General features: G+C 73.8%; 107 protein-coding genes and 3 pseudogenes (2 of these 110 only partly in view). 56 read left to right on the top strand and 54 right to left on the bottom strand.

Features of this window, described 5'->3' with window-relative positions; all coding sequences use genetic code 11:
- Positions 1-509: the 5' portion of a hypothetical protein gene (locus IEZ04_RS16330; protein WP_189217600.1), read on the bottom strand. The gene continues 139 nt to the left of window position 1, outside the view; 509 of the gene's 648 nt are visible here — the first part of the coding sequence; its start codon is at positions 507-509; its stop codon lies beyond the left edge, outside the window.
- 227 nt (positions 510-736) lie between these two features.
- Here IEZ04_RS16330 and IEZ04_RS16325 point away from each other — a divergent pair, with 227 nt between their 5' ends.
- The 3 genes from IEZ04_RS16325 to IEZ04_RS16315 all read left to right on the top strand — a co-directional run bounded on the left by IEZ04_RS16325 (position 737) and on the right by IEZ04_RS16315 (position 5,027).
- Complete coding sequence (locus IEZ04_RS16325; protein WP_189217599.1) at positions 737-1,720, top strand: SCO0930 family lipoprotein; 984 nt, start codon at positions 737-739, stop codon at positions 1,718-1,720.
- Positions 1,721-2,070: 350 nt separating this feature from the next.
- Complete coding sequence (locus IEZ04_RS16320) at positions 2,071-2,883, top strand: SAM-dependent methyltransferase (RefSeq protein WP_189217598.1); 813 nt, start codon at positions 2,071-2,073, stop codon at positions 2,881-2,883.
- Positions 2,880-5,027 carry a putative bifunctional diguanylate cyclase/phosphodiesterase gene (locus IEZ04_RS16315; protein WP_189217597.1) on the top strand — a complete coding sequence of 716 codons (2,148 nt, stop codon included), beginning with the start codon at positions 2,880-2,882 and terminating at the stop codon, positions 5,025-5,027. Before IEZ04_RS16320 ends, IEZ04_RS16315 begins: the two co-directional genes overlap by 4 nt.
- An 89-nt stretch (positions 5,028-5,116) precedes the next feature.
- Here the strand turns inward: IEZ04_RS16315 and IEZ04_RS16310 are convergent, their stop codons facing one another.
- On the bottom strand, positions 5,117-5,998 hold the full coding sequence (locus IEZ04_RS16310; protein WP_189217596.1) for a LysR family transcriptional regulator: 882 nt from the start codon (positions 5,996-5,998) through the stop codon (positions 5,117-5,119).
- Positions 5,999-6,092: 94 nt separating this feature from the next.
- Here IEZ04_RS16310 and IEZ04_RS16305 point away from each other — a divergent pair, with 94 nt between their 5' ends.
- From IEZ04_RS16305 to IEZ04_RS16285, 5 genes are all read left to right on the top strand, one after another.
- Positions 6,093-6,797 carry a succinate dehydrogenase gene (locus tag IEZ04_RS16305; RefSeq protein ID WP_189217595.1) on the top strand — a complete coding sequence of 235 codons (705 nt, stop codon included), beginning with the start codon at positions 6,093-6,095 and terminating at the stop codon, positions 6,795-6,797.
- Positions 6,798-6,799: 2 nt separating this feature from the next.
- Positions 6,800-8,776 carry a fumarate reductase/succinate dehydrogenase flavoprotein subunit gene (locus tag IEZ04_RS16300; protein WP_189217594.1) on the top strand — a complete coding sequence of 659 codons (1,977 nt, stop codon included), beginning with the start codon at positions 6,800-6,802 and terminating at the stop codon, positions 8,774-8,776.
- Positions 8,773-9,522, top strand: a complete 750-nt coding sequence (locus IEZ04_RS16295; RefSeq protein ID WP_189217593.1) for a succinate dehydrogenase/fumarate reductase iron-sulfur subunit — start codon at positions 8,773-8,775, stop codon at positions 9,520-9,522. Before IEZ04_RS16300 ends, IEZ04_RS16295 begins: the two co-directional genes overlap by 4 nt.
- A 259-nt stretch (positions 9,523-9,781) precedes the next feature.
- Positions 9,782-10,606: a GNAT family N-acetyltransferase gene (locus IEZ04_RS16290; protein WP_189217592.1), complete on the top strand. Its 825-nt coding sequence runs from the start codon at positions 9,782-9,784 to the stop codon at positions 10,604-10,606.
- Between the two features lie 113 nt (positions 10,607-10,719).
- Positions 10,720-11,568 carry a lysophospholipid acyltransferase family protein gene (locus IEZ04_RS16285; RefSeq protein WP_373296324.1) on the top strand — a complete coding sequence of 283 codons (849 nt, stop codon included), beginning with the start codon at positions 10,720-10,722 and terminating at the stop codon, positions 11,566-11,568.
- Between the two features lie 107 nt (positions 11,569-11,675).
- Here the strand turns inward: IEZ04_RS16285 and IEZ04_RS16280 are convergent, their stop codons facing one another.
- The gene (locus tag IEZ04_RS16280) at positions 11,676-12,683 is read right to left on the bottom strand and encodes an LLM class flavin-dependent oxidoreductase (protein WP_189217591.1); all 1,008 of its coding nucleotides are present in this window, start codon (positions 12,681-12,683) and stop codon (positions 11,676-11,678) included.
- A gap of 103 nt (positions 12,684-12,786) precedes the next feature.
- On the opposite strand from IEZ04_RS16280, the gene IEZ04_RS16275 reads away from it, so the two are divergent.
- Complete coding sequence (locus IEZ04_RS16275; RefSeq protein WP_189217590.1) at positions 12,787-12,966, top strand: hypothetical protein; 180 nt, start codon at positions 12,787-12,789, stop codon at positions 12,964-12,966.
- 178 nt (positions 12,967-13,144) lie between these two features.
- Here IEZ04_RS16275 and IEZ04_RS16270 read toward each other — a convergent pair whose 3' ends face one another.
- The 4 genes from IEZ04_RS16270 to IEZ04_RS16255 form a co-directional block, all read right to left on the bottom strand.
- Positions 13,145-15,406, bottom strand: coding sequence for a catalase (locus IEZ04_RS16270; RefSeq protein WP_189217589.1), 2,262 nt, complete (start codon positions 15,404-15,406; stop codon positions 13,145-13,147).
- 163 nt (positions 15,407-15,569) lie between these two features.
- Complete coding sequence (locus IEZ04_RS16265; RefSeq protein WP_189217588.1) at positions 15,570-16,022, bottom strand: DUF6098 family protein; 453 nt, start codon at positions 16,020-16,022, stop codon at positions 15,570-15,572.
- A gap of 138 nt (positions 16,023-16,160) precedes the next feature.
- Positions 16,161-18,971, bottom strand: a complete 2,811-nt coding sequence (locus IEZ04_RS16260; protein ID WP_189217587.1) for a beta-L-arabinofuranosidase domain-containing protein — start codon at positions 18,969-18,971, stop codon at positions 16,161-16,163.
- Between the two features lie 121 nt (positions 18,972-19,092).
- Positions 19,093-19,860 carry an SDR family NAD(P)-dependent oxidoreductase gene (locus tag IEZ04_RS16255; protein WP_189217586.1) on the bottom strand — a complete coding sequence of 256 codons (768 nt, stop codon included), beginning with the start codon at positions 19,858-19,860 and terminating at the stop codon, positions 19,093-19,095.
- Positions 19,861-19,954: 94 nt separating this feature from the next.
- Between IEZ04_RS16255 and IEZ04_RS16250 the strand changes: the two genes are divergently transcribed.
- The 5 genes from IEZ04_RS16250 to IEZ04_RS16230 all read left to right on the top strand — a co-directional run bounded on the left by IEZ04_RS16250 (position 19,955) and on the right by IEZ04_RS16230 (position 24,441).
- Positions 19,955-20,701, top strand: coding sequence for a response regulator transcription factor (locus IEZ04_RS16250; RefSeq protein WP_189217585.1), 747 nt, complete (start codon positions 19,955-19,957; stop codon positions 20,699-20,701).
- A gap of 179 nt (positions 20,702-20,880) precedes the next feature.
- Complete coding sequence (locus IEZ04_RS16245; protein ID WP_189217584.1) at positions 20,881-22,155, top strand: cytochrome P450; 1,275 nt, start codon at positions 20,881-20,883, stop codon at positions 22,153-22,155.
- 62 nt (positions 22,156-22,217) lie between these two features.
- Complete coding sequence (locus IEZ04_RS16240; protein ID WP_189217715.1) at positions 22,218-22,415, top strand: ferredoxin; 198 nt, start codon at positions 22,218-22,220, stop codon at positions 22,413-22,415.
- Positions 22,412-23,629: an NAD(P)/FAD-dependent oxidoreductase gene (locus tag IEZ04_RS16235; RefSeq protein ID WP_189217583.1), complete on the top strand. Its 1,218-nt coding sequence runs from the start codon at positions 22,412-22,414 to the stop codon at positions 23,627-23,629. Before IEZ04_RS16240 ends, IEZ04_RS16235 begins: the two co-directional genes overlap by 4 nt.
- A 254-nt stretch (positions 23,630-23,883) precedes the next feature.
- A complete protein-coding gene (locus IEZ04_RS16230) occupies positions 23,884-24,441 on the top strand; it encodes a PrpF domain-containing protein (RefSeq protein WP_308429806.1) in 558 nt (185 codons plus the stop codon).
- An 18-nt stretch (positions 24,442-24,459) separates the two neighbouring features.
- On the opposite strand, the gene IEZ04_RS16225 is transcribed toward IEZ04_RS16230, so the two are convergent.
- The gene (locus IEZ04_RS16225) at positions 24,460-25,419 is read right to left on the bottom strand and encodes a bile acid:sodium symporter family protein (protein ID WP_229821060.1); all 960 of its coding nucleotides are present in this window, start codon (positions 25,417-25,419) and stop codon (positions 24,460-24,462) included.
- Positions 25,420-25,635: 216 nt separating this feature from the next.
- Between IEZ04_RS16225 and IEZ04_RS16220 the strand changes: the two genes are divergently transcribed.
- Positions 25,636-26,166, top strand: coding sequence for a MarR family winged helix-turn-helix transcriptional regulator (locus IEZ04_RS16220; protein WP_189217581.1), 531 nt, complete (start codon positions 25,636-25,638; stop codon positions 26,164-26,166).
- Between the two features lie 9 nt (positions 26,167-26,175).
- Positions 26,176-26,703, top strand: a complete 528-nt coding sequence (locus tag IEZ04_RS16215) for a phosphatase domain-containing protein (protein ID WP_189217580.1) — start codon at positions 26,176-26,178, stop codon at positions 26,701-26,703.
- A 105-nt stretch (positions 26,704-26,808) separates the two neighbouring features.
- On the opposite strand, the pseudogene IEZ04_RS16210 reads toward IEZ04_RS16215, so the two are convergent.
- From IEZ04_RS16210 to IEZ04_RS16185, 6 genes and pseudogenes are all read right to left on the bottom strand, one after another.
- Positions 26,809-27,018: pseudogene (locus IEZ04_RS16210) on the bottom strand (dodecin); the annotation flags it as partial.
- Positions 27,019-27,127: 109 nt separating this feature from the next.
- Entirely contained in the window at positions 27,128-28,090 is a 963-nt protein-coding gene (gene egtD, locus IEZ04_RS16205) for an L-histidine N(alpha)-methyltransferase (RefSeq protein WP_189217578.1), read from the bottom strand.
- A complete protein-coding gene (egtC, locus tag IEZ04_RS16200; RefSeq protein WP_189217577.1) occupies positions 28,087-28,935 on the bottom strand; it encodes an ergothioneine biosynthesis protein EgtC in 849 nt (282 codons plus the stop codon). The genes egtD and egtC overlap by 4 nt, the downstream gene beginning before the upstream one ends.
- A complete protein-coding gene (gene egtB / locus IEZ04_RS16195; protein ID WP_189217576.1) occupies positions 28,935-30,287 on the bottom strand; it encodes an ergothioneine biosynthesis protein EgtB in 1,353 nt (450 codons plus the stop codon). Before egtB ends, egtC begins: the two co-directional genes overlap by 1 nt.
- A complete protein-coding gene (egtA, locus tag IEZ04_RS16190; protein WP_189217575.1) occupies positions 30,284-31,561 on the bottom strand; it encodes an ergothioneine biosynthesis glutamate--cysteine ligase EgtA in 1,278 nt (425 codons plus the stop codon). Before egtA ends, egtB begins: the two co-directional genes overlap by 4 nt.
- Before the next feature lie 358 nt (positions 31,562-31,919).
- Positions 31,920-32,366, bottom strand: a complete 447-nt coding sequence (locus IEZ04_RS16185) for a type II toxin-antitoxin system PemK/MazF family toxin (protein WP_189217574.1) — start codon at positions 32,364-32,366, stop codon at positions 31,920-31,922.
- A gap of 184 nt (positions 32,367-32,550) precedes the next feature.
- On the opposite strand from IEZ04_RS16185, the gene IEZ04_RS16180 reads away from it, so the two are divergent.
- Complete coding sequence (locus tag IEZ04_RS16180) at positions 32,551-33,585, top strand: LacI family DNA-binding transcriptional regulator (protein ID WP_189217573.1); 1,035 nt, start codon at positions 32,551-32,553, stop codon at positions 33,583-33,585.
- A 101-nt stretch (positions 33,586-33,686) separates the two neighbouring features.
- Here IEZ04_RS16180 and trxA read toward each other — a convergent pair whose 3' ends face one another.
- Positions 33,687-34,112 carry a thioredoxin gene (gene trxA / locus IEZ04_RS16175; protein WP_189217572.1) on the bottom strand — a complete coding sequence of 142 codons (426 nt, stop codon included), beginning with the start codon at positions 34,110-34,112 and terminating at the stop codon, positions 33,687-33,689.
- A 149-nt stretch (positions 34,113-34,261) separates the two neighbouring features.
- On the opposite strand from trxA, the gene IEZ04_RS16170 reads away from it, so the two are divergent.
- Positions 34,262-35,692 carry a dihydrolipoyl dehydrogenase family protein gene (locus tag IEZ04_RS16170; protein ID WP_189217571.1) on the top strand — a complete coding sequence of 477 codons (1,431 nt, stop codon included), beginning with the start codon at positions 34,262-34,264 and terminating at the stop codon, positions 35,690-35,692.
- A gap of 55 nt (positions 35,693-35,747) precedes the next feature.
- Here the strand turns inward: IEZ04_RS16170 and IEZ04_RS16165 are convergent, their stop codons facing one another.
- A complete protein-coding gene (locus tag IEZ04_RS16165) occupies positions 35,748-36,359 on the bottom strand; it encodes a peptide deformylase (protein WP_229821084.1) in 612 nt (203 codons plus the stop codon).
- A gap of 305 nt (positions 36,360-36,664) precedes the next feature.
- Between IEZ04_RS16165 and IEZ04_RS16160 the strand changes: the two genes are divergently transcribed.
- Entirely contained in the window at positions 36,665-38,116 is a 1,452-nt protein-coding gene (locus IEZ04_RS16160; RefSeq protein WP_189217569.1) for a PepSY-associated TM helix domain-containing protein, read from the top strand.
- A gap of 21 nt (positions 38,117-38,137) precedes the next feature.
- Here the strand turns inward: IEZ04_RS16160 and IEZ04_RS16155 are convergent, their stop codons facing one another.
- Positions 38,138-38,503, bottom strand: coding sequence for a tetratricopeptide repeat protein (locus IEZ04_RS16155; RefSeq protein ID WP_189217568.1), 366 nt, complete (start codon positions 38,501-38,503; stop codon positions 38,138-38,140).
- 157 nt (positions 38,504-38,660) lie between these two features.
- On the opposite strand from IEZ04_RS16155, the gene IEZ04_RS16150 reads away from it, so the two are divergent.
- From IEZ04_RS16150 to IEZ04_RS16125, 6 genes are all read left to right on the top strand, one after another.
- A complete protein-coding gene (locus tag IEZ04_RS16150; RefSeq protein WP_189217567.1) occupies positions 38,661-39,626 on the top strand; it encodes a pirin family protein in 966 nt (321 codons plus the stop codon).
- Between the two features lie 67 nt (positions 39,627-39,693).
- Positions 39,694-40,116, top strand: coding sequence for a CBS domain-containing protein (locus IEZ04_RS16145; protein ID WP_189217566.1), 423 nt, complete (start codon positions 39,694-39,696; stop codon positions 40,114-40,116).
- 229 nt (positions 40,117-40,345) lie between these two features.
- Entirely contained in the window at positions 40,346-40,861 is a 516-nt protein-coding gene (locus IEZ04_RS16140) for an NfeD C-terminal domain-containing protein (RefSeq protein ID WP_189217565.1), read from the top strand.
- 135 nt (positions 40,862-40,996) lie between these two features.
- The gene (locus tag IEZ04_RS16135; protein WP_189217564.1) at positions 40,997-42,529 is read left to right on the top strand and encodes a flotillin family protein; all 1,533 of its coding nucleotides are present in this window, start codon (positions 40,997-40,999) and stop codon (positions 42,527-42,529) included.
- 164 nt (positions 42,530-42,693) lie between these two features.
- Positions 42,694-43,740 carry a PucR family transcriptional regulator gene (locus tag IEZ04_RS16130; protein ID WP_189217713.1) on the top strand — a complete coding sequence of 349 codons (1,047 nt, stop codon included), beginning with the start codon at positions 42,694-42,696 and terminating at the stop codon, positions 43,738-43,740.
- Between the two features lie 928 nt (positions 43,741-44,668).
- The gene (locus IEZ04_RS16125) at positions 44,669-45,463 is read left to right on the top strand and encodes an RNA polymerase sigma factor SigF (RefSeq protein WP_189217563.1); all 795 of its coding nucleotides are present in this window, start codon (positions 44,669-44,671) and stop codon (positions 45,461-45,463) included.
- Between the two features lie 193 nt (positions 45,464-45,656).
- Here IEZ04_RS16125 and IEZ04_RS16120 read toward each other — a convergent pair whose 3' ends face one another.
- The 9 genes from IEZ04_RS16120 to rhaI form a co-directional block, all read right to left on the bottom strand.
- Complete coding sequence (locus IEZ04_RS16120; protein ID WP_229821083.1) at positions 45,657-46,010, bottom strand: ANTAR domain-containing protein; 354 nt, start codon at positions 46,008-46,010, stop codon at positions 45,657-45,659.
- Between the two features lie 406 nt (positions 46,011-46,416).
- Positions 46,417-47,730, bottom strand: a complete 1,314-nt coding sequence (locus IEZ04_RS16115; RefSeq protein WP_189217561.1) for an FtsX-like permease family protein — start codon at positions 47,728-47,730, stop codon at positions 46,417-46,419.
- Between the two features lie 3 nt (positions 47,731-47,733).
- A complete protein-coding gene (locus IEZ04_RS16110; protein ID WP_189217560.1) occupies positions 47,734-48,585 on the bottom strand; it encodes an ABC transporter ATP-binding protein in 852 nt (283 codons plus the stop codon).
- A 122-nt stretch (positions 48,586-48,707) separates the two neighbouring features.
- The gene (locus IEZ04_RS16105) at positions 48,708-49,352 is read right to left on the bottom strand and encodes a LutC/YkgG family protein (RefSeq protein ID WP_189217559.1); all 645 of its coding nucleotides are present in this window, start codon (positions 49,350-49,352) and stop codon (positions 48,708-48,710) included.
- The gene (locus tag IEZ04_RS16100) at positions 49,349-50,845 is read right to left on the bottom strand and encodes a lactate utilization protein B (protein WP_189217558.1); all 1,497 of its coding nucleotides are present in this window, start codon (positions 50,843-50,845) and stop codon (positions 49,349-49,351) included. The genes IEZ04_RS16105 and IEZ04_RS16100 overlap by 4 nt, the downstream gene beginning before the upstream one ends.
- Complete coding sequence (locus IEZ04_RS16095) at positions 50,842-51,597, bottom strand: (Fe-S)-binding protein (protein ID WP_189217557.1); 756 nt, start codon at positions 51,595-51,597, stop codon at positions 50,842-50,844. The genes IEZ04_RS16100 and IEZ04_RS16095 overlap by 4 nt, the downstream gene beginning before the upstream one ends.
- Before the next feature lie 74 nt (positions 51,598-51,671).
- Complete coding sequence (locus IEZ04_RS16090; protein WP_189217712.1) at positions 51,672-53,123, bottom strand: rhamnulokinase; 1,452 nt, start codon at positions 53,121-53,123, stop codon at positions 51,672-51,674.
- A 22-nt stretch (positions 53,124-53,145) separates the two neighbouring features.
- The gene (locus tag IEZ04_RS16085; RefSeq protein WP_268245669.1) at positions 53,146-55,263 is read right to left on the bottom strand and encodes a bifunctional aldolase/short-chain dehydrogenase; all 2,118 of its coding nucleotides are present in this window, start codon (positions 55,261-55,263) and stop codon (positions 53,146-53,148) included.
- A 39-nt stretch (positions 55,264-55,302) separates the two neighbouring features.
- Positions 55,303-56,463 (bottom strand): L-rhamnose isomerase, encoded by a 1,161-nt coding sequence (rhaI, locus tag IEZ04_RS16080; RefSeq protein WP_189217555.1) that lies wholly within the window; start codon positions 56,461-56,463, stop codon positions 55,303-55,305.
- A 282-nt stretch (positions 56,464-56,745) separates the two neighbouring features.
- Here rhaI and IEZ04_RS16075 point away from each other — a divergent pair, with 282 nt between their 5' ends.
- From IEZ04_RS16075 to IEZ04_RS16015, 13 genes and pseudogenes are all read left to right on the top strand, one after another.
- Entirely contained in the window at positions 56,746-58,263 is a 1,518-nt protein-coding gene (locus tag IEZ04_RS16075; RefSeq protein WP_189217554.1) for a sugar ABC transporter ATP-binding protein, read from the top strand.
- Entirely contained in the window at positions 58,260-59,309 is a 1,050-nt protein-coding gene (locus IEZ04_RS16070) for an ABC transporter permease (RefSeq protein WP_189217553.1), read from the top strand. The genes IEZ04_RS16075 and IEZ04_RS16070 overlap by 4 nt, the downstream gene beginning before the upstream one ends.
- Positions 59,302-60,339 (top strand): ABC transporter permease, encoded by a 1,038-nt coding sequence (locus tag IEZ04_RS16065; RefSeq protein ID WP_189217552.1) that lies wholly within the window; start codon positions 59,302-59,304, stop codon positions 60,337-60,339. The genes IEZ04_RS16070 and IEZ04_RS16065 overlap by 8 nt, the downstream gene beginning before the upstream one ends.
- A 41-nt stretch (positions 60,340-60,380) precedes the next feature.
- A complete protein-coding gene (gene rhaS, locus IEZ04_RS16060) occupies positions 60,381-61,463 on the top strand; it encodes a rhamnose ABC transporter substrate-binding protein (RefSeq protein WP_189217551.1) in 1,083 nt (360 codons plus the stop codon).
- Between the two features lie 16 nt (positions 61,464-61,479).
- Complete coding sequence (locus IEZ04_RS16055) at positions 61,480-61,800, top strand: L-rhamnose mutarotase (RefSeq protein ID WP_189217550.1); 321 nt, start codon at positions 61,480-61,482, stop codon at positions 61,798-61,800.
- 21 nt (positions 61,801-61,821) lie between these two features.
- Entirely contained in the window at positions 61,822-62,025 is a 204-nt protein-coding gene (locus IEZ04_RS16050) for a hypothetical protein (RefSeq protein ID WP_189217549.1), read from the top strand.
- Between the two features lie 68 nt (positions 62,026-62,093).
- Positions 62,094-62,468: pseudogene (locus tag IEZ04_RS16045) on the top strand (Tat pathway signal sequence domain protein); the annotation flags it as partial.
- Positions 62,469-62,540: 72 nt separating this feature from the next.
- Positions 62,541-63,566, top strand: a complete 1,026-nt coding sequence (locus IEZ04_RS16040; RefSeq protein WP_189217548.1) for a LacI family DNA-binding transcriptional regulator — start codon at positions 62,541-62,543, stop codon at positions 63,564-63,566.
- Between the two features lie 103 nt (positions 63,567-63,669).
- The gene (locus IEZ04_RS16035; RefSeq protein ID WP_189217547.1) at positions 63,670-64,971 is read left to right on the top strand and encodes an alpha/beta fold hydrolase; all 1,302 of its coding nucleotides are present in this window, start codon (positions 63,670-63,672) and stop codon (positions 64,969-64,971) included.
- A gap of 76 nt (positions 64,972-65,047) precedes the next feature.
- The gene (locus IEZ04_RS16030; protein WP_189217546.1) at positions 65,048-65,797 is read left to right on the top strand and encodes a PIG-L deacetylase family protein; all 750 of its coding nucleotides are present in this window, start codon (positions 65,048-65,050) and stop codon (positions 65,795-65,797) included.
- Positions 65,798-65,818: 21 nt separating this feature from the next.
- Positions 65,819-66,724: a sigma-70 family RNA polymerase sigma factor gene (locus IEZ04_RS16025; RefSeq protein WP_189217545.1), complete on the top strand. Its 906-nt coding sequence runs from the start codon at positions 65,819-65,821 to the stop codon at positions 66,722-66,724.
- A 9-nt stretch (positions 66,725-66,733) separates the two neighbouring features.
- Positions 66,734-67,564: a pentapeptide repeat-containing protein gene (locus IEZ04_RS16020; RefSeq protein WP_189217544.1), complete on the top strand. Its 831-nt coding sequence runs from the start codon at positions 66,734-66,736 to the stop codon at positions 67,562-67,564.
- Between the two features lie 127 nt (positions 67,565-67,691).
- Positions 67,692-68,468, top strand: coding sequence for a DUF2470 domain-containing protein (locus tag IEZ04_RS16015; RefSeq protein WP_189217543.1), 777 nt, complete (start codon positions 67,692-67,694; stop codon positions 68,466-68,468).
- On the opposite strand, the gene IEZ04_RS16010 is transcribed toward IEZ04_RS16015, so the two are convergent.
- The 3 genes from IEZ04_RS16010 to IEZ04_RS16000 all read right to left on the bottom strand — a co-directional run bounded on the left by IEZ04_RS16010 (position 68,436) and on the right by IEZ04_RS16000 (position 72,371).
- Positions 68,436-69,722: a lactonase family protein gene (locus IEZ04_RS16010; RefSeq protein ID WP_189217542.1), complete on the bottom strand. Its 1,287-nt coding sequence runs from the start codon at positions 69,720-69,722 to the stop codon at positions 68,436-68,438. The genes IEZ04_RS16015 and IEZ04_RS16010 overlap by 33 nt on opposite strands.
- A gap of 154 nt (positions 69,723-69,876) precedes the next feature.
- Positions 69,877-70,953, bottom strand: coding sequence for a hypothetical protein (locus IEZ04_RS16005; protein WP_189217541.1), 1,077 nt, complete (start codon positions 70,951-70,953; stop codon positions 69,877-69,879).
- Positions 70,954-71,051: 98 nt separating this feature from the next.
- Complete coding sequence (locus tag IEZ04_RS16000; protein WP_189217540.1) at positions 71,052-72,371, bottom strand: FUSC family protein; 1,320 nt, start codon at positions 72,369-72,371, stop codon at positions 71,052-71,054.
- 281 nt (positions 72,372-72,652) lie between these two features.
- Here IEZ04_RS16000 and IEZ04_RS15995 point away from each other — a divergent pair, with 281 nt between their 5' ends.
- On the top strand, positions 72,653-74,035 hold the full coding sequence (locus IEZ04_RS15995; RefSeq protein WP_189217539.1) for an erythromycin esterase family protein: 1,383 nt from the start codon (positions 72,653-72,655) through the stop codon (positions 74,033-74,035).
- 61 nt (positions 74,036-74,096) lie between these two features.
- On the opposite strand, the gene IEZ04_RS15990 is transcribed toward IEZ04_RS15995, so the two are convergent.
- The gene (locus IEZ04_RS15990) at positions 74,097-74,591 is read right to left on the bottom strand and encodes an FBP domain-containing protein (protein WP_189217538.1); all 495 of its coding nucleotides are present in this window, start codon (positions 74,589-74,591) and stop codon (positions 74,097-74,099) included.
- A gap of 188 nt (positions 74,592-74,779) precedes the next feature.
- Between IEZ04_RS15990 and IEZ04_RS15985 the strand changes: the two genes are divergently transcribed.
- On the top strand, positions 74,780-76,633 hold the full coding sequence (locus tag IEZ04_RS15985) for a P-loop ATPase, Sll1717 family (protein ID WP_229821059.1): 1,854 nt from the start codon (positions 74,780-74,782) through the stop codon (positions 76,631-76,633).
- Between the two features lie 37 nt (positions 76,634-76,670).
- Here IEZ04_RS15985 and IEZ04_RS15980 read toward each other — a convergent pair whose 3' ends face one another.
- Positions 76,671-76,904: a hypothetical protein gene (locus tag IEZ04_RS15980; protein ID WP_189217537.1), complete on the bottom strand. Its 234-nt coding sequence runs from the start codon at positions 76,902-76,904 to the stop codon at positions 76,671-76,673.
- A 4-nt stretch (positions 76,905-76,908) separates the two neighbouring features.
- Positions 76,909-77,469: a quercetin 2,3-dioxygenase gene (locus IEZ04_RS15975; RefSeq protein ID WP_189217536.1), complete on the bottom strand. Its 561-nt coding sequence runs from the start codon at positions 77,467-77,469 to the stop codon at positions 76,909-76,911.
- Positions 77,470-77,632: 163 nt separating this feature from the next.
- Between IEZ04_RS15975 and IEZ04_RS15970 the strand changes: the two genes are divergently transcribed.
- Positions 77,633-78,139 (top strand): MarR family winged helix-turn-helix transcriptional regulator, encoded by a 507-nt coding sequence (locus IEZ04_RS15970; protein ID WP_189217535.1) that lies wholly within the window; start codon positions 77,633-77,635, stop codon positions 78,137-78,139.
- A 23-nt stretch (positions 78,140-78,162) separates the two neighbouring features.
- Positions 78,163-78,723, top strand: coding sequence for a GNAT family N-acetyltransferase (locus IEZ04_RS15965; protein WP_189217534.1), 561 nt, complete (start codon positions 78,163-78,165; stop codon positions 78,721-78,723).
- A gap of 15 nt (positions 78,724-78,738) precedes the next feature.
- Here IEZ04_RS15965 and IEZ04_RS15960 read toward each other — a convergent pair whose 3' ends face one another.
- On the bottom strand, positions 78,739-78,963 hold the full coding sequence (locus IEZ04_RS15960; protein WP_189217533.1) for a hypothetical protein: 225 nt from the start codon (positions 78,961-78,963) through the stop codon (positions 78,739-78,741).
- Between the two features lie 140 nt (positions 78,964-79,103).
- Here IEZ04_RS15960 and IEZ04_RS15955 point away from each other — a divergent pair, with 140 nt between their 5' ends.
- A complete protein-coding gene (locus IEZ04_RS15955; protein WP_189217532.1) occupies positions 79,104-79,484 on the top strand; it encodes a hypothetical protein in 381 nt (126 codons plus the stop codon).
- A 199-nt stretch (positions 79,485-79,683) separates the two neighbouring features.
- Here the strand turns inward: IEZ04_RS15955 and IEZ04_RS15950 are convergent, their stop codons facing one another.
- From IEZ04_RS15950 to IEZ04_RS15930, 5 genes and pseudogenes are all read right to left on the bottom strand, one after another.
- Positions 79,684-80,712, bottom strand: coding sequence for an SDR family oxidoreductase (locus tag IEZ04_RS15950; protein ID WP_189217531.1), 1,029 nt, complete (start codon positions 80,710-80,712; stop codon positions 79,684-79,686).
- 177 nt (positions 80,713-80,889) lie between these two features.
- Positions 80,890-81,859: pseudogene (locus tag IEZ04_RS15945) on the bottom strand (SDR family NAD(P)-dependent oxidoreductase).
- A gap of 347 nt (positions 81,860-82,206) precedes the next feature.
- Positions 82,207-83,355, bottom strand: a complete 1,149-nt coding sequence (locus IEZ04_RS15940; protein ID WP_189217530.1) for an FUSC family protein — start codon at positions 83,353-83,355, stop codon at positions 82,207-82,209.
- A gap of 112 nt (positions 83,356-83,467) precedes the next feature.
- Positions 83,468-84,133, bottom strand: a complete 666-nt coding sequence (locus tag IEZ04_RS15935; protein WP_189217529.1) for an HAD family hydrolase — start codon at positions 84,131-84,133, stop codon at positions 83,468-83,470.
- Positions 84,134-84,169: 36 nt separating this feature from the next.
- On the bottom strand, positions 84,170-85,189 hold the full coding sequence (locus tag IEZ04_RS15930; protein WP_189217528.1) for a PHP domain-containing protein: 1,020 nt from the start codon (positions 85,187-85,189) through the stop codon (positions 84,170-84,172).
- A gap of 167 nt (positions 85,190-85,356) precedes the next feature.
- Here IEZ04_RS15930 and IEZ04_RS15925 point away from each other — a divergent pair, with 167 nt between their 5' ends.
- The 3 genes from IEZ04_RS15925 to IEZ04_RS15915 are packed head-to-tail and all read left to right on the top strand — an operon-like array spanning position 85,357 to position 87,483.
- A complete protein-coding gene (locus tag IEZ04_RS15925; protein WP_189217527.1) occupies positions 85,357-86,160 on the top strand; it encodes an SDR family oxidoreductase in 804 nt (267 codons plus the stop codon).
- Between the two features lie 10 nt (positions 86,161-86,170).
- The gene (locus tag IEZ04_RS15920; RefSeq protein ID WP_189217526.1) at positions 86,171-87,187 is read left to right on the top strand and encodes a DNA topoisomerase IB; all 1,017 of its coding nucleotides are present in this window, start codon (positions 86,171-86,173) and stop codon (positions 87,185-87,187) included.
- A 59-nt stretch (positions 87,188-87,246) separates the two neighbouring features.
- A complete protein-coding gene (locus IEZ04_RS15915; RefSeq protein ID WP_189217525.1) occupies positions 87,247-87,483 on the top strand; it encodes a hypothetical protein in 237 nt (78 codons plus the stop codon).
- A 65-nt stretch (positions 87,484-87,548) separates the two neighbouring features.
- Here the strand turns inward: IEZ04_RS15915 and IEZ04_RS15910 are convergent, their stop codons facing one another.
- Both IEZ04_RS15910 and IEZ04_RS15905 read right to left on the bottom strand, forming a co-directional pair.
- Entirely contained in the window at positions 87,549-88,082 is a 534-nt protein-coding gene (locus tag IEZ04_RS15910) for a VanZ family protein (RefSeq protein ID WP_373296321.1), read from the bottom strand.
- 224 nt (positions 88,083-88,306) lie between these two features.
- On the bottom strand, positions 88,307-88,966 hold the full coding sequence (locus tag IEZ04_RS15905; RefSeq protein ID WP_189217523.1) for a DUF4230 domain-containing protein: 660 nt from the start codon (positions 88,964-88,966) through the stop codon (positions 88,307-88,309).
- 145 nt (positions 88,967-89,111) lie between these two features.
- Here IEZ04_RS15905 and tuf point away from each other — a divergent pair, with 145 nt between their 5' ends.
- Positions 89,112-90,305, top strand: a complete 1,194-nt coding sequence (gene tuf, locus IEZ04_RS15900) for an elongation factor Tu (protein ID WP_189217522.1) — start codon at positions 89,112-89,114, stop codon at positions 90,303-90,305.
- Between the two features lie 75 nt (positions 90,306-90,380).
- Here the strand turns inward: tuf and IEZ04_RS15895 are convergent, their stop codons facing one another.
- Positions 90,381-90,761, bottom strand: a complete 381-nt coding sequence (locus tag IEZ04_RS15895; RefSeq protein WP_189217521.1) for an anti-sigma factor antagonist — start codon at positions 90,759-90,761, stop codon at positions 90,381-90,383.
- A 405-nt stretch (positions 90,762-91,166) separates the two neighbouring features.
- Between IEZ04_RS15895 and IEZ04_RS15890 the strand changes: the two genes are divergently transcribed.
- Positions 91,167-91,565, top strand: a complete 399-nt coding sequence (locus tag IEZ04_RS15890) for a VOC family protein (RefSeq protein ID WP_189217520.1) — start codon at positions 91,167-91,169, stop codon at positions 91,563-91,565.
- A 34-nt stretch (positions 91,566-91,599) separates the two neighbouring features.
- Here IEZ04_RS15890 and IEZ04_RS15885 read toward each other — a convergent pair whose 3' ends face one another.
- The 3 genes from IEZ04_RS15885 to IEZ04_RS15875 form a co-directional block, all read right to left on the bottom strand.
- Positions 91,600-91,896, bottom strand: coding sequence for a DUF4235 domain-containing protein (locus IEZ04_RS15885; protein ID WP_189217519.1), 297 nt, complete (start codon positions 91,894-91,896; stop codon positions 91,600-91,602).
- A gap of 148 nt (positions 91,897-92,044) precedes the next feature.
- Positions 92,045-93,079, bottom strand: a complete 1,035-nt coding sequence (locus IEZ04_RS15880; RefSeq protein WP_189217518.1) for a glutathione S-transferase family protein — start codon at positions 93,077-93,079, stop codon at positions 92,045-92,047.
- A gap of 293 nt (positions 93,080-93,372) precedes the next feature.
- Positions 93,373-93,834, bottom strand: coding sequence for a nitroreductase family deazaflavin-dependent oxidoreductase (locus tag IEZ04_RS15875; RefSeq protein ID WP_189217517.1), 462 nt, complete (start codon positions 93,832-93,834; stop codon positions 93,373-93,375).
- A gap of 118 nt (positions 93,835-93,952) precedes the next feature.
- Between IEZ04_RS15875 and IEZ04_RS15870 the strand changes: the two genes are divergently transcribed.
- The gene (locus tag IEZ04_RS15870) at positions 93,953-94,528 is read left to right on the top strand and encodes a flavoprotein (protein WP_189217516.1); all 576 of its coding nucleotides are present in this window, start codon (positions 93,953-93,955) and stop codon (positions 94,526-94,528) included.
- Here IEZ04_RS15870 and IEZ04_RS15865 read toward each other — a convergent pair.
- The 3 genes from IEZ04_RS15865 to IEZ04_RS15855 form a co-directional block, all read right to left on the bottom strand.
- Positions 94,483-95,340 carry a hypothetical protein gene (locus tag IEZ04_RS15865; RefSeq protein ID WP_189217515.1) on the bottom strand — a complete coding sequence of 286 codons (858 nt, stop codon included), beginning with the start codon at positions 95,338-95,340 and terminating at the stop codon, positions 94,483-94,485. The genes IEZ04_RS15870 and IEZ04_RS15865 overlap by 46 nt on opposite strands.
- 121 nt (positions 95,341-95,461) lie before the next feature.
- Positions 95,462-96,718, bottom strand: a complete 1,257-nt coding sequence (locus tag IEZ04_RS15860; RefSeq protein ID WP_189217514.1) for an SLC13 family permease — start codon at positions 96,716-96,718, stop codon at positions 95,462-95,464.
- A gap of 150 nt (positions 96,719-96,868) precedes the next feature.
- Positions 96,869-99,313 carry a SpoIIE family protein phosphatase gene (locus IEZ04_RS15855; RefSeq protein WP_189217513.1) on the bottom strand — a complete coding sequence of 815 codons (2,445 nt, stop codon included), beginning with the start codon at positions 99,311-99,313 and terminating at the stop codon, positions 96,869-96,871.
- Between the two features lie 239 nt (positions 99,314-99,552).
- On the opposite strand from IEZ04_RS15855, the gene IEZ04_RS15850 reads away from it, so the two are divergent.
- The 3 genes from IEZ04_RS15850 to IEZ04_RS15840 all read left to right on the top strand — a co-directional run bounded on the left by IEZ04_RS15850 (position 99,553) and on the right by IEZ04_RS15840 (position 102,316).
- Positions 99,553-99,795 (top strand): hypothetical protein, encoded by a 243-nt coding sequence (locus IEZ04_RS15850; RefSeq protein WP_189217512.1) that lies wholly within the window; start codon positions 99,553-99,555, stop codon positions 99,793-99,795.
- A 3-nt stretch (positions 99,796-99,798) separates the two neighbouring features.
- Positions 99,799-100,179, top strand: coding sequence for a toxin Doc (locus tag IEZ04_RS15845; RefSeq protein ID WP_189217511.1), 381 nt, complete (start codon positions 99,799-99,801; stop codon positions 100,177-100,179).
- A gap of 433 nt (positions 100,180-100,612) precedes the next feature.
- Positions 100,613-102,316, top strand: coding sequence for an RICIN domain-containing protein (locus tag IEZ04_RS15840; RefSeq protein ID WP_373296320.1), 1,704 nt, complete (start codon positions 100,613-100,615; stop codon positions 102,314-102,316).
- Between the two features lie 9 nt (positions 102,317-102,325).
- Here the strand turns inward: IEZ04_RS15840 and abmR are convergent, their stop codons facing one another.
- The 3 genes from abmR to IEZ04_RS15825 all read right to left on the bottom strand — a co-directional run bounded on the left by abmR (position 102,326) and on the right by IEZ04_RS15825 (position 104,128).
- The gene (abmR, locus tag IEZ04_RS15835; protein ID WP_189217509.1) at positions 102,326-102,889 is read right to left on the bottom strand and encodes an ATP-binding transcription factor AbmR; all 564 of its coding nucleotides are present in this window, start codon (positions 102,887-102,889) and stop codon (positions 102,326-102,328) included.
- A gap of 502 nt (positions 102,890-103,391) precedes the next feature.
- Positions 103,392-103,625, bottom strand: coding sequence for a hypothetical protein (locus IEZ04_RS15830; protein ID WP_189217508.1), 234 nt, complete (start codon positions 103,623-103,625; stop codon positions 103,392-103,394).
- A gap of 101 nt (positions 103,626-103,726) precedes the next feature.
- Complete coding sequence (locus tag IEZ04_RS15825; protein ID WP_189217507.1) at positions 103,727-104,128, bottom strand: STAS domain-containing protein; 402 nt, start codon at positions 104,126-104,128, stop codon at positions 103,727-103,729.
- A 270-nt stretch (positions 104,129-104,398) separates the two neighbouring features.
- On the opposite strand from IEZ04_RS15825, the gene IEZ04_RS15820 reads away from it, so the two are divergent.
- On the top strand, positions 104,399-104,863 hold the full coding sequence (locus IEZ04_RS15820) for a hypothetical protein (RefSeq protein WP_189217506.1): 465 nt from the start codon (positions 104,399-104,401) through the stop codon (positions 104,861-104,863).
- Positions 104,864-104,950: 87 nt separating this feature from the next.
- Here the strand turns inward: IEZ04_RS15820 and IEZ04_RS15815 are convergent, their stop codons facing one another.
- From IEZ04_RS15815 to IEZ04_RS15800, 4 genes are all read right to left on the bottom strand, one after another.
- Positions 104,951-105,226 (bottom strand): CDGSH iron-sulfur domain-containing protein, encoded by a 276-nt coding sequence (locus IEZ04_RS15815; RefSeq protein WP_189217505.1) that lies wholly within the window; start codon positions 105,224-105,226, stop codon positions 104,951-104,953.
- On the bottom strand, positions 105,207-105,860 hold the full coding sequence (locus IEZ04_RS15810; protein ID WP_189217504.1) for a HemK2/MTQ2 family protein methyltransferase: 654 nt from the start codon (positions 105,858-105,860) through the stop codon (positions 105,207-105,209). The genes IEZ04_RS15815 and IEZ04_RS15810 overlap by 20 nt, the downstream gene beginning before the upstream one ends.
- Positions 105,857-106,963 carry an iron-containing redox enzyme family protein gene (locus tag IEZ04_RS15805; protein WP_189217503.1) on the bottom strand — a complete coding sequence of 369 codons (1,107 nt, stop codon included), beginning with the start codon at positions 106,961-106,963 and terminating at the stop codon, positions 105,857-105,859. The genes IEZ04_RS15810 and IEZ04_RS15805 overlap by 4 nt, the downstream gene beginning before the upstream one ends.
- A 179-nt stretch (positions 106,964-107,142) precedes the next feature.
- Positions 107,143-108,192 carry a Ppx/GppA family phosphatase gene (locus IEZ04_RS15800; protein WP_189217502.1) on the bottom strand — a complete coding sequence of 350 codons (1,050 nt, stop codon included), beginning with the start codon at positions 108,190-108,192 and terminating at the stop codon, positions 107,143-107,145.
- Positions 108,193-108,459: 267 nt separating this feature from the next.
- Between IEZ04_RS15800 and IEZ04_RS15795 the strand changes: the two genes are divergently transcribed.
- From IEZ04_RS15795 to IEZ04_RS15785, 3 genes are all read left to right on the top strand, one after another.
- Positions 108,460-108,966: a GNAT family N-acetyltransferase gene (locus IEZ04_RS15795; protein WP_189217710.1), complete on the top strand. Its 507-nt coding sequence runs from the start codon at positions 108,460-108,462 to the stop codon at positions 108,964-108,966.
- A gap of 170 nt (positions 108,967-109,136) precedes the next feature.
- On the top strand, positions 109,137-110,639 hold the full coding sequence (locus IEZ04_RS15790) for an ABC transporter substrate-binding protein (protein ID WP_189217501.1): 1,503 nt from the start codon (positions 109,137-109,139) through the stop codon (positions 110,637-110,639).
- A 257-nt stretch (positions 110,640-110,896) separates the two neighbouring features.
- Positions 110,897-111,978: the 5' portion of an ABC transporter permease subunit gene (locus IEZ04_RS15785; RefSeq protein ID WP_373296319.1), read on the top strand. The gene runs 427 nt beyond the window's last position; the window shows 1,082 of its 1,509 coding nt (coding positions 1-1,082); the start codon lies at positions 110,897-110,899; its stop codon lies off the right edge, out of view.

The raw sequence follows: 111,978 nt of genomic DNA, 5'->3' as shown, positions 1-111,978 counted from the left end.
GGCGTGCGGCGCGCGCTCGGCGAGGGCTCCGGGGCGGGTACGGGCGGCGGGGGGACGGTGCGCGGGGCCGGTGCCGGAGGGGGCGGTACGGGCCTCGGCGGGGGCGTGGGCCGGAGCGTGGGCGCCGGTCTCGGTGGTTCGGGTGCCGGGGCGGGCGGGGGAACGGGTTCCGGCGGGGCCGGTGGGGGAGCCGGCCGCGTCACGGGCGGGGGCTCGGGGGCCGGTGGGGGAGTGTGCGTGTGCGGGGGCGGTGGTGACGTGGCCGGTCCGGGCGGACACAGGGGCGGTGGCAGGAGCGGATGGACGGGCGCCGGTGCGAGGGGGACGCAGGTGATGCCGCCCGCGAGCGCCACGGCGATCGTCCCGTGTCCGCCGGAGCCGGTGGAGGCGGAGGCGCAGGAGTCCGCGGCGGCCGTCCCGTCGGGCGTGCCGGCGAGCAGCCAGGCCAGGGTGAGCAGCGCGAACAGCCGTACGGCTGGAGCGGATCGGGTCCGCTGGGGTCCGTGCACGACGGAGATACTCGGCCCCCGCGGGCCCCGCGCACCCGGGAGCGCCGGGTGATTGCCCCGAACGGAGGACACGTGCGGTGGGGAAGGTTGATCACCCGGTGGGCCGGCCGCCCCGGGAAGATTTCCGTGACGGCGTTGAACACACCCGGCCCGCCCGCCCGTACCTAGGGCCATGCGAGCGGCGCAGCGGAGCGCCGCAACACCCAAGGGATGACGGGGAGTCGACGATGAACACCTCCTGGCGGAGCGGCGCACTGGCGGCGGCTGCGTGCGTGCTCGCGCTGACGACGGCGTGCGGTCAGGACACGAGCCCGTCGTCGAGCAGTCGGAACGTGGGTGCCGCCGCCCCCGCCGGCGTGGGCAGCGGCACCGACGGCTACGGGTCCGCCCCGGCCGGCGCCGGGACCGGGCAGGACACCGCCGCCGGGGGCGCGCCGGCGGGCGCCCTCACGGTGAGCAGCAGCGCCGAGTACGGCGAGGTCCTCACCGACGGCGCCGGATTCACCCTCTACCGCTTCGACGAGGACACGGCCGAGCCGCCGAAGACGACCTGCGAAGGAGACTGCGCCACCACCTGGCCGCCCGTGCCCGCGTCGGGCGCGACGGCCGCCGAGGGCGTCGACACCTCGCTGCTCGGCGAGGTCACCCGCCCCGACGGCACCAAGCAGCTGACCGTCGGCGGCTGGCCCATGTACCGGTACGCCAAGGACACCAAGGCCGGGGACGTCAAGGGCCAGGGGGTGGGCAACACCTGGTACGCGTCGGCCCCCGACGGCAAGAAGGCCACCGGGGCCGGCGGCGGGGACGGGAGCGGCGGAGGCACGGGCGGAGACCTGCCCGGTCTGTCGACCCGGGTCGACCCCGAGCTGGGCGAGATCGTCGTCGACGCCGAGGGCATGACGGTCTACCGCTTCGAGAAGGACACGCCGTGGCCGATGAAGTCGGCCTGCATTGGCGCCTGCCTGGAGAAGTGGCCGGTCGTCGCCCCCGTCGACGCCGCCGACACCAAGGGCATCGACAACAAGAACGACGGCCGGCGCGGCTACGTCGTCCTGGACCGTCCGGACGGGCTGAAGCAGCAGAGCATCGACTGCTGGCCGCTCTACACCTTCGCGGGTGACAAGAAGCCCGGCGACATCAACGGCCAGGGCGTCGGCGGCACCTGGTACGCCATCTCGCCCGAGGGCAAGGCGGTCGGCAAGCCGCAGTAGGCGCCCGCCTCCCCGCGGTCGTCACCCGCGGCCGCGACCGCACCCCACCGGCCCCGAAGGAGGTGATCGAGACTTCGAGCGCCGGATGCGTACGCGAGCCAGGGCACGATCCCCGGGTCCGCCTCCTCCGCCCCCCCCATACGGAGGAGGCGGACCTCGGGGTTCCCGGGGCCGGGGGAGGGGCCGGAGGGGCCGGGCGGGGACCGGGGCGACAAAACGGCCCTTGCAGGAGGCAGCGCTACGGAACGGACGGTCAATTTCCGTTTTCACTCGCCCTGTTGGCGACCGATCAGTAGCCTCTGCTCGAACAACCGAACGCGTGCGTAACACCTGATGCCTTGGAGAGACAGATGGAGCGCCCCGCCTGGGCCCCGCGGAGCATCGACATCTCGGTGCCGTCCGTGGCCCGGATGTACGACTACTACCTGGGCGGTTCGCACAACTTCGAGGTCGACCGGCAGGCGGCCCGCAGGGCGATGGGGTCCATACCGGGCCTGCCCAAGATCATGCAGGCCAACCGGGCGTTCATGCGGCGCGCCGTCCGGTACGCGGTCGGCCAGGGTGTCACGCAGTTCCTGGACATCGGCTCGGGCATCCCCACCTTCGGCAGTGTCCACGAGGTGGCCCGGGCGGCCGGCCCCGACGCCCGGGTGATGTACGTCGACCACGACCCGGTGGCCGTGGCGCACAGCCAGGCCGTGCTGGCGGACGACGAGCTGGCGGACGTGCTCGCGGCCGACCTCCGCAGGCCCGAGGAGATCCTGACGAGCCACCAGGTGACGCGTCTGATCGACCTGAACCGTCCGGTTGCCTTGCTCCTCGTTGCCATACTTCACTTCGTGGAGGACGCGGACGACCCGTACGGGGCGGTGGCACGGCTGCGCGACGCGCTCGCGCCGGGCAGCCTGCTCGTGCTGACGCACGCCTCGTACGAGCACATACCGCTGCCGCCCGAGCGGGCCGGGGGTGCCGTCGGTGTGTACGAGGACATCCGCAATCCGCTGATCATGCGTTCGCGCGAGGACATCGCGCGGTTCTTCGAGGGGTACGACATGGTGGAACCCGGGCTGGTGCCGCTGGTGGAGTGGCGGCCGGACACGGCGCCGGAGGACGAGGACCCGTACGGCTCCTCCGGTTACGCCGGCGTGGGGCGTACGGCGTGATCGCGGAGCCGGACGGGCCGGAGGACAGACTGCGCCGGTTCGCGACGATCTGGAGCCGGGCGGTGTTCCCGGTGACCGCCACGTCGCTCACCCGGCCCGAGTTCGAACAGCGTCTCGTGCCGCTCGCCCGGCGGCTGAGCGAGGCGCTGCGGGCCCGGACCTTCGAACCCGAGGAGGGCCGGGCGGTCGGCGCCGCGCTGGTCGCCGAGCACTGCACCGACCCGGAGGCCCTCAGCCGCTCGCTCGACTGCGTCGACGCGTACCTGGTGCTGTACTGCGGCGGCGAGGGCGGCTACGCGGAGGACCAGCGGGTCCGCGCCGCGCGCCTGCAGCACGCCATGGCCGCCGGGTACGCGGCCGCGCTGCGGGACCGGACGCTCACCGAGCAGGAGGCGATCTCCGCGGCCGCCCTCGCCGCCCAGGGCGCGGTGGCGCAGGCGCTGCACGCGACCGAGGCCCGGTTCCGCGCGGTGTTCGAGGGCGCCGCCATCGGCATCGGCATAGCCGACCTCGACGGCAACATCCTCCAGGTCAACGGTGCTCTGCTGCGTATGTTCGGCGGCGGCTCCGAGCAGTCGCTGCGCGGGCACAAGGTGCAGAACTGGACCCACACCGAGGACGCGCCCCACGTCTGGCGCCTGTACCAGGAACTGGTCGACGGCAAGCGGGAGCACTACCACGTCGAGAAGGCCTTCAACCGTCCCGACGGAACGGTTCTGTGGACCAACCTCACCGTCTCCCTGCTGCGGGACGCCGACGGCGAGCCCCAGTACCAGCTGGCGCTCATGGAGGACACCACCGAGCGCCGCCTGCTCAACCTCCGGCTGCGCTACGAGGCCACGCACGACGCGCTGACCGGCCTGCCCAACCGCACGCTGTTCTTCGAGCGGCTGGAGAAGGCCCTCGCCGCCGGCGACGGACAGCGCTTCGGGCTCTGCTACCTGGATCTGGACGGTTTCAAGGCGATCAACGACAGTCTCGGCCACGCGGCCGGGGACCGGCTTCTCGTCGAGATCGCCGACCGGCTCCAGGCCTGTGTGACCGCTCCCGGCGAGATGGTCGCCCGGCTCGGCGGCGACGAGTTCGTGGCGCTGATCACCGGACCGGACACCCAGAAGGCGGTCGACGAGCTCGCCGAGCGCGTCCTCGGCGCGCTCGCCACCCCGGTCCGCATCGAGGGCCGGGAACTCCTGGTGCGCGGCAGTATCGGCATCGTCGAGGGACCGGCCGGGGAGCGCGGCGCGGCGGAGGTGCTGCGCAGCGCGGACATCACCATGTACCGGGCCAAGGCGGCGGGCGGCAACCGCTACGAGATCGCCGACGCGGAGGCCGACGCCCGCGCCATCACCCGCCACTCGCTGACCATGGCGCTGCCCATGGCCCTGGACCGGGGCGAGTTCTTCATCGAGTACCAGCCACTGGTCCACCTCGGCGACGGCAGCGTGCGCGGCGCGGAGGCACTGGTGCGCTGGCTGCACCCGCAGCACGGCGTCCTCGGCCCGGACCGTTTCATCCCGCTGGCCGAGGACACCGGGCTGATCGTGCCGCTGGGCCGCTGGGTGCTCGAGCAGTCGGTGCGCCAGGCCCGCGAGTGGCGGGAGAAGGAGCGGGCCGGGGACTACACGGGCCCGCTGCGGGTCAACGTCAACCTCTCGCCCTGCCAGCTCACCCACCCGCGGCTGGTCCAGGACACGGTGGACATCCTGGAACGGGCGGGCGTGGAGCCGGGCGCGCTGTGCCTGGAGGTCACCGAGTCGGCCCTGATCGGCGCCGACGACGAGGTACTGAAACCGCTGCGGCGGCTGGCGGAGATGGGTGTGGACATCGCGCTGGACGACTTCGGCACGGGCTACTCCAATCTGGCCAATCTGCGCAGGCTGCCGGTGAGCATCCTCAAGCTGGACCGGTCCTTCACCCGGGGCATGCAGCACTTCCCGGCCGACCCGGTCGACCAGAAGATCGTCGAGGGCATCGTCTCCCTCGCCCACAGCCTGGACCTCGCCGTCACGGTGGAGGGCGTGGAGACCGGCCACCAGGCCGAACAGCTCCGCGTCATGGGCTGCGACACGGCCCAGGGCTGGTACTACGCCCGCCCGGGCCCCCCGGACCGCCTGCACGAACTGGCACTGGTGGACGCGAGCTGAGGGGGGCCGCGCCCCGAAAGGGGCGCGGGGAACTGCGCGACCAGCCACCACCGGCCCGCACCCCGGAACGCCGCGCGGACGGAACGGCGCTACCGCTCCAACAGCATCCGCTGCAACTCACGAGCGGCCCGGGGCGGAGCCACATCACTGCGATGGGCCAACGCGATGGTCCGGTGCAGCCCGGGCCGCGCCAGCGGCGTCACCCGTAGCCCCTGCCCGGAGCGCGCGGCGACCATCCGAGGCACCACGGCCACCCCCAGCCCCGCCCGCACGAACCCCAGCACCGCGTCCATCTCCCCGCCCTCCACCGCGAAATCCGGCTCGAACCCCGCGGAGCGGCAAGCCGCCACCGTCAGCTCCCGCAGGTCGTACCCGTGCCGGAACATCACCAGGCGCTCACCCTCCAGGTCGGAGATCCGCACCCGGCGCCCGTCGCCCGGTACCGGCGCCTCCGGCGACGACACCACCACCAGGTCCTCGCGCAGCACCTCCACCGTGGTCAGCGCGGGCGACGGCGTGGGCAGCGGGAGGACGACGAGGGCGAGGTCGAGGGAGCCGCGCGCGAGTTCCCGTACGAGGTCGTGCGAGCCGCTCTCCTCGACCATCAGCCGGATGCCGGGGTAGCGGTCGTGGTAGGCGCGGAGCACGTCCGGCAGCAGCCCCGTGCACAGGCTCGGGGTCGCCCCGAGCCGCACCCGGCCGCGCCGCAGCTGCACCAGCTCCGCCACCTCCTGCCGGGCCGTGTCGGCGTCCGCGAGGATGCGGCGGGCCAGCGGCAGCAGTGTCTCGCCCGCGTCGGTGAGCGTGATGTTGCCGCGCGCCCGCCGGAACAGCTCCGCGCCCAGCTCCCGCTCCAGCGCCCTGATCTGCTGGGAGAGCGAGGGCTGCGCCACGTGGACGATCTCCGCGGCGCGGGTGAAGTGCCGGGTCTCGGCCACCGCGACGAAGTACTGGAGCTGCTGGAACTGCATGCCGTCAGCGTAGTGCCACGATAGCCGGTGCCTATCGAATCGAGCCGGAGCATGTCTTGGACCGATGGCCCGTTCGGCCCTAGCGTCTTGTGGCATGGCTCTGGCAACGCGGACGGACCGACGGCCGTCCTTTGCGCGCACCGTGTGGGACAGCTCCGTCGGCAAGAAGACCGTGATGGCCGTCAGCGGTCTGATCATGCTGCTCTACCTGGTCGTCCACATGCTCGGCAATCTGAAGATCTTCTTCGGGGCCGCCGAGTTCGACGGCTACGCGCACTGGCTGCGCACCCTCGGCGAACCCTTCCTGCACCACGAGTGGGCCCTGTGGATCGTCCGCGTGGTGCTGGTGGTGGCCGTCGTCGCCCACGCCGTCGCCGCGTACCAGCTCAGCCGCCGCGACATCAAGGCACGGCCCAGCAAGTACGTGCACAAGAAGGCCCGCACCAGCTACGCCACCCGCACGATGCGCTGGGGCGGGATCATCCTCGCGCTGTTCATCGTCTGGCACGTCCTGGACCTGACCACCGGCACCGTGCACCCGGACTTCCAGGCCGGGCACCCGTACCAGAACGTGATCGACACCTTCTCCACCTGGTACGGCAACGTCATCTACATCGTCGCGGTGCTCGCGGTGGGCCTGCACGTGCGGCACGGCTTCTGGAGCGCCGCACAGACCCTCGGCGCGGGCAGCCGCACCCGCGACCGCGCCCTGAAGATCACCGCCAACGCCCTCGCGCTGGTGCTGACCGTGGGCTTCGTCTCCGTACCCGTGGCCGTGATGACCGGAGTGGTGAGCTGAACATGACCTCCAACGCGACCGACGCGCCGTACACGGACTACGCCGCCTACACGACCGGGGAGCCGGTCGTCGACACCAAGGCCCCCGACGGCCCCGTCCACGAGCGCTGGGACAAGCGCCGCTTCGAGGCCAAGCTGGTCAACCCCGCCAACCGGCGCAAGCACACCGTGATCGTGGTGGGCACCGGCCTCGCCGGCGGCTCCGCGGGCGCCACGCTCGCCGAGCAGGGGTACCGCGTCGTCCAGTTCTGCTACCAGGACTCCCCGCGCCGCGCCCACTCCATCGCCGCGCAGGGCGGCATCAACGCCGCGAAGAACTACCGCAACGACGGCGACTCCGTCCACCGGCTCTTCTACGACACGGTCAAGGGCGGCGACTTCCGCGCCCGCGAGTCCAACGTGCACCGGCTCGCGCAGATCTCGGTCGAGATCATCGACCAGTGCGTGGCGCAGGGCGTGCCGTTCGCCCGCGAGTACGGCGGCCTGCTCGACACCCGCTCCTTCGGCGGCGTACAGGTCTCCCGTACCTTCTACGCCCGCGGCCAGACGGGCCAGCAGCTCCTCCTCGGCGCCTACCAGGCGCTGTCCCGGCAGATCGCGGCCGGCAACATCGAGATGCACCCGCGCACCGAGATGCTCGACCTGATCGTGATCGACGGGCGGGCCCGCGGCATCGTCGCCCGCGACCTGATCACCGGGAAGATCGACACGTACTTCGCGGACGCCGTCGTCCTCGCCTCCGGCGGCTACGGCAACGTGTTCTACCTGTCGACGAACGCCATGAACTCCAACGCGACCGCGATCTGGCGGGCGCACCGGCGCGGCGCCTACTTCGCCAACCCCTGCTTCACCCAGATCCACCCCACCTGCATCCCGCGCACCGGCGACCACCAGTCCAAGCTCACCCTGATGAGCGAGTCGCTGCGCAACGACGGCCGGATCTGGGTGCCGAAGGCCAAGGGCGACGACCGTCCGGCGGCCGAGATCCCCGAGGAGGAGCGCGACTACTACCTGGAGCGCATCTACCCCTCCTTCGGCAACCTGGTGCCCCGCGACATCGCCTCCCGCGCCGCGAAGAACGTCTGCGACGAGGGCAGGGGAGTGGGCCCCGGCGGCCAGGGCGTCTACCTGGACTTCGCCGACGCCATCAAGCGCATGGGCCGCGAGGCCGTCGCGGCCAAGTACGGCAACCTCTTCGACATGTACCAGCGGATCACCGACGAGGATCCGTACGAGGTGCCGATGCGCATCTACCCCGCCGTGCACTACACGATGGGCGGCCTCTGGGTCGACTACGACCTCCAGACCACGATCCCCGGCCTGTTCGCGATCGGCGAGGCCAACTTCTCCGACCACGGCGCGAACCGCCTCGGCGCCTCGGCCCTGATGCAGGGCCTCGCCGACGGCTACTTCGTGCTGCCCTCCACGATCAACGACTACCTGGCCCGCAACCCGCACAAGGACGAGGTCACCGCCGGCCACCCCGACGTGCGGGAGGTGGTCGCCGAGACCGAGGACCGGCTCGCCCGGCTGCTCGCCGTCGACGGCGACCGCACCCCCGACAGCTTCCACCGCGAACTCGGCGAGCTGATGTGGGAGTTCTGCGGCATGGCCCGCACCGACAGCGGGCTGCGCAAGGCCCTGGAGCGCATCCCGCAGATCCGCGAGGAGTTCTGGCGGCGCATCAAGGTCCCCGGCACCGGCGAGGAGTTCAACCAGTCGCTGGAGAAGGCCAACCGGATCGTCGACTACCTGGAGCTCGCCGAGCTGATGTGCCTCGACGCCCTGCACCGCTCCGAGTCCTGCGGCGGCCACTTCCGCGAGGAGTCCCAGACCGCGGACGGCGAGGCGGAGCGCAAGGACGACGAGTTCGCCTACGCCGCCGCCTGGGAGTTCACGAGTACCGGCGCGGCCCCCGTCCTGCACAAGGAAGACCTGGTCTTCGAGTACGTCCACCCCACCCAGCGGAGCTACGCATGAAGCTCACCCTGCGCGTCTGGCGGCAGAAGAACGCCGACGCCGACGGAGCGATGTCCACGTACGAGGTGGACGGCATCTCGCCCGACATGTCCTTCCTGGAGATGCTCGACACCCTCAACGAGGAGCTCATCCTCAAGGGCGAGGACCCGGTCGCCTTCGACCACGACTGCCGCGAGGGCATCTGCGGCGCGTGCAGCCTGGTCATCAACGGCGACGCCCACGGGCCCGAGCGCACCACGACCTGCCAGCTGCACATGCGGTCCTTCCGCGACGGCGACACGATCGACGTCGAGCCGTGGCGGGCCGCCGCCTTCCCGGTGGTCAAGGACCTGGTCGTGGACCGCTCGGCCTTCGACCGCATCATCCAGGCCGGCGGCTACATCACCGCGCCCACCGGCGCCGCGCCCGAGGCCCACGCCACGCCCGTACCGAAGCCGGACGCCGACTTCGCGTTCGAGCACGCCGAGTGCATCGGCTGCGGCGCCTGCGTGGCCGCCTGCCCGAACGGCTCGGCCATGCTGTTCACCTCGTCCAAGGTCAACCACCTCAACGTGCTCCCGCAGGGCGCGCCCGAGCGCGAGACCCGCGTGCTCGACATGGTGGCCCAGATGGACGAGGAGGGCTTCGGCGGCTGCACCCTCGCCGGTGAGTGCGCCACCGCCTGCCCCAAGGGCATCCCGCTGATGTCCATCACCGGCATGAACAAGGAGTGGCTGCGCGCGACCCGCAAGGCGGGCAAGCGCTAGACGCCGTTCCACCGAGACGTTCGCCGGCTGGGTGCGGACGGGCGGGACCGGGAGTGGTGCTCTTTCCCGGTCCCGTCAGCGTTTCCCGGGGCATCCCCGGCGTGTCCCCGCCCCGGGCATTCAACAACCGCACATCCGGGCTCTTGTCATGCGTCACGCCGAGGTCAGCCGGCGTCGGGAGAACTGGAGCGGCGGACCGCGCCGCTCGTCCCCGGTCCGCCGACGCACCGCCGACACCGGCCGCGACCAGGAGAGAGCCATGACCGGCGTTCCCGCACTCGACGCATCCCCGAAGTCCGCATCCGGCGTCCGCCGGATCCCCGTGCCCGCCCGGGCCACGTCCCCCACGTCCCCCGGCACCCCCCGGTACACCGTCACCCTCGCCCGCGACGAGGCCGACGTCCGGGCCGCGCAGCGGCTGCGCCACGACGTGTTCGCCGGTGAGATGGGCGCCCTGCTGTCCACCCCGTCGCCGGGCCACGACATCGACGCCTTCGACGCCTACTGCGACCACCTGCTGGTGAAGGACACCACCGACGGCCAGGTCGTCGGCACCTACCGGCTGCTGCCGCCCGAGCGCGCCGCGGTCGCGGGCCGCCTGTACTCGGAGAGCGAGTTCGACCTCGCCCCGCTCGACGCCCTCCGCCCGGGCCTCGTCGAGGTCGGACGGTCCTGTGTCCACCCCGGCCACCGGGACGGCGCGGTCATCGGCCTGATCTGGGCCGGCATCGCCCGCTACATGGTCGACCGCGGCCACGAGTGGCTGGCCGGCTGCTGCTCGATCCCGCTGGCCGACGGCGGCGTCGTGGCCGCGGGCACCTGGGACCGCGTACAGAAGAAGCACCTGGCGCCGGAGGAGTACCGGGTACGGCCGCTGCTGCCCTGGAACGCCGACGGCGTGCCCCGGCCGGAGCGCACCGAACTGCCGGCGCTGCTGCGCGGCTACCTCCGACTCGGCGCGTACGTCTGCTCGCCCCCGGCGCACGACCCCGACTTCGGCGTCGCCGACCTGTTCGTCCTGCTGTCGATGCGCCGTGTCGACGCGCGCTACCTGCGGCACTTCCTGTCGCTCGTACCGGCGTGAACGGCGCGACCGGCGTGACCGGCGCCGGCCCGGTGCCGGGGGCGGCGGCCCTGCTCGCGGGCACCGCACCGGCACCGGTCCCCGTCGCGGCCCCGGCCCCGGTTGCGGCCGCGGTGCCGCGGGCGGTCACCAGCGCCTGGCTGCCGTCCGCTCCCTGCACGCCGCAGGACTGCGTGCGGTCCGCCGGGACGCACGCCGGACCCGTGCGGGCCGTCATGCGGCTCGCGGCCGCGGCGGTCCTGCTCGTGGCCGGGATCGTGGCGCTCGCGCTGCTCACGCCGGCCGGGCGGCTGCCGCAGTCGGCGCGGGACCGGGCGGTACGGGCCTGGTGCCGGGCCCTCGTACGGGCCCTGGGCGTGCGGGTGCGTACGACGGGGGCGGCCCCGCGGCCACCGGGCGGGCTGCTGCTGGTGGCGAACCACGTCTCCTGGCTCGACGTCCCCCTCCTCGCCGCCGTCCGGCCGGCCCGCATGCTGGCCAAGACGGAGGTGCGACACTGGCCCGTGGCGGGCCCGCTCGCCGCACGGGCCGGGACGCTCTTCATCGACCGCGACCGGCTGCGCGCGCTCCCCGGCACGGTGGCGCGGATCGCGGACGTCCTCCGCGCGGGCGGGGCGGTCACCGTCTTCCCCGAGGGCAGCACCTGGTGCGGGCGCGCCCGGGGGCGTTTCCGGCGGGCGGCCTTCCAGGCCGCGCTGGACGCCTCCGTACCCGTACAGCCCGTACGCCTCCGCTACCGGCTCGCCGGGCACGCGGGTGTGAGCACGGCCCCGGCGTTCGTGGGCGACGACACCCTGCTCGCCTCCCTGTGGCGGGTCGCGTCGGCACGCCGCCTGACCGCCGAGGTACGGGTGCTGCCGGTACTCCGGCACGGCACGGCACCGGACCGGCGGACCCTGGCCCGGCTGGCCGAGGAGGCCGTGCGGGGCGACGGCACGGGGGTGGCGGATACACACCCTTGACGGCGGTTGCCGGGCGGCGGTCTGCCTGGGGCCGGTGGCCCCGGGGCCGTCGCCGGTACGGGTCCGGCGCGGCGGAGACGCCTCCGTGCCGGCTGCCGGGCGGTGGCTCAGCCCAGCCCGGCGATCCGGGCCAGCCGGCGGTACGAGTCGAGCAGGGCGTCCTGGTCGTACGTGCTGGTCGTGACCAGGACCTCCTGGGCGCCCGTCTCTTTCAGCAAGGTGTCGAGGCCGTCGGCGACCTGCTCCTCCGTACCCGCGATGTGACCCGCGAGACCCGACTCGAAGAAGCCGCGCTCCTTCTCCGTCATCGTCGCCGTCAGCGCCTCGACGCGTTCGGCGGACGGAAGCGGCGGGAACGTCCCCCGCGTCCGGGCGTGCGCCATGGACCAGGCCTCCGGCAGCAGCAGACGGTGCGCCGCCCGCTCGGTGTCCGCCACCGCGACCGTGCCGGAGACGACGACGTACGGCTCGGCCGCCCAGACCGACGGACGGAACTCCGCACGGTACCGGTCGATGCCCCGCCGCATCCTGTCCCGGTCGCGCAGATCGCCGATGACCATGGGCAGACCCGCGCGGGCGGCGATCGTCGCCCCCTCGCCCATGGCCAGCACGAACGGCGGCACGGTCAGGCCCTCCGCGGGCCGGGCGCGCACCCCCGTCGGGGAGGTGCCGCGGAACCAGCCGAGCAGCTCCTCCAGCTGCCCGGCGAAGTCCTCGGCGTCGTCCTTGTCGCGTCCGAGGGCCCGGCGCACCCCGTCGGTGAACCCGACGGAGCGGCCCAGACCCATGTCGACGCGCCCCGGGAAGAGGGACTCCAGCACCCCGAACTGCTCGGCCACCACCAGGGGCCGGTGGTTCGGCAGCATCACCCCGCCGGTGCCGACCCGGATGCGGCGCGTGGCCGACGCGACGGCCGCGGCCAGCACGGTCGGGGCGGAACCGGCGACACCGGGCACGCCGTGGTGCTCCGCGACCCAGACCCGGTGGAAGCCCAGCCGCTCCCACTCCCGGGCCAGCCGTACGGTGTCCCGCAGCGCCTGCCCGGCATCCTGTCCCTCACGGATGCGGGAGCGGTCGAGGACGGAGAAGCGGATCCGCGCGACACGTGAGCTCACATCTGTCTCAACGTTCCCGTGCCCTGGTCATTCCCGGGTTTGCCGAGGCGCTCCCCGGGGACCCGGCCGGGTAGTCACCACAGCAGAAGGAAGTGGAAGTCCCGTGACCGCGCACACGACCGAGAGACCAGTCGAAGGCCGGCCCGAGACGGGGTGGGCGCTCGCCCGCCAGCTGCGGGGCGCGTCCGTACGGACCTGCGTTCCCGCCCTGGACACCGAGGACACCGCACCTTCGGCACCGCAGACGGGGCCGGAGGCGCACATCGTCCGCGGCGAGGACTGAGCGGCCGGCCGGACCGGCCACGAGGGGCGGAGGAAGAGCCGGAGAGGCGGGTGTGGCCGCCTCTCCGGCTCTCTCGTACGTCCTCCGCGTGAACGCGTGCCCCGCGCGATGTCGGTCCCTCCGCGCGATGTCGCGGTGCGGGCGGCAGAACCGGCCGCCCGCACCGCGACACCGAGGCTCACACCCGCGGAGCGAACCGCTCCCAGACCCGGTGCGCGCCCATTAGGTCGGTGACCTCGCGCAGCGCGCCGGTGGCGCTGTCGGCGTCGACCACGCCCGGCGCGCCCGGGGCGATGCCCGCGGCCTGCAGGACCGGCTCGACGCCGCCCCAGCCGCCGATCGCCTTGCCGTGCCGGAACGCCTCCGACAGCAACAGCAGCACCCGCGGGTCCGTCACCGCGCCGGCGCCCGGCTCGCCCGCCTTCGCGTCGCGCGCGCCGTACGCGTCGGAGCCGAGACCGGGCGTGCCCGCCACCAGGACGGCGTCGAACTCGACCGAACGGGCCGTGGCGTAGGTGCGCTGCGCGGTGAGGCCCGCGCCGAGCTCCCCGCCCGCCGGAGCGACCACCAGGGGCACCATGCCGGCGGTCAGCACGGCGTCCCGCACGGCGCGCACGCCCTCCAGGTCGCCCCCCTCGCCGACGACGATGCCGATCAGCCGGCCGTCCAGCGGCCAGGTGCGGCCCAGCTGGGAGAGGGCGGGGGAGGGCTGTACGTCCGCGAGCGGCACCGTCGGCTCCGGGGCCGGCAGGCCGAGCCCGGCGGCCACCTGCCCGCACAGCTCCGGGTCGATGTTGGCCAGCGTCTGCAGCGTCCGCTCCTTGACGGCCTGCTCGTAGCACTTGCCCAGTTCGAAGGTGTACGCGTGGATGATGTGCTCGCGCTCGACCGGCGTCATGCTCAGCCAGAACTGCCGCGGCTGGCTGAAGTGGTCGGAGTACGAGAGGGGGGCCTCGCGCACCTTGCTCGCGGCGGGCACCTCCACCGGGGTCTCGACGAAGGCGGAGGTGTCCGCGCCGGCGAAGAACGGGCAGCCGCCGTCGAGGGAGTTGGGCTTGTAGGGCGCCACCCCGGTGTGGTCGGCGTGCTGGTGGAAGCCGTCGCGCAGCATGTCGTTGACCGGAGCGTGCGTACGGTTGATCGGTATCTGGTTGAAGTTCGGCCCGCCGAGGCGGCTGAGCTGGGTGTCGACGTAGGAGAAGAGACGGCCGGCCAGCAGCGGGTCGTCGGTGACGTCGATACCGGGGACGAGGTGGCCGACGTGGAAGGCGACCTGCTCCGTCTCGGCGAAGAAGTTGGTGGGGTTGGCGTTCAGCGTCAGCAGGCCGATGGGCTGGACGGGCGCCAGCTCCTCCGGGACGATCTTCGTGGAGTCCAGCAGGTCGATGCCCTCGAAGGTCTGCTCCGGGGTGTCCGGGAAGACCTGGATGCCCAGCTCCCAGCTCGGGTACGCGCCGGACTCGATGGCGTCGTAGAGGTCACGGCGGTGGAAGTCGGGGTCGACACCACCGGTGATCTGCGCCTCCTCCCAGGTCAGGGAGTGCACGCCGAGCTTGGGCTTCCAGTGGAACTTCGCCAGCGTGGTCTCGCCCGCCGCGTTCTGCAGCCGCCAGGTGTGGACGCCGAAGCCCTCCATCATGCGGTACGAGCGCGGGATGCCGCGGTCCGACATGTTCCACAGCGTGTGGTGGGTGGCCTCGGTGTGCAGGGAGACGAAGTCCCAGAAGGTGTCGTGGGCGCTCTGCGCCTGCGGGATCTCGCGGTCCGGGTGCGGCTTGCCCGCGTGGATGACGTCGGGGAACTTGATGCCGTCCTGGATGAAGAAGACCGGGATGTTGTTGGCGACCAGGTCCCAGACGCCCTCGGTGGTGTAGAACTTCGTCGCGAAGCCGCGGGTGTCGCGCGCGGTGTCCATCGAGCCGCGTGAGCCGAGGACCGTCGAGAACCGCGTGAACACCGGGGTCTCGACGTCCTTGCCGAACAGGGCGGCCTTGCAGACGTTCGACGCGGTGCCGTAGCCCACGAAGACGCCGTGGGCGCCCGCGCCGCGCGCGTGCACCACCCGCTCCGGGATGCGCTCGTGGTCGAAGTGGGTGATCTTCTCCCGCAGGTGGTGGTCCTGGAGCAGCACCGGACCGCGGGGGCCGGCCTTGAGGGAGTGGTCGGTGTCGTACAGCCGGGTGCCCGTGGAGGTCGTCAGGTACGCCCCGTCCTGGGCGCGGACGGTCGGCGGAGCCCCGGTCTGCCGGCCGGTCGCGGTCCCCGTGGCGGGCGCGCCCTGGTCGGGCTTGGGCGGCAGCGGTTCCCGCGGCTCGGTCGGCTCCGCCACCGTGGGCGGTTCGCTGTTCGGTACCCCGGGGACGCCGTCCGCCGGGCCCTCGCCGCGCAGGGCGTCGACGGCCTTCTCGGCCATGGCCTTGACGGGGTTCTTCTCAGTCATCGCACTCCCACGCGTCGGTCGGGGGCGCTCGCCGGCACGCGGAGGGACCCGGCATGCTGCGCCCACGGTCGGAACTGGGCGTGACCAGCCGGGTTCGGGTGATCTCGCCGTGTCGTCTGCGGGCCCTGGGTACCCCCGTTCCGCCGGTCGAACCATGTGCCGCTCACCGTTCGTCGTTCCGGCGCAGCGGCCCCCACCTGCCCGCCTGCCGGTGGACCTCCGACCTGGCCTCCTCGATCACCCGCTCGTCCACCCAGGCGACCGGCTCGACCTCCGCGACCAGTGGTTCGTTGTCGGGCCCGCGGCCCTCCTCCCGGCCGCGCAGCACCCAGGGGCGGATGTCCCGCCCCTTCTCCCGGGGCAGGTGGCAGTAGTCGTACAGCCGCCTGGCCACCCACAGCTCGACCGGCCGGTCCTCCCACCACGGCTCCACGCCGAGCGGATTGGCCGACAGCCCCGGCATGCGGACACCGGTGAGGTCGTCCTTGCTGCTCACCCTGGACAGATCCGTCTTCGGGCCGCGTGACCAGCGCACGTACAGGTCGGAATGACGCTGTACCAAGGCCCCCAGTTCCCCCAGGGAACCGAGGACGGGGAGATCTTTCCTGACGCCCATCGAGCGCCCCTCCTCTACTCGCTGCCGGTCCTTCCGATCATGTCCGGGCATGATCGGCCGCCCGAGTACCCCGGAGTGCGGGAGAGAAATCCGTGCACAGTGCACACAACGCTCGGCGCGGGCCGCGTCCGGCCGGGCTCAGTCCGTGTACGAGGCCCGCCGCGCCGTGGCGACCACCCGCTGCCCGTCGGCGCGGGACAGCAGGCCCGCGGACACCCACGCCGCCACCGCCGACCGCACCCGCGCCACCAGCGCGCCCCGGCCCGCGAACGGCGCCCCGGCCCAGATCTCGTCCAGGAGCGTCGTACCGTCGGACTTCGCCGGGTTGGCGACCCCGGAGGCGGTGCCGCCGAACACGACCTCGGGCTCATAGCGGCGGACGTAGGCGTGCGTCGGGTCCTCCGTGCCCTCGTGGAAGGGGGCGAACTCGACACCGTCCAGCGTGAAGTGCAGCGGCTCGCCGGGGACGGGGGCGAGCGTGGGCAGCAGGTCGCCCGACAGGGCCGCGTTGCGGTAGAGGCCGACCCGGAGGTGGTCCGTGCGGGCGTCGCGGCCGACCAGGTTGACCGGACCGTAGAACAGGGCCTGCAGGGAGGGGTCGTCCGGCGCCTTCTCCACCCGGAGGCGGAAGGGGGCGTCGACGCGCACCTCGTCGCCCGCGCGCCAGGTCCGGGACACGGTGAGGTAGCTGCCGGGAACCGGTGTGCCGCCGGCGCGCCGCCCGTTGACCGTCACACGGAAGCCGTCCGTCGCCCAGGACGGCACCCGCAGTCTCAGCGCGAAGGAAGCGGTGCGGCCTCCGGCGGTTTCGACGGTGAGCGTGGTGCCCTGCTCGCGCGGGAAGTCCGTGGTCTGGGTGACGGTGACGCCCTTGCCCTCCCAGGTCACGGTGGACGGGCTGTAGAGGTTGACGTAGAGGGCGCTGTCGTCGGCGGCCCGGAAGTACACGGAGTCCTGGTACTTGGTGGCGCTCTCCATGCCCGTGCCCTCGCAGCAGGTGGTGCCCTGCTTGGGCGTGTAGTCGCGCACGTGCCCGGGGGTGAGGCCGATGAAGTAGGTGACGAGCGGCTTCTCCGCGTCGGCCCTGTCCTGCTTGGAGCCGAGCACCTGGTTGAACAGGGCCCGCTCGTAGTAGTCCATGTACTCGGGGTCCCGCTCGTGGAGGAACAGCATCCGGCTGAGCTTGAGCATGTTGTACGCGCAGCAGCTCTCGGCGGTGGTCTCGTCGATCGTCCCGGCGATGGAGCCACGGGCCCGCCAGAACTCGGTGGAGCTGGTGCCGCCGATGCCGTACATCCGGTGCGGGACGACCATGCCCCAGAAGTTCCTCGCGGCGGTGAGGTAGCGGCTCTCGCCCGTCGCGTCGTACAGCCGGACCAGGCCGGTGAAGATCGGTATGTGCTGGTTGGCGTGGAGCCCGTCGAGGACGTCGGTGTCCGCGGCGCACGCGTCGATGAGCCGGTCGAGGTCGAAGAGCCGGGCCAGCGCGAGGTGTTCGGGCCTGCCCGTGAGCGTGTGCAGGTCGACGACCGCCTCGACGATGCCGCCGAACTCCCCGCTGGAGAAGATGCCCCACATCCGCTGGCGGGTGGCGGCGGGCAGCTTCGACAGCCGCGCGTACATCCAGTCGCACAGGCCGGAGGCGAGGTCGAGGGCCCGGTCGTCGTCCGTGCAGACGTACGCGTCCAGCAGCCCCTTCAGGATCTTGTGCGCGGTGTAGTAGGGAGCCCAGACGCGGTGGTAGTCGCCGCTGGTCATCGACTCCAGCTCGATGAACTGGGTCTCCGGGTAGGCGGCCAGGAACCCGGGGTGGCTCGGCCCGCCCCAGGTGCGGCGCAGGGTCGCGGTGAGTCCGCGGCCGGAGGCGTCCGCGAAGGCGGAACCGGTGGTCTCGCCGAAGGAGTACGAGGCGAGGTCGCCGCGGCCCGCGGCCGATCCGGCGGCGGGCGCGCCCTGCAGGGACGCCACCTCGTCGGCGGTCAGCGCCCGTGACCAGGCGTCGAACGCGTCGAAGGCGCCCGCGAACACGGGGTCGGCGGCGAAGTGCGACCGGCCCAGCCAGGCGTGCGCCGGGGTGCCCAGGTCGGCCGGGCCGAGGGTCATCGCGGGGTTGCGGGCGACGGCGGTGCCGTTGACGTAGAGGGTGCCGGTGCCGCCGGCGAGCGTGACCGCGAGGTGACTCCACTCGTCGGGCGGCAGCGCGGCCGTGCCGTTCAGGCCCTGTTCGCCCGCGGGGCCGCTCGTGGTGAGGGCGAAGCGCGGTACGCCGTCGGCGTCGCGGGCCGCCAGGTACAGGTACCGGGTGGTGTCGTCGCCGAAGTCGAGGACGCGTGCCCAGTCGCCGTGGTGCGTGGGCCTCACCCAGGCCGCGAGGGTGAGCTCCGGGGCGCCGCCGAGCACGGCCGGCGGCAGGTCGACGTACTGGTACGCACCGCGTACGTTCTCGGCCGCCGTGCCGAACCGCCCGGCGACGGAGAGCACGGCCGGCTCCTGCCGCAGTGCGGCGCGCACCTCGGCCAGCGCGCCGACCATGTACCGGATCCGGTCGGCGAACACCTGCTCGCCGGTGCTGCCGTACGCCTGGGCGAGCATGGTCAGGAAGTGGCCGGTGAAGTGGCCGCGGAGGTTGCCGTTCGCCTCGCCGTCCAGACCCTCCCAGCCGCCGGGCGCCACCGCGCCGCGCGTGGAGAGGCCGGCGTTGGCGCGGAACACCTGGAGCAGCCGGTCCACGTCGTACCCGCGGCCGTACTCCAGCATCAGCTCGCGCTTGGCGGCGAAGATCCCCTCGCCGAGCGTCACCTCGCCGAGCTCGAACGGCCGGAGCGGCCGGGCGGCCGGCGGCAGGGGCGCGGCGGCCGCCCGGCCGCTCGCGGCCAGGGCCGGCGCGGGAGCCGCCGGGGCGAGCAGCGCGGCCTGGAGGAGGACTCTTCTGGGGAGGGCGGGTGCCATGCGTAGTACCTCGTCTCTCGGGACCACCATCTGTTCGAAATGCCGTACGCCGTGCGGAGATTCGACCAGAAGATAGGGAGGGGGCGCCGGCGCGTCAACACCTCCGGCGCCCCGGGAGGCGTCAGACCGCGGCCCAGCCGTCGTCCACCGGCAGGACGGCACCGTTGACGAAGGCGGCGGCGTCCGAGGCGAGCCAGAGAATGGCGTCGGCCTGCTCCTCGGCGGTGCCCAGACGGCCGATGTTCGCGCCGATCAACCGGCCGATGAGAGCCGGGCCGTGGGCGTCGGGCGCCGCGTCGACCTGGATGCCGGTCGCGGTCGGGCCCGGGGCGATGGCGTTGGCGCGGATGTTCTGCTTGCGGTACATGACGGCGAGGTTCTTCACCAGGCCGACCACGCCGTGCTTGGAGGCGGTGTACGCGGCGCCCGCGGCGCCGCCGCGCAGCCCGGCCTCGGAGGCGGTGAAGACGACCGAGCCGCCGCCCGCCGCGAGCATGTGCGGCAGCGCCGCCCGGGTGAGCAGGAAGGGTGCCGTCAGATTGACCCGGATGACCCGCTCCCACTCGGCGTCGTCGGTCTCGCCCAGGGCCGACATGCGGTCCATGATCCCGGCGTTGTTCACCAGGACGTCCAGTGTGCCGAACTCCTCGACCGCCCGCGTGACGACCTGGTCGGCCACCTGCCGGTCGCTCAGGTCGCCGACGACCGCGAGGCCGGTCCCGCCGGCCTTCTCGATCTCCTGGACGGTCTCCGCGGCGCCCGTGGGGTTCAGATCGGCGACGAGCACCTTCGCGCCCGCCCGTGCGAACTTCACGGCCGCGGCCCGGCCGATGCCGGAGCCCGCCCCGGTGACGACGACGCCGCGTCCCGCAAGACCGGTCTCGGTCATGCTGTCACTCCGTTCTCCCGAAGGAGGGGGGATAATTACTTGAGTTGGGCAAGCATATGCGGCGTACTTGACTCAAGTGATCAGTGGGGTGTGCATGTACGGCAGCGTCGGTGAGAAGACCGAGCAGGCGTGGGATGCCCGTGAGGGAGGGCGGCAGGTGCTGATCGCCGTCGACGATCCGGGCACCCTGGAGCTGCTCACCACGACCGTGGGCCTGGCGGGTTACCGGACCGAGGCGGCCGGAAGCAGGGACGCGGTGCTGGACCGGCTCGCGGACGGGGGGTGCGATCTCGTCATCCTCGACTCGGCGCTGCCCGGCCTCCGGCCGCTGGAGGAGGGGCGCCGCATGGACCCCGCGGACCGCCCGGCCGTCCTCCTTCTCGTGCCGACCGACTCCCTGAGCAGAATCGTGCCGGAACTCGGGTGGGAGGCGACGGACTACGTGACCAAACCCCTGCGCATCGCCGAAGTGCTCGCCCGTATGCAGGTGCTGCTGCGCGGTACCGGCGGCACGGACGGCGCGCCCCGGGGCGGCGTGCTGGAGTGCGGCGGCCTCGCGCTGGACGACACCACGTGCCGGGCGCGCCGCGGACGGCGGGTGCTCGACCTCACCCCCGCCGAGTACCGGTTGCTGCGCCACCTCCTGGTCAACGTCAACAAGGTGCTCTCCAAGGAGCAGATCGCCCGGTACGTGTGGGGGGAGTACCGCGGCGACAATGCGATCGAGCAACTCGTCTCCCGGCTGCGGCGCAAGGTCGACCAGGGCGGACCGGCGCTGATCCACACCCGCCGGGGCTTCGGCTACTGGCTGGGGGCGGAGGTCAACCACCGCTCCGCCTGAGCCGGTTGAGGGCCCGGTCGTGCCCGGTTCGGTCAGCTGGTGTGGCGTCGGTCACGTCAGCCTTCTGTCAGGGAACTGACGGGGGGCCGTCAGTCCGCTCTGTTTGCATGTGCTCATCGAGGCCTCGATCGTCACCCGGCGCTCCGCCCCGGCGGAGCCCCCACCACCGAGGAGAGCTCATGGCCGACATCGCCGGTACCACGGCCGGTTCCGCGCCCGAGGCGTACGAAGCGCCCCAGGCGCCGGACTCGGTCCCCGACTTCCCCATGCCGAGGGCGGCCCGCTGCCCGTTCGACCCGCCGCCGGCGCTCAAGGAGCTCCAGGAGAAGGCGATCCAGGAGGGCGCGCCGCTCACCCGGGTGCGGCTGTGGGACGGCAGCACCCCCTGGCTGGTCACCCGCTACGCCGAGCAGCGCGCGCTGCTCGCCGACCCGAGGGTCAGCGCCGACTTCACCCGCCCCGGCTACCCGAACAGGGCGCCGCGGTCCGAGGGAGGCGGCGGCCTCGGCTTCATCCTGATGGACGACCCCGAACACGCCCGCCTGCGCCGCATGGTGACGGCGCCGTTCGCCATCAAGCGGGTCGAGGCGATGCGCCCGGCCGTCCAGAAGATCGTCGACGACCTCATCGACGACATGCTCGCCGGCCCCAACCCGGTCGACCTGGTCGAGGCGTTCGCCCTGCCGGTGCCCTCCCTGGTGATCTGCGAACTGCTCGGCGTGCCGTACGCGGACCACGACTTCTTCCAGCACAACACCAAGATCATGATCAACCGCGTCTCGGCCCCGGAGGAGCGGGCCGCCGCCGTCCAGGAACTCGCCGGCTACCTGGGCCGGCTGGTCGGCGAGCGGCTCGCTGACCCCACCGACGACCTGCTGTCCGGGCTGGCCGAGCGGGTCGGGGCCGGCGAACTCACCCACCGGCAGGCCGCGGAGACGGCGGTCCTGCTGCTGGTCGCCGGGCACGAGACCACCGCCAACATGATCGCGCTCGGCACCGCCACGCTGCTCGAACACCCCGACCAGCTGGCCCTGCTGCGCGAGAGCGACGACCCGAAGCTGGTCGCCGGAGCCGTCGAGGAACTGCTGCGCTATCTGAACATCACCCATACCGGCCGCAGCCGCGCGGTGACGGAGGACATCGAGATCGCCGGTCAGACCGTCCGCGCCGGTGAGGGCCTCATCGTGCCCAACGAGATCGGCAACCGCGACCCCGAGGTGTTCCCCGACCCCGACCGGCTCGACCTGCGCCGCGACGCCCGGCGCCACGTGGCGTTCGGCTTCGGGGTGCACCAGTGCCTGGGCCAGCCGCTGGCCCGCATGGAGCTCCAGGTCGTCTACGGCACCCTCTACCGGCGCATCCCCACCCTGCGCCTGGCCACCGGCATCGAGAACGTCCCGTTCAAGCACGACGGCTTCGTGTACGGCGTCCACGAGCTGCCCGTGGCGTGGTGACCGCCACGACCACACCCCCCACCCACGATCACCCGATCACCGCGAGGAACGAGGACATGAGCATGCGTGTGGAACTGGACGAGCCGAAGTGCGTCGCGTCGGGGCAGTGCGTGATGGCCGCCCCCGAGGTGTTCGACCAGCGTGACGAGGACGGCATCGCGATCCTCCTGGAGGAACGGCCCGGCGAGGAACTCCTCGACGGCGTACGGGACGCCGTGGCGGTGTGCCCCGCGGTGGCGATCCGCCTGGTGGAGCAGTGAGCCGGACCCCCGCGGAGGCAGGGCGCGCGCCGCGGCGCGTCGTCGTCGTCGGCGCCTCGGCCGCCGGACTGGCCGCCGCCGAGACGCTCCGCCGCGAGGGGTACGACGGCACGCTCACCCTGGTCGGTGACGAGGCCCGTGCGCCGTACGACCGGCCCCCGCTGTCCAAGCGGCTGCTGTCGGGCGAGTGGGAGCCGGACCGGCTCGCGCTGCGGGCGCCCGCCGACCTGGACGCGCTCGGCCTGGACCTCCGTCTCGGCACCGCCGCCACCGCGCTGGACGTGCCGGACCGTACGGTGCGTCTCGCGGACGGCTCGGCGGTGCCGTACGACGGGCTGGTCGTGGCCACCGGCGTACGGCCGCGCCGGCTCCCGGGGGACGAGCGCGCGCACGTGCTGCGCACCCTGGACGACGCCCTGGCCCTGCGGGACCGCATCCGGCCGGGGTGCCGTCTGCTCGTGGTGGGTGCCGGGTTCCTCGGGGCGGAGGCCGCCGCCGTCGCCCGGCAGGCCGGCTGCGAGGTGACGGTGCTGGAGCCGGCCGCGGTGCCGCTGGCCCACGCGGTCGGCGAGCGGGTCGGGCGCGTGCTGTCGGAGGCCCACCGCGAGCACGGCGTCGACCTGCGCACCGGGGTCGCCGTGCGCGAGGTGACCGCCGGCGGGGTGCGGACGGCGGACGGCGAGCACATCGCGGGCGACGAGGTGCTGGTGGCCGCCGGTTCGCTGCCGAACACCGAGTGGCTCGCCGGCAGTGGGCTGACCGTCCGCGACGGCCTGGTGTGCGACGCGTACTGCGCCGCCGCGCCGGACGTGTACGCGGCCGGGGACGTCGCCCGCTGGGACCACCCGCTGTTCGGCACCTCGGTGCGGATCGAGCACCGTACCAACGCGGCCGAACAGGGCATGGCCGCCGCCCGCAACCTGCTCCGCCCCGAGGCGCGCAGACCGTTCGCCCCGGTGCCGTACTTCTGGTCGGACCAGTACGACGTGAAGGTGCAGGCGTACGGGTGGCTGCGCGGCCACGAGGAGGTCGCCGTCGTCGAGGGCGACCTGTCCGCGCGCCGGTTCGTCGCCCTGTACCGGAGCGGCGGCCACGTGACCGGCGTGCTCGCGGCCGGGATGCCGCCGCGGGCGATCCGGTCCTGGCGGCAGGCCGTCGCGACCCGCGCGACCTGGCAGGAGACGGTGGAGAACACCACGGCCGCCGCCACGTGACACATGTCCACGGACAGGACAGATGACGAGATGCCCACCCCCCACGAGCCGCCCCCCGGTACCTCCCGGATTCCGGCCCCGGACCCGGAAGAGCCGGGTCTCGGCCCGGAGGAACTGCGGGCCCGCTACCGCGCCGAGCGCGACCGGCGCGTCCGGCCCGACGGGCCGTCGTCATCGGGTTCCCGCAGGGCGCCGCTCCGCTGCTGCCCACCGGCTCCGCCCGCGACACCGTCGCCGGCACCGAGGTGACCTGCGTGGACAACGGGATGCCCACGGTGCTGGTACCGGCGTCCGCCCTCGGGGTCACCGGCTACGAGACGCCCGGGGAACTGGAGGGGAACCAGCAGCTCGCCGGCCGTCTGCAGGAGGTCCGGTCGGCGGCCGGCCGCCTGATGGGCCTCGGCGACGTCGAGGGCACCACCGTGCCCAAGCCCACCCTGCTCGCCCCGCCCCGCGACGGCGGCGCGGTCATGACGCGCACCTTCGTCCCGGTGCGCTGCCACGCCTCCACCGGCGTCCTGGGCGCCGCGAGCGTGGCGGCCGGGCCGTTCGCCCCCGGCGGGGTGGCGGAGGGGATCGCGAAGCTCCCGGGCGGCCCCGGAGCGGGCGGCCGTGTCCGCGTCGAGCACCCCACCGGTTACCTGGACCCCGACCCCGACCTCGACCTCGACACCGGCCCCGGGCCCGGGGCAGTCGCCGTTCCCGGTCCGGTGGTGCGCCGTACCGCCGTCGCGCGCACCGCACGCAGGATCTTCTACGGCACGGTCTTCCCGCGGCCCGCCGGGACGGCACCCGTCTCCCCGGGCGCCTAGTCCGCCCGGTTCCCCGGCTCAGCGCCCCCGGCGGGACAGCCAGGCGGCGGCCAGGGCGCCGGAGACGTTGTGCCAGACGGAGAAGACCGCGGCCGGCAGCGCGGCCAGCGGGCTGAAGTGGGCGGTGGCCAGGGAGGCGGCGAGCCCGGAGTTCTGCATGCCGACCTCGAAGGCCATGGCACGGCTCCCGGGTTCGCCGAGCCGGCCGAGCCGTCCCGCGCCGTACCCGAGCAGCAGCCCGAGCCCGTTGTGCAGAACGACGGCGAGGAAGACGAGTCCGGCCGCCGACCTGATGGCGTCCGCGCTGCCCGCCACCACCACGATCACGATCACGGCGATCGTCAGCGCGGACAGCCAGGGCAGCACCGGCAGCGCCCGCTGCACGTACCGGCCCGCCAGGAGCCGTACGACGAGACCCGCGAGGACCGGCAGCAGGACCGTCTTGAGGATGTCGGCGACCATGGACCCGGCGTCCACCGGAAGGTACGAGCCGGCCAACAGCAGCGTCAGCGGCGGGGTCACCAGGGGCGCGACGAGCGTGGAGACGGTGGCCACGGAGACGGACAGGGCGACGTCGCCGCGCGCCAGGTAGGTCACCACGTTGGACGCGGTGCCGCTGGGGGCGCAGCCGACGAGGATCACACCGGCGGCGAGCTGCGGCGGGAGCTGGAGCAGATGGGCGACGGCCCAGCCGAGCCCCGGCATGATCACGTAGTGCGCCACCAGCCCGAGGGCCACCGCCCAGGGCCGCCTGGCGACTCCCCGGAAGTCCTCCGGGGTCATCGTGATGCCCATGCAGAACATCACGACGCCCAGCAGGTAGGGCACCGCCTCGCCCCAGCCGTCGAAGCTCCCCGGCAGCAGCAGGCCGAGGGCGCCGGCCGCGAGGACGAGGATCGGGAAGACGGTGACGGCGCGGCGCGCGGAGCGGTCGCCGCCGGCGCCGTGACCGGTGCGTGCGGGTTGTTCGGTTCTCACCGTGCGAGACAACGCCTGGTGGGAGGCGTGACGCAAGACCGTCTCGCGATGTGATCACCGTGGTACCGGCATGTGACGCATACCGCGTCCCGCGCGCCGCGGTCGGCAGTCCCGCCGTCCGGCGTACCCGCCGCTCCGCGTCCACGGCGAACACCTCGCAGCCCGTCCGGTGGGCGCTTTAGTTGAGTAAGGCAACGATAAGGTAAAGTGAGGTCCATGCCCACACCACCGCGCCCCGCCGTCCCCGCTTCCCCGGAAGTGATCGACATAGAGCGCGCCTTCTCCCGCATCACCTATCTGGGCACGCGTGCCCGCCAGCACGAGAAGCTCATGGCGCGCGCCGGAGTACCGCTCGACCGCGCCGCCGTGGCGCTGCTGCGGCAGATGGCCGACTCCGGACCGCTGCGCCCGGGGGAGCTGGCCAACCGGCTCGGTGTGGAGGCCTCCCACGTCACCCGGCAGGTGCAGCAGTTGCTGAGGACCGGCTACGTGGACCGCGTCCCCGACCCCGACGACCGCCGCGCCCAGCGCATCCAGCTCACCGAGGCCGGCCGGGACGCGGTCCACCGCATCCGCGAGGCGGGCGTACAGGGCATGCAGACGGCCCTGTCCGGCTGGTCGCCCGAGGAGCTCGGACAGCTCGCCGCCCTCTTCCACCGCATGGTCGACGACTTCCTCACCGCGGCCGAGGCGGACGACGCCCCGGAGGCCGCAGCGCCCCTGCGAGGCGCGACCGGAACCGCCTGAGGGGACGCGATGACCCGGACGGCCCGGAACAGCGGGCCGCGGGCCGCCGCCCACCACGGCGACCGGCCGCTCGCCGTGTTCGACCTGGACAACACCCTCGCCGACACCGCGCACCGGCAGCACCACCTGGAGCGGAGGCCGCGGAACTGGGACGCGTTCTTCGCGGCCGCGCCGCACGATCCGCCGCTGGCCGAGGGCGTGGCCCTGGCGCACGAGGCGGCGCGCGAGTGCGAGGTGCTGTACCTGACCGGGCGGCCGGAGCGCTGCCGCCGCGACACGCTGGACTGGCTCACCGCCCACGGCCTGCCCGAGGGCCGCGTCCTCATGCGGCGGAACGACGACCGCAGGCCCGCCCGCCGCACCAAGCTGGAGATCCTCCAGCGCCTCGCCCGCACCCGTGCCGTCCGGGTGCTCGTGGACGACGACGAACTGGTCTGCGAGGACGCCGAACGGGCGGGCTTCACCGTCGTACGGGCGCGCTGGGCCGCCCCGTCGGCCGCGCTGAGGACGGCGCAGGAGCGGGAAGGGCGGACCTGAGCGGACCCGCCGAGGCCTCGGCGGACCCGTAGGACCTCAACCGCTCTCCCCCCTCTCCGCCCGCTCTCCGCTCCCCGCCCGCTCTCCGCTCCCCGCCCGCTCTCCGCTCTCCTCCAGCCGGAAGCCCACCTTCAGACCGACCTGGTAGTGCTTGACCCGGCCGTTGTCGAGATAGCCCCTGACCTGCGTGACCTCGAACCAGTCCAGATTGCGCAGGGTCTGCGAGGCGCGCGAGACGGCGTTGCGGATGGCCTGGTCGACACCGTCGGGCGAGGTGCCGACGATCTCCGTGACGCGGTACGTGTGGTCGGACATGCGGCAGTCTCCTCTCGGCCGTGGCCGGTGTGCCACGCGTCACTCCACGGTGCCGCAGGGCGCCGCGCTCCGCGAGGCGGCGCCCGGGGCGCCGCCCCGCGTCAGGGGGTCATCCGGCCACGCTCAGCGACAGCGCGAACCGCTTCTCCCGGTCGGTCCACCAGCGCCGCAGTTCCAGACCCGCGGCGGCGAGCTCGGCCCGTACGCCGTTCTCGCGGAACTTGGCCGAGACCTCGGTGCGCAGCTCCTCCCCGGCGGCGAAGTCGACGGCGAGGTCGAGCGCCGGGATCTTCACGGTCTGCGCGGCCCTGGCCCGCAGCCGCATCTCGATCCACTCCCGTTCCGAGTCCCACCGCGCGACGTGGTCGAAGGCGTCGGGATCGAAGTCCGCGCCGAGCTCCCGGTTCAGGACGGACAGCACGTTCTTGTCGAACCGGGCCGTCACCCCGGCCGCGTCGTCGTACGCGGCGACCAGCACCGCCGGGTCCTTGACCAGGTCCGTGCCGAGCAGCAGCGCGTCGCCGGGCGACAGCAGGGCGCGGACGGAGGCCAGGAAGGCGGCGCGTCCATCGGGCAGCAGATTGCCGATCGTGCCGCCGAGGAACGCCACCAGCCGCGGGCCGGGCAGGCCGGGCAGCACCAGCTCATGGGTGAAGTCGGCGATCAGCGCGTGCACCAGCAGCCCCGGCCGTTCGGCGACGAGGGCCTCGCCCGCCTGCCGCAGCGCGCTCTCACTGACGTCGACCGGCACGTACGCGCGCAGGCCGGGCATGGCGTCGAGCAGGTGCCGGGTCTTGTCGGAGGAGCCGGAGCCCAGCTCGACCAGGGTCCGGGCACCGGCCACGGCGGCGATCTCCGGGGCGCGGGCGAGCAGGATCTCGCGTTCGGCGCGCGTCGGGTAGTACTCGGGGAGTTCGGTGATGCGCTCGAACAGCTCGCTGCCGTGCGCGTCGTAGAACCACTTCGGCGGCAGGGTCTTCGGGGTGCCGGTGAGGCCCTCGAGGACGTCGGCGCGCAGGGCCGCGCCCGTGGCGTCCTCGGGCAGGGTGCGGGTGAGGAGGAAGGGGCTCACGCGTTCGGCTCCTTGGGAGACGGTTCCTGGGGAGACGGGGGAGACGGGGGAGACGGGGGAGACGATGGAGCGGACGCCATGTCGACGTGGACGTCCTCGGGGTCCTTCAGCGGGGTGAGCAGCACGTCCGTGCCGCTCGCCGCGAGCAGTGTGCGGTCGGGGACCTCCCGCCAGCGCGGGTCGTCGTCGTACGGCTCCGAGGCGACGACGACGCCGCGGTGCGGCTCGGCGAGGTACCACAGCGTGTCGCCCCACGCGGTGGCGGTGATCGTCGCGCCGTCGGTGAGCAGCAGGTTGAGGCGGGAGCCGGGCGCCGCCCGGGCGACCTCCAGCACCGTGTCGGCGAGCGCCTGGCCCTCGCCGTCACCGGTGCGCAGCCGGTCGAGGACCAGCGCCCAGACGAGGGCCGAGTCGGAGCGTGCCTCCATGGACAGCAGCTCCGTCGCGGGCAGGTCCCGGGCGAGACCGGCGAGCGAGCGCGGCCAGCCGGTGACGGCGCCGTTGTGGCTGAACAGCCAGGTCCCGGCGGCGAACGGGGCCGCCGCGGCCTCCCCGTCCGGGCTCGCCACGGTCGCGTCCCGGACGGCGCCGAGCAGCGCGCTGGTCCGTACGACCCGGGCGAGGTCCTGGAAGGACGCGTCGCCCCAGACCGGCCCGGAGCGCCGGTACCGCGCGGGCACCGGGTCGCCCTGCGCGTACCAGCCGATCCCGAACCCGTCGGCGTTGACGGTCCCGTACCGCTGCCGCCGCGGCGCCCACGACTGCCGGAACAGGCTGTGCGGCGGGTCGGACAGCAGTCGGCCGATCGGCTGCTCGGCCCCCACGTACGCCAGATGACGGCACATCAGACGGCCTCCGCGTCGCGGGCCGTGCGGAACCCGCTGAAGATCTGCCGGCGGACCGGGTAGTCCCAGTTGCGGAACGTGCCCCGGCAGGCCACCTGGTCCACGGCGAACGAGCCGCCGCGCAGCACCTTGTACTCGGGGCCGAAGAACACCTCCGAGTACTCCTTGTACGGGAACGCCGTGAACCCCGGATAGGGCGCGAAGTCGCTCGCCGTCCACTCCCACACGTCCCCCATCAACTGCCGGACCCCCAGCGGTGATTCCCCGGCCGGGTAGGAGCCCGCAGGGGCCGGCCGCAGATGGCGCTGGCCCAGGTTGGCGTGCTCGGGACCGGGGTCGGCGTCGCCCCACGGGTAGCGGCGGGAGCGGCCGGACGCCGGGTCGTGGCGGGCCGCCTTCTCCCACTCGGCCTCGGTCGGCAGCCGCCGCCCGGCCCAGCGCGCGTACGCGTCGGCCTCGTACCAGGACACGTGCAGCACCGGCTCGTCCGCCGGTACGGGCTCGGTGACGCCGAACCGGCGCCGCAGCCACTGCCCGCCCTCACGGCGCCAGAACAGGGGCGCGGTGATGCCGTGCCGCCGGATGTGGTCCCAGCCCTCGGGCGCCCACCAGCGGGGGTCGTCGTAGCCGCCGTCCTCGACGAACGCCCGGTAGGCGCCGTTCGTGACGGGGGTGGTGTCGATGTGGAAGGCGGCCACCGTACGCCGGTGTGCGGGCCGTTCGTTGTCGAGGGCCCAGGGCTCGGTGGACGTGCCCATGGTGAACGGGCCGCCCGGCACCAGGACCTCGGACGGTCCCGTGAACGGGGGAGCGGGCGCGGGGTCCGCCGCGGTCAGGGCGGCGGCTCCCTTGCGCAGCTGATGGGTGATCAGCATCGTCTCGTCGTGCTGCTGCTCGTGCTGGGCGACCATCCCGAAGGCGAAGCCGGCCTCGGTGAGCCGGTCACCGTGGAACGCCGTGCCCTCCAGCACGTCGAGGGCGCGGCCGCGCACCTCGTGCACGTACCGGCGGGCCTCCGCGGGCGGCAGCAGCGGCAGCGAGGGCCGCTCGGCGCGCGGGTGCTCGAAGGCGTCGTACAGGCCGTCGATCTCGGGCCGTATCGCCTCCCGGCCGCCGACGGTGCGCAGCAGCCACTGCTCCTCCTGGTTGCCGATGTGCGCGAGGTCCCACACCAGCGGTGACATCAGCGGCGAGTGCTGGGCGGTCAGCTCGGGGTCCTCGACGCAGGAGGTGAGCAGCGCGGTCCGGGCGCGGGCCGTGAGCAGCGCGTCGAGCGCGCGTTCCCGGAGCGCCTCGGGGTCCGGGTCGCCCGGGGCGGGGGTGCCGGAGCCGGTCGGGTGCGGGCTGGTCATGTCCGGATGTCCTTCCCGTGCAGCGAACTGAGCAGATCGTCGGCGGGGCAGCGGCCCCGGGCCACGTACCGGTCGGTGAAGGCGGCGACGGCGTCCCGTACGCCGGGTGCGGCGCCCAGCCGGGGCAGGGCCTCCAGCGCCGCGTGGAAGCAGACGAGCGCCGCCTCGCGCAGCTCGGGGTCGGCGAGGCCCGAGCGGGCCGCCGCGGTCCACAGGGCGTTGCGCGGAGCGGGCCGGGCGCCGGCCCGCTCGGCGAGCGGTTTGACGGTGCGGTAGGCGGTCTCGGCGGCCTCCGCGTCGTCGAACAGGGCCGCCGTCACGGCCAGCGGCACGATCCACCCGTCCTCGCCGGGCTGGGCGTCGAGCATGCGCAGTTCGAGGTGGCCGCGGGGCCGTACCGGCGGGAACAGGGTGGTCAGGTGGTAGTCGAGGTCCGCGCGGGTCGGCGGCGTGGCGGACCGGGTCCACGCGCGGAAGGTCAGGTCCTCCGGGACGGCCCAGGGCCCGCCGTCCTCGGTCCGCACGCACATCACGGGCGCGTCCAGGACGTAGCGGGCCCAGGCGGCCCGCGGTTCGCGGTCGAGCGGCGGGGCGGTGGTCCGGCCGGGGTCCATCGCCGCCCACAGGGACTGCCGCGTGGAACGCCAGCCGGTGGGGCGGCCCCGGACCAGGGGCGAGTGCGCGAACGCGGCCAGCAGCACGGCGCCCAGCTGGTGGGCCAGCCACCAGCGCCGCCCGTGACCGAGCGGGCCGGGCTCCTCGTACCCGGCGTCCAGGCACACCTGGACGGAGGCGGAGGAGCACATCATGGCCCGGCCCTCCGGGCCGAAGCGGTCGAGGTAGGCCTCCATCGCGTCGTACCGGGGCTCGCGGAGGTATCTCTCCGGGGGGTTCCAGGGATCGTGGCCGTGGCCGCCGAGGGCGAGGCCCTCCTCGCGCAGGACGGCGCGGACGGCGGCGAGGTCGTCCGAGACGGACCGGACGACGTCCGTCAGGGAGGCGGCGGGCGCCGAGCTGAGCTCGAGCTGGCCGCCGGGCTCGACGGTGAGAGCCGAGGAGAGGGACAGGGGCCGCAGCGCGGCGTAGGCCGCCCGCAGCCGTTCGGGCGAGGCGCGGAGCCACGGTCGCCGCAGCTCGTGGACGTGCCATTCCAGTTCGACACCGAGGGCACGGGGCGGGCCGGTCTTGAAGCAGATGCCGTGGACCAGCGCTTCCGCCTCGCCCTCGGTGACGGGAGAACGGGACTCGGTACAGCCGCCGGCAGAGTCAGACATGTCGGGATCCTCCTGAGATTCCAGCATGCCGCCGCCGGTCCGGGACCGGGTGGGCCGGACCGGCAACGCTCGTCCCACCCAAAACCCTCCGGACGCTTCGCACAAGGGCGCGGCGAACGCCCGGCGGCACCGCGGAACCCCGCCACCGGAACCGGAGGACGGAGCTTCCCGTTCCGTCGACGACGCCCGGACCAGGTGATTCCGTCACGGCGCGCATCAGCGGGGCCCAGGATGCGGGGATGAGGGCAATGCGGGAGAGCGCAGGGGGAGTTGCGGAAGTGACGGGAGACACATCCCGGGGCGCGCGTCGGGAGGCGGAGGGCGCGGGGCGGCCCGGAGACGGTCCCGCGGCGGGCGGTCAGCGCCGGCCGTGGCGCTCCCGCAGCCGGTGCACCACCAGGTTGAAGCGCATCCGGTCGAGCGCGCACGCCTCGCGTCGCATGCCCGCCTCGTGCAGCCGCAGCAGCCGGTCCACGGCCACCCACGAGGGGCGCCCGGAGCGGTCCCACGGGCCGCTGCCGATCGGCACCCGGTCGCGGTCACCGTCGCGGCGCCTGCTGGAGAGCTGGACGGCCAGCAGGGTGCCGCCCGGTTCCCGGGCCACCACGAGCACGGGCCGGTCCTTGCCGCGCCCGTCGTTCTCCTCGTACGGCACCCAGGTCCAGACGATCTCGCCGGGGTCGGGGTCGCCGTCGTGCGCGGGCGCGTACTCGGTGCGCACCCGGCCCACCGTGCGGGGATCGGCCTCGGTGGTCGCGGCGGGGCCGGAGCGGCCGGGAGTGTCCCGGGTGTCGAACGCAGTCACGGGGGACACGGTAGAGGTGCGGTGATCCGCCCCGCCGACCGGGTGGGCCACGGGGGGCTCGCACGGCGCGCGCCGGCGGACGGCCGGTACCGCGATCCGCGCCGCCCCCGTGACGTGCACGGCTGCGACACCAAGTCCCCCCGTACCGACGGACGTTCCCGCTTCTGCAAGGATGCGGTACGTCATGGTGCAGATACCGAATCAGCCCGCTCCGCCGTCGCCCGCACACCGTTCCGTGCCGACGAGTGCCGATGTGGCGCGCCTGGCGGGTGTGTCCCGAGCGACCGTCAGTTACGTCCTCAACAACACCAGCGCCGTCCGGATCAGCGAACCCACGCGCCGCCGGGTGCACGAGGCCGCCAAGGAACTCGGGTACGTCCCGCACGCGGCGGCGCGCAGCCTGCGCGCCGGGCACAGCCGCATGGTCCTGATGCCCGCTCCCCGCGTCCCCGTGGGCCCGCTCTACAGCCGTTTCTTCGACGAACTCCAGTGGTCCCTGAGCCGGCTCGACTACACGGTCGTGCAGTACGGCGGCGTCGGCCTGCACGGCGACGAGGCCGCCCGCGCCTGGGCCGAGCTGCGTCCCGTCGCCGTCATCGTGCCCGACGAGGGCCTCGGCCCGAAGGGCGTGGCCGTCCTCAAGCGCTCCGGCGCCCGCGCCGTCGTCACGATGGGCCCGGAGCACGTCGAGGGCGCGCACGCACTCGTCATGGACCACCAGGAGGTCGGACGCGCGGCCGGGGCCCATCTCCTGGACCGGGGCCGCCGCCGATTAGGGGTCGTCGTGCCGGAGGCACGGGGGCTCGACGTGTTCTCCCGGCCCCGGCTCGCCGGTGTGCGACGGGCCGTACGGGGGACCGACGCGACCGTCACCGAACTGCCGCTCGCGTACGAGGAGGAGGCCGCGGCCCGGCTCGCCGCACGCTGGCGCTCCCTCGGCCTGGACGCCGTGTTCGCCTACAACGACGAGTACGCGATGCTGCTGATGCGGGCACTGCAGGACGAGGGGATCGACGTCCCCGGGGAGACGGCCCTGCTGGGCGCCGACGACCTGGTGCTCGGCCGGCTGCTGCGGCCCCGCCTCAGCACGGTCCACCTGCGCCTGCCGGCCGGCCGCGACCTCGCCGAACTGGTCGACCGCGTGGTCCGCGACCCCACCGCGGTGCCCGAGACGCACGAGGTGCTCGGCTCCCGGGTGGTGCACCGGGAGTCGAGCTGAGGGAACCCGCGGGCGGAACCCGCCGGGCGGGCGCCCGGTCCGCGGAGCCCGCCGGACCGGGAGTTCCCGCTCCGTACGCCCGCCGCCCGCGGGGAGATGCTTTACCGCGCGGTCTGGTCCGGACCGCCCTGTCCCGTCTCGGGGCGGCCGTTCTGACGGGCCTGGGCCTGCTGTTCGGCGACCGCCTTGCGGACCTCGTCCATGTCCAGCCGGCGGGCCTGGCCGATGACGTCCGCCAGGGCGGCCTCCGGCAGGGCGCCCGGCTGCGCGAACACGGCGACCTGGTCACGGACGATCATCAGGGTCGGGATCGACTGGATGCCGAAGGCCGCGGCCAGCTCGGGCTGCGCCTCGGTGTCCACCTTGCCGAACACCAGGTCCGGGTTCTCGTCGGCGGCCTTCTCGTAGACGGGGGCGAACTGCCGGCACGGCCCGCACCACGACGCCCAGAAGTCGATCAGGACGAACTCGTTGTCCGTGACCGTCTGGTCGAAGTTGTCCTTGGTGAGCTCCACGGTGCTGCTCATGGCGTACATCCCTCTTCCTGGATCGGGGGCCCGGGAAAGGCCGGTGGCGACAACGGCGTCCGTCCACGGGGTATTCCGTGCGCGCACCGATGTTCTCCGCGCGCGTACCCGTGTGGCGGTCCGCGCACACCGACGACCAGACTGGGCCCATGACGGAAACGGAATCCAACGTGTACGACGTCGTGGTGCTCGGGGCCGGACCCGTGGGGGAGAACGTCGCGGACCGTACGCGCGCGGCCGGTCTCACCACCGCGATCGTGGAGAGCGAGCTCGTCGGCGGCGAGTGTTCGTACTGGGCGTGCATGCCCAGCAAGGCCCTCCTGCGCCCGGTGATCGCCCACGCCGACGCCCGCCGCACACCCGGGCTGCGGCACCTCGTGGAGGGCCCCCTCGACACCGCCGCGGTCCTCGCCCACCGGGACGACCACACCTCCCGCTGGAAGGACGACGGCCAGGTCCAGTGGCTCGAGAGCGTCGGTGTCGACCTGTACCGCGGGCACGGGCGCCTGGACGGGCCCCGCCGGGTCACGGTCGAGGGCCCGGACGGCGAGCGGCGGGTGCTGACCGCCCGGCACGCCGTCGCCGTCTGCACCGGCAGCCGCGCCGTACTGCCCGGCCTGCCGGGCCTGGACGCGGTGAAGCCGTGGACGAGCCGCGAGGCCACGAGCGCCAAGGAGGCGCCCGGCCGGCTGGTCGTGGTCGGCGGCGGCGTCGTGGGCGCGGAGATGGCCACGGCCTGGCAGGGGCTCGGCTCGAAGGTGACGCTCCTCGTCCGGGGCAAGGGCCTGCTGCCCCGGATGGAACCCTTCGCCGGGGAGCTGGTGGCCGAGGCGCTCACGGAGGCGGGCGCGGACGTCCGCACGGGTACGTCGGTCGAGTCCGTCACCCGGGAGGACGGGACGGTCGTGGTCGTCACGGACGGCGGTGACCGCATCGAGGCCGACGAGATCCTCTTCGCCACCGGCCGCGCGCCCCGCACGGACGACATCGGCCTCGACACCGTCGGCCTCGAACCCGGTTCCTGGCTGCCCGTCGAGGACAGCCTCCAGGTGCCGGACGTCCCGTGGCTGTACGCGGTCGGGGACGTCAACCGGCGCGCTCTCCTCACCCACCAGGGCAAGTACCAGGCGCGCATCGCGGGTGCCGCGATCGCCGCCCGCGCGGCCGGCACCCCGCCGCTGACCGAGCCCTGGGGCGCCCACGCCGCCACCGCCGACCACGCGGCCGTGCCCCAGGTCGTCTTCACCGACCCGGAGGCGGCGTCCGTCGGCCTGTCCCTCGCCGAGGCGGAGCGGGCGGGCCACCGCGTCCGCGCCGTCGACTTCGACCTGGGCTCCGTCGCCGGGGCGGGACTGTACGCCGACGGCTACAAGGGGCGCGCCCGTATGGTCGTCGACCTGGAACGGGAGATCGTCCTCGGCGTCACCTTCGTCGGCCCCGGCGTCGGCGAACTCATCCACTCGGCGACCGTCGCGGTCGTCGGCGAGGTGCCGATCGGCCGACTGTGGCACGCCGTGCCCTCGTACCCGACGATCAGCGAGGTGTGGCTGCGGCTGCTGGAGGCGTTCCGCGACTCCTGATCCCCGTCGGCCGGGCCCGGTCCTGATCCCCGTCGGCCGGGCCCGGTCCGGCGGCTCAGTCCGGCAGCGGGAAACCCAGTGCCCGTGCGGCGCGGCGCGGGGCGGGGTCGTTCCACAGCTCCGCCACCGCCTGGTTCGTGGACAGGGAGCGCAGCTCCGCGCGGTCCAGGTACAGGGTGCCCGCCAGATGGTCCGTCTCGTGCTGGACGATGCGCGCGGGCCAGCCCGAGAACTCCTCGTCCACCGGCCGGCCGTGCTCGTCCAGGGCCGTGAGGCGCACCCGGGCGGGCCGGTCCACCACGGCCTGCCAGCCCGGCACGCTCAGGCAGCCCTCGAAGAAGGCGGCACGGCCGGTGCCGACCGGTTCGTACGACGGGTTGACGAGCACCCGGAACGGCAGGGGCACCCGGCCGCGCGCGAGGCGCACCTCCTCGGGGACGGGCGCCGGGTCCTCGACGACCGCGATCCGCAGGGGGACCCCCACCTGCGGCGCGGCCAGACCGACCCCCGGCGCGGCGTGCATCGTCGCCCGCAGCGCGGCCAGGAACCGGTTCAGGAGGCCCGCGTCCAGCTGTCCGTCGTAGGGCTCGGCGGGGCGGCGCAGCACCGGGTCGCCCGCGGCGACGATCGGCAACGGGCCCTCGTGGGAGAGGAGTTGCTCGACCATGTCGCGGAGCGGCAGGGCGGGGCCGGACGGCCGGGACGGCCGGAGGGGACGGGAGGTGGTGCCGGTCGGGGCCGGGGACGCCGTGCGGTCGCTGTCGGAAGCCATCGCGCCAGCATGCCAAGACCCGCCGCGTGCCGCGAGGCGCCTCGCGGACGGACGGCGGGGACAGTCCTCGCCGGGGTACCCCCGGCGTCCCGGGTGTGACGCAGGTCACCAATTCGCCCGGGAACCCACGGGCTTGGCGGTCCGACTACTGAAGCGCCCCACCGCCCCCACCGTCCCCTGCGTCCCTGGAGGACCCGCCGATGTCCACCGCTCCCTCGGCAGAGAAGGACGATCTCCCCGAGAACCCCGAGCAAGGCGCGTCCCCGGAGAAGGACACCGAGGAGGGCGCCTCGCCCGGGCCGGCCGCCCGCACGTCCGGAACACGGGCCGCGCTCACCGCGCTCGTCCTGCGGCTGCACTTCTACGCCGGTGTGCTCGTCGCGCCGTTCCTGCTGGTCGCCGCGTTGACCGGCACGCTGTACGCGGCCTCGTTCCAGATCGAAAGAATCGTGTACGCGGACGAGCTGACCGTCCCGGCCGGCGAGCGCAAGCTCCCGATCTCGGAACAGGTGGCCGCCGCGCGCGAGGCGCACCCCGAGGGAACCGTCGCCGCCGTACGGCCGTCGCCGGAGGACGACGCCACGACCCGGGTGATGCTGTCCGGGGTGCCCGGCGTCGACGAGGGGGACACGCTCGCGGTGTTCGTCGACCCGTACACCGCCGAGGTGCGCGGGTCGCTCGACCAGTACGGGTCGACCGGTGCCCTGCCGGTACGGACCTGGATCGACAAGTTCCACCGCGATCTCCACCTCGGCGAGAGCGGCCGGCTCTACAGCGAACTCGCGGCCAGCTGGCTGTGGGTGATCGCGGCCGGCGGACTGGTGCTGTGGTTCGGCCGCCGCCGCGCACGGCGCAAGGTGCGCGGCACGAGCGGGCGGCGCCGCGTCCTCGGCCTGCACGGCACCGTCGGCGTCTGGGCCGCCGTGGGCTTCTTCTTCCTGTCGGCGACCGGGCTGACCTGGTCGGCGTATGCCGGGACGAACATCGCCACCCTGCGCACCGAGATCGACCAGGCGACTCCGGCGATCTCGGCGTCGGTCGGCGACCACGCGGCGCACCAGGGTCACGGCGGCGCCGGGGAGCCGGCGAACGCCGCGCACGAGGGCGACCTCGACGACATCCTCGCCGCCGCGCGCGCCGAGGGGCTCGGCGACCCCGTGGAGATCGTGCCGCCCGCCGACGCGTCCACCGGGTACGTCGTGCAGCAGGTCCAGCGCAGCTGGCCCACCAAGCAGGACGCCGTGGCCGTGGACCCGCTGACCAACGAGGTGACGGACTCGATCCGGTTCGACGACTTCCCGGTCCTCGCCAAGCTCGCCCGCTGGGGCATCGACGCCCACACCGGCATCCTCTTCGGCCTGCCCAACCAGCTCCTCCTGATGACCCTCGGCCTCTCGCTGGTCGTCCTGATCCTCCTCGGCTACCGCATGTGGTGGCAGCGGGGGCGCGGGTCGGCCTTCGGCCGGCCCGTCCCCCGGGGCGCCTGGCAGCAGGTGCCCCCGCAGATCCTGGTCCCCGCGCTGGCGGCGATCGCCGTGCTCGGCTATTTCGTGCCGCTCCTGGGCATCTCGCTCGCGGCGTTCATCGTGGTGGACGTCGTGCTCGGCGAGATCGCGTACCGGCGGGGCAAGCGGTCGTACGCCGCCCGGTAGCGGGCGGCGCACGGGCGTCCGTCACCGGGCGGCGGGGACTCCGGTCCGTTCGAAGTCGCCCGCGAGGGCGGAGGCGATCCGCAGGTGCTGCTCCGCCTCCCCGGGCCGCCCCTGCCGCTGGAGCGTGCGCCCGAGCATCAGCCGGGCGTAGTGCTCCACCGGGTCCCGCTCCACGATGACCCGCAACTCGTTCTCCGCGCGGCGCAGTTGGGCCGAGTGGTAGTAGGAGCGGGCCAGCAGCAGCCGTGGTCCGGTCTGCTCCGGCACCTCCTCGACCAGTCCGACGAGCACGCGCGCCGCGGCGGCGTAGTTCCTGGCGTCGAAGAACAGCCGTGCCCGCTCCCAGCGCTCCGCGGCCGTCCCGTGCTCGTAGTACTCCGTGTCCACCTGTGGCCTCCTTCGTCCTCCGGTGGCGTACAACCGCACGAGTCTGTTGAACATTCCACTACCTTGGCGGCGCCCGGGGTGCCCTCGGCCCTGGCGGCGGGTGGCGGACCGGGCGAGCACCTGACGGGCGGGCTCCGGCGGGTCTAGGTTGGGCGGTATGAGCAACCTTGACCGGGTGGCGGTCCCCGCGGTGTGCGGCGGCCGGGGATTCGTGGTGGCGGAACCGGTGCGCGAGCTCCTCAGTCCCCGGCGGACGAGGCTCGGCGAGACCACCGAGGTGCGCCGGCTGCTGCCCAACCTGGGCCGGCGCATGGTCGGAGCCTGGTGCTTCATCGACCACTACGGGCCGGACGACATCGCCGACGAGCCCGGCATGCGGGTCCCGCCGCACCCCCACACCGGGCTCCAGACGGTCAGCTGGCTGCACGAGGGCGAGGTGCTGCACCGCGACTCCACGGGCGGCCTCGCGACGATCCGCCCGCGCGAACTGGGCCTGATGACCTCCGGCCGGGCGGTCAGCCATTCCGAGGAGAGCCCCCGGTCGCACGCCCGCTCCCTGCACGGCGCCCAGCTCTGGGTCGCGCTGCCGGACCGCCACCGGCACGCCGATCCGCGCTTCGAGCACCACACGGACCTGCCGGTGGTGACGGCGCCGGGGCTGAGGGCGACGCTGATCCTGGGCGCCGTCGACGGCACCGTCTCGCCCGGTTCGACGTACACCCCGCTCGTCGGCGCCGATCTCGCGCTCGCCCGCGGTGCCGACGTGACGCTGCCGCTGGAACCGGACTTCGAGTACGCGGTCCTCTCCATGTCCGGCGAGGCGTACGTGGACGGCGTGCCCGTGACGCCCGGCTCGATGCTCTACCTCGGCTGCGGCCGCGCCGGACTGCCCCTGCGTTCCGACACCGGCGCGGGCCTGATGCTGCTCGGCGGCGAGCCGTTCGAGGAAGAGCTGATCATGTGGTGGAACTTCGTCGGACGCAGCCAGGCGGAGATCGAACAGGCGCGTACGGACTGGACGACGGGCTCCCGCTTCGGAGTGGTGGACGGGTACGACGGCGCGCCCCTGCCCGCTCCCGACCTTCCGCAGCAGCCGCTGAAGGCACGCGGGAGGGTGCGCTGACCGGCGTGCGGGGCCTTGGGGCCATGGGGTACCCGGGGGCGAGGCAACCCCTGAGGAGGACGGAACCATGACCCAGTACGTGCGCGACATCATGACCGGCCACCCGGTGACCGTCGAACCCCTGACATCGGTGCGTGCGGTGGCGCGGCTGATGCGGGACCAGGACCTCGGAGCCGTCCTCGTCACGGAGGGCGACCGGCTGCGCGGCCTGGTCAGCGACCGTGACCTGGTGGTCCGGGCCCTCGCGGAGGACGGCGACCCGGACGACACGACCGTGGCCGGCGCCTGCAGCGAGGACCTCGTCACCGTCGGCCCCGACGACACCCTGGACGACGCGGTACGGCTGATGCGCGAACACTCCGTGCGCCGCCTCCCGGTCGTCGAGGACGGACGGCACCCGGTGGGCATCGTCTCCCTCGGCGACATGGCCATGGAACGCGACGAGCGGTCGGCACTCGCCGACATCAGCGCCGCGAGGCCGAACCAGTAGACCGCTGTGGACCCGTCATGGGTCCGCCCGGCTCGGCGGGCCCGCCGGGGCGGGACAGCACCTCCGCCGCGGGGCGGGGCGCCGGCCCGCGCCCCGCCCCGCGGCCGTGCACGAAAGCGGCATCAAGACCGCGTTAAGACTGCCGGAACCAGGCAATGTGACGAACTCCGTTCACATGTGAACATGCGGACACCGGCCGGACGACGAGCGGAAGAGGCGGTGAGCGCGGATGGCCTGGTTTCTCGGTGTGGGCATCGTGGGGGTCGTGCTCCTCGCCTTCTCCCTCCTCCTCGACGGCCTCCTCGAAGGGCTCCTCGACGGCTCGGGCCTCCTGGACGGCCTCTTCGACGGGTTGCTGTCGCTGCCGGTGATCGCGAGCTTCGTGTCCATGGCCGGCTTCGCGGGCGCCATCGCCCTCGGCACCACGGACGTGGGCGCCCTCGGCGCCGTCGCGGTCGGGGTGCCGGCCGGGATCGCCACGGGCTGGGTGACCTACCGGCTCTGCCGCGCCCTGATGGACGACCGCTCGGGCGCCGCCCCGCGCGGCGACGACCTGATCGGGACGCCCGGCCGCGTGGTCACGGCCATCCCCGCCGACGGCTACGGCGAAGTCCTCGTCCGCCTGGGCGGGCAGCCGGTGAAACTCGCCGCGAAGAGCCCGGTCGCCGTCACCCGCGGTGCCGACGTCTGGGTCGCCGAGGCCCTGTCCCGGACAGCCGTCTCCGTACGCCCCGTCGAACGCTGACTCGGCGCGCCCGCACCCGCGGCGCCGGACGTCCGTCCGCACACACGTGGCACCACCACACCACCGTGTCATCGCACCACCGCACCACTCACTCTCATCCACACGCCGTCCCCATGGAGGGCTGAAGGGTTCCGTATGAGTCCAGTCGTCATCGCACTGGCGGGAGTCGTCGTACTCCTCGTCCTCGTCGCACTCGTCGTCGTCACCCGCTACAAGGTCGCGGGGCCCAGCGAGGCGTTCATCGTCACCGGCCGGCGGGGCAAGAAGTCCACCGACCCGGAGACCGGCCGGGTGTTCACCGACAACAGCGGCCAGAAGGTCGTGGTCGGCGGCGGCGTCTTCGTCGTGCCGTTCGTCCAGCAGAAGTTCACCCTCGACCTGTCCTCCCGGCACATCCCGATCGCGGTGCGCGGCGCCGTCACCCTGCGCGGCGTCAAGGCCAACCTGGAGGGCGTCGCCATCGTCAAGGTCGGCGGCACCGAGGACTCCATCCGGGCCGCGGCCCAGCGGTTCCTGATGCAGCAGGACGGCATCGTCGGCTTCACCCAGGAAGTGCTCTCCGGTGCGCTGCGCGCCATCGTCGGCCGGATGTCCGTGGAGGACATCATCCGTGACCGGGCCGCGTTCGCCGGGCAGGTCGCCGAGGAGGCCGAGGCGAGCCTGTCCGGGCAGGGACTGGTCCTGGACGCCTTCCAGATCCAGGACATCACCACCGAGGGCTCCTACCTGGCGGACCTCGGCCGTCCCGAGGCCGCGCGGGCCCGGCAGGAGGCCGACATCGCGGAGGCCGTGGCCCGGCGCGCCGCCGAACAGGCCCGGCTGAAGGCGGAGGAGGAGATCGCCGTCGCCCAGCGGACCTTCGCCCTCAAGCAGGCCGAGATCAAGGCCGAGACCGACGAGGCCGCCGCCCGTGCCGCCGCCGCGGGACCGCTGGCCGAGGCGGCCCGGCAGCAGGACATCCTCGCCGAACAGGAGAAGGTCGCGGAGCGGCAGGCCGCACTGACGGACCGTCAGCTCGACACCCAGGTCCGCAAGCCCGCCGACGCCCAGCGGTACGCCGCCGAACAGGAGGCCGAGGCCAAGCGGGTGGCCCGGGTCAAGCAGGCCGAGGCGGAGCGGCTGGCCGAGATCGCCGCCGCCCAGGCGGAGGCAGAGCGCTCCCGCCTCACCGGTGAGGGCGAGAAGCAGCGCCGCAGCGCGCTGGCGGAGGCCGGGGCCATCGAGGGCCTCAAGCAGGGTGAGGCCGAGCGCGCGAAGCGCGCGGCGATCGCGGAGGCGGTCCGGCTGGAGGGTGACGCGGAGGCCGCGGCCATCACCGCGAGGGGTGCCGCCGAGGCCGAGGCCATGGAGAAGAAGGCCGACGCGTTCGGCCGGTACGGCGACGCGGCCGTGCTCCAGATGCTCGTCGAGGTGCTGCCGCAGGTCGTCGGCAAGGCCGCCGAACCGCTCAGCGCGGTGGACAAGATGACGGTCATCTCCACGGACGGTGCCTCCCAGCTGTCCCGCACCGTCGCCGACAACGTGGCCCAGGGCGTCGAACTGCTGGGCGCCACCACGGGAGTCGACCTCGCCGAACTCCTGAAGGGCATCACCCGGCGCACGACCGAGGGCACCCCGGCCGACGCGGCACCCGGCGACTCCGACGGGCGGATCCCGGTCGGGAGCTGATCCCGCCGTACGCGGTACGGCGGCCGGACGACCCCGGGTGCCGCCCCCGACGGGGGTGGGGGCGGCACCCGGGGTCACGACCCGGCCGTCACCCCGGTTCACCCGGCGCCGAGAATGTGACAGCAGCCGACGACGAGTGGGGAGGGCATGTGGAGGGGCCGGTGATATCCGACGATCACCTGGAGGGGTACGCCCGGATACTGGCGGACGTGTGCGCGACCGGTCGCCGGCTCACACGCGAGGAGCTGGAGTCCCTGCGGAGCCAGGGCGAGCGCGCCGCCGAGGAGGGTCACGGGCTGCGGGGCCTCGTCCGGCAGTACCTCTCCGCGACCCGCGAGATCTGGCCGGGGCTGCCCCGCACGGGCACCGACCGGCTCCTCGCGGCGATCGAGTACGCGGTGGACGCGTTCGCCGAGGGCCACGAACGCGCGCAGAGACTGGCGGTGCGCCAGGAGGAGGCGGCGCGGCGGGAGTTCATCGACGACCTGCTCTACGGCCGCAGCGACCTCGGCCGGCTCGCCGAGCGCGCGGAACGCTTCGGGCTGCTCCTCGCCCGGGCCCACGCGGTCGCCGTGGCCCAGGGCGACCGGCTCGTCGACGACACCGACCCGGTCACCCGGCGGGTGGAGGGCGCGCTGCTGGCCCGGTTCGGCCAGCGCCGCATCCTGCTGACCACCAAGGGCGGGCGGCTCGTGTGCATCGCCCCCGGCGACCAGGACGAGATCCTCGCGTTCTTCGCCAAGCAGGCCCACGCCGCCACCGAGGGCGGGCGGGTCGCCATCGGGCAGGCCCACCCCGGCCCGCGCGGCGTCGTCCGCTCCTACGAACAGGCCCTGAACGCCCTCGACATGGCGGCGCGCCTCGATCTGGACGATCCCGTGCTGCGCGCCGGCGAACTGCTCGTCTACCCCGTCCTCACCCGTGACCGGGAGGCGATGGCCGATCTGGTGCGGGGCACACTGGGCCCGCTGCGGGGGGCCCGGGGCGGCGCCCAGCCGCTGATCGACACGCTCACCGCCTACTTCGACAGCGGCTGTGTCGCCGCGGAGGCGGCCCGCCGGCTCAACCTCAGCGTGCGCGCCCTCACCTACCGGCTCGACCGCATCCGCAAGCTGACCGGCGCCGACCCGTCCGAACCCATGCACCGGTACGCCCTGCAGACCGCGGTCATCGGCGCCCGTCTCCTGGGCTGGCCCGCCAAGGAGCTCTGACCGGCCGGGACGCCAGGAACGGCTCCGCGCCCCCGGACCCCGCCGTGCGCCGAGCGCCGATTCCCCGGCGCCGCCCGTTCGGCGCATCCGAGCGGGCGATCCTTCCGCCGTGCGGCCCCGTGCGGCCCCGGAACTCTCCGGGTGCCCCCGACGTCCACCGAGGTCCGGTCCTCCGTTCGGTTTCCCGGTGTACCGGCCGACTCGGCGCGGCGGACCGGAAGAGACCGGAAGCATCCGGAAGGGGCGACATGACCATCACGTGGCCGGCGGACGCGCCGCGGCAGGCGGCCGGACAGCGGGCCCTGCCCGAGGCGGCCGTCGTACCGGCCGGTCCGCGTGTGCTGGGCGATGTCATCGGCCCCGGTCGGGCGGACCCGGCCCGGTCCGGCGGCGGGGTGGCCGGGAGACCGCACCGCCTCGTGCGGTACAGCCGGGGCGCGGGCGTCGGCGCCCGCTGTTCCGGTTCCGGACGACGCGGGCCGATCCCGCCTCATTCGCCCTGCCCAAGCGGATCCACCCCCTCCTGCACGGCACGGACGCCGGCGGCCGGCGGTCTGCGGGTCGTGCGGCAGGCCGAGCCCCACCAGGCCGTCCGGGTCTCCGATCCGCCGATGCGTACGCCGGCGTCATGTCGCACGTCCGGTCGATTCGCGGTCACGCCCGCACGGGAATAGGCTGTTCTCGACAGTGCAGGAGATCCGGCCTACTGCCCATCGTCATCTACGGAATTCCCCTCCTTGAGGTTTCTGCCGAGATTTCTGCCGGAATTATTTGGCGTGTTCCTGGGGTGGGAATTCCACGTCAGTGCTTCGGACAGGAGGCACGTCCGTGGGAGCTGGTCCGCCAGGCCCCGGGTGTCGCCCCGAACGGTCCGAGCGCGCGCTCCCACGGTGACTCCCGGTCACTCGCGGAGGGAGATGCGACGCCCATGCGCATCACCGTCAGAACGAAGCAACACCCGCACGACGACGCACCCGACACGGCCGAGGCGTTCGAACGGCTACGGGAACTGTCCGACGGCCCCGAGCGCCGGGCGCTGCGTGACGACATCGTCCAGGCGTGGCTGCCGATGGCCGAACGGATAGCGCTTCGTTTCCGAGGCCGCGGAGAGTCCACCGAGGACCTCTGCCAGGTCGCGGCCCTGGGCCTGGTCAAGGCCGTCGACCGCTACGAGCCCGTGCGCGGCAACGCCTTCGAGAGCTACGCCGTCCCCACCATCACCGGAGAGATCAAGCGGCACTTCCGTGACCACATGTGGGTCCTGCACGTGCCGCGCCGCGTCCAGGACCTGCGCAACCGGGTCCGCTCGGCGTCGAAGGAACTGTCCCAGACCGTCTCGGGACGCAGTCCGAGCATCGCCGAGATCGCCGAGCACGCGCACCTCAGCGAGGAGGACGTACTCGTCGGGATGGAGGCGCTCGAATGCTTCAGCGCCCTGTCGCTCGACGCGGAGCTGCAGGGCAGTGACGACGGCTTCTCGCTGGGGGACGCCCTCGGCGGACCGGACGGCGGCTTCGATCTCGTCGTCGACCGGGAGTCCGTCAAACCGTGTCTGCAGTCGCTCCCGGAACGCGAACGCACCATCCTCTACCTGCGCTTCTTCCGCGGCATGACACAGAGCCGCATCGCGGCGCAGCTCGGCATCTCCCAGATGCACGTGTCCCGGCTGATCAGCGGCTGCTGCGCCCGGCTGCGGGAGGAACTGCTCACCGAGTCCGTGTGACCCGCCGGCACTGCCGGCCGGCCGCCCGGCCGGGTCGTGGACCCGGCCGGGCGGCCGATGGCGAGCTCACTGCCGAACCCTCCCGGGAGGGATTCGCCGTAGCGTGCCCGCCGTCCCGGCTAACCAGACCGGCGCAAGCGAAACCCCCCGCGCCCGGGACGAGTGGAACCGGCCGGCTCCGCTCGGGCGGGTCTCAGGTCAGCGGGGGAGCGCCCGGCAGCTGGGTCGGCCCGTACCGGTCGAGCGTGTCCTCCAGCTCGGCACGGATGTCGTCCGGCAGTTCCCCGTCGCGGCCCCAGACGAGGATCAGTTCCGCCACGTTGCGCAGCTTGACGTTCGTGTGCTGCGACACCTCCCGCAGCACCGTCCACCCCTGTTCGGGCGTCACCCGTCCCATGGCGACGATCATGCCGATCGCCTGGTCGACGACGGCGTGGGAGGTGACGGCCTCCTTGAGCTGACCGATCTCCTCCTGCAGGGCGAAGATCCGGTCGACGGCGCCGGCCGTGTCGGCGGAGTCGGTGGCCGTGCCTGTGTCTGCGCACAGGCCGTCGGTGGTGTCGGTGGGTGTCGCGGGGGGCGGGTCGCCCCGTCGGTCCTGTGAGGTCATCGTCTCCCTCGTCCCCTCCGGCCTGACGGAGACCGCCAGTCGTCTCCCCATGGTCCCTCCATGGGAGCCGGTCCTTCCATGGCACTGCGCCGGGCGCCCGACCGCATCTCGGAGAGCCGGAGATGCCTGTGAGCCCCACGTGGACCGAGGACCGGCGCACCTATGACGTGGGACCGTACCCGCCGCGTTCCTGAGGACGCACGGAACCTCGCGGCCGCCCGGACGCCGGGGGAGGCGAGGCCGGTGCCGGCCGGCAGCCGGCGTACCCGGTGTGCCCGACGCACGCGGCCGGGCACACCGGGCCGGCTCCCGCCCGGGCGGCGGACGGCGCATCCGCCCGACGTCACACCGCGGCCGCCACCGCCTCCACCGCCGGAGTGCGCAGGACCCGGCGCGCCGTGACCGCCCCGGTGCCCAGGGTGGCGAGTGCCGCGACCGTCACGACGCCGAGCCAGATGGCCGGGCCCTGGCCCGGCCGGAGCGAGTCCGTCCGGACGAAGGTGTAGGGCAGGAGCCCGGCGAGCCCCGCCACCGTGCCGAGGAGGACGCCGGTCACCGTCATGAGCAGCCCCTCGACGCCGACCGCGCCGAGCACCTGGCCGGGCGTGGCGCCCGCCAGCCGCTGCCGGCCGAACTCACGGCGCCGGTGGACCGTCGCCGCGTACAGGGAGTTGATCAGCATGACACAGGAGAACGCGACGACGATGCCGACCACCACGAGGTTGATGGTCTCCAGGTTCTTCGCCTCGACCGTCTTCACCGCGCCGGACGCCGCCACGGCGTCGTTCTCGACGGCCTGCATGTACAGCGTGGCCATCGCCGTGCCGGCGAAGACGATCAGCGGGATCAGCACCCCGGACACCTCGTCGGCCCGCCGCGGCAGGGTGCGCACGGCCAGCCAGCCGCTCGCCCCCCGCGGGCGCGTCCGGCCGAGGAGCCCCGCCAGCAGCCGCGGCGCGAGCAGCGCGAACCCGATCGAGAGCAGGATCGCCCCACTGGCCGCCGGTGCCATCAGCGCCTCGGCGTCGGAGGGGAACGCGAACGTGGAGCACGCCCCGGCGCCGCCGACGGCCAGGGCGGCGTACGCGAGACGCGTCCGCGCCCGGCCCCGCGGGCCCCCGCGCCGCCGTGTCGCCCGCCGGACGGCGAGCAGCGCGGCGCCCGTCGCGGCGAGCACCGTGGTGCCGGCGCCCGCCACCAGGGCGACGGGCCCGAAGGAGTACGCCACGGAGTCCGCGACCTGGCCGGTGTCCTTGAACAGGCGCAGCAGCAGCCGCCCGCCGAGCATCCCGGGCAGGGCGGCGAGGACGGTGCCGGCCAGGGCGACGGCCGCCGCCTCGCCCACCACCATCCGCCCGGTCTGCCCGGGGGTCGCCCCCGAGCGGCGCAGCAGCTCGATCTCCGCCGCACGCTGCCGGACGGTGACCGTCAGCGTGGACGCCACCGCGAAGAAGACCAGCAGCGTGCCGTACCCGCCGACGACGCCCGCCACGAGGGACAGCGTCTCCCGGCTCACCCCGTCGACCCCGGGCCGCGCCGCCGTGTCGTGCAGCGAGTTGAACGCCATGGTGATCGCCGCGCCCAGGAACGCCGACAGCAGCGTCGCCAGGAAGCGTCCCGGCCGGTGCCGGACCGACCGCATCGCCAGTGCGAACATCCCTCACACCCCCGTCCGCGGACCGCCGCCGCGCACATCACGGCGGTGCGCCTCGTGCGCCTCGTGCGCCGCCTCGTCGCCGAGGTGCACGAGACGCTCCGCGACCGCTTCCACGCTCGGGGCGTGCAGCGTCCCCGCGAGCCGTCCGTCGGCGAGGAACACCACCTGGTCCGCGTACGAGGCGGCCACCGGGTCGTGGGTCACCATCACCACGGTGCGGCCGTGCACCCGTACCGCGTCCCGGAGCAGCTCCAGCACCTCCCGCGCGCTGCGCGTGTCGAGCGCGCCCGTCGGCTCGTCCGCGAAGACGACGCGCGGCTCGGTGACCAGCGCCCGCGCGATCGCGACCCGCTGCCGCTGTCCGCCCGACAGCTGGTCGGGGAGGTGCCCGAGCCGGTCGCCGAGCCCCACGGCCGCCAGTGTCTCCCGGGTCCGGCGACGGTCCACGCGCCGCCCGGCGAGCTTCAGCGGCAGCACCGTGTTCTGCTCCACGGTGAGCGTCGGCAGCAGGTTGTACTGCTGGAACACGAACCCGATGCGCTCCCGGCGCCACCGCGTGAGCGCCGCCTCGCCGTTGCCGCTCAGCTCCGTGCCGTCGACCATGACGATCCCGCGGTCCGGCCGGTCGAGTCCGGCCGCGCACTGCAGCAGCGTGGACTTGCCCGAGCCCGAGGGCCCCATCACCGCGGTGAACGTGCCCCGCGCCAGGCCGAGCGTCACCCCGTCCAGCGCGGTGACGGCACTCTCGTCACTGCCGTACGTCCGGCCGACCCCGACCAGCCGGAGCGCCTCACCGGCTGGTTCGCGGCCGTTCGTGCGTGATGTGCCCGACCGTGCTGCGCTGCGGCGAAACATTTCCGATCCTCCCCGTCCGGCACGCCCTGTGCCTCGTGACACGACGCTACGGAGAGGACGGCCGCGTCACACGGGGCGCAGGACCCGTCTTCGGGGGTGTACCCGGTGACACCCCGGCTCGTTCATCCGCCGACGAGCACCACTTCCAGCGTGCGCGGCCCGTGCACCCCCTCCACCCGGTCCAGCTCGATGTCGCTGGTCGCGGACGGACCGGAGATCCACGTCAGGGGGCGGCCCGGGGAGAGGCGTTCGAGTGCCTGCGGTACGGAGGAGACGACCTGGTCCGGGACCCGGACGACACAGATGTGGTGGTCGGGTACGAGTGTGATGCGGCGGCGGCCCTGGTCGGGGGAGCCGTCGAGCACGATCGTGCCGGTCTCGGCGACGGCGACGGCGCAGCCGGTCACCACGCTGTCGACGCGGTCGAGCTCGTGCGGGGTGCTCTCCGCCCGGTCCTGGACGCGGGTCGCGTCGGCCGACGCCAGCCAGTGCGGCGGCAGCCCGGGCGGCACCAGCACGGTCCGCGACCCCCGCCCGGCCAGCAGCCGCGCCAGCAGTTCCGGCAGCTCCCCGTCCGTGCAGCGGTGCACGAGCGCCCGGTAGTCCGCCAGGTTCTCGGCCAGCAGCCCGACCGTCCGCCCGACGCTCCGGTCGCCGTGCTCGCGCAGATAGCCGCGGTCGACGGCCTCCTCGTACGGCCCGTCGTCCCGTCGTACGTCCGCGAGGGCGCGCCGCACCCGCCCGAGGATCAGTTCCCTGCTGCTCACTTCGCGCCGTCCTTCCCGCCGTGCGTGCGCTGCCACCAGTCGCGGAACGGTTCCGCCGGTACCGGCGGCAGCTCCCGGCTCGCGCTCCACGCCTTCCCCGGGCCCGGCAGCGTCCGCGGATGGAACCTGCGGGTACGGGAGGCCAGGCGCTGCCCGGCGCGCAGGGCGCCCGGCCGGCCGAACGCCCAGCGGGCCGCGCGCATCGCCGCCCGCTCGGCCGCGTGCCCCTTCGCGGGCTTCAGCAGCACCTTGGCGCCCCGCTCGGTGACGACCCCGCCCTGCACGACCCGCTCCCGCAGGTGCACCAGCACCTCGGGGATGTCGATCGCGACCGGACACACCTCGTAGCACGCCCCGCACAGCGAGGAGGCGTACGGCAGGGACGCGTCGATCTCGCTCCGCGTGCCCCGGAGCTGGGGGCTGAGGATGGCGCCGATCGGGCCGGGGTAGACCGAGCCGTACGCGTGGCCGCCCGCCCGCTCGTACACCGGGCACACGTTGAGACACGCCGAGCAGCGGATGCAGCGCAGGGCCTGGCGGCCGACCTCGTCGGCGAGGGTGTCGGTGCGGCCGTTGTCGAGCAGGACGAGGTGGAAGGTCCGCGGGCCGTCGGCGGTCGCGGCCCCGTCGACGTCGCTCGTGCCCGTCCACATCGACGTGTACGGGTTCATCCGCTCGGCCGTCGAGGAGCGGGGGAGCGTCTGGAGGAACACCTCCAGGTCCCGCCAGGTGGGCACGATCTTCTCGATGCCGACGACCGAGATCAGCGTCTCGGGCAGGGTCAGGCACATCCGCCCGTTGCCCTCGGACTCCACGACCACCAGCGTGCCGGTCTCCGCGACCATGAAGTTGGCGCCGGAGATGCCGACCTTGGCGCGCAGGAACTTCTCCCGCAGGTGCAGCCGGGCGGCCTCGGCCAGCGCGGCGGGCGTGTCCGTGAGCCCGTCTGGCGCCGGGCGGCCCCACTCGCCCATCTCGGAGCGGAAGATGTCGCGGATCTCGCCGCGGTTGCGGTGGATGGCGGGGACGAGGATGTGCGAGGGCCGGTCCTTGCCGAGCTGCACGATCAGCTCGGCGAGGTCGGTCTCGTAGGCGCGGATGCCCTCGGCCTCCAGGGCCTCGTTCAGACCGGTCTCCTGCGTGGCCATCGACTTGACCTTGACGACCTCCGACTCGCCGGTCGCCTTCACCAGGTCCGCCACGATCCGGTTGGCCTCGTCGGCGTCGGCGGCCCAGTGCACGGTCCCGCCCGCCGCCGTCACCGCCTCCTCCAGCTGTACCAGGTACCGGTCCAGGTGACGGAGGGTGTGGTCCTTGATCTGCTTCCCGGCCTCGCGCAGCGCCGCCCAGTCCGCGACCTCGGCGACCGCCTTCGCGCGCTTGGCCCGGATCGTGGCCGTGGCGTGCCGGAGGTTGCCCCGCAGGGTGGTGTCGTGGACGGCTTCGCGCGCCGCCTCCGGGAAGGCCGGCATACCGACGAAAGTGCCGCTCATGCCGCGGGCTCCTCCTCCGTGCTCGCCAGGATCTCCGCGATGTGCACCGGCCGCATCCCGGTCCGCAGCCGGGTCATCGTGCCGCCGATGTGCATCAGACAGGAGTTGTCGGCCGCGCACAGCACCTCCGCGCCCGTCGAGGCGGCGTTGCGCACCTTGTCCGCGCCCATCGCCGCCGACACCTCCGGGTTCTTCAGCGCGAAGGTGCCGCCGAACCCGCAGCACTCCTCGGCGCCCGGCAGTTCCACCAGCTCCAGCCCCTTCACGGCCCGAAGCAGCCGCCGGGGCCGGTCGCCGAGTCCCAGCACGCGCAGCCCGTGGCAGGTCGGGTGGTAGGTCACCGTGTGCGGGTAGTACGCCCCGACGTCCGTCACGCCCAGCACGTCCACCAGGAACTCCGTCAGTTCGTAGGTCTTGGGCACCACGGGTGCCAGCGTGGCCGCGAGCGTGTCCCCGTACCCCTCGGCGCGTGCCCGCTCACCCATGCGCGGGTACAGCTCCCGCACCATCGCGCCGCAGGACCCGGACGGCGTCACGATCGCGTCGTACCCGCCGAACACCTCGGCGTACCGCCGGGCCAGCGGCTCGGCCTCGTGCCGGTACCCCGTGTTGTAGTGGGCCTGCCCGCAGCAGGTCTGCCCCACGGGGAAGTCGACGTCGACACCGAGCCTGTTCAGCAGTCGCACCGCGGCGCGCCCGGTGTCCGGATAGAGCGTGTCGTTGACACAGGTCAGGAACAGGGCGACACGCATCGCGGCTCCTTCTGCGGTCGATCATGGATTGGGTTGCAGGGTAGTGCGCGTCCGGGGGACCGGTAAGCCCCCGTTCACGGTCCGGCGAGCCGGGCCTGTGCCTCGTCCCACCGCGCCGCGTCCCCCCGGGGTCCGTACCGCTTCAGCGGCTGGGTGCGCGCGAGCAGGGCGCGCATCTCCGCGCGGTCGCCCACCAGGCCCTGGGCGCGGGCCTGAACGAGGACGTTGCCGAGCGCCGCCGCCTCCGCCGGGCCCGCCACCACCGGCAGCCCGCAGGCGTCGGCGGTCAGCCGGCACAGCAGCTCGTTGCGGGCGCCGCCGCCGACGACGTGCACCACGTCCACGGGGTGACCGGCGAGCTCCTGGGCCTCCGCGACCGCCCGGCGGTGGGCGAGGGCCAGCGAGTCGAGGATGCAGCGGGTGATCTCGGCGGGCGTGCCGGGCACCGGCTGCCCCGACGCCCGGCACGCCCGAGCGATCCGCCCGGGCATCCCGCCGGGCGCCAGGAACGCCGCGTCGCCCGCGTCCACCACCGAGCGCAGCGCCGGCACCGCGTCCGCCGCGCGCAGCAGCTCCCCGAGGTCCGGGGCGCCCCATTCCCGTACGCACTCCTGGAGCAGCCACAGCCCCATGATGTTGCGCAGGTAGCGGACGGTGCCGTCCAGCCCCAGCTCGTTGGTGAAGTTGGCCGCCCGGCTCGCCTCGGTGAGCACGGGCGCGTCCAGTTCCAGACCGGCGAGGGACCAGGTGCCGGTGCAGATGTACGCGAAGCGCTCACCGGCCGCGGGGACGGCGGCCACCGCCGACGCGGTGTCGTGCGAACCGACCGTCGTGACCGGCACCGGGCCCGTCAGCCCGGTCTCCTCCAGCACCCGTGGCAGCAGCACACCGGCCGGATCGCCGGGCTGCCGCAGCGGCGGGAACAGCGCCAGGTCGATGCCGAGGCGGGCCGCCACGTCGTACGACCAGTCGCGGGTGCGCGGGTCGACGAGCTGGGTGGTGGAGGCGTTGGTGAGCTCGGTGCCCTGCTCGCCCGTGAGCCAGTACGCCAGCAGGTCTGGGACGAGCAGCAGGCGCCGCGCCTGTGCCAGCTGGGCCGTCGGTCCGGACGCGACCAGCTGGTACAGGGTGTTGAAGGGCGCGTACTGCAGACCGGTCGACGCGTACAGCTCGGGGGCGGGCACGGCGGCCCACACCTTCTCCGCGACGCCCTCGGTCCGGCCGTCCCGGTAGTGCACGGGGTTGCCGAGCAGGGCCCCGTCCGCGTCCAGCAGCCCGTAGTCCACGGCCCAGCCGTCGATGCCGACGGAGTCGAGCCGTCCACCGCACCGGACACCGGCCGCCCGCAGCCCGTCCAGCACACCGGCGTACAGCCCGAGCACGTCCCAGCGCAGCCCCTCGGGCACCCGGACCGGCCGGTTGGGGAAGCGGTGGGCCTCGGTCAGCTCCAGGGAGCCGGGGCCGACGCGGCCGACCATGACGCGCCCGCTGGACGCGCCGAGGTCGACCGCGGCGTACGACTTCACGTCCGTCACGCCGTCGCTCCCGTCACCGCAGGAACGCGGCGGCGACGCCCGCGTCCACCGGGACGTGCAGACCGGTGGTGTGCGTCAGGTCCCCGCCGGTCAGCGCGAACACCGCGTTGGCGACGTGCTCCGGCAGCACCTCCCGCTTGAGGATGGTCCGCTGGGCGTAGAACTCGCCGAGCCTCTCCTCCTCCACCCCGTACACGGCGGCCCGCTGGGCACCCCAGCCGCCCGCGAAGATGCCCGAACCGCGCACCACGCCGTCGGGGTTGACGCCGTTGACCCGGATGCCGTGCCCGCCCAGCTCGGCGGCGAGCAGCCGGACCTGGTGGGCCTGGTCGGCCTTGGTGGCGGAGTAGGCGATGTTGTTCGGGCCGGCGAACACGGCGTTCTTGGACGCGATGTAGACGATGTCGCCGCCGAGCTTCTGGGCGATCATCACCCGGGCGGCCTCCCGCGACACCAGGAACGAACCGCGGGCCATGATGTCGTGCTGGAGGTCCCAGTCCTTCGTGGTCGTCTCCAGCAGCGGCTTGGAGATGGAGATCCCCGCGTTGTTGACGACGAGGTCGACACCGCCGAAGGCGAGCACGGCCGCCTTGAACGCCTCCGCTATCTGCTCCTCGTCCGTCACGTCGACGGTCACCGCGACGGCCTTGTCGGGGCCGCCGAGCTCCTCCGCGACCGCCGCGGCGCCCTCGGCGTTCAGGTCCGCGACGACGACGCACGCGCCCTCGGCCACCAGCCGGTGCGCGATCGCCTTCCCGATCCCGCTGCCCGCTCCCGTCACCAGCGCCACACGCGTCGCGAGCGGTTTCGGCTCGGGCATCCGCTGGAGCTTGGCCTCCTCCAGTGCCCAGTACTCGATGCGGAACTTCTCGGACTCCTCGATCGGCGCGTACGCCGAGACGGCCTCGGCGCCCCGCATCACGTTGATCGCGTTGACGTAGAACTCGCCCGCCACCCGCGCGGTCTGCTTGTCCTTGCCGAAGCTGAACATGCCGACACCCGGAATCAGCACGATCGCCGGGTCGGCGCCGCGCATGGCGGGGGAGTCCGGCTCGGCGTGCCGCTCGTAGTAGGCGGCGTACTCGGCGCGGTACTCGGCGTGCAGCTCGGTGAGCCGCGCGACCGCGTCCTCCAGCGGGGCGGACGGCGGCAGGTCCAGGACGAGCGGCCGGACCTTCGTGCGCAGGAAGTGGTCGGGGCAGGAGGTGCCGAGGGCGGCGAGCCGCGGGTGCTCGGCGCGCGCGAGGAAGTCGAGCACGACGTCGGTGTCGGTGAAGTGCCCGACCTGCGGCCTGTCCTGCGAGGCGATCGCCCGCACGTACGGCGCCAGCGCGGCGGCCCGCTCCCGGCGCCCGTCCTCGTCGAGCGGGCCGTACCCGGCCAGCAGCGGTCCGAACGGCTCGGCCTTCCCCCGCCCGGCGAGGAACCGCTCGGCGGTACGGATGATGTGCAGCGAGTTCCGCTCGCACTCCTCGGCGGTGTCGCCCCACGCCGTGATGCCGTGCCCGCCGAGGATGCAGCCGATCGCCTGCGGGTTGGCCTCCTTGACGGCCGCGATGTCCAGCCCCAGCTGGAAGCCGGGCCGGCGCCACGGCACCCACACCACGCTGTCGCCGAAACACTCGGCGGTCAGCTTCTCGCCGTCGGCGGCGCAGGCGAGCGCGATCCCGGAGTCCGGGTGCAGATGGTCCACGTGGGCCGCGTCCACGAGGCCGTGCATCGCGGTGTCGATGGAGGGGGCCGCACCGCCCTTGCCGTGCAGGCAGTAGTCGAACGCGGCCACCATCTCGTCCTCGCGCTCCACACCGGGGTACACCTCGGTGAGCGCCCGCAGCCGGTCCAGCCGCAGCACGGCGAGCCCGGCCTCGGTGAGCGTGCCGAGGTCGCCGCCCGACCCCTTGACCCACATCAGCTCGACGTCACCGCCGGTCACGGGATCGGTGTCGGTGCCCTTGGCGGACGCGTTGCCGCCGGCGTAGTTGGTGTTGCGGGGGTCGGAGCCGAGCCGGTGGGAGCGGGAGAGGAGAGCGGAGGCTTCGGGGTGGGGTGCCATGGTGTCATCGGTCCTTGTCTGGAAGGGTGCGGAAGGCGCCTGGATAAGGGGCGCGGGGAACTGCGCGACCAGCCGCATACGGCCCGCGGTCGCCGGAGGGAAGAGCCGGGCGGATGCTCAGGCCCCCCACCCCGCCTGCTGCCCTCCGATCCGCTCAGCCACGATCTTCTCCCCCCACCCGGACCGCGAGTACGCCCCCAGGGGATCGGGGTCCAACCCCATCTCCTCCCGCACCTCCCGAAGCAACGGCCGCACATCCGTGTTGAACGCGTCCATCAGCACGGCATTGGCACCCAGCACATCCCCACCCCGCTGAGCCGCGGCCAGCGCCTCCTGGTCCACCAGCAGCGCCTTGGCCGTCGCCTCCTGCACGTTCATCACCGAGCGGATGATCGCCGGAATCTTGGCCTCCAGGTTGTGGCACTGGTCGAGCATGAACGCGACGTCGGGCGTGAACCCGCCCCCGCGCACCACCTCGTACATGATCCGGAACAGCTGGAAGGGATCGGCCGCCCCCACCATCAGGTCGTCGTCCGCGTAGAAGCGGGAGTTGAAGTCGAACCCGCCGAGCTTCCCCTCGCGCAGCAGTGTCGCCACGATGAACTCGATGTTGGTGCCGGGCGCGTGGTGCCCGGTGTCGACCACGACCTGCGCCTTCGGCCCGAGCTTGAGGCAGTGGGCGTACGCGGTGCCCCAGTCGGGGACGTCCGTCGTGTAGAAGGCGGGCTCGAAGAACTTGTACTCCAGCAGCATCCGCTGGTTCTCGCCGAGCCGCTCGTACACCTCGGCCAGGGCCTCCGCGAGCCGGTCCTGCCGGTCACGGACGTCGTCCTGGCCGGGGTAGTTGGTCCCGTCGGCGAACCACAGTTTCAGGTCCGTGGAACCGGTCGCGTCCATGATGTCGACGCACTCCAGCAGGTGGCCGACGGCCTTGCGGCGCACGGCCGCGTCCGGGTGGCAGACGCTGCCCAGCTTGTAGTCGTCGTCCTGGAAGGTGTTGGAGTTGATCGCGCCCAGCCGTACGCCGTGCTCCTCGGCGAACCTGCCGAGCGCGGCGTAGTCGTCGACCTTGTCCCACGGGATGTGCAGGGCGACGGTCGGCGCGACGCCCGTGAACTCGTGCACCTTCGCCGCGTCCTCCAGTTTCTCCTGGGGTGTGCGGGGGACGCCCTGTTGCGCGAACACCTTGAAGCGGGTCCCCGAGTTCCCGTACGCCCACGACGGCGTCTCGACGGCCTGGGTCTTGAGGGCGGACTTCACCGCGGCGAGCTCGGTCACTTCAGTGCTCCTGTGGACTGGGTACTGGGAACAAGGGTTCTGAAACGATTCAGATGCCGAAGCTAGGAGCCTGCTGAAAGGCTGTCAACCCCTCCCGCGCGCACTGCCGTCGACGACTCTTCTGCGGGCTTGTCTCCGCGACAAGTGATCGACAGTTTTCGATACGGACCCATTGACGCGACCGGCGGCGCGACTCTAACGTCCCGGCCATCCCACTTGAAACCTTTCACGACGTCGTGAGGGCCACGCGCGGTCGTCCGTCGGCGTCGTCGAGGAGCCCTCATGACCCACCCGTCCGACACGGGTCCGGCCCCGGTGCTGGCACTGCGGGACGTCTCCAAGTCCTTCGGCGCGGTCCGCGCCCTGCGGGACGTGTCCCTGGAGCTGTTCCCCGGTGAGGTGCACGCCCTCGCGGGAGAGAACGGCGCGGGCAAGTCGACCCTCATCAAGACCCTTGCGGGGGTGCACCGCCCGGACGCCGGCCAGGTGCTGCTGGACGGCGAGCCCACCGTCTTCCACGGCCCGGCCGACGCCCGCGACGCCGGTATCGCCGTGATCTACCAGGAGCCCACGCTCTTCCCCGACCTGTCGATCGCCGAGAACATCTACATGGGCCGGCAGCCCAAGCGGGCCCTCGGCCGCATCGACCACAAGGCCACGTACGCCGCCACCCTGGAGCTGATGCGGCGGCTCGGCGTCGGACTCGACCCGGGCCGCCCGGCACGCGGCCTGTCCATCGCCGACCAGCAGATCGTCGAGATCGCCAAGGCGCTCTCCTTCGACGCGCGCGTCCTCGTCATGGACGAGCCGACCGCCGCCCTCACCGGCAGCGAGGTGGCCCGCCTCTTCGGCGTCGTGCGCACCCTGCGCGACCAGGGCGCCGCCGTCCTCTTCATCTCCCACCGGCTGGAGGAGATCTTCGAGATCTGCCGGCGGGTGACGACCCTGCGGGACGGCGCGTTCGTCTCCAGCGAACCGCTGGCGGGCATGACGGAGGACGACCTGGTGCGCCGCATGGTCGGGCGCGACCTGGCCGAGCTGTACCCGAAGCAGGAGGTCGAGGCGGGCGCCGTCGCGCTGAGCGTGCGCCGGCTGACCCGTGAGGGCGTGTTCACCGACGTCTCGTTCGAGGTGCGGCGCGGGGAGATCGTCGGTCTCGCCGGGCTCGTCGGCGCCGGCCGCACCGAGGTCGCGCGGGCCGTCTTCGGCATCGACCGCTGGGACGCGGGCGAGGTCGAGGTCGACGGGAAGGCGCTCACGAACGGCGCCCCTTCCACCGCCATGGCCGCGGGCCTCGCCCTCGTCCCCGAGGACCGCCGCGCCCAGGGGTTGGTGATGGACATGTCCATCGAGCGGAACATCGGTCTCACCGGACTCCGTACGACGGTGAAGGCCGGCCTGATGGACCGCGGTGCCGAGCGCAGCCGCTCCCTCGACTGGGCCGTCAAGCTCCAGGTGAAGTACGCACGGATCGCCGACACCGTGTCCACGCTGTCCGGCGGCAACCAGCAGAAGGTCGTCCTCGCCAAGTGGCTCGCCACCGGCCCCAAGGTGCTGATCGTCGACGAGCCCACCCGGGGCATCGACGTCGGCACGAAGGCGGAGGTGCACCGGCTGCTGTCGCAGCTGGCCGCGGACGGGGTGGCCGTCCTGATGATCTCCTCCGACCTGCCCGAGATCCTCGGCATGGCCGACCGGGTGCTGGTGATGCACGAGGGCCGCGTCACCGCCGCGATCCCCCGCGCCGACGCGACCGAGGAGACGGTGATGGCCGCGGCCACCGGGAGGGCCGCCGCATGACGGTGACCGCCACCGACCCGACCCCTGTCTCCGAGGCGCCGAAGTCCAGCGGCACGCGGCTCGTCGACCGCGTCCTCAGGATGCGCGAACTCGCCATCCTCGCCGTCTTCCTGGTGATGATCGTCATCACCCAGCTCGGCAACAGCGAGTTCCTCTCCGAGCAGGGCATCAAGGACCTGCTGCTGAACGCGACCATCCTGGTGATCGTCGCCACCGGCCAGTCCCTGGTCGTCATGACCCGCAACGTCGACCTGTCGGTCGGCTCCACGCTCGGCATCAGCGCCTTCGCCACCGGCACCTACCTCCAGGGCGGCGGCAACCCGCTCGTCGCCGTCCTGCTCGCGGTGCTGACGGGCGTCGGCTTCGGCCTCCTCAACGGGCTCCTCGTCAGCCTCGGCCAGGTGCCCGCGCTCGTCGTCACCCTCGGCACGCTGTACATCATCCGCGGCATCGACTCCATCTGGGTCGGCTCCCGGCAGATCACGGCGGCCGACCTGCCCGGCGGCTTCGTCGGCTTCGGCTCCGGCGGCGTCTCCGCGGTGCCGTGGCTCGCGCTGATCGCGCTGGCCGTGCTGGTGGCCACCGCGTACTACCTCGAACACTTCGGCGGCGGACGCGAGTTGTACGCGCTCGGCTCCGACCCGGAGGCCGCCCGGCTCGCCGGCATCCCGGTCCGCAAGCGCATCCTCGCCGTGTACACCTTCTGCGGCGCCCTGGCCGGGCTCGCCGGCGCGCTGTACCTGGCCCGCTTCGGCAACGTCGACTCCGGCACCGGCAACGGCTACGAACTCACCGTCGTCAGCGCCGTCGTGGTCGGCGGCGTGGTCTTCACCGGCGGCTCCGGCAGCGTCTACGGCGCGGCCCTCGGCGCGCTGCTGCTGACCTCGGTCAACAGCGTGCTGCCCGCCCTCGGCGTCAGCTCCGTATGGGTGCTGGCCATCAACGGCGTCCTGCTCATCCTCGCCATCGCGGTCGACCGGATCGTCGCCCTGCGCGTGGCCAGAACACTGGAGAAGCTGAAGAAGAGGAGCGCCCGCCGTGGCTGACACCTCCCTCGCGCGCGCCGTCCGCTGGTCCGCCTCGATGAGGTGGGACACAGCGGTCGGCGCCCTGCTGATCGTCGTCCTGCTGCTGTCGTTCTCCTTCGTCGACGGCTTCGGCAACGCCCTCAACCTGTCGTTCCTGATCGGCAACACCCTGCCGATCGCGCTGATCGCGCTGCCGATGACCATGCTGGTGGTCTCCGGCGAGATCGACCTCTCGGTCGCCTCCACGGCCGGCCTGTCCGGCGCGGTGATGGGCGCCCTGTGGAACCAGGGCATGGCCATCGAGGCGATCATTCCCGTCTGCCTGCTGCTGGGCGTGGTGTGCGGGCTGGTCAACGGTCTGCTGGTGACCCGGCTCGGGCTGCCCTCCCTCGCCGTCACCATCGGCACCATGGCCGCCTACCGGGGCATCGCGCAGATCGTGCTCGGCTCCGACGCGGTGACCGACTTCCCCGCCCGGTACCTCGACTTCGCGGCCGGCCGCATCGGCGACACGTTCGTCCCGTACGCCTTCCTGCCCTTCCTCGTGCTGCTCGCGATCGCCGTGGTCGCGCTGCACGCCACCCCGTTCGGGCGGAGGCTGTTCGCGATCGGCGCGAGCGAGGAGGCGGCGCGGTTCGCGGGCGTCCGCGTCAAGCGGCAGAAGCTGGTCCTGTTCGTCCTCACCGGCCTGATGGCCTCCCTCACCGGTGTCTTCTGGGCGCTGCACTACGCCAGCGCCCGCTACGACAACGCCACCGGGCTCGAACTCTCCGTCGTCGCGGCCGTCCTGCTCGGCGGCATCGACTTCGACGGCGGCAAGGGCACGCTCGGCGGCGCGATCGCGGGCGTCTTCCTGCTCGGTTCGCTGCAGAACGTGATGAGCCTGCTCAACGTCTCCGCGCAGTCCCAGATCGTCGTCACCGGCGTCCTGCTCGTCGTCTCCGTGCTCGGCCCCCGGGTCGGGCGCCAGATCTCCGTCGCGAGGGCCGGGCGCAGGGCCGCCTCCGCCGGACCGCCGGCGCCCGAGGCACCCACACCGGCCGCGTGAGCCACCGCCCCGCCCGTCCCCCTCGTCAAGGAGTTCCCGTCATGCGCAAGTCGTCGACACGCCGTGCCTGCGCGGCCCTCGCCGCCGTCACCTCCCTCACCCTCGCGGCCACCGCCTGCGGCGGCACCACCAAGAGCGACGTCGAGAACGAGGGCGGGCCGGCCGCCGCGGCCGGCGAGGCCGACCCGGACGCGGAGACCAAGAAGGGCCTGACCATCGGCTTCCTGCCGAAGCAGGTCAACAACCCCTACTTCACGGTCGCCGACAAGGGCGGCGAGACGGCCGTGAAGGAGCTCGGCTCCACCTTCAAGGAGGTCGGCCCGAACAGCGCCACCGACACCGCCGGGCAGGTCTCCTACGTCAACACGCTCACCCAGCAGCAGGTCGACGCGATGGCCGTGTCCGCACAGGATCCCGGCGCCCTGTGCACCGCGCTGAAGCAGGCCATGCGGAACGGCATCAAGGTCGTCACCTACGACTCCGACACCAAGCCCGACTGCCGCAACGCCTTCATCTCGCAGGCCTCCGCCGAGGACCTCGGCCGCACCGAGGTGCAGCTGCTCGCCGAGCAGATCGACTACAAGGGCGAGATCGCGATCCTGTCGGCCGGGCAGACCGCGACGAACCAGAACACCTGGATCGAGTACATGAAGGAGGAGCTGAAGGACCCCAAGTACAAGGACATGAAACTGGTCGAGGTCGCGTACGGCAACGACGACGCCCAGCAGTCCTTCCAGCAGACCCAGGGCCTGCTCCAGGAGTTCCCGGACCTGAAGGGGATCATCTCCCCGACCACCGTCGGCATCAAGGCGGCCGCCCAGTACCTGTCCGGCTCCAAGTACAAGGGCAAGGTCAAGCTGACCGGCCTCGGCACCCCCAACGACATGCGCAACTACGTCAAGGACGGCACCGTCGAGGCCTTCGAGCTCTGGGACCCGGCGAAGCTCGGCGAGCTGGCCGCGCGCACCGCCGTCGCCCTCGCCTCCGGGCAGATCACCGGCAGGGAGGGCGAGACGTTCACGGCCGGCGGCATGGGCGAGTACACGATCGGCGCAGACGGCGTGATCGACCTCGGCAAGCCGACCGTGTTCGACGCCGGCAACATCGACGACCACGACTTCTGAGACGGGTGGGTGCGCGATGCAGCGCGTGTGTTTTCTGCTGAAGGTCCGTGAGGACCGCATCGACGAGTACCGCGAGCGGCACGACCCGGTGTGGGCCGAGATGCGCGAGGCGCTGACGGCCGCCGGCTGGCACAACTACTCGCTCTTCCTGCGCGAGGACGGCCTGCTGGTGGGCTACCTGGAGACGGAGGACTTCGCGGCGGCGCAGGCCGCGATGGAGGCCACCGACGTCAACGCCCGCTGGCAGGCGGAGATGGCGCCGTTCTTCGAGTCGCTGGACGGCGCCAGACCCGACGAGGCGATGAAACCGCTCACCGAGGTGTTCCACCTCGCCTGAGCCCGCCCACGAGGAGTCCTGATGCAGAGACGCACCTCGCCGGCGGCCGTCCTGCTGGGCACCGCGGCCGCCCCGGCCCGCGCCGGAACCGCCCGGGCGGCCGCCCCGGGGCCGTCGGTCACCCGCACCGGCCGCACCACGCTCGACACCCGGGCCGTCTCCTTCGTCTCCTACGACGGCCTGGTCAACAACAACAGCTCCTACTACTCCAGTGCGGTTTCGTGATCTGTTCAGCGGGTTCGTCAGCGGATCGTCGTCGGTGGTGGCTCCGTCGGGCTGTTGCCCGGTGGCCTGACTACGCCGCCGACCGCACTCGCAACGGCCGCGCCTTCCCCCTCCGCCGGACCGCCTCCGGCACCTGGCGGAAGACGGAGACACCGGTCCCGCTCGACTCCACCCAGCGCACCAGGCTGGTCCTCGACAAGTACGACCACGCCTACGCCGTCCTGCCCTTCGGCCGCATAGCCGGAGCGTCCAGTGCCTCCGGGCACACCGACTGACGTCTGCTGTACGACGGCGTCGCCGCGGGCCTGAACGCCTTCGGCGAGGTCGTCGTCGACGAGACACGCGTCGCGCAGGACAACGTGCTGTCGGTGCTGTAGCAGGAGAGGTCCAGCGGCACCACGCCTTCCGCCCCGCACGTCGTGGACTTCGCGCTGCCCGCATGAACCGGTGAGGTGCGGAAGGTAATGTGAAGGCGCACCCGCCGCTCCTCAAGCCCCCTCGGAGGTTCCTGCCCGATGGCCCAGTCGGTGGGTATCAAGGACGTCGCCCGCGCCGCCGGAGTCTCCGTGGGCACGGTGTCGAACGTGATCAACCGTCCGGAGACGGTCGCGTCGGAGACCCGCGCGCGCGTGCTCTCGGCGATCGACCGGCTCGGCTACGTCCGCAGCGAGTCCGCCCGGCAGCTCCGGGCCGGCCGCAGCCGCATCATGGGCCTGCTCGTCCTCGACATGGGCAACCCCTTCTTCGTGGACGTCGCGCGCGGTGCCGAGCGCGCCGCCCGCGAGGCCGGCCTCGGCGTGATGGTCTGCAACAGCGCGCAGAGCCCCGGCGAGGAGGCCGAGTACCTCTCGCTCTTCGCCGAGCAGCGCGTGCGGGGCGTGCTGCTCACCCCCGCCGACGCCACGGGCCGCAACATCGACGCGTTCCGCCGCCACGGCATCCCGTTCGTCCTGGTCGACCGGGTCGCCGAGGGCACCACCGAGTGCTCGGTGTCCGTGGACGACGTGGCGGGCGGCGCGCTCGCCGTACGGCACCTGGTCGACGCGGGGCACCGGTCCGTCGCGTACGTCAGCGGACCGCCCGGCCTCAACCAGGTCCGCGACCGCCGCACCGGCGCCCTGAACGCGCTCGCGGAGGCCGGCCTCGGCCCCGAGGCCCTGCGCGAGCTCCCCACCGAGCGGCTCGACGTCGCCGCGGGCCGCGACGCCGGCGCCCGGCTGCTCGGTCTCGCCGACCGCCCGACGGCCGTGTTCTGCGCCAACGACCTGCTGGCGCTCGGCGTGCTGCAGGCCATGTTCTCGGCCGGGGTGAGCGTGCCGGACGACCTCGCGATCGTCGGCTACGACGACATCGAGTTCGCCGCCGCCGCGGCCGTCCCCCTCACCTCCGTACGGCAGCCCGCCGTCACCCTGGGCGCCCTCGCCGCCGGACTGCTGCTGGAGGAGACCCGGACCGAGGAGTCGCCCAGGGCGCACGAGCACCGGCGGGTCGTCCTCCAGCCGGAGCTGGTGGTGCGGCGCTCCAGCCTGGCGGCACGCTGAGGCGGGGCACGTCGCGCACGAGCGCCGATCCCGGGCTCCGCGCGCCGGAGAACGTGTGGTCAACTGGGGCACGGCCCGCAGACCGTCCTCCCAGGAGCTTCCGTTGACCGCCAGCTACCGCCAGCCCGGAGTCGTCCTCACCGACCGCCGGTTCACCGTGCCCCTCGACCACGCCGACCCGTCCGGCGAGACGATCGAGCTCTACGCGCGCGAGATCGTCGGATGCGACAAGGCGGACCAGGACCTGCCGTGGCTGCTCTACCTCCAGGGCGGACCCGGCTTCGGCGCCAACCGGTTCATCGGCCGGCAGGCCTGGCTCGGCCGCGCCCTGGAGGAGTTCCGGGTCCTCATGCTCGACCAGCGCGGCACCGGGGCCTCCACGCCCGCCAACCGCCAGACGCTCCCGCTGCGCGGCGGCCCGGCCGAACAGGCCGCCTACCTCACGCACTTCCGCGCCGACTCGATCGTCCGCGACTGCGAGGCCATCCGCCCCGAGGTCACCGGCGGCGCCCCCTGGACCGTCCTCGGGCAGAGCTTCGGCGGCTTCTGCACCGTCACCTACCTGTCCCTCGCGCCCGAAGGGCTGAACACCGCGGTGATCACCGGCGGTCTGCCCTCCCTGGACGCCCACGCCGACGACGTCTACCGCGCCGCCTACCCGCGCATCGCACGCAAGGTCGCCGCCCACTACGCCCGTTACCCGCAGGACGTGCAGCGGGTCCGGCGCGTCGCCGAACACCTGCTGGCCCACGACGTCGTGCTGCCGAACGGCTACCGGCTGACCGTGGAGGCGTTCCAGTCCCTCGGCAACGTGCTCGGCGGCAGCGAGGGCAGCCACCGGCTGCACTACCTCCTGGAGGACGCCTTCGTGCCCACCCCGCAGGGGCCCGCCCTGTCCGACGCCTTCCAGGAGGAGGTCCAGGGCGTCCTGTCGTTCGCGGGCCACCCGCTGTGGGCGCTGGTCCACGAGTCCGTCTACGGTCAGGACGAACGGCCCACGGCCTGGTCCGCGGAGCGCGTGCGCGCCGAGTTCCCGGAGTTCGACGCGGCCAAGGCGCTCACCGAGGACCGGCCGGTGCTGCTCACCGGGGAGACCATGTTCCCCTGGCAGTTCGAGGTCGACCCGGCGCTGCGCCCGCTGCGCGAGACCGCCGAGAACCTGGCCGCGCGCACCGACTGGACGCCGCTGTACGACGCGGAGCGGCTCGCGGCCAACGAGGTGCCGGTCGCGGCGGCCGTCTACCACGACGACATGTACGTCGACACGGAGCACTCGCTGCGGACGGCCCGCGCGATCCGGGGCCTGCGCACCTGGGTCACGGACGAGTACGAGCACGACGGCGTCCGGGCGTCCGGACCGCGCGTCCTGGACCGGCTGCTGGCGCTGGCACGCGACGAGGTCTGACGGCCCGGGACCGGACGGCACGAGGGCACGTCGCCGGCGGGGCGGGCTGTCGGTGGGGCGGGCTAGGGTGCGGAGCATGACCGTTCCGACTCCGACGAACGAACCGCTGGCGCCCATGCCCGAGGACTGGCGGCGCGCCCTCGCGGTCGTCGCCCACCCGGACGACCTCGAGTACGGCTGCTCCGCGGCGATCGCCGCCTGGACCGACGCCGGCCGTGAGGTCGCCTACGTCCTCGCCACCCGCGGCGAGGCCGGCATCGACACGCTGGCTCCCGCCGAGTGCGGCCCGCTGCGCGAACGGGAGCAGCGGGCGAGCGCGGCCGTGGTGGGCGTGTGCGAGGTGGAGTTCCTCGGCCACCGGGACGGCGTGGTCGAGTACGGCACCGCGCTGCGCCGGGACATCGCGGCAGCGATCCGCAGGCACCGGCCCGAGCTGGTCGTCACGATCAACCACCGCGACACCTGGGGCGGCACCGCCTGGAACACCCCGGACCACGTGGCCGTCGGACGCGCCACGCTCGACGCGGCCGCCGACGCCGGCAACCGGTGGATCTTCCCGGACCTCGCCGAGCAGGGCCTTCAGCCGTGGGACGGGGTGCGCTGGGTCGCCGTCGCCGGTTCCCCGGTGCCCACGCACGCCGTGGACGCGACGCCGGGACTCGAGCGCGCGGTACGCTCCCTGCTCGAACACCGAACCTACATCACGGCGTTGACGGACGAGGACCCGGAGACTTACTGCCGTGAGTTCCTCACCGGGTACGCCCGGACGGTGGGGGCGCGCTTCGGCGGGAGACCCGCCGTCTCGTTCGAGCTGTTCGGCCGCTGAACGACGACGGGGGAGCGGGACATGGCGGACGACGAGGTGCTGGCCGGGCGGTTCGAGGAACACCGGGGGCACCTGCGGGCGGTGGCCTACCGGATGCTGGGCTCGCTCGGCGAGGCCGACGACGCGGTGCAGGAGACATGGCTGCGGCTCAGCCGCGCGGACCTGACCGACGTGCGCAACCTGGGCGGCTGGCTGACGACCGTGACCGGCCGGATCTGCCTGGACATGCTGCGCGCCCGGCGCACCCGCCGCGAGGAGCCCATGGACGGGTACGGGACCTTCCTGCCCGACCCGGTCGTCGGCCCCCTGGACGGCGCCGACCCCGAGCAGGAGGCGCTGCGCGCGGACTCGGTGGGGCTCGCCCTGCTGGTGGTGCTGGACACGCTGCGGCCCGCGGAACGCCTCGCGTTCGTGCTGCACGACATGTTCGGCGTGCCCTTCGACGACATAGCGGCCGTCCTGGACCGCTCTCCGGCGGCGACCCGGCAGCTCGCCGGCCGGGCCCGGCGCCGGGTGCGGGACGCCGGGCCCGCCCCGCAGCCCGACCCGGCCCGGCAGCGGGAGGCCGTCGAGGCCTTCCTCGCCGCCTCGCGCGGCGGTGACTTCGAGGCGCTGCTGGCGGTGCTCCATCCCGAGGTGGTGCTGCGGGTGGACGCCGGGGCACTCGCCACGGGCACGGCCGCGTCCAGAGTGCTGAAGGGCAGGCGGCCGGTGGCCGAACAGGCCTTCCTCTACCGCTCGCTGTCGCCGCACGCGCGTCTCGTGCGGGTCAACGGCGGGATCGGCACGCTCACGGTCGTGGACGGCAGACCGCTGTCGGTCGTCGGCTTCACCGTGCGGGACGGCATGGTCGACGGGATGTACATCCTGTCGGACCCGGAGCGGCTCGCCGGGCCGGCCGAGGCCGCGGGGACCGGAGCCGCTTAGGGTGACCGTATGGAACAGACATCCGCCGACCGCTCCTCGGAGCTGCGCGCCGACTGCGCGCGCTGCTTCGGCCTGTGCTGCGTGGCGCTTCCCTTCGCCGCCTCGGCGGACTTCGCGACCGACAAGGCGGCGGGGAAGCCCTGCGCCAATCTCCGGGCGGACTTCCGCTGCGGCATCCACGTCCGGCTGCGGCAGGAGGGCTACCCGGGCTGCACGGTCTACGACTGCTTCGGCGCCGGGCAGAAGGTCTCCCAGGTCACCTTCGCGGGTGCGGACTGGCGGTCGGGTTCCGGTGCGCACGCCCGGCGGATGTTCGACGTGTTCCCCGTCGTGCGCCAGCTGCAGGAACTGCTCCTGTACCTGGACGAGGCGCTGACCCTGACGGCCGCCCGTCCCGTCCACGACCGGGCGCGCCGGCTGTTCGCGGAGACCGAGAAGCTGACGCTGGAGAGCCCCGAGAGGCTCATGGAGCTGGACGTCCCCGCGCACCGGCGGCGGGTCGACGAGGTGCTGCTGCGGGTCAGCGAGCTGATGCGGGCGGGTGCCGGGCGCCGCAAGGAGCGCCGGGGCGCCGACCTGATGGGCGCCCGCCTCAAGGGGGCCGATCTGCGGAAGGCCGGCCTGCGCGGCGCGTACCTCATCGCGGCCGACCTGCGGGGCGCCGATCTGCGGGGCGCGGACCTGATCGGTGCCGACCTGCGCGACGCCGACCTCTCGGGCGCCGATCTGACGGGTGCGTTCTTCCTGACCCAGCCCCAGGTGAACGCGGCCCGGGGGAGCGCCGGTACGCGGCTGCCCGCGTCGGTCACCCGTCCCGGCCACTGGACGGCGGCCGGCTGACCGGCGCCGCCGACGGCCCTTCGGCCCAGCGCCCCGTGACGAGAGCGAACGCGGTGTACCGATCGGTGGTTGGCGTACACCCGGATCTCCGATAGGTTAGGTGAGGCTTACCTAAGGGAGGTTAGGGATGGGTGACCATCACACCTGGACGGCGGCGCCGTCCGCGGCGGAGCGTGCCCGCTCGGTGCTCGCCGCCGCATGGACCTGCGCGGTGACCGCGGAGGGCGGCCGGGAGGAGTTCGTCGGCGCGCACACCGTCACCGGGGACGGCCGGGTGCTCCTGACCGTGCCGGAGGAGAGCGCGCTCGTCGCGGCGGCGATCTGCGCGCCGCGCGGCGAGCCCTCCGCGGTGCTGGAGTTCGCGGACGTGGCGCCCGTGCCCGTGCGCAACCGGATCCGCGCGCGGCTCTGGCTCGCCGGCTGGTTCGTCCCCGGGAACCCCGGGAACCCCGGGAACCCCGGGAACCCCGGGAACCCCGGGAACGAGGACGGCAAGCTCGAGTTCCGGCCCACCAGAGTGGTGCTGCGCGAGCCGTCCCGCACGGTCGTCGTCGACCTCGACGAGTTCGCGGAGGCCACGCCCGACCGGCTCGCCACGGCCGAGTTCCAGCTGCTCAGCCATCTCGCCTCGGCGCACCCCGACGCCGTCGAGCGCCTCACCCGCCTCGTCGAGGCGAGCAGCCTGCACGGTGCCGTCCTCGTCCAGCCCCTCGCCGTCGACCGGCACGGACTCACCCTGAGGATCGAGCGGGTGCGCGGCCACGGCGACGTACGGCTGCCGTTCCACCGGCCCGCCGACGACCTCGCGCAGCTCACCGAGCGCATGCACGTCCTGCTCGCCCGGGCCGGCGCCGCCGCGCGTCCCCGGGCCCTACAGCGGCAGCGCACAGACGGCGACGGGTGAGGCGAACGGCCGTCCCGCGGTGCGCAGTTCACCGCTGCCCGCGTCCACGTGGAACACGCTGACCGCGCCCGACCGCTGCAACGAGGCGAACAGCAGCCGCTCGTCGGGGGAGAAGGCGAGGTGACGCGGGAACTGGCCGCCGGCCGGCACCGTGTCCAGCAGCCTCAGCCGCGCCCCGCCGTCCTCGACGGCGTACCGGGTGATGCTGTCGTGGCCGCGGTTGGCGAGGAAGGCGTACGACCCGTTCGCCGTCACCAGGACCTGCGCCGGGTAGCTGGTGCCGGACCCCGTCCCCGTGGACTGCGGATCACCCGGCGTCAGCCGCCCGCTGTCCGGGTCGTAGCCGCAGACCACCACCGTGTTGTCGAGTTCGCACGCGAGGTAGGCGTGCCGGCCGCCGGGGTGGAACGTGAGGTGCCGCGGTCCCGCACCGGACCGCGCCGAGGCCCGTGAGACCTCCGTCAGGGTGCCCTTCGCGGTGTCCAGACGGTACGTGTACACGGTGTCCGTGCCCAGGTCGACGGCGAGCACGTGCCCGCCGTCGGGACTGGTGACGATCTGGTGGGCGTGCGGCCCGTCCTGGCCCGGGCCGGGCTCCGGGCTGTCGTGCGTGACGAGGTCCGTGCGCTCGCCGAGGGCGCCGGAGTCCCGGTCGACCGGGTGCACGGCCACGCTCCCGGACCCGTAGTCGGCGCTCAGCAGCCAGCGCCCGCCCGGGTGCACGGACAGCTGGCAGGTGGCCGCCCCGCCGGTGCTCCGGGTGCCGAGGACACGGCGGTCGGCGAGCCGTACGGCCGTGACACCGCCCTCGTCCCGCTCGTCGGCGGCGTACAGCGTCCGCCCGTCCGGATGCACCGCCAGATAGGACGGATCGCCGACCCCGCCGATGGTGCCCCCGTCGGCGATCCGGCCGGTCCCCGGTTCGTACGTCGCCACGCCGATGCCGTCGCCGCCGCCCTCCGCCGAGGAGTACGTGCCGATGTACAGCGGGCGGGGACCGGTGGGGAGCGGCGTGGGCGAGGCGTCGCGCGAGCTCTCCCGCGCCGCCTCCCCGGCGGACGGCGAGCGGTCCGTCGCCGGGGCGGCCGACCGCTCGGAGCCGTCGGCGGAGGAGGACGAGTCGCCGCAGCCCGCCGCCGACGCCACCGCCGGGACGGCGGCGGCCCAGGCCGCCCGGACGAACCGGCGCCTGCTCCAGCCGTGCCGGTCACCCGCCCGGTCACCCGCCCGGTCGTTCGTCCGGTCACTCGTCATGTGCGCACCTCGGATCACTCGAAGGATCGCTCGGGTCCTCGGCCCGGGCCGTCCCGTCCGTGATCCACTCTGGCGTGCGCGGCGCCCGCGGCGCAAAGAGGGCGGGGGCGGGTGTCGCCCGTGGCGCGGCACCCGCCCCCGCCCGCCGTCCCGTTCACCAGTCGCCGTCGCCGACCGGCTCGCCCGGCGCGTCCCCGAGCGGCTTCACCTGGTGCTCCGACGGCTCCTGCCAGGGCTCGTGGTCGTCGCCGAGCCAGTCCCCGACCGGCTTCACCGCACCGAGCGTGCCGGTGGGCGCGAGGTCGTCGGCGTCCTGGTCGTAGTAGTCGAACCAGGGCAGCCCGGCCCGGGTGTACGCCGCCCGGTCGACCGGCGACGGCGGCGGTGCCTCGCCGGTGATGCGCCGCCACTCGGGCGGCGTGACGAGGTGCACGAAGACACGGCCCGCCGGCTCCTCGGCCCAGTCGCCGAGCGGCCGGTCGTCCTCGTACACCTCCTGGCGCATCGAGCCGCCGACGCCCAGGCCCATCGCGGCGGCCGCCCGCGGGGCCGCGCCCGCACGGGCCGGGGCGCCACCCGGCGCGGCGGAGGCGGCCGGCGGGTACGCGGCTCCCGGCGCCGGGGGAGCCGCACCGTACCCGCCCTGCGGCAGCATCGAGTGCGTACCGCGCGCGCCCCGCGCCAGGACCCGCTGCGCCCGGTGCCACTCGGCGAGCCGCTCCTCCCGCAGCGGGAACGACTGCAGCTGTACGCCGCCCCACACCTCCTCGCCCGTCACCTGGCCCTCCACCGTGGCGCCCATGCCGAGCGGGACCGCCACGAACTGACGGACCGTGCCGTCGCCGGAGTTGATGCCGTCGAGCCACGGCTGGCGGGGCAGCACCACGTAGTTCTGCGGGTCCCGGCCGAGCCGGTCGCTCCACGGCCTCCCGGACACGGCGCACACCTTGCCGACGCCCACCTGGAGGGCGGCCGGTTCCGTCGTGCCCCCGAAGTGCAGCCACATGGCCTCGCGCAGGTACACCGGAAGCAGCACCCCGCCGCGCTCCCGCATCCGCCCGGGCACCGTGTCCGGGTGGTCCTCGACCCGGCGGACGGGGAAGTCGCCGAGGCCCGGCGGCAGCCGGTGGGTGCCCGTCTCGGGCAGGCGCAGGGTCCGTACGAAGCGCACCGCCACACCGCCCGGCAGGCGCAGTGAGTTGCCGTCGATCCGCACGGTGCCGCCGGTCATGGGTGCGCTCCTCGCTGTTCGCGGTGCCGTTCTGCGTCTGCCGAGCGGCCTGGGCCCGACCGTACCGCCGTACCGCCCTACCGTCTCCTCGTCGGACCTCAGACCTCCGACCGTTCCCGCTCCCGTCCCTTTCCCTTGTCCTTCTCCTTGTTCTTTTTCTTGTCCTTGGAGCGCCCGACGAGGGCGGACGGGTTCCGCCACGACCGGCGGACCTCGCGCAGCCGGTCGCGCAGCCGGGTCAGCCGCGGCCGGCGCTCGCGCGCCTCCCGGGTGCCGCGGTCGAGCTCCTCCAGCAGCCGGCGGGAGCGGTGCTCGGTGTCCAGCTCGTCGATGATGCGGTTGACCTCGGTGAGGACGGCACCACGGAGCTGCCAGAGGTGCGGGTCCTCCCGGGCCTCCTTCTCCAGCAGCAGGGCCAGCTTGTCGCGGGTCGCCGCGGCCTCGGTGAGCTCGGCGGTCAGCCGGGCCTCGGCGGACTCGGCGCTGCGGGAGACGTCCGTGGTGACCAGCACCGCGAAGCTCACCACGGCGTTGCCGATCTGGGCGAGCAACCGCTCCAGGACCTCGCCCGTCTCGGGCTCGAACAGCGGCTTCGGATAACGGGCCTTCGCCAGGTCGGTGAAGGTACGGGCCAGCACCCGCAGCACCACCGTGCAGATCTCCAGCGTGTCCAGCCCGGTGCGCAGCACGATCCGGTGCAGCAGGCCCTCCCGGACCCGGGGATTGAGCTTCAGGCTGTCCTCGGCCTGCTTGAGGTCCGCGTCCACCTCGACGATCTCGTGGTCGAGCCGGCGCGCCTCGTGCAGCCGGGCGGCGGCGTGCTCGACGGGCATGCGGCCCGCGGCCTCCTCCCCGACCCGCAGCATCAACTGCCGTATCCGGCGCGCGAGGTTCTCGATGGACTGGCCGGCCGCGTCGATCCAGACCGGAGGCGTGACCAGCACGTTGAAGAGGAGTCCGACCAGGGCGCCGATCAGGGTCTCCAGCACCCGGGCCCACGCCGTGTCCCCGACCTGGGTGACCCCGAGCACGAGCATGGCGGAGATCGCGGTCTCCAGGAGGAAGGCACCGGCCCGCACGAGATGGCCGACGCCCAGCGCCACCAGGATGATCAGTCCCAGGCTCCACCAGCTCAGCCCCACCAGCACACTGAAGCCGATGGCGATGAGGACGCCGGTGACCACCGCGTTCACCCGGGAGATCGTCATCGTGAGCGTGCCGTACAGGGTGACCTGGACGACCAGGAGTGCGGTCAGCGGCGCCGTCAGGGGCGCGGCCTCGGGGCTGAGCCGCACCGCGACCACGTACGCCACCGTCGCGGCCGCCGTCGCGCGCACCGCTTGCACGACATCGGGATTCTGCCGCCACTTGGCGATCCGTCCGGCCAGCATGCCCCACACGTCACGTACGTCTTGCATTTCTGGGCTCGTTCCCCTTCCACCGCGCGCGATACGCCCTCAGTGTCATGAGCAGCACGAGAACGTGATCGTTCCCTTCGAGCCTAAGCGGTGCGCACGGGACGGGAGGAGAGACACGGACGGGCGGGACCGATGGTGCCCGGGGACGGGGCGGCCCGCCGGACGCGTCCGGCGGGCCGCCCGGTGGGGAAAACCCCCGTGCGTCAGGCGTGCCGGCCCCACCCCGAAGACGGGGGCGGACGGGATGTCCCCGGCCTGTCCCCGGCCGGGATGGTTGCAGCATGAACCGGCGCCGTCCCGCACCCTTCCTCGCCCTGCTCGTCTGTCTCGGCCTCGGCACCGCCGTCGCCGGGGCCCCGCCCGTCTCCGCGTCCGTGCCCTCCGGGCCCGGAGTCGCGTCCTCGTCCGGGGCGGTGCCGGCCGGGGACCGGGTCGTCAGGTCCCTGGACCGGGCCGCACACCCGCTGCGCACCGTCGAACCCGGGGGCGACACGCGTGACCTGCGTCCCCTCGGCGACATGACCGGCGACGCCCGCGTGGTGGGTCTCGGTGAGGCCACACACAGTTCGTACGACTTCTTCACGATGAAACACCGGGTCTTCCGCCACCTCGTCGAGCACGAGGGCTTCCGCACCTTCGCCCTGGAGGGCAGCTGGAGCACCGGTCTGCGGCTCGACGAGTACGTCCTGCACGGGAAGGGCGACCCGCGCCGCATCATGTCGGACGAGTTCCAGGCCGACTACCGGCTCTGGAACACCGAGGAGTACCTGCGGCTCGTCGAGTGGATGCGCGCGTACAACCGGGACCACCCGGGCGACCCGGTCCGGTTCATGGGCGACGACTTCGGCTGGGCCGGACCCGAGCTGTACGACCGGGTCACCGGCTACGTGGCGCGCGCCCACCCCGCGCTGCTGCCGCGCATCACCGGGCTGTACCGCGGACTGCGGCCCACCGCGGCCACGGGCGCGCACATGGAGCGTTACATGAACAGGCCGCTCGCCGAGCGGAAGGAGGCAGCGGCGCGGACGGGCGAGGCGCTGAAGCTGCTGCGGCAGCGGGTCCCCGGGGCCGACCGCGACGCGTACGACTGGGCGGTGCAGCACGCGACGGCGATCGACCAGACCGCCCGCGGCTACGCCGCCGACTTCGAGGATCCCGCACAGCTCGCCGACGTGATGCGCTACCGCGACCGGATCATGGCGGACAACGTGGCCTGGTGGGAGCGGCACACGGGCACCAAGGTGCTGTTGTCGGCGCACAACGCCCACGTGGGCTACGAGACCGGCGAGCCGGAGCGCTATCCGCGTATGCAGGGCGCCTTCCTGCGGGACCGGTACGGCTCGGCGTACGTCAGCGTCGGGTTCACCTTCGACCACGGCTCGTTCAACGCCACCGGTCCCGACGGGAGGCTGCGGCGCTTCACGGTCGGCCCGGCGTCCGCCGGTTCCAACGAGCGCGTTCTCGACCGGGTCGCCCACCGCGACTACGTGGTCGACCTGCGGACCGTGGCGTCACCCGCCCGTGCCTGGCTGGAGCGGACCCGTCCGACGCGCGGCATCGGCACCGAATACCCGTTCCCCGACCAGGACATCGCACTGGCCCGCAGCCATGACGTCCTGATCCACCTGCACGGGATATCGGCGGCGCGGCTGCGCGCACGGTAGCTCCGGACCGGACCGGACCGGATGGAGCGGGGCGGGGCGTCCGCCGGACGCGGCAGCCGGCTCAGACGTACAGCTTGTCCAGGAACGAGGACAGATTGCCCACCGTGCGGGCGATCTGCTCGTCCTGGGTGAGCGTCTCCTCGAAGCGGCCGCCGGACTCGGGCGTCTTCTTGCCGCGTATGTACAGCGAGCAGGCGAGGTCGGTGCACATGTACAGGCCGACCGAGTTGCCCTCGCGCCCGGCGGCGCCCGCCTTGCGGGCCGTCATCAGGGAGACCCCGCTGCCCGGATGGGTCGTCAGACAGAGCGAGCACAGGCTGCGGTGCAGCAGGCCGCGCTTGACGGACGGGAAGCGCAGGGTGACGCCGACGAGTTCGTCGTCCCGTTCGGTGACGAGGTAACTGCGGTCGGGGGCGCCGGGGTCGCGCCAGCCGAGGAAGTCGAGGTCGCCCCAGGGGCGTTCGCCGAGGTCGCGGGGGACCGCCAGCCGCTTCGCCTCCCCCTTGGAACAGTTGACGAAGGAGGCGCGGATGTCCCGCTCGGTGAGCGACCTCATGAGAAACAGTCCTTCTGGCAAGCAGTACGGGCAAGGAGTGGGTGGAACGCGGGCCGTGAGGTCCCCGGCCAGGGTAGGAAGTGCCCCGGAACGGCACCACCGAATTTACTGCGGCCCGTGCGACCCGTCCCGGGCTGGTCTACCCTGGGTAACTTCCGGTAGGGGATCGCCAGGGGTCAGGGGGGCTCGTGGTGCGCGATGTCGGTCCGGTCAGCCAGTTGTTCTTCGGGCGGGACGACGCGGAGAACGACCTCAGGGACGGTCTGCTGAGAGGCGCCGTCTTCCGGCCCAACCTCGCCTACGAGGAGGTGCTGTCGGGGCGGAAGTCCCTGATCATCGGCCGCAAGGGAGCGGGCAAGAGCGCGATCTGCCGACGGCTGGCGAGTCCGGGCGGCCATCCCGGTGCCACCGTCCTGATCACTCCGGACGACGCCGCCGGCGACGAGATCCGGCGCTTCGAGCTCCAGGGGGTCGGCGCCGACACCGCGAAGTCCCTGATCTGGCGGTACGTCTTCGCCGTGCACGCGGCGCGCCACCTCACCGCTCACGCGCGGACCGCGCACGGCCGGCGCCGCTTCCGGCGTCTCCGCCGCCTGCCACCGCCCGTGCGCGCCCTGCGCGCCTTCCTGCGCGCCAACGGCGAGTCCGACGACGCCCGTCTCTACGACCGGGTGCACCGCGGGGCGAACAGGCTGCAGTCCGCCACCCTCTCCCTCAAGGCGTTCGGCGTCGTCGAGGCGGCCGTCGGGGTGGGCGCCTCCGAGGGCGCGGGTGCCAGCCGCCAACTGGACGTCCTGGAGGACTGGGTGGCCGCCGCCTTCGCCGCCCTGGACTGCGCCGACCGGCATCCGCCGCTGCTGTTCCTCGTCGACCAGCTCGAACAGGTGTGGACCGTGGACGCGGACAGCCACGCGCTCGTCGCCGGGCTGCTGCTGGCGGCCAAACACGTGACGGGCCGCTACGGCAACGCCGTACGGACGGCCCTGTTCCTGCGGGCCGACATCTACGACACCCTCGACTTCGGTGACGGGGACAAGTACCACAGCGACGAGATCCGCATCAACTGGACGCACGACGGCCTCAAGGACGTCGCCCTGGCCCGGGCCCGCGCCTCCCTCGGCGCCGAGCTCACCGAGGAGGAACTGTGGGAACGGCTGTTCCCGCCGAGCGTCCTGGGCGAGCCGACCCCGGAGTACCTCTTCCGGCGCGCCCTGCCGCGTCCGCGGGACGCGATCCAGTTCCTCAACGCCTGCCGGAGCGTGGCCCACGAGCGTGGCGGACACGTCATCACGGAGGACGACGTGCTCGCCGCCACCGAGCGCTTCTCCCGCTGGAAACTGCAGGACCTGGCCCGGGAGTACCTGGTCAACCACCCGTTCCTGCGCTCGCTGTTCACGATGTTCGAGAACACCGGCTACGTCGTCACCCGGCAGACCCTGGAGAGCCGCTTCGAGGTCCGCAAGCGGGCGCTGCACCGGGAGTTCCCCGACTACACCGGTGCCCTGACCGCGCAGGGGGTGATCGACGTCCTGTACGGGACGGGCTTCCTCGGGGTGCGGCGCGGCGACGCCGTCGTCTACACGGGCGGCATCCAGGTGCCGCCGGGCCCGGGGGAGGACGAGTTCCACGTCCACCCGTGCTTCCGGCCCGCCCTGAACAGCCTTCTGTCCGGGCGGCGGGTGACGGTCGACCGGGACGTGCAGCTGCTCGACGAGGCGACCGAGGCCTGCGCGCGGATGCTGCGGCAGCTCGGGCGGTCGAACCTGCCGCGGCCCGTCCTCGACCGGACCCGCACCCGCATCGAGACCCTCATGCGCCAGGCCGACGAGGAACGCCGGGTCGCGGAGGACGGCAGCCTGGCCGAGGCCGGCCGCCACGTGCGTTTCGTCGGCAGGAGCTTCCGGCGCCTCGCCGGCGACCTCCGCGACCGCGGCTTCCCCGACGACCCGGTCACCCGCCGCCTGCGCGACGAGGCCGCGGCCCTGATCCGGGCGGCGGGCGGCGCCACGGGCAGCGGCTACGGGTCACGCTCGTCGGGCTGACGGCCCGTGCGGGGCCTCACCGGCCGGTCTCCGCCGGTCAGCGGGCGGGGCGGGGCAGGACGCGGGCGGCGTCGTCGCCGAAGTGCACCCCGGGCGAGGAGACCGACAGCGTCGCGGTGCCGATGCCGGCGCGGTCCATCACGTCGAGGTGCTCCTCGGGCGACCACGTGGGCCACCGCGGGACGCCGTCCGGCATCAGGTGCCCGGCGGCGCGGGCCTGCCGGACGCAGGAGCCGGTGGGGAAGCGGGCGTGGACGTCGACGAGGTCCATGGGCTCACTCACCGGTGCGCCAGACGTGGTCGGGCATGAAGCGCACGTCGTACTCCTGGGGCACGGTGCCGAACGTGTGCGGTGCGGGCACGTACGGCTCACGCGGCAGGCCGAACTCCTCGGTGGGCGTGCCGAGGTTCTCGAAGAACCGCTCGAAGGTACCGCCCGGGCCGGCCGCGACACCGACGATCCGGGAGTGGTGGCGCTCGATGCGGTAGGCGTGCGGGCAGTTCTTCGGCACGAACCCGAAGTCGCCGGGGGACAGGAGTTTCTCGTGCTGCCCGCCCTCCTGGTCCTCCACGAACAGCCGGACCGCGCCCTCGGTGATGTAGAAGACCTCGTAGGTGTCCGGGTGCAGGTGGGCCGGGATGATGTCGCCCTTGGCGCCGTCGCAGGTGAAGAAGTTGAACGTGTTCTCCGTCTGCTCGCCCCCGGCGTAGACGGTGAACAGGTCGCCGAAGAGATGGGCGCGGTCCCCTTCGCCCTTCTCGACGAAGTAGGGCTTGCCCGGCTCGGGCGGGATGTGCGAGGCCCTGCGGTGGCGGGTGGCGTACTCGATGGTCACGGGTTCCTCCCCGGTATGGCGGTGTCGGTGGTGCAGGCGCGTCCGGCCAGTGTCAGGCTGCCTGACATTCAGGCGTCAGGCAGCCTGACATATGCTGGACGCGGAGGGCAACTCGCCGGGCGCGACGGAGCCCCGGCGTCCCCCTGTCAGTCGCGAGGAGCGCATGCACACCGACCGACGCAATCTCCCTCGGCTGCTCAGTGAGGCCGAACGCTGGTTCGACGAGGCGCTGCGCGCGGCCCTGGAGGCGGCCGGCGCGGCACCGGTGTCCCCGACCCAGATCCAGCTCTTCGCCGTACTCGACGAGGCGGGCACCACGGTCTCCGGCCTGGCCCGGCGCATGGGCGTCACCCGGCAGACCGCGCACCAGGCGGTGCACGGCCTGGTCACCGCCGGGCTCCTGGCACAGGTCCCGGACCCGGCCTCCGCCCGGCAGCGCCTCATCCGGCGCACCGAGGAGGGGCGCCGCGCGCACCGGCGGGCCGAGCGCATCCTCGAAGGACTGGAGGAGGAACTGGCCGCACGGATCGGCCGTGCCGCCGCCGACGCCCTGCGGGCCGCGCTCGAGGCCCCCTGGGGCCCGCCGCCCTCCGCTCGGGCCCCCGCCGTCCGCGAGGACGAGAGGACGCACGCGGAGGGGACGGCGGAGACCGAGGTGGAGGAGACGTGAGCGGAGGCCGAGGTGGAGGAGACGTGAGCGGAGGGCGAGGCATCGTCTACCGGCCGGCGGAACCGGGGGACGTCGCCCGGATCGGGGCCGTCGACGACTCCTTCACCACCGACACCGTCTACGAGGTGGTCGTCGGCGATGACGGCCGGGGCTTCGGGCTGCGGGCGACCGCCGTCGACCCGCCGCTGGTCAAGAGGTTCCCCGACGAGGAGGACGGGTTCCCCGACGGCGCGCACCTGGAGGTCGCCGTGGACGACGGGGAGGTGTGCGGCTTCGTCGCCGCCGGGATGGAGGAGTGGCACGGCCGCCTGGTCGTCCACGAGATCGCCGTGGCGCCCACGCACCGCGGGCTCGGCGTCGGCTCGGCCCTGATGCGGCGGGCCTGTGCGTACGGGCGCCGGTCCGGGGCGCGCACGGCCTGGCTCGAGGTGTCGAACGTGAACGTTCCCGCCGTCCGCGCCTACCGGCGGATGGGCTTCGTCCTCTGCGGCCTGGACACCACCTTCTACGTGGGGACGGCGAGCGAGGGCGAGACCGCCCTGTTCCTGAGCAAGCCGCTCGACGCTTCCGGCGACGCCATCTGACGTGCGACGACGGGATCAGGCGTGTGTCTCCGGACCCCAGTACTCCGGCCCGATGCCGCGCCAGTCGATGAGGGGGGAGGCGGCCACCTCGCCGGGGTCGAGGTCCAGGCCCGCGCGGCGCAGGAACTCGACGAGGTCACGCACGTCGTAGGCCAGGCCGAGGATCTCGCCGTCCGCGCGCACGCGTCGGCCGCCCGTCGGCGAGGGCGGGGAGACGACCACAGGGCGCTCGTCAGGCATGTCCCCAGGATCGGCCGGTCCGTCCGTGGGCGCATCCGGACGGCGGCGCCGGGAGGGCCCCGCCCGCGGACCGGTGGGTGTGGTTTCGGCCGACCCGTCCGAGGTACCCGGCGCCCGCCGTGACACGAAGGGAGCGTGCTGTGACCGAGTACCGGCCGGAGGGGACCGGCGCGAACGGGAGTCCGGTCCCGCGGGACATGCCGGACCAGCAGACCCGTGAGGGCGAGGATCCGTGGGAGGTCGTCACCCCGGGTTCGGAGGGCGGCGCCCCGGGGGAGGCCCCGGAGAGCGGCGGGCGGGGGAGCGGCGCCACCGGCCCCGGCACGTCCGACGCCGACGAGTCCCGCACCGGCGACGAGTCCGGGACCGAGACCGGGAACCGGTCCGGAACCGACTCCGGGACCGACGGGACCGGCACGGACGTACCCGACACCGACGAGGCGGGCACCGGCCGCCAGGGCGCCCCGCAGCCGGGCAGCCCCCACACCGAGCACCCCGTACCGGACGAGTCCCCCGCCTGACCTTCGCCTGATCTTCGCCATGCCGTCGCGTGCCGGACCCCGCGGGCACGGCCGACGGAAGCCGCCGGTGGCCCGTCCACCGGCGGCTTCCGTCACACCGAACGGTGCGGGCACACCGAACGGTGCGGGCACACCGAACGGTGCGGGCACACCGAACGGTGCGGACACACCGAGTGGTGCGCGCACCGGCCGCCGCCGGTCAGCCCACCTTCCGTCCGCGCAGCGGCTCCGTGTCCGCCCCCGCTCCGTGCCGCAGTCCGTCCAGGAACTCCTGCAGCACCTGCACCGCCGTCCGCTCGGGCCGCCAGCCCAGCTCCTGGTGGGCGCGCGTGCAGTCCATCAGCGGGAGCCGCAGCACGGCGTCGAAGAGCTGCGGCGAGGCGGGCAGCAGATGCAGCCCCCAGGCCGCGGCGATCGCCGAACGCGCGGCCACCCGGGGCAGCCGCACCGTACGGGTCTTGAGCAGTTCGCTCAGCATGGTCGCGTCGACCGGCGGTTCGGCCGCGAGGTTGAACGCGCCGTGCGCCTCACCGTGCACGGCGAGCCGGTACGCGTAGGCCGCGTCGTCCGTGTGCAGGGCCTGCATGCGCAGCCCCGGGATGTCGGGCAGCACCGGCAGCAGATCGGGGCGGAGCAGGGGACCGGGCAGGTACTTGCCGCCGAAGATGCGCCGCTGCTCGCTCGCCGACTCCCTCTTGAACAGGAACGCCGGCCGCATCCGCACCACGCGGACCCCCGTGTGCGCGCGCTCGAACGAGTCCAGGGCGCGCTCCAGGTACGCCTTCTCCCGGGTGTAGGCGGCGCCGGGCCAGCCGTGCGTGGGCCACGACTCGTCCACCGGACGGTCCTTGGGGCCCGGCGAGTACGCGCCGACCGACGAGGCGTGGACGAGGGCCGGCACCTTCGCGGCGGCCACGGCCTCGAAGACGCGGATGCTGCCGAGCACGTTGGTGCGCCAGGTCACGGCCGGGTCGTGGGTGGGCTGGAAGGCCCAGGCGAGGTGCACGACGGCGTCGGCGCCCTCGAACTCCCGTACCAGGTCGGTGTCCTCGGCGGCGAGGTCCACCGCCGACCACTCGGTCTTGGCGGGGGACCAGTCGGGGACGCGCCGGGCCAGTCCCCGTACGGACGCGACCTGGGCGTCCTCCGCGAGGGCACGGACGAGGCTGGTGCCCACATTGCCGGTGGCGCCGGTGACGACGACCCTGCGGCCGGATTCAGTGCTCACCGTTGGCTCCTCTCGGGTGGGGGCGCCCGGGTACCCCGTACCCGGCCGGTCGCACGCGGCGGGACGGGGAGGCACGGGGCGGCACCGGGAGCTTCCGGCCACCGCCCGGAGGACCCGCCGCCCGGTGGCCGGAAGCGCGCGGGGCCAGGCAGGTCCGCCCGTGCGGGGCCCGACAGGTCATTTCCGCGCGGCGAAGGCGTTCACCCCGGTGAGGTCCGCGGAAAGCTCCCGCAGACGGGCCGCGTCCACCGGATCGACGGCGTAGTCGCGGACGCCGCCGCGGGCGCCGTCGGCGGGAGCCGGCTCGGCGACGTCGCAGTCCTCGCAGTACGGGCCGCCCAGACCGGCGAGCCCGGGCGAGGTCGCGGCCCAGACCTGGGTGGCGGCACCCTGCTCGGGCGTCTTGAGGGCGTCCGGATCGACGGGCGAGCCGTTCTCGTCGACCCAGCCGCGCTCCACCATCCCCGCCGTGCCGAGGTGCCGCTGGAGCGGGGTGAGGATGCCGCCGGGGTGCACCGCGAAGGCCCGTACGCCCCGCTCCCGGGCCAGTGCGTCGAGGTGCACGGCGAAACAGCACGTTCGCCGTCTTGGCCTGGCCGTACGCCGCCCACCTGTCGTAGTCGCGCGTCCAGTGCGGGTCGTCCCAGCGGATGCCGGAGTGGTGGTGGCCGGTGGAGGAGACGGAGACGACACGCGCCGCCGGTTCGGTCGCGGGCCGGAGCCGGTTGACGAGGGCGTGGCGGCCCAGGTGGTTCGTCGCGAACCGGGCCTCCCATCCGTGGTCCACCCGCGTCTCGGGACAGGCCATGATCCCGGCGTTGCCGATCACGACGTCGAGGGCGCGGCCCGAGGCCGGGAAGCGCTCGGCGAAGGCGCGGACGCTGTCCAGGTCGCCGAGGTCCAGCTCGTCCACCTCGGCGCCCGGGACGTCGTGCAGCGCCTCCCGGGCCACGTCGGGCCGTCGCGCGGGGACCACGACCCGGGCGCCCGCCCGGGTGAGCGCACGCGTGGTCTCCAGGCCGATGCCCGAGTGGCCGCCGGTGACGAGCGCGAGCCGCCCGGTGAGGTCGACGCCCCGCGGGACGTCGTCCGCGGTGCTCCGCGCACCGCACCCCGAACCGATCCCGTGATGTGCGGTGGTGGTCATGCACGGCACGCTACGGATCGAAGAGCGCTCGAAGTCAAGGACCCGGGACCCGGCTCGAAGACAAGGACCCCGGGACCCGGCGGAGGACCTGACACCCGTGGGGAGAGGGACCCCGAAAAGGGAGAAGCCCCGGCCGGGACGGGGGAATCGCGGCCGGGGCGGCAGGTGGTGGGCGCGGACGGCGGTCGCCTCGCGGCGAGGGGCTCCACAGGGCTTCAGCCGGACGATCGTCCCTGTGGGCTGATGGTGAGGCCCGGGGACACCGTCCCGTCCGCACCCACGGTCGGTTCAACGGGAAACCCGTGGCCGGTGTTCCGGTTCCGGCCCGCGCGGCGCGGTGATCCGCGTCACGGCCTGCGCACCGTCTCGGCCCACAGGTTCTCCGCCTGGAGCAGCAGCGTGCCCAGCACGGCGGTCGGCGCGGCCCCCTGGCCGGCCTGCTCGCGCAGCCTGCCCTGCAGTTCCTCGTGCAGCTCGTCCATGGTGGCCAGCGCCTCGTCGTCCAGGCACTCGGACCCGCCGTCCACGCCCCGCTCGATGCGCCGGGCCTCCGCGTGACAGGAGTCGCCGATCAGCTCCAGGAGACGGGCGTACGTGTGCAGCGCCGGAACGTCGGGCGGGCCCGGTGTGCGGTTCTCGTCGGCTGCCACGGCCAGCGCCCGTGTCAGCGCCCTGACGTGGCCGGTCACCCGGCTCCAGCGGTCGTCCTCCGTGGTGGGCGGCACGTCCAGCGGCACGCGGTGCAGCCTGCTCAGCCAGCTGGCGGTCAGCCGCAGGCTCTCCTCGCTCCATCCGCGGGCCGAGACCAGCCCGTCGAGCCGGCGCTCCAGCCGTCCGGCGGCGCTCGACCACTCCGCCACGGTCGACGCGTCCCACTCGCCCCGCAGGCCCTCCGCCACGGTGTGCAGGGTGTCTCCCGCCTGGTGCGCGAGGGCCGCCATGTTCTCCCGTACGTCCCGCAGGTGGATCGGGGGGAAGACCAACGCGTTGACGGCGATGCCGATCACCGCGCCGAGCGCCGCCTGCCCCAGCCGGTGGCCGACCGCCGACAGCGTGACCGGGTCCATGGTCAGCGTGAACAGCGCCGTGGTGGCGGCGTAGACGCCCTGGTCGCCGAAGCGGTGCCAGTTGCTCAGCAGCATCAGCACGGGCATGCACACCGCGAGGGCGCCCACGACGTTCCCGCCGGTGAGCGCCTGCGAGGCCGCGGCGATCACCGCGCCCACACAGATCGCCGCGAACTGCTGCGCCCCCTGCCGCAGCGAGCTGTAGACGGTCGCCTGCACCAGGACGACCGCCACCCACGGCGCCATCATCGCCATCGGGTCGTTGAGCACCTCGTCCGCGATGACCCAGGCGATCAGCGCGGCGGCGGCCGCCTTCAGCGACTGCACGAGGAGATCGCGGTCCCGGCCGGTGCCGCGCAGCGCATTGCGGGCGACGGTGTTCAGGGCATGGGCCTCGGTGCGCAGGAACTGGGGGAGGGAGGTGCTCATGCGAAGGCGGGTGTCCCACGGTGCGGTACGTCACACGGGTGCCGGTGTGGGAAACGCCACTGCCGGGACCGGTGGGGAGGGCCGCTCCCGCGGGCAGGGGCGGGAGCGGCCGTCACGCGCCCCGGGCCAGCGGGCTCTCCGCCAGTGCCGCCAGCAGGTGCGCCGGGTCCCGGTAGACCGCCCGGGCGCCCGCCTCCTCCAGGTCGGCGCGCGGGATGCCGCCGGACAGGAGCCCCACGCAGGCCACCCCGGCACGGCTGCCCGCCCGCATGTCCCACACCGTGTCACCGACGAAGACCGCGCGCTCGGCGGGCACCCCGACGACGTCCAGGGCGTGCTCGACCGGTTCGGGCGCGGGCTTGCCCGCCGTCACGTCGTCGGCGGAGGCGGTGGCCGCGATGGCGTCGTCGGCGTCGATCGCCCGGCGCAGCGCGGACAGTTCGGCGCCCCCGGCCGAGGTGGCGAGCACCACGGTCCAGCCGTCGTGGTCGAGGCGCCGCAGCAGCCTCGCCGCGTCGCGCAGCGGCGGCAGCCGGTCGAAGTACGTGCCGTACAGCGCCTTGTGCGCGGCGTCGACCGCGTCGTCCTGCGCCCGGTCCCGGCCGTCGCCCAGCAGGCGGGCGACCAGGTCGGGCCCGGCGAGCCCGACCGACCGGTGGATGTCGTGCATCGGCACCCGGTGGCCGGCCTGACGGAACGCCTCCCACCAGCTCGTCACGTGCAGGTGATTGGTGTCGACGAGGGTGCCGTCGACGTCGAACACGGCTGCCCTGCCCATGTGCGCCTCTCCTCTTCCGGTCCCGCCCGGCCCCGGCTACGCGGGTGTACGGTCCCGGGTCCAGGCCAGCAGGCGGTCCGCCGGCCATGTGGTGACGACGCGCTCGGCGGGCACCCCGCACTCCTCCGCCCGCGCGCAGCCGTGGATCTGCCAGTCGAGCTGGCCGGGCGCGTGCGCGTCGGTGTCGACCGCGAACAGCACGCCCGCCTCCACCGCCCGGCGCAGCAGCCGCCGGGGCGGGTCGAGCCGTTCGGGACGGCTGTTGATCTCCACGGCCGTCCCGGACGCGGCGCAGGCGGCGAAGACCTCCTCCGCGTCGAACTCCGACTCCGGCCGGCCGCGTCCGGTCACCAGCCGCCCGGTGCAGTGCCCGAGCACGTCGGCGTGGGGGTCGCGGACGGCCGCGACCATGCGGCGGGTCATGGGCCGGGCCGGCATGCGCAGCTTGGAGTGCACCGACACCACGACCACGTCGAGCCGCTCCAGCAGCTCGGGTTCCTGGTCCAGCGAGCCGTCGTCGAGGATGTCGCACTCGATGCCGGTGAGCAGCCTGAACGGGGCCCACCGTTCGTTCAGCGCGGCCACCACGTCGAGCTGCTCGCGCAGCCGGTCCGCCGACAGCCCGCGGGCCACGGTCAGCCGGGGCGAGTGGTCGGTGAGGACCGCCCACTCGTGGCCGAGCCCGGCCGCCGTCCGGCCCATCTCCTCGATCGGGCTGCCGCCGTCGGACCAGTCCGAGTGCAGGTGGCAGTCGCCCCGCAGCAGCGCCCGCAGCTCTTCGCCACCCCGCGCGAGCGGCCGGCCGGCCCCGTCCTCCAGCGTGGCCAGATAGCCCGGCACCGCACCGGCCAGCGCCTCGCGCACGACCTGGGCGGTCCTCGGGCCGACGCCCTTGAGCGACTCGAGCGTGCCGTCGGCCGCCCGCCGCGCCACCTCGTCCGCGGGCAGGCCGCCCAGCACCCCGGCGGCCGTGCGGAAGGCCCGGACGCGGTACGTCGGCGCCTGGGACCGCTCCAGCAGGAACGCGATCCGGTCCAGTGCCTCGACGGGATCCATGGCCACCTCCTCCTCCAGGGTTGCCCAGCCGTACCCCGGGCGCACGACGGGGCGCCCGGTTTGTGACCGGCGCCCCCGGGTACTGCGATGCGACGTCTGTACTAGTCAATGATTCGTTCACGAGTCGCCCGTACGCGCATGTCGTCATGTGTGTCGAAGGAGGTCCGATGTCCGCGCGTGAGCACAGGGAAGTGGCCGTCGTCACCGGAGCCGACTCCGGTATCGGCAGGGCCACGGCGGTCCGTCTGGCGCAGGCGGGGATGGACGTCGGCATCACCTGGCACACCGACCGCGAGGGCGCCGAGGCGACCGCCGAGGAGGTGCGCGCCCACGGAGTACGGGCCGAGGCCGCGCAGCTGGACCTGACCCGGCTGCCCGCCGCCGCGGACACGGTCGACGAGCTGTGCGAGCGGCTGGGGCGCATCGACGTCCTCGTCAACAACGCCGGCACCGGCACGGCCACGCCCTTCCTGGACCTGGAGCTGGAGGACGTGCGCCGGGTCCTGGACGTCGACCTCGTCGGCCCGTTCCTGTGCTCGCAGCGGGCCGCGCGGCGCATGATCCGGCAGGGCGGCGGCGGCCGTATCGTCAACGTGACCTCCGTCCACGAGCACCAGCCCCGGGTGGGCGCCGCCCCGTACTGCGCGGCCAAGGGCGGCCTCGGCCTGCTCACCCAGGTCATGGCGCTGGAACTGGGCGAGCACGGCATCACCGTCAACGCGGTCGCCCCCGGCGAGATCGCCACCCCGATGACCGGCCAGGAGGACACCGACGTGCGCACCGAGCGCCGCCCGGGCGTCCCGCTCGGCCGCCCCGGCGACGCCCGCGAGATCGCGGCCGTGATCGCCTTCCTCGCGAGCCGGGACGCCTCGTACGTCACGGGCGCCTCCTGGGCCGCGGACGGCGGCATGCTGCGGATGGGCCCACAGGCGGGATCACACCTGGAGAGCGATGCGTGGCGGCGTCCCTGAGCGGCCCGCCGTGCGACTGCGTACCAGCTCCTGCGACGGCCCCGGCTTCTCCCGCGTGCGCTGCGGGCGCGGCTTCCGTTACCGAGACGTCGGCGGGGCGCCGCTCAAGGACCCCGGACACCTGGCCCGTATCCGCGCGCTGACCATCCCGCCCGCCTGGCGGAACGTGTGGATCTGCCCCTGGCCCAACGGCCATCTGCAGGCCGTCGGGACCGACGACGCGGGACGCCGCCAGTACCTGTACCACGAGGAGTTCCGGGCCCGGCAGGAGCGCGCCAAGCACGAGCACGTGCGCAAGGTGGCGCGCGCCCTGCCCGGGCTGCGCGCCCAGGTCGACGAGGACCTCGCGGGGCGGGGCCTGAGCCGGGCGCGGGTCACGGCGTGCGCCGTGCGCCTGCTGGACCTCGGTTTCTTCCGCATCGGCAGCGACCGGCACACGCGCAACAGTGAGACGTACGGCCTGACGACGATGCTGCGCGAGCACGTCACCGTGCGGCGGGACGAGATCGCCTTCAGCTATCCCGCCAAGGGCGGTGTCGAGCTGGTCCGGGCCCTCGTGGACGACGAGGCGCACCGCGTCGTACGGGCCCTGCGGCGCAGGCGGCGGGAGGGGCAGCGGCTCCTCGCCTACTGGGAGAAGGGCGCCTGGCACGAGCTGCACGGCGACGACCTCAACGAGGCGCTGCGGCGGCTGTCCGGCACCGACATCACCGCCAAGGACTTCCGTACCTGGCACGCCACCGTGCTGGCCGCGGTCGCCGTGGCGGTCACCGCGGAAGCGGGCCCGCAGACGCCCACGGCCCGGAAACGCCAGATGACCCGTGCCGTCCGCGAGGTGAGCGGCTACCTGGGCAACACGCCCGCCGTGTGCCGCGCCTCCTACATCGACCCGCAGGTGTTCGAGCTGTTCGAGCAGGGGGTGACCATCGCGCCGGCGCTCACCCGCCTGGGCGAGCACGGGGCCTTCGGGCGGCCCGCTACCCAGGGCGCCGTGGAGGCGGCGGTCCTCGACCTGCTGGGCGGATGAGGCCGGCGGCAGACGTCCGCTTTGTGCTCGCTCGACCGATGCGCTCTACGCTCTCTTGTATGACCGAACACTCGACGCTGTACATGCGGCATCCGCGGATAACGGTGCTCGGTGTGCAACCGGGCCACCCGCCGTTCCGCATCGTGGAGATCGACGGGGAGGTGGTCGGCAGGGCCACCGCGATCACCGATGTCCTGTACGCCGCCCAGGCGGCCGGCATCCACGTCCACGACCTCGACGACCCGGACGTGGTCCACTGGATCGGCGGCGACAAGTTCACCTGGGCCGTCCACTGACCACCCCGGCCGTCCGTGACCGGCCCCCGGGGCCGGCGGCGGGCGCCGTCCCCGGGGGCGCGGGGTCAGGCCTTCGCGCGGCGCCCGGGACGCAGGCGCCGTATGCCGGTGCCGGCCGGCCGGTCGCGCGGCTCGGCAGGCTCCTCGGGCACCTCGGGCTCCTTCCGCGGTGCGGGCGGATGGGCCGCCCGGCCGAGGCGCCGGCCGAGGACGAGGTAACCCAGCAGGGCGCCCGCGGTGTTGAGGATGACGTCGTCGATGTCGAAGGCACGTCCGGTCACGAGCGCCCCCTGCACCAGCTCTACCATGAGCATGACAAGAGCGGTCGCCGCGGTCACCCGCAGGACACCCCGCGTACCCGGTGCCAGCACCGGCAGCAGCACTCCGAAGGGGACGCCCAGCAGGACGTTCCCGCCGAGCTGCTTGACGGCGTCGCGCAGCGAGGGCGCGTCCAGGTAGGCCTGCAGCGAACGGCCGGGCTGCAGGTTGCTGTGGACGAGCGACACCGAGGCCGGCGACGGCTGGAGCGTCACCCGGGCGAGCGCCGCCGCGAACGCGACCATCGCGACGAACGCCAGCAGCATGATCAGCAGACGCAACAGGAGCGGGAGCGGCCGCCGGCCGTGCGGCGCCGGAGCCGCCCGACGACCCGGAACCGGAGCGCGAGAACGCGACGCCGACGCTGTACGGACCATGCAACCCTCCCGGTTTCAACTTCCTTCGTTGTGGGGCCGGTTACCCCGGCGGGGGACTCTGATGCCCGGGTTCCGCCCGCACGCCGTCCGGAATCCGCCGACGCGCTCCCGGCCGCCGTACGGTGCCCTCAGTCGCCGTACGTCACCTTCACCTCCTCGAAGCCCAGCGACCCGAGGAGTCCCTGGAGCATGTCGGTGGTGTTCGCCTCGGCCCGGCCGGTGAGGCCGCTCTCCTCGGCGGCGGTGCCGATGTGCCGGGCCGCCAGCTGCTGCACGGCGCGCTCGCTGTTGGGATTGTCGGAGAAGAGGTCGCCGAGGCGGTCCAGCAGACCGCGCTGCTTGGCGACGGCGTAGGAGCGGTCGGGGTCGAGGGCCGGCTCGCCGAGCGCCGCGTGCGGCAGGCGGAGCGTGGCCGAGGTGCGGTCCTCGTTCACCGTCACGTCGTCCTCGCCGATCCTGCCGAGGTCGACGTAGGCGTCGACGGTGCCCGCGCCCACGTACAGGGTGCGGGTGCCGCGAAGGGCGTCCGGCAGGAACCTGGTGTCCTTCTCCAGGTCCACCACCACCTGGAAGTTGCCGGAGGCCGCCTCGTAACGGCTGATGTCCTGGATGGACTTGAGCAGCGCGGGACCCGAGCGGTCGTGCGTCTCCTCGCCGAACACGCCCTTGAGGCCCCCGAAGACGAGCAGCCGCAGCGCGGCGAGCACGACCACCAGGAGCAGGACGGCGACGGTGAGCAGTTTCGCCCAGTCGGGCAGGCGGCGCGTGGCCTTGATGGACGTCGTCATGTCGACGGCCCCCCTTTCTGCTCACCTCATGCCCACGAACGGCCCGGCGCAACGGTGAGTCCGTCAGTGCCCTGTTCGACGCGCCCCCGAGCGAATAGACAGGAAGGGACGGACAGGAAGGGACAGCCGCAGGGGAGGGCTCGCAGTGACGAAGGCGAAGTTCGAGCGGACCAAGCCGCACGTCAACATCGGCACCATCGGTCACATCGACCACGGCAAGACGACGCTGACGGCGGCGATCACGAAGGCGCTGCACGACAGGTTCCCCGACCTGAACCCCTACACGCCGTTCGACCAGATCGACAAGGCGCCGGAGGAGCGCCAGCGCGGCATCACCATCTCCATCGCGCACGTCGAGTACCAGACGGAGCACCGGCACTACGCGCACGTCGACTGCCCGGGACACGCCGACTACATCAAGAACATGATCACCGGCGCGGCGCAGATGGACGGAGCGATCCTCGTCGTGGCGGCCACCGACGGGCCGATGCCGCAGACCAAGGAGCACGTCCTGCTCGCCCGGCAGGTCGGCGTGCCGTACATCGTCGTCGCGCTGAACAAGGCGGACATGGTCGACGACGAGGAGATCCTGGAACTGGTCGAACTGGAGGTGCGCGAGCTGCTCACCGAGTACGGGTTCCCGGGCGAGGACGTGCCCGTGGTACGCGTGTCGGCACTGAAGGCGCTGGAGGGCGACCCGAAGTGGACCGAGTCGGTGCTGCGCCTCCTCGACGCGATCGACGAGTTCGTCCCGCAGCCGAAGCGCGACGTCGACAAGCCGTTCCTGATGCCGATCGAGGACGTCTTCACCATCACGGGCCGCGGCACGGTCGTCACCGGCCGGATCGAGCGCGGCACGCTGAAGGTCAACAGCGAGGTCGACATCATCGGCATCCACGAGGAGAAGACGCGGACGACGGTTACCGGCGTGGAGATGTTCCGCAAGCTCCTGGACGAGGGCCGGGCGGGCGAGAACGTGGGGCTGCTGCTGCGGGGCGTCAAGCGTGAGGAGGTGGAGCGCGGGCAGGTCGTCATCGAGCCGGGTTCCGTCACCCCGCACACGGAGTTCGAGGCCCGGGCGTACATCCTGTCCAAGGGCGAGGGCGGCCGGCACACGCCCTTCTTCAACAACTACCGCCCGCAGTTCTACTTCCGCACCACCGACGTGACGGGCGTGGTGACGCTGCCGAAGGGCACCGAGATGGTCATGCCGGGCGACAGCACCACCATGTTCGTGCAGCTCATCCAGCCGATCGCCATGGAGGAGGGGCAGCAGTTCGCGATCCGCGAGGGCGGCCGGACGGTCGGCGCGGGCCAGGTGACCGGCATCCGGAAGTAGCCCGGCGGGGCGCCGGGCACGGGGCGGAGTCGGTGACCCGGGGCCGGCCCGCGGCCCCGGGCCGGTCCGGCCCGGTCACCACGAGCCCGAGGTGGCCTCGGGCCGGCTCAGGGCCTCGTCCAGCGACGCCGAGGGCGGCAGCAGACGGGCCAGGCCGGTCACCTTCAGCACGCGCAGGGTGAGGTCGTCCGTGCACACCAGGTGCAGTTGCCCGCCCTGGGCGAGGACCCGGCGTCTCGCCCGGTACAGCAAGCGCAGCCCGGAGCAGTCGAAGAAGTCGACGGGCCGCAGGTCGATCACGACCCGGGGCTCCGGCCCGCCGGTGGCCGAGTCCAGGCACGAGACGATCTCCAGGGCGGCGAGTATGTCGATCTCGCCGTGGAACTCCAGCACGGTGTGGCCGCGTTCCTCACGGACGCGCAGATGCCGGACGGACGGTGCCGAATTGTGGTGCACGACGACTTCGCCTCCAACCGGCCTCGGGTACGGGGTGCGGGTCACCGGGGGCCGGGGTGACGACGTGCTGCGAGCCTAGACGCGACACCGGGGGTCCCGTGACGGCAAAACCGTTCCTGGTCCTGCAAGTTACCCTCGTTAGGGTGAATTGCAGCATGTTCGGTTGACATATGTCCCTGATTTGCGCGGCGAGTCGTCCGAGTGGGTGCGTGCCGCCTCCGCGCCGGGGCGTACGCCGGCGCCGACAGAGCGCGTGACGGCCTCTGGACGGAATGGCGCGACCGGTGCGGCGGCAGTGGCCGGTGGCCGACTGATTCCGCGTCACCCGCCCGGGGTACCCGGGGACGTATGCGCGCGGCGGAGCTCCGCCCGCGTTCCCGAGAACCCCGGTCGGACGGAGGAACGATGGGCCTCATCAAGGCGGGCGTCGTGGTGCTGGACTGCGCCGAGCCCGAGAAACTCGCCGCCTTCTACAAGGAACTGCTCGGCGGGGAGGAGACGGAGGTGACCGCCAACCGCGTCGAGATCAAGGAGCCGGGCGGCTTCCGGATGGCCTTCCGCCGGGACGTGAACGCCGTCCCGCCGAGCTGGCCGCGCCCCGAGAACTCCCTCCAGGTCCACCTGGACTTCCGGGTCGACGACCTCGACGCCGCCGAGCGGAGGATCGTGACCCTCGGCGGGCGGCCGATCGAGGCGAAGGAGGCGGTCGGCCCGTACGAGTACGAGGAGCGCGGCTTCTCCGACCCGGCCGGCCACTCCTTCACCGTGCACGTGGTGCCTCCCGCGTCGCCCAAACAGGGCTGACGCCCCGTCCGCGGCGACGCGGGGGCACCGGCGGTCAGTCCCTGCCGCCCTTCTCCGACGCGGGCCACACACCCGTCGAGTGCTCGATGGCCTTCGCCCCCGCACGGTCCACCGCGCTGCGGACCACCGCGAAGATGGCGCCCTGGACGGCCGCGGCCAGCAGCACCTCGCCCCAGCCGCGGTCCCTGTCCAGGGCGTCCGGCGCGTCGTCCTCGTGCCGGATGGCCTTCCACGTCGTGCGGAACGCCGCCCCCGCCAGTGCACCGCCCGCCCAGCCGAGCGCGAAGCCCAGGGGCTGGTACACGAGGGGGAGTTTCTTCTTCTTCGACACCTGTGTCACTCCTTTTCGCTTCGGGGCCGAAAGCCCGTGCGCCGTACGGGTTCCCCAGGACGGCGCGGATGATCGGCCGAGGTCGCGTCCGTGTGACATGTGCGTACGGGTGCTCGCGTACGGGTGCCCGGAGCCTGTGCACAGGCTCTCAGGGCCGCCCCGCCGGCGGCACCGCCTCGGCCGGCCGGACCGGGCCGGGCGGCGTCCCGTCGCCGAACGGACGGCCGCCGAGGTCCTCCCGCCCGTGCGGCGCGAGCCAGCCGGACAGGTCCGGGCCCAGCGGCACGACGCCGGTCGGGTTGATGCCCGTGTGCACCTGGTAGTAGTGCCGTTTGATGTGGTCGAAGTCGACCGTGTCACCGAACCCGGGCGTCTGGAAGAGGTCGCGGGCGTAGGCCCACAGCACCGGGTCCTCCGTCAGCTTGCGGAGGTTGCACTTGAAGTGGCCGTGGTAGACGGCGTCGAACCGCACGAGCGTGGTGAACAGGCGGATGTCCGCCTCGGTGATGGTGTCCCCGACGAGGTAGCGCTGCCCGGCGAGCCGCTCGGACAGCAGCTCCAGCCGCCGGAACACCCCCGCGCAGGCCTCCTCGTACTCCTTCTGGCGCGGGGCGAAGCCCGCCCGGTACACGCCGTTGTTGACGTCCTCGTAGACGTCCGCCATCACCTCGTCGATCTCGTCGCGCAGCGCCTCCGGGTACAGGTCGGGCGCGCCCTCGCGGTGCAGCGCGGTCCACTCGGTGGCGAGGTCGAGGGTGAGCCGCTGGTAGTCGTTGGTGACCAGCCTCCCGCTCGGGATGTCCACGATCGCGGGCACGCTCACCCCGCCGGGGTAGTCGCTCTCCCGGGCGTCGTACGCCTCGGCGAGGTAGCGGATGCCGAGGACCGGGTCGCGGCCGTCCGGGTCCAGGGTGAAGCGCCAGCTCCGGTCGTCCTGGACCGGATCGGTGACCGCCATGGACAGCGCGTGCTCGAGGCCGAGCAGCCGCCGTGAGATCACCGCCCGGCTCGCCCACGGGCAGGCCCGGCTGACGACCAGCCGGTAGCGGCCGCCCTCCACCGGCCACCCGTCCCGGCCGTCGGCGGTGACGCGGTCCGCGAAGTGGCTTCCGGAGCGTCTGAACTCCTTGTGACCCAGTGAGCTGTTCCCCGTCTTCTCCCCGCCCGTGCTGCCCGTGCTCATGAGCACCTTCCCTTCCGTCCGTACCGGCGCGGGTACCCCGCGGGAACGGGACCCGCACCCGGGTGTGATCGTCGCCGGTCCCGGCAGTCGGTGCGAAGCGAACCGCACACCGCAGACCGTCCGGACCGCACGACCCGCCCCCACCCGAACGGCAGGGCCCCGGACCGTACGGGCCGGGGACGGTGCCGGAACGGACGAAAGCCCCGCCGCGACGGGGGAGCGCGGCGGGGCCTGACGAACGGGTGCCCGGCCGGCGACGGTTCATGCGTCCCCGGCCGGAGAGAAATTCTCGCTCAGTCCCCGTCCGCCGTACCGTCCATCGGCTCCAGGACGAAGACGGGGATCTCCCGGTCGGTCTTCTCCTGGTACTCGGCGTACGGCGGGAACGCGGCGACCGCGCGCTTCCACCACTCGGCCTTCTCGTCCCCGGTCACCTCCCGGGCCCGCATGTCCTGCTTGACGGGGCCGTCCTGCAGTTCCACGTGCGGTTCGGCCAGGACGTTGTGGTACCAGACCGGGTGCTTGGGCGCGCCGCCCAGCGAGGCCACGGCGGCGTACCGGCCGTCGTGCTCCACGCGCATCAGCGGCGTCTTGCGGATCTTGCCGCTCTTCGCCCCGCGGGTCGTCAGGACGATGACCGGCAGGCCCGTGTCCCGGAGCGTCGTTCCCTCGGTGCCGCCTGACCTCTCGTACAGCTCGACCTGTTCACGCACCCAGTCCGTGGGGCTCGGCTCGTACTCGCCTTCGAGTGGCATGGAGATCGTCTCCTTCTCGCGTACGTGACTCGGCGCCATCCAACGCACTTCCCGGGAACGCGGCAACCCCTCCCCTTGGGCACCGGTGGGTTCGGCCGGGCACCAGTAGGGTGCCCGGATGACCGTACAGACCGAGCAGCCGCAGCCCGGGAAGCCCTTCCTCTACGTCGTCGTCTGCGCCGCCGGTGCCGCCGCGGACGTCGGCGAGCTGATCACCGCGGCGCAGGAGCGCGGCTGGGAGACCGGCGTCATCGCGACGCCGCTCGCCATGGAATTCTTCGACACCGCCGCCGTCGAGGCCCGGACCGGACGCCCGATCCGCTCCGCCTGGCGGCGGCCGGGCGACCCGCGGCCCTTCCCCGCGCCCGACGCCGTGGCCGTCGCGCCCGCCACCTTCAACACCCTCAACAAGTGGGCCGCCGGCATCGCCGACACCCTCGCCCTCGGCACCCTGTGCGAGGCGTACGGGCTCGGCGTCCCGATCGCCGTCCTGCCCTGTGTCGCCGACGCGCTCGCGGCGCACCCCGCGTACCGGGCGAGCCTCGTCCGGCTGCGGGAGATGGGCGTCCGCTTCGGCGACCCGTACGGCGACGGGGCCGAGTTCGCGTGGGAGCGGGTCCTCGACCTGCTCCCGCCCGCCGTCGCGGCTCAGCCGCAGCCCACCGTGGGACCGGCCAGCATGCCGCCCGTGTAGAGGTCCTGACCCCGGGGGATCCAGTAGCCCAGCTTGGAGACGATCGTGCCGCACCTCTCCCCGGGCTCCACGCGGACGGTGACCGTCGTGGGGCGGCCCGGCTGCAGGCCGGTCAGGGCGCAGTCGAGCGCGAACCTGTGCCGGGCGCGCGAGGGTGCGGCCCCGGGCAGCGGATGCACGCAGCGCTCGTCGGACGTGCTCAGTTCCATGCCGGAGTCCTCCTCGCCGATCAGCCCGAACCGCGCGCTGTCGTCGCCGCGCCCGGCGTCCCGGGCGACGGTGTAGCGCAGCACCGTGGTGCCGTTCGGGCGCAGCGTGGTCCGGTCGACCTCGACGCGGTGGGTCGGCTCCGGCTTCGGGGCGGTGAGGGTGAGCCGGCCGCGCACCTCGCCGTTCAGGTCGATGCCCTCGGGCACCGAGCGGACGCGCAGGTCGGCGGTGACGTCGTAGGTGCCGGGGCCGGGGTAGTCACGGCCGCCGGGCAGCGTGCCCGAAAGGACGGTGCGGCCGTCGCGGCGCATCGTCCACGTGCCCGAGGTCAGACAGGCGTACCGGGTGCGGGAACCCTCGCGGGCGCAGGCGGCCGGAGCGGTCAGGGACAGCCTGGGGGAGCCGTGGTCGGCGCACAGGCCGACGGCGGCCCGCTGCCCGCCCGCGCCGCGCAGGGTGCCCGCGGGGACGCACAGGGTCGAGGGGATGGGCTCCGCCCTCCGGGGCGCGGCGCCCGCGACGGGCGGGACCGTGGCCGCCCAGCCGAGGGCGGCGGCCGCCAGGACCAGGGACGTCCCCCGCAGTGTCAGTCGTACCGGCACCTTCGCCTCCTCCACGGACGTGACCGGCCCCGTGCGGGCCACGCGCGTTACGAGGATGAGCCGCCCGGCAGTGCGCGCGGGGCTCCCACGCCGGGCCGTCACCTGTGTGCGGGGCAGGCTCTCAGGTGCCGATGACGCTCAGGGACAGCCACAGGGCGACCACGGCCGGGACCAGTGTGGCGGGCACGGCGAGGAGGCCGAAGCGGGTGAACTCGCCCAGCCTCACCTCGTACCGGTGCTCCCGGACGATGCGCCGCCACAGCAGTGTGGCCAGGGACCCCGCGTAGGTGAGGTTCGGGCCGATGTTGACGCCCAGCAGGACGGCGAGCACCGCGCCCGCGCCCGCCGGGGCGGCCAGCGGCACCAGGACCAGCACGGCGGGCAGGTTGTTGATGGCGTTCGCGAGCAGCGCCGCGACCACGGCGAGGACCAGCAGCGCGGGCAGCCCGTCCGAGGCGGGCACCAGCCGGCCGAGCGCGTCGGAGAGCCCGTTGTCGACGACCGCCCGCACCACGACGCCGAGACCCAGCACGAACGCGAGGAACGGCAGCGAGGCCGCCCGGGCCAGGGAGAGGGGAGTGGTGGTGCGGCGGACGAGCGCGCGGACGCCCAGCACGAGGGCACCGGCCAGCGCCGCCCACACCGGTTCGAGGCCCAGCGCGGAGGTGACGGCGAACCCGGCGAGCGTGCCCGCGACCGTGGCCAGCGCGAACACCGGCACCGCCGGCCGCTCCGTCTCCTCGTACGGGGTGAACCCGGCGGCCAGGTCGGCGGCGAAGAAGCGGCGCAGCACCAGGTACTCGGCCGCCACGGCGACCACCCACGGCAGCGCCATCAGCGCGGCGAACCGGGTGAAGCTCAGCCCGGCGGCCTCGAACGCCAGCAGGTTGGTCAGGTTGGAGACCGGGAGCAGCAGCGACGCCGTGTTGGACAGGTGGGCGCAGGCGTACACGTACGGCGCGGGACGGGCGCCGAGCCGGGCCACCGTCGCGAACACCACCGGGGTGAGCAGGACGACCGTCGCGTCCAGGCTCAGCACCGCGGTGATGCCGGAGGCGAGCAGGAAGGTCGCGCCGAGCAGCCGCCCGGGCCGCCCCGCCGAGACACGGGCCGTCCACGCCCCGCACGCCTGGAAGAGGCCCTCGTCGTCGCAGAGCTTCGCCAGCACCAGGATGGCGGCGAGGAAGCCGAGCACCGGGCCGAGGCGCTCCGCCTCGGCGCGGGCGTGCTCCAGCGGCAGCGCGCCCGTCGCGACGACCAGAGCGGCGGCCGGGACCGCGACGGCGGCCTCCGGCAGCCTGCGCGGCCGGAGCACCGCACAGCCGAGCACGGCGATCAGCAGGACGACGGAGAGGGTCTCGGCGGTTGCGGTGTTCACGGCGGGGCTTCGGTGCTTTCGTGCTTCCGGAAGGTGGTGACGGGGCCCTGTCATCTCAGCAGGTGCGCGCGGAGAGCGCGCAGGCGGGTCCCGGGTGTCCCCGGAAGGCCGCGGCCGATCCGTCCGTCCTCCGCCGGAAGCCGGCTTCGCTCAGTCCTCCGCCAGTGCCAGCTCCGCCCAGATCGTCTTGCCGTCCGCGGTGTGCCGGCTGCCCCAGCGCCGGGTGAGCCGGGCCACCAGCAGCAGGCCCCGGCCGCCCTCGTCGAACGTCATCGCCCGCCGCAGGTGCGGGGCCGTGCCGCTGCTGTCCGACACCTCGCAGATCAGGGTCGTGTCGTCGTGGACGAGGCGCAGCTGGATCGGCGGCGCGCCGTGCCGGATCGCGTTGGTGACCAGCTCGCTCACCACCAGCTCCGCCGTGAAGGCCGCCTCCCTCAGCCCCCAGAGCGCCATGCGGTCGAGCACCTGGCCGCGGGTGCGGGCGACGGCCGCGGGATCGGCGGGCACCGCCCAGGTCGCCACCCGCGCGGGGTCCAGAGCGTGGGTGCGGGCCAGCAACAGGGCCACGTCGTCGGCGGCCCCGTTCGCCGGGAGCATGGACGTGATCACGTCCTGGCAGATGCCGTCCAGCGAGCCGGACCGGTGACGGGTGAGCGTACGGGTGAGCAGCTCGTGCCCGGCGTCGATGTCGCGGTCGCGGCTCTCGATCAGCCCGTCCGTGTAGAGGGCGAGCACGGTGCCCTCGGCGAGCTCCAGCTCGGTCGACTCGAACGGCATCCCGCCCACGCCCAGCGGCGGGCCCGCGGGCACCCGTACGTCGAGCGGCCGGCCGTCCGGCGCGAGCACGACCGGCGGCGGATGCCCGGCCCGGGCGAAGCTGCACCGCCGCGTGACCGGGTCGTACACCGCGTACAGGCAGGTGGCTCCCACCTCGCCGGTGATCCCGTCGGCACCCGCCTCCCGGGACAGCCGTACGACGAGGTCGTCGACGTGGGTCAGCAGCTCGTCCGGCGCCAGGTCCACGTCGGCGAGGGTGCGCACCGCCGTCTTGAGGCGGCCCATGGTCGCCGAGGCCTGCACGCCGTGCCCGACGACGTCGCCGACGACCATGGCGACCCGCGTGCCGGACAGCGGGATCACGTCGAACCAGTCGCCGCCCACCCCGGCCCGGGCCGCGGGCAGGTAGCGCCAGGCGGCCTCCAGCGCGGGCGTGCGGGGCAGGGTCCGGGGGAGCAGGCTGCGCTGGAGGGCGAGCGCGGTCTCGCGTTCGCGGGAGAAGCGGCGGGCGTTGTCGATGCAGACGGCGGCCCGGGCGGTGACCTCCTCGGCCAGCAGCACGTCGTCGGGCGTGAACGGGTCCTGGCGCGCGTAGCGGCTGAGGACGGCGACGCCGAGGGTCGTGCCGCGGGCCCGTATCGGCACCGACATGGCGGCGTGGACGCCGTACTCCTGCAACCGCGCGCTGCGCACCGGGTCTCCGGCGAGCCAGTCCGCCAGCGTCTCGGCCGGGTCGACCGCCAGCACCGTCCGCGCGGCGGTGAGGGAGGACGCCTGCGGTGAGGAGGCGGGGTAGACGTCGGTCGCGCCCGGCTCGACGACGGCTTCGGGGCAGCCCGGGGTGACCGACCGGTGGGCGGCCCGGCGCAGGGTGAACGGGGCGGACAGCGGGCCCGCCAGCGGCTCGTCCCCGTGCTCCGGCGGCTCCAGGAGGTCGACGCTGACGAAGTCGGCGAGCGCGGGCACGCACACCTCGGCCAGCTCCCGCGCCGTGCGCGTCACGTCGAGGGTGGTGCCGATGCGGACACTCGCCTCGTTGACGAGCTGCAGCCGCTCCCGGGCCCGGTACTGCTCCGTGATGTCGTGGCCGGTCACGCAGACGCCGAGCACCGTCCCGTCGGGGCCGGTCAGCGGTGCGATCCGCGCGGACCAGGCGTGCGCGGTGTCCTCGTCGGCGGCCCGCAGGAAGGTCTGCACGTCCTCGCGCCGGCCGGTGGTGAGCGCCTCGCGCAGGTGCGCCTCCAGCTTCGCGCCCTGACGGCCGCCCACGATCTCGCTCATGTGCAGCCCGCGCAGCCGCTCCTCGGGGATGCCCACGGCCTCGGCCATCACCGTGTTGACGGCGCGCAGCCGCAGCCGCTCGTCGAACACGGCCATGGCGCACGGCGACTGGGCCATGGCCACCGCCATCAGCGGCTCGTCGGGCTTCAGCGGACCGGGGTCGCGCAGCGGGCACAGAACCAGCCAGCCGCCCTCCTCGGCACCGTCCTTCGGGCGGCGGCGGTGGGCGAGCACCCAGACGGACACGGCGCGGCCGTCGTGGTGCCGCAGCGAGACCGTGCCGCTCCAGCTGAGACCGGCCCGCGGCGGCGGCCGGAGGCCGTGGCCGGGGGCGAGCAGACGCGCGGCGGGCCGGCCCACCACGTCACCCCGCGCCCAGCCCAGCAGCCGCGTCGCGCCCTCGTTCCAGTCGGTGACCGTGCCGTCCTCGTCCGTCACCGCCCACGCCGTGGCGGCACCGTCGGAGGGCGGCGCCGCCCCGTCGACGACTGCGGCGACGGCTTCGGCTGCGACCGATGCGACTTCGGAACTCCTCATGCTGGCCAGTCCATTCCGCCGGGCCGAACGCGTGGACAAGGGGTACAGGGGCGAAATCAAGCCTAGTGCGTCACGGTGCCGCGCACCCGGGAAGTGACCGAGGAGGGGCGGGCGGTACCTGGTGCGAGGCCCTGGGCAGCACTCGCGGCCGACCGGGTCCGTCCCGCCCGGTACCGCCGCGCATGCCCTCTGAACTGCGGCCATTTACTGACCAGTACCCGCGCGCTACGGTGAGGGTCATGCCAGCTCTGAATGTGGAGTTCAGCGACCGCGAACTCGAGGACCTGCGGCAGATGGCCAGGGAGCGCGGGACGTCGATGAAGGCACTCGTGCGCGAGGCGGCCGCGGCGGACATCGTGCGGCACCGCGCGCTGCAGGAGGGCGCGGAGACCTTCCGGCAGTTCTTCACGGCACACGCGGAGGAGTTCGCCGCCGCCTTCCCCGAGGACGAACGGGCCCGGGGCGGGGCACGGCCCGTCTGACCGATGGCACCGCCCGTCATCCACATCGACGTGCCCTGGCTGCTCCGGCGCCACGAGGAGGTCCTCCCCGGCCGGCCGGCGGTCGACGACCTCTCCGCCCTCGTCGCCGCCGTGGCCCGGCACCGCGTCGACCCGCCCCGGCCCGGCGCCGGCTCCGACGCGGCCTGGCGCGCCGCCGCCCTGCTGCACACCCTCGCCCTGCTCCGGCCCCTGCCGGCCGCCAACGCCCGTTTCGCCTGTGCGACCGCCGTGGCGTACATGGCCGTGAGCGGGGCCGGCGTCGACCCGCCGCACGGCGCCCTCGTGGACCTGGTGCGCGACCTGGTCTCCGGGCGGACGGACGTGTACGGGGCCGCCGGCCGGCTGCGGTCCTGGCAGATCTGAGAGCGGGCGGGGAGCGGGCGGGAAGGGCCCGGCGCGGTCCCCGTCCTGACATGTTGTCAATGGCGGGGATGTTGCCCGAGCGCCTTGTTGGCCCGGAGTCACCTGTGCAAGTGTGAGCCTCCTCGCGCGCGGGCAACGACCGGTTCCGGAGCGCCGCTCGGCATGTCGGACCGTCGACGGGCTCACAAGGTCCCCGGCCGGCGGTCACCGTGCGGTCCCGGTCCCCGTGGCCGTTTCCCCGGCGCCCCGCCCCGAAGGCCCGCACCCCGCACAGTGCGTCCTGCCGGTGGCAGAGAACGAAGAACACGAAGAACACGAGGAACACCCAGTCTTTGTGTGTGCCACCCGTTGCGCACCGGAAGGAAACCGCTCCGTGCCCACCCCCCGCCCTCCTCGTCCCTCCTCACCCCCTCGCCCGGGAGCCGTCCCCGGGGTGCCGGACGAGAGTCTCGCCGCCCGCCTGAGAGACCGGCCGGAGAGAGGGGCCGACGATCCCGTGGCGCTGCTGACGGCGCGGCACTGGCAGCCCGTCCACGACTACGCGGTGATCTGCCTGGCCTCGCCGGGGAACGTCGCGTCGATGGTCACGGCGGCCGCCTTCCACCGGGTGTTCCAGGAGCTGTCGCTCGGCGGGTCCGGCGTGGCGCTGCGGCCCCGGCTCCTGGTCACCGTGCGGGACCTGGTCAGGAAGTGGTCCGCGGCGGAGGAGCTCTCCGGTGCGCTGCCGGACCTGAGGAAACCCGCCGGGGGCCGCGGCATGCGCGCGGCGCAGTCGCTGACCCCGGAGAACCGCAGGCTCGCCGAGCGGGCCTTCCAGTCCCTGCCCGCGCTCTCCCAGTGCCTGCTGTGGCACACCGAGGTGGAGGCGGAGCCGGTCGGCGTCGCCGCGGGACTGCTGGGCGTCGGCGTCGACACCGCCTCGGCCACGCTGGAGCAGGCCCGCGAACAGTTCCGCGAGGGCTGCGTGCGCGCCCACCGGGAACTCGCGCCGAGCAGTGACTGCCGCTTCTACAACCGGCTCCTCGACGTGCCCATCCGGCGCGGCGGCGCCCTGCTCCCCGATGTGCAGGACCACCTGTTCCAGTGCCGTCACTGCCGTGACGCGGCCGAGCAGTTCAGCCGTGTCGAGGACGGTCTGGGCCCGCTGGTCGCCGAGGCGGTGCTCGGCTGGGGCGCCCGCCGCTACGTCGACTCCCGGCCCGGCCGCGTCCAGCGCGGGACCGGCTCCCGGCAGGCCGGGCGGCGTCCCGGAGCGGGCCGGCGCCGGCTGCCGGCGCGCTTCCCGGCGCGGGGGTGGCGCGGCCTGACGCCGGCCCGGGGCGGCAGGGCCCTGGCCACCGGACTCGGTGTCGCCTCCAGCGCCGCGCTCGCCGCCGCGCTGTCCCTGGCCCTGTGGTCGGGCGACGGGGACGGCACGGGCTCCGCGATGTCGACGGGCACCGGGACCGACCCGGGGGTCCTGCCCTCGGCCACGTCGTCGCCGCCCCCCGGCTCCGCCGGGCTGCCCGCCGCCCCCGGCCGCACCCGGCTGCGCAACCTCGCCGCCGACCTGTGCCTCGACGTGCGCGGCGGGCAGGCGAAGGACGGCTCCCCGGCCCGCCTCGCGGCCTGCTCGGCCGCGTGGACCCAGCAGTGGTCGTACGAGGACGACGGGCAACTGCGCAGCGTCGCCGATCCCGGGCTGTGCCTGGACTCGCACGTGGACGCCGGGGTCGTGGTCCTCGGACGGTGCGCCCCCGGGACGTCGGGCCGCGCCGACGACGTGCGCTACGACCTCACGGTGCGCGGCGAGCTGCTGCCCCGCTGGCAGGAGGGGCTCGCCATGGCGCCCACCGCCACCGGGCCGGACGCGGACGTCGTCGTCAGGGTCCGCAACGGGACGGACGCGCAGCGCTGGGTGACCGACGAGGCCACCGCCACCCCGGAGTCGCTGTCGATAGCCGGCGCCGGAGGTCCGCCGTCCGAGTCCGGCACCACGACCCCCCTCGCAGGCGACGAGACGCGTGCCCGGCCCGAGGCGCGCACGGGGGGTCCCGCCCAGGCCGACCCGACGCCGCCGGTCCCCGGCCACGGGGCCGGCGGGTCGCTCGCGGGCAGGGCGGCGGGTGGACCGCGTACGGCGGTGGGCGTCTTCTGACGTCCGCCGTCAGGCCTCGTCGGGGTCGTCGTCGGCGGCGTCCGGCCGTTGCCGCCCGTCCGGGCCCCGGGCCCGGACCCGCTGCACATGCTCCAGCGACTCGCGCAACTCGCTCAGCCAGTCGTCGGTGTGCCGCCGCACCAGCCGTACGCACCAGGCCAGGGCGTCGCTGCGGCTGCGGGCGGCGCCGGCCGCGACGAGCGTGTCCAGCACCTGCCGTTCGGGCTGCCGCAGCCGGGTCATCACGGGGGCGGCGACATGGGTGAACAGGGTGCGTTCGCCCGCGCACTCCACACCCCAGGAGACCTTCCGGCGGAACCGGTGCTCCGCCTCGCGCGCCACCGCGACGCGGTCCTCGCGGGTGCGCTCGCGGAACTCCTCGACGCGGGCCCGGACGGCCGCCTCCCGCTCGGCGGCCGGGACGTCGGGTGCGAGCCTGGGTTCCGGGATGCGCCCGATGACGGTGATCTCCTCACGGTCGACGGTCACGTCCGCGAGGCTCGTGAAGAAGTCGTCCGGCAGTCGGCCGGTGAACCAGCCGCGTACCTTCTCGCGTTGCTCGGTCGTCGGCATGCGAGGGAAATTACGCCGTTGCGGCGCGACCACAAGGGGCGCGGGCAGGGGACGGCGCGGAGGTTCGCCGGAGGCTGAACGGCGGCCGCCCGAGGGGAGAAACGGCGGCTCGCGGGGCTCGAAGCGGAATGTTTCAGGCCGATTGCTGAACGGTGCGTATCCGGCCAGACAGGGGCTTCGAGTGATCACAACCTGCTCGGTTGCGCGGCCGGTCCGGTCCGATCCGTTACTTCCCGCCACTGGTTCACCACGGGAAGTTACCAAAAACGATGGGGTCGACGTGCCTTTCCGAGCCGGAGTCGGCAGACTCGCTCTCGCCGAACCGGCAGCCCCGCCAGGACCGTACGTCGCGTACGTGACGGGCCGAGGGACCGGGACCTTCGGTTCCCGTGAGTGTGCGCCGAGGCTCGCGAATGGGGAGCGCGAGCACGGCCACGGGTGTCCGTGTGGTCCCCGCGCCGGGGGTCGGCCGACAGGGTGGGGCTGTCGGCCGACCCCCGGATCACTTCCCGGGCCGTTCCGCCGCGCCCGGCGTGCCCGCCGTGCCCCCTGCGACCGCCCAGCTGCCGACCTCGCGGTACGCGGAGTCGTACAGGGCCGAGCCGTCACCGGGCCTCAGGGCGTAGTGGTGGAGGTTGCCGCCCCAGTACCGGAGGATGCGGCCCAGCTCCCGGACGGCGGTGTCCTCGTCCCAGTCCGCCTGCTCCAGATCGACTTCCAGCAGGAATTTCGTCACGTACGCCTTCCTCTCGCCTCGCGTCGTCGCGGTGCCGGCGCGGTGTCACGCCTCCTTCAATCGTTTCATTGAACCGCGGGTTGAGACTTGGACGAGAGGTGTCACCGGGGTACCGGCAGTTCGCCCAGTGGGGGAAAACGGTCGATCAGCCCGGTGGCACGCAGGATGCGACGGATGCGGGGCTGGTCGCAGACGAGGCGCAGCCGCCCGCCCCGGGCCCGCGCCGTCGCCTCGGCCCGGCACAGAACCCTCAACCCGGAGCAGTCGAAGAAGTCGACGCCGCGCAGGTCCACGAGGATGTCGGCACCCGGCAGCGCGACAGCCGCCCGCAGGTGTTCGGCCAGCCGGTCCGCGGTCGCCACGTCGATCTCACCGGTGACCCGGATGACGGTGAACGCCCCGGTCCGCCGGCTGTGGGCGCAGGGGTTCGGCGGCGCGAGCCCGGATCCGGTGGGCGCGCCCTGCGGGGGAGGAGCGGCGCGGTCGTGCGCTTCCGGCGGCATGCCGGCTCCACCTCGACAGCGGTAGGGCGCATGTGACATCGGTGATCACCCCAGCTGAGCGGTCGTCATCCCGGTCGGCGGGAGCGCAAGATCTGCTTCACCCGTCAAGGTGCACATCCCGCCTGTGCGTTGACTCTCTGTGGTTGTTCCGTTCCAAGGCGCTCTGGTCAAGTGGATGGTGCCGTCATACAGTCGCTGTGCTGCCCCAGCCCCCGGCCGCGTCGCACACACATGCAGGAGTCGGACCAGGGGGTGGCGGTGAGGACGTCGGTGAGCAACCCCGTCGAAGAGGAGGCGGGGGCGGCGCCGCTGACGGAGTACGGGCTCCTGGCCCCCGCCGTGCAGATGCAGTTCACCGCCCACTTCTCCCGGCCGGACGGGCGACCGGACGCGAGGAGCGCCGCCGAGGCGGCCACGGCCGCCCTGACCCGGGTGATCGACGCCCCGCGGTCCTTCGTGGCACCGGTGCTCGCCGCGGGGCGGTCGGTGAGCGACTGTCTGCTGGCGCGCACCACGGCCGAGGTCTGCCGGATCGTCCTCACCGCGGACGGTACGGGCATCACGGTCGCGGCCACGGACGACACCTCGGTCGCCGAGGACGCCGACCGCCAGAGCCGGGCGGACAGTCTGCCGCTGCTCTTGGTGATCGGCGACCTGCGGGTCCACCACGGCCCGGACGGCCATGTGTGGGTCGTGTGGCACGGACCGTGGTCACGTGACGGGGTGGAGCGGTAGGGGCCGGGAAGCCGTTCGGAGCGGCGGGCGGCAGGAGCAGCGGACCGGCGCACGCCGGCGCCGCGCCCGCGCGGCCGCCGGGGCCGCTCAGGCCGGCCCGGCGTCCGGAGCGGGACGGGCCTCGCTGGGCGGCTCGGTGTCCGTCGCGGGACGGCGGGCGGCGGGCGGAGCGGATCTGCGGTGGCTCGTGTCGCACCACGGGTAGCGTCGGCTGCGGCGGCAGGTGCACAGGGCCACGCGGAAGCGGTCCGAGGAGACGGTCGTCCCGTCCTCCAGCTCGACCTCCACGGGACCGTCCACGAGCCACGGACCCCGGCGCTGCACCGTGATGCGGCGGGGCGCGTCAGCGCTGTCGTTCGGCACGGATGACCACCAGCTCTTCCTTGTCGTCTTCGTCGGTCAGCAGCCCGCGGTCCCGCAACCAGGACTGCCGGGCGCGCATCACGGGCCCGAAGGCCACCCACCGGTGTTCCGTCACGGCCGTCCGCAGCCCGGCGGCACGCAGCGCCCCGACCGTGCGGCCGGCGTCGCTGAGCGCGGAGTGCACCAGGAGCAGCGCTCCGCCGGGCCGCAGCAGCGGGGGAGCGTCGCGGCAGATCCGGTCCAGGACGAGACGGCCGTCGCCGCCCGCGTCCCAGGCCCGTGCGGCCCCGCGCGGTTCACGGCCGGTGGGCGGGGCCGGAACGTACGGCGGATTGGCCAGTACGAGGTCGAACGTCTCGGCGGAGACCGGGGCGAACAGGTCGCCATGGACGGCGCGCACCCGCAGCCCGGCCAGCCGCGCGTTGAGCCGGACCGTCGCCACCGCCCGCCGGGACACGTCCACGGCCGTCACCCGCGCGCCCCGGCGGGCGGCCGCCAGGGCCAGGGCGCCCGACCCCGTTCCCACGTCGAGCACGCGGGCACCGGGCGCGAGCGGCTCCTCGGCCAGTGCTTCGGCCAGGAGGGCCGTGTCGTCCTGCGGGGCGTAGACACCCGGGAGTACCAGGAGATTCACACGGCACCCAGTACCCTGCTCCGCCCCGCTGTAGCAGGATCCTCCCGGGTCTCTTCCCCGGCCTGCTCGCCGACCTGTCCCTCGGCCTGCTCGCCGACCCGCTTCCCGACCAGGCGCAGGGGCCGGTACACGGTGGACTCCCCCGCACGCCACCGGGACAGCAGGTGCTCGGCCAGCCGGCCCTCCAGGTACTCGGTCGCGTCGATGCCGAACACGATGTCGTCCGCGAGCTGCGGCTCGTCCTCCAGCAGGCCGCCGATCACCTCGTGCCGCATGATCTGCTCGTGCACGGCGTCGGCCTCGACGTGCTCGTCGTAGTAGCGCTCGGCGGCCGGTCCCGCGCCCGTGCGCCGCATCGCCTCCGACAGCCGCCGCGAGGCGGGCGAGGAGGTGATCTCGACCTCCGCGAAGTGGCCCACCAGGGCGCCGCGCAGCCGGCGGTGCAGTCCGAACAGGGACATCAGGTTGACGATCGCCAGCATCTCGGCGCAGCCAGCGTCCACCTGGCGGCCGTAGGTGGTGTCCAGGCCCAGATCCGTCATCAGGTCGGCGAAGAGCTTGGCATGCACCTGGTCGGGGCGCCCGCCCCCGTACTCGTCGAACGTCACCGCCGCCAGCGCGGCCTTGGCCCGCCCCGACAGTCTCGGCAGCACCCAGACCTGCGGGTCCTGCTCCTTGAGGTGGAAGAGCGACCGGTGCGCCGCGTACTCGCGCAGCTGCCACGGTTCGCCCTCGTCCCGCAGGTAGTGCGAGACGCCCGTACCGTCGGCGGGCTCCACGAGCAGTTCCTTCAGCGCGCCCTCGACCGTCTCGTGGACGGGGGTGTCGGCGCGCAGCGCGGTCAGGAAGCGCTCCTCTAGGGCCGCGCGGGTTCTCAGCAGTTCCGGGTCCCATTCGAGGCCGGGATCGACCCCGGCGAACCCGCGGTAGTGCAGTTCGTAGCACAGGTAGAGGGCCAGTTGCAGATCGTCGCCGTACGGGTCGGCGGCTTCGACGTCCCCGTCGGAGGGCAGCGGGCCCGCGTCCAGCAGATACGCCTTGACGGCGGCGGACAGGCGTCCACGGTCGGCGGGCAGGGCCGGTCCTTCGCTCTCGTGTGTCATGGGCGCCGGGTACCCTCGACCCACCCGTCCCCACCTGTGATGTTGCCGTCGTGTGGGCCCCGTGGAACGGGTATGGCGTCGAGGTCGTACGTGCCGCCGTCACCGGTCGGGCATGGCCGTACCGGCACCCCGGGCGCCGGGGCACCGCCCGAGTGGCCGCGGACGGCCGCGGCCCGGGCTCAGCGCGCCGGCGCGGCGATGCGCAGCGGCACGGCGGCGGTGCCCGGGACCCCGGGAGCGACGGTGTCCGACGGGGAGAGAGAAGTGTCGTCGTCGCTGCTCTCGACGACCTCCTTCCACCAGGACGGGCCGTCCTCTATGTGGCGCAGCAGCACCCCCTCGCGGATCGCCCAGGGGCAGATGGTGACGGCCTTCAGTCCGGTCAGCTTCATGGCGGTGTGCCCGACCACGGCACCGGCCAGGCTCTGGTCGGCGCGCGGCGCCGAGATGCCGGGGAGCCGGGCCCGTTCCGCCGCGGGCAGCGCGGCGAGCCGGGTGACCGCCCGGCCCAGGTCGGAGGTGCGCAACTGCCGTTCCACGAAGGGGCCGTGCCGTCCGGGCGCGGCACCGCACAGCCTGCCGAGCTGCTGGAAGGTGCGCGAGGTGGCCACGGCGGTGCGCGGCCCCTCCCAGCGGACGCGGGCGGCCACGTCGCGCAGCTGGTGGCGGACCTTGCGGCGCAGCGCCCTGACGCTCTCGGCCGAGGGCGGGTCGCCGCCGCCGTCGAGGAACTCGTGGGTGAGCCGGTTGGCACCGAGCGGCAGGCAGGCCACGAAGTCCGGCAGCCGTCCCCGGCCGAAGGCGATCTCCATCGAACCGCCGCCGATGTCGAGCAGCGCGAGCGGACCCGATCGCCAGCCCATCCACCGCCGGGCCCCGAGGAACGTCAGCTCCGCCTCCAGCTCGCCCGGCATCGTGCACAGCGGTACACCGGTCCGCTCCCGGACGGTCCGCAGCACGTCGAGCCGGTTGGGGGCGGTGCGCACCACGGCGGTCGCGAACGCGAGCGGCGCCTCGGCGCCCCACCGCCGCGCCGTCCGGTCGGCCGCCGCGACCGCCTCGGCGAGCTGCTCCACGGCCTCGTCGGGAATGCGGCTCCCGTGCGTCATGCGGTCGGAGAGCCGCAGCCGCCACTTCGCCGTGTGCACGGGAAGGGGCACACCGCCCTCGGCGTCCGCCACCACGAGCCGTACGGTCTTCGATCCGACATCCACCACACTGATCCGCATGATCTCCGAGGTACCCCGAAGTCGTGACGGCACGCGTGACCAGCACCGCCGCCTGTGGCGCAGGGGTGCGAACGAGCCACTGGGGGAGACGGGTGCCCCTGACGAGCGCCCCGGAACACCCGGAGGGAGCGGGGCGCACCCCGGGGCACACCCCCCGATCACGGACACAGGCTTCTTGCATATGATGTGCAGGTGCGCGACGACTACAGCACCAGGTACAGCATCAGGGAAGCGACCACCGACGACCTCGACAGCGCCCGCGCGGTGATGCTCGACACCGTCTACCGGGACTTCGGCACGGGCTACGTGCCCCGGTGGCACGGCGACATCATCGACCTCCACGGCGCCTACGTCGCACCCGCGCGGCACATGCTGCTGGTCGCCGTCGACACCCTGGACGGCTCGGTCGCCGCGACCGCCGCGCTCGACTCCCGCGGACCGGCCCACCCGCCGAACCCCCGGTGGCTGGCGGAGCGCTATCCCTCGGGCGAGACCGCGCAGCTCCGGCGGGTCTACACGCACCCCGGGCACCGGCGGCGCGGGCTGGCCCGGCGGCTGGTCGGCGAACTGCTGGACTTCGCGGCGGCCGACGGCGGCTACCGGTCGGTCTATCTGCACACCGACCCGGGGGTGCCGGGGGCCGAGGCCTTCTGGCGGTCCCTGGGCGAGGTGGTGTGCGACGAGCGCGAGGTGACCGGCCAGCGGGTCGTGCACTTTGAGGTCCCCGCGCGGGTCCCCGCGCGCACCCCGGTCGCGGCCGGCGCACGTACCTGAGCGCCGCGGATCGGATCCGTACGCGCCGCGAATCCGTACGCGCCGCGGATGCGTCCGTGTCCGTACGTCAACGTACGTGAAAACCGTTCCCATGTAATCTGGCGCCGATCCGTCCGCACCACCCGTCGTCCCCCGTCGTCATCCCTGCGAACCGCGAAGAACGAGAACCCATGCGCTCCGTCGTGTCCCGGCGTCGGCTGCTCGCCGGCCTGCTGCTCGCCCCCCTGCTGACCGGCTGCTTCGCCTCCGGCGGCGGGGACGGCACCTCCGAGGGGGACGCGGCGGGCGGCTCCCGCCTCCGTGTCGCCCTGGCCTTCCCGCCCGCCGAGAACCTCTCCCCGTACGGCGCCGACGCCACCCTCCTCAGCCGGCTCGGCGTCACCGAGGGGCTGACCGCGCTGGACGCCAACGGCTCCGCGGCCCCCGCCCTCGCCACCTCCTGGACCCGTGAGAACGACCGGACCTGGATGTTCACCCTGCGCGAGGCGGCCTTCCAGGACGGCGAGAAGGTCACCCCGGACGCCGTCGCCTCCGCCCTCACCCACGCCGCGGAGGCGGACCCCGAGCCCGCCGCGCTCTCCGGCGTCACGCTGGAGGCGGCGAAGGAGGGGAGCGACAAGGTGCGCGTCACCACCGACGCCCCCGACCCGGCGCTGCCGCTCCGCCTGACCAGCCCCGGCCTCGCGATCCTCTCCCCGAAGGCGTACGGCGACGCCCGCCCGGACCCCGTCGGCACCGCCACCGGTCCCTTCGAGCTGACCGAGGTGAACGGCGCCACCGCGGCCACCCTCGACCGCTTCGACGACTACTGGGGCGGACGCGCCCAGGCCGCCGGCATCGACGCCCGGTTCATCGCCGACGGCACGGCCCGCACGAACGCCCTGCGCACCGGCCAGGTCGACATCGCCGAGGCGGTCCCCGTCTCCCAGGCGGCCTCCCTGGACCAGGAAACCCGCAAGGAGACCGCGACCACCCGCACCACCAGCCTCCTGCTCAACACGAAGTCGGGCGCCTTCGAGGACGCCGGGCTCCGTGCCGCCGCCCGCGAGGCGATCGACACGTCCGTGTTCGCCGAGGACGTGTACGAGGGCGTCGCCGACCCGGGCGCCGGCATCTACGGCCCCGCCGTCACCTGGGCCGCCGACCTGCGCACCGCGCCCACCGGGCGCGCGGAGGCCACCGACCCGGACGGCACCACGGTCACCATCGCCACGTACGACAACCGGCCCGAGCTGCCCGAGGTCGCCCAGGTCCTGCAGCAGCAGCTGGAGCGGGCCGGGTTCACGGTGAAGCTGGAGGTGCGCGAGTACTCGCGGCTGGAGAGCGACGCCCTCGCGGGGAAGTTCGACGCGTTCGTCGGCGCCCGCAACACCCTCCTCGACACGGGTGACCCGGTCTCCATCCTCGCCAGCGACTACACCTGTGACGGCGCCTACAACCTCGCGCTGCTCTGCGACAAGGACGTGGACCGGGCGGTCGAGGAGGCGGAGGGCCTCGCCGACACCGACAAGCGGCGGCGGGCCGCCATGGCCGCCGAGGCCGCGGTCCTGGGCACCGACGCCGTGGTGCCCCTGGTCCACCAGCGGATCATCACCGGCGTCGGCACCGATGTCCAGGGCGTGATCCTCGACCCGTACGAGCGCACGCTCGTCGGCACCGGGACCCGACGCTGAGCCGGACACTCTGGCGGGCCGCCCTGGCGGCAGCCCTCGTCTGCGGCATCGGGCTGCTGCCGTGGCTGTCGCGCACCGACCCGGCCCTCACCGTCCTCAAGGCCCGCTCCGCCGAGCGCACCCCCACGCCCGAGGTACTGGCGGCGGTCCGGGACCAGCTCGGCCTCGACGCGGGCCCCTTCGGACTGCTCGGCCAGTGGCTCGGCGGGCTGCTGCGCGGCGACGCGGGCCGGTCGTGGATCTCCGGCTCGGAAGTCGTGCCCGCCGTCGTGCAGGCCCTCGGCGTCTCCCTGATGCTGATGGCCGCCGCGCTCGTGGTCGCCGCCGGCACGGCCGCCGCGGTGTGCGCCCGGACCCTGCGCCTCGGCGTCCGCCGCCGGCTGCACCAGCGGCGCGGCGCGGGCGGCACGGCGGCGGTCCTGGCCGCACTGCCCGAGTTCCTGCTCGCCTCCGTGCTGGCCGCCGTCGTCGGCGTGCACCTCGGCTGGCTGCCCGCCCTCGGCTGGTACGGCCCGCAGTACCTGGTGCTGCCCGCGCTGGCCCTCGGGCTGCCCGCGGGCGCGCTGCTCGGCCGGCTGCTGGACGACATGCTGCCCGCCGCGTTCGCCGAGGACTGGGCGCTGGCCGCCGCCGCGCGCGGCATCGGCGGACGCGAAGTCGCCCGCATGGCGGTGCGCCGCTGCGTGCCCGGGCTGCTGCCCAACATCGGCCTGTTCGTCACGGGGCTCACCGGCGGCGCGGTCGCCGTGGAACAGATCTTCGACATCCCCGGGCTCGGCCGTACCACCCTCCAGGCAGCCGTCGCCCAGGACCTCCCCGTCCTCCAGGCCGGCACCCTCGCGCTGGTCCTGCTGGCCGCCGTGGCCGGCTCGCTCGCCCGGCTCGCGGGCCGGCTGCTCATCGGCCCGGCCCTGCGCGACAGCGCCCTGCCGTCGCTGCACCGGCCGGAGCGGTCCGGGCCCCGGACGGCACCGCTCGTGTACGCGGCGCTCCTCCTCGCCGTCGTCGTCCTCGGCCTCGTCCGCGACCCGCTCGCCGTGGACACCGGCGCCCGGCTCCGGGCACCGTCCCCCGCGCACCCCTTCGGCACCGACTCCCTCGGCCGGGACGTCCTCGCCCGCATCGGACACGGCGCGTTCGGCACGCTCACCCTGGCCCTCGCGATCAGCGCGGCCGCCCTGGTCGCCGGCGTCCTGCTGGGGCTGCTGCCCCGCCTCTCGGAACCGCTGGCCGACACCGTCAACGCCGTACCGCCCGTCCTCGCGGGCCTGCTGGTGGCCGGAGTCGCCGGCAGCGGTGCCGCGACCCCGGCCCTCGCGGTCGCCGCGGTCGCCTGGGT

It is taken from the genome of Streptomyces ruber (assembly GCF_014648075.1).
GTDB classification, from domain to species: Bacteria; Actinomycetota; Actinomycetes; order Streptomycetales; family Streptomycetaceae; genus Streptomyces; species Streptomyces ruber.
This window is presented reverse-complemented; position numbering and strand designations above follow the sequence as displayed.

Excerpts from the sequence above, each read along its gene's own strand:
- IEZ04_RS16070 (WP_189217553.1), top strand. The coding sequence starts at position 58,260 with ATGACGGTGACCGCCACCGACCCGACCCCTGTCTCCGAGGCGCCGAAG.
- IEZ04_RS16000 (WP_189217540.1), bottom strand. The coding sequence starts at position 72,371 with ATGCAAGACGTACGTGACGTGTGGGGCATGCTGGCCGGACGGATCGCC.
- egtB (WP_189217576.1), bottom strand. The coding sequence starts at position 30,287 with ATGACCAGCCCGCACCCGACCGGCTCCGGCACCCCCGCCCCGGGCGAC.
- IEZ04_RS16250 (WP_189217585.1), top strand. The coding sequence starts at position 19,955 with ATGTACGGCAGCGTCGGTGAGAAGACCGAGCAGGCGTGGGATGCCCGT.
- IEZ04_RS16255 (WP_189217586.1), bottom strand. The coding sequence starts at position 19,860 with ATGACCGAGACCGGTCTTGCGGGACGCGGCGTCGTCGTCACCGGGGCG.
- IEZ04_RS15925 (WP_189217527.1), top strand. The coding sequence starts at position 85,357 with ATGTCCGCGCGTGAGCACAGGGAAGTGGCCGTCGTCACCGGAGCCGAC.
- IEZ04_RS15825 (WP_189217507.1), bottom strand. The coding sequence starts at position 104,128 with ATGCCGCCGGAAGCGCACGACCGCGCCGCTCCTCCCCCGCAGGGCGCG.
- IEZ04_RS16305 (WP_189217595.1), top strand. The coding sequence starts at position 6,093 with ATGGCTCTGGCAACGCGGACGGACCGACGGCCGTCCTTTGCGCGCACC.
- IEZ04_RS16095 (WP_189217557.1), bottom strand. The coding sequence starts at position 51,597 with ATGCGTGTCGCCCTGTTCCTGACCTGTGTCAACGACACGCTCTATCCG.
- IEZ04_RS16260 (WP_189217587.1), bottom strand. The coding sequence starts at position 18,971 with ATGGCACCCGCCCTCCCCAGAAGAGTCCTCCTCCAGGCCGCGCTGCTC.
- abmR (WP_189217509.1), bottom strand. The coding sequence starts at position 102,889 with ATGCCGACGACCGAGCAACGCGAGAAGGTACGCGGCTGGTTCACCGGC.
- IEZ04_RS16295 (WP_189217593.1), top strand. The coding sequence starts at position 8,773 with ATGAAGCTCACCCTGCGCGTCTGGCGGCAGAAGAACGCCGACGCCGAC.
- IEZ04_RS16110 (WP_189217560.1), bottom strand. The coding sequence starts at position 48,585 with ATGTTTCGCCGCAGCGCAGCACGGTCGGGCACATCACGCACGAACGGC.
- IEZ04_RS16125 (WP_189217563.1), top strand. The coding sequence starts at position 44,669 with ATGCGCATCACCGTCAGAACGAAGCAACACCCGCACGACGACGCACCC.
- IEZ04_RS16270 (WP_189217589.1), bottom strand. The coding sequence starts at position 15,406 with ATGACTGAGAAGAACCCCGTCAAGGCCATGGCCGAGAAGGCCGTCGAC.
- IEZ04_RS16025 (WP_189217545.1), top strand. The coding sequence starts at position 65,819 with ATGGCGGACGACGAGGTGCTGGCCGGGCGGTTCGAGGAACACCGGGGG.
- egtC (WP_189217577.1), bottom strand. The coding sequence starts at position 28,935 with ATGTGCCGTCATCTGGCGTACGTGGGGGCCGAGCAGCCGATCGGCCGA.
- IEZ04_RS16010 (WP_189217542.1), bottom strand. The coding sequence starts at position 69,722 with ATGACGAGTGACCGGACGAACGACCGGGCGGGTGACCGGGCGGGTGAC.
- IEZ04_RS16040 (WP_189217548.1), top strand. The coding sequence starts at position 62,541 with ATGGCCCAGTCGGTGGGTATCAAGGACGTCGCCCGCGCCGCCGGAGTC.
- IEZ04_RS16085 (WP_268245669.1), bottom strand. The coding sequence starts at position 55,263 with ATGCGGCTGGTCGCGCAGTTCCCCGCGCCCCTTATCCAGGCGCCTTCC.
- IEZ04_RS16310 (WP_189217596.1), bottom strand. The coding sequence starts at position 5,998 with ATGCAGTTCCAGCAGCTCCAGTACTTCGTCGCGGTGGCCGAGACCCGG.
- IEZ04_RS15795 (WP_189217710.1), top strand. The coding sequence starts at position 108,460 with ATGCTCGACACCGTCTACCGGGACTTCGGCACGGGCTACGTGCCCCGG.
- IEZ04_RS16325 (WP_189217599.1), top strand. The coding sequence starts at position 737 with ATGAACACCTCCTGGCGGAGCGGCGCACTGGCGGCGGCTGCGTGCGTG.
- IEZ04_RS16220 (WP_189217581.1), top strand. The coding sequence starts at position 25,636 with ATGCCCACACCACCGCGCCCCGCCGTCCCCGCTTCCCCGGAAGTGATC.
- rhaS (WP_189217551.1), top strand. The coding sequence starts at position 60,381 with ATGCGCAAGTCGTCGACACGCCGTGCCTGCGCGGCCCTCGCCGCCGTC.
- IEZ04_RS16215 (WP_189217580.1), top strand. The coding sequence starts at position 26,176 with ATGACCCGGACGGCCCGGAACAGCGGGCCGCGGGCCGCCGCCCACCAC.
- IEZ04_RS15970 (WP_189217535.1), top strand. The coding sequence starts at position 77,633 with ATGCACACCGACCGACGCAATCTCCCTCGGCTGCTCAGTGAGGCCGAA.
- IEZ04_RS16075 (WP_189217554.1), top strand. The coding sequence starts at position 56,746 with ATGACCCACCCGTCCGACACGGGTCCGGCCCCGGTGCTGGCACTGCGG.
- IEZ04_RS15935 (WP_189217529.1), bottom strand. The coding sequence starts at position 84,133 with ATGGGCAGGGCAGCCGTGTTCGACGTCGACGGCACCCTCGTCGACACC.
- IEZ04_RS16145 (WP_189217566.1), top strand. The coding sequence starts at position 39,694 with ATGACCCAGTACGTGCGCGACATCATGACCGGCCACCCGGTGACCGTC.
- IEZ04_RS16290 (WP_189217592.1), top strand. The coding sequence starts at position 9,782 with ATGACCGGCGTTCCCGCACTCGACGCATCCCCGAAGTCCGCATCCGGC.
- IEZ04_RS16165 (WP_229821084.1), bottom strand. The coding sequence starts at position 36,359 with ATGGTCGAGCAACTCCTCTCCCACGAGGGCCCGTTGCCGATCGTCGCC.
- IEZ04_RS15995 (WP_189217539.1), top strand. The coding sequence starts at position 72,653 with ATGAACCGGCGCCGTCCCGCACCCTTCCTCGCCCTGCTCGTCTGTCTC.
- trxA (WP_189217572.1), bottom strand. The coding sequence starts at position 34,112 with ATGAGCAGCACCGTGGAGCTCACCAAGGACAACTTCGACCAGACGGTC.
- IEZ04_RS15800 (WP_189217502.1), bottom strand. The coding sequence starts at position 108,192 with ATGCGGATCAGTGTGGTGGATGTCGGATCGAAGACCGTACGGCTCGTG.
- IEZ04_RS15875 (WP_189217517.1), bottom strand. The coding sequence starts at position 93,834 with ATGCCACTCGAAGGCGAGTACGAGCCGAGCCCCACGGACTGGGTGCGT.
- IEZ04_RS16160 (WP_189217569.1), top strand. The coding sequence starts at position 36,665 with ATGTCCACCGCTCCCTCGGCAGAGAAGGACGATCTCCCCGAGAACCCC.
- IEZ04_RS15805 (WP_189217503.1), bottom strand. The coding sequence starts at position 106,963 with ATGACACACGAGAGCGAAGGACCGGCCCTGCCCGCCGACCGTGGACGC.
- IEZ04_RS16320 (WP_189217598.1), top strand. The coding sequence starts at position 2,071 with ATGGAGCGCCCCGCCTGGGCCCCGCGGAGCATCGACATCTCGGTGCCG.
- IEZ04_RS15870 (WP_189217516.1), top strand. The coding sequence starts at position 93,953 with ATGACCGTACAGACCGAGCAGCCGCAGCCCGGGAAGCCCTTCCTCTAC.
- IEZ04_RS16030 (WP_189217546.1), top strand. The coding sequence starts at position 65,048 with ATGACCGTTCCGACTCCGACGAACGAACCGCTGGCGCCCATGCCCGAG.
- IEZ04_RS16140 (WP_189217565.1), top strand. The coding sequence starts at position 40,346 with ATGGCCTGGTTTCTCGGTGTGGGCATCGTGGGGGTCGTGCTCCTCGCC.
- IEZ04_RS15890 (WP_189217520.1), top strand. The coding sequence starts at position 91,167 with ATGGGCCTCATCAAGGCGGGCGTCGTGGTGCTGGACTGCGCCGAGCCC.
- IEZ04_RS16020 (WP_189217544.1), top strand. The coding sequence starts at position 66,734 with ATGGAACAGACATCCGCCGACCGCTCCTCGGAGCTGCGCGCCGACTGC.
- IEZ04_RS16050 (WP_189217549.1), top strand. The coding sequence starts at position 61,822 with ATGCAGAGACGCACCTCGCCGGCGGCCGTCCTGCTGGGCACCGCGGCC.
- IEZ04_RS16245 (WP_189217584.1), top strand. The coding sequence starts at position 20,881 with ATGGCCGACATCGCCGGTACCACGGCCGGTTCCGCGCCCGAGGCGTAC.
- IEZ04_RS15990 (WP_189217538.1), bottom strand. The coding sequence starts at position 74,591 with ATGAGGTCGCTCACCGAGCGGGACATCCGCGCCTCCTTCGTCAACTGT.
- IEZ04_RS15940 (WP_189217530.1), bottom strand. The coding sequence starts at position 83,355 with ATGAGCACCTCCCTCCCCCAGTTCCTGCGCACCGAGGCCCATGCCCTG.
- IEZ04_RS15850 (WP_189217512.1), top strand. The coding sequence starts at position 99,553 with ATGCCAGCTCTGAATGTGGAGTTCAGCGACCGCGAACTCGAGGACCTG.
- egtA (WP_189217575.1), bottom strand. The coding sequence starts at position 31,561 with ATGTCTGACTCTGCCGGCGGCTGTACCGAGTCCCGTTCTCCCGTCACC.
- IEZ04_RS15960 (WP_189217533.1), bottom strand. The coding sequence starts at position 78,963 with ATGCCTGACGAGCGCCCTGTGGTCGTCTCCCCGCCCTCGCCGACGGGC.
- IEZ04_RS16005 (WP_189217541.1), bottom strand. The coding sequence starts at position 70,953 with ATGACCGGCGGCACCGTGCGGATCGACGGCAACTCACTGCGCCTGCCG.
- IEZ04_RS15855 (WP_189217513.1), bottom strand. The coding sequence starts at position 99,313 with ATGAGGAGTTCCGAAGTCGCATCGGTCGCAGCCGAAGCCGTCGCCGCA.
- IEZ04_RS16150 (WP_189217567.1), top strand. The coding sequence starts at position 38,661 with ATGAGCAACCTTGACCGGGTGGCGGTCCCCGCGGTGTGCGGCGGCCGG.
- IEZ04_RS15930 (WP_189217528.1), bottom strand. The coding sequence starts at position 85,189 with ATGGATCCCGTCGAGGCACTGGACCGGATCGCGTTCCTGCTGGAGCGG.
- IEZ04_RS15905 (WP_189217523.1), bottom strand. The coding sequence starts at position 88,966 with ATGACGACGTCCATCAAGGCCACGCGCCGCCTGCCCGACTGGGCGAAA.
- IEZ04_RS16135 (WP_189217564.1), top strand. The coding sequence starts at position 40,997 with ATGAGTCCAGTCGTCATCGCACTGGCGGGAGTCGTCGTACTCCTCGTC.
- IEZ04_RS16100 (WP_189217558.1), bottom strand. The coding sequence starts at position 50,845 with ATGAGCGGCACTTTCGTCGGTATGCCGGCCTTCCCGGAGGCGGCGCGC.
- IEZ04_RS15790 (WP_189217501.1), top strand. The coding sequence starts at position 109,137 with ATGCGCTCCGTCGTGTCCCGGCGTCGGCTGCTCGCCGGCCTGCTGCTC.
- IEZ04_RS15980 (WP_189217537.1), bottom strand. The coding sequence starts at position 76,904 with ATGGACCTCGTCGACGTCCACGCCCGCTTCCCCACCGGCTCCTGCGTC.
- IEZ04_RS16300 (WP_189217594.1), top strand. The coding sequence starts at position 6,800 with ATGACCTCCAACGCGACCGACGCGCCGTACACGGACTACGCCGCCTAC.
- IEZ04_RS16170 (WP_189217571.1), top strand. The coding sequence starts at position 34,262 with ATGACGGAAACGGAATCCAACGTGTACGACGTCGTGGTGCTCGGGGCC.
- IEZ04_RS16265 (WP_189217588.1), bottom strand. The coding sequence starts at position 16,022 with ATGGGCGTCAGGAAAGATCTCCCCGTCCTCGGTTCCCTGGGGGAACTG.
- IEZ04_RS15845 (WP_189217511.1), top strand. The coding sequence starts at position 99,799 with ATGGCACCGCCCGTCATCCACATCGACGTGCCCTGGCTGCTCCGGCGC.
- IEZ04_RS16015 (WP_189217543.1), top strand. The coding sequence starts at position 67,692 with ATGGGTGACCATCACACCTGGACGGCGGCGCCGTCCGCGGCGGAGCGT.
- IEZ04_RS16240 (WP_189217715.1), top strand. The coding sequence starts at position 22,218 with ATGCGTGTGGAACTGGACGAGCCGAAGTGCGTCGCGTCGGGGCAGTGC.
- IEZ04_RS15880 (WP_189217518.1), bottom strand. The coding sequence starts at position 93,079 with ATGAGCACGGGCAGCACGGGCGGGGAGAAGACGGGGAACAGCTCACTG.
- IEZ04_RS16180 (WP_189217573.1), top strand. The coding sequence starts at position 32,551 with ATGGTGCAGATACCGAATCAGCCCGCTCCGCCGTCGCCCGCACACCGT.
- IEZ04_RS16055 (WP_189217550.1), top strand. The coding sequence starts at position 61,480 with ATGCAGCGCGTGTGTTTTCTGCTGAAGGTCCGTGAGGACCGCATCGAC.
- IEZ04_RS16115 (WP_189217561.1), bottom strand. The coding sequence starts at position 47,730 with ATGTTCGCACTGGCGATGCGGTCGGTCCGGCACCGGCCGGGACGCTTC.
- IEZ04_RS15915 (WP_189217525.1), top strand. The coding sequence starts at position 87,247 with ATGACCGAACACTCGACGCTGTACATGCGGCATCCGCGGATAACGGTG.